We start from the raw sequence: 112055 nt of genomic DNA, 5'->3' as shown, positions 1-112055 counted from the left end.
TTGGGCCTGATCCTCTATACCGACTACATCCTGTTGTTCCAGCTGGCCGGTCTGATCCTGCTGGTCGCCATGATCGGCGCCATCGTCCTGACCCTGCGCCACCGCACCAATGTCAAACGCCAAAACGTGATTGCACAGATGCACCGCGACCCGGCCGAGGCGATGGAAGTGATCGACGTGAAACCGGGGCAGGGGCTATAGTCGTGAAAGCAGTTCTGGTCGCCATATCTCTCGTAGCTGGGACAAGTTCGGTAGCGATGGCGTGCACCTATGGTCCGCTTGTTTTTCTTACACCTCTCTTAAACGAGCGAGTTCACCACCTTAAGAACTGTTCGTTCACAGGTGGTGGCCGGGATGACCTAACTATTGGTCGTGCCGCGAAAGATCTAGGAAATGGTATCGTGTTCCAAGTTGTTGAAACAGATGGTTTCGAGCAAGCCGTCGCAACTGACTGCCGGACCAAGCAACAGTTATCGTTCTTTGGAGCCGATTTGGAGGATGAAACGGTCCATTTCAGTTGCTCAGAAGTGGTTCCGTCAAAATTGAACGCCCCATTCTCTTCTGGAAAATTCAAACTCGCCGCTGGTAAAAGCCTAGCCGATTTAAAGAGCTATGCGGTCAAGCAAGGTTACATGTGGACGGATTTCGATTGGAATTTTGGGTTGTCAGCAGTTCCGGGATATCCACCACGGAAAACCACTCTGGCCAAGAAAGACCGCCCAGACTTCTATTGTGGGTGCAAACTTCACTACCCAGACACGCCGGGGGCAGCAGGATGAAAACGAAAAATACGATGCTCCCGGAACCGGGAAACAAGAACGAGGGACGAAATGGTAGGACTTGAACATTATCTCGCGGTCGCGGCGGCATTGTTCGTCATCGGCATTTTCGGGCTCTTCCTGAACCGTAAGAACATCATCATTCTTCTGATGTCGATCGAACTGATGCTTCTTGCTGTGAACATCAACCTTGTCGCCTTTTCGTCCTATCTGGGTGATCTGGTAGGGCAGGTCTTCACGCTCTTTGTACTAACCGTGGCTGCCGCCGAGGCTGCCATTGGTCTGGCGATCCTTGTCAGCTTCTTCCGCAACCGCGGAACGATTGCTGTCGAAGACGTCAATGTGATGAAAGGCTAACGGCAGATGGTACAGTTCATCCTCTTTGCGCCTCTGATCGGCGCGCTGATTGCTGGCTTTGGGCACCGGATTATCGGTGATAAGGGCGCGCAGTTGTTGACGACCGTTTTGTTGTTCGCAGCCGCGTTCCTGTCCTGGATCGTCTTCTTCACGCTCGGGACCGAGACGCAGTTCATTCACATCCTGGATTGGGTTCAATCGGGCAGTTTGTCGGTTGACTGGTCGATCCGTTTGGATCGCCTGACCTCGATCATGCTGGTTGTTGTGACGACGGTATCGTCCCTCGTGCATATGTATTCCATGGGCTACATGGCGGATGATCCGCAGTTCAAAGGCGAAAGCTATCGTCCGCGTTTCTTCGCGTATCTCAGCTTCTTTACCTTCACCATGCTGATGCTGGTGACGGCGGATAACCTGCTGCAGATGTTCTTTGGCTGGGAAGGCGTGGGTGTCGCGTCTTACTTGCTGATCGGCTTTTACTATAAGAAACCGTCGGCCAATGCCGCCGCGATCAAAGCCTTCGTTGTGAACCGGGTTGGTGACTTCGGGTTTGCCTTGGGCATCTTCGGTCTTTTCTACATGACCGACAGCATCCGCTTTGACGATGTGTTCGCCGCCGCACCCGCGCTGGCAGAGACGCAGATCCACTTCCTGTGGACGGACTGGAACGCCGCCAATCTGTTGGCCTTCCTTCTGTTCGTCGGCGCGATGGGTAAATCAGCGCAGCTGTTCCTACACACTTGGTTGCCCGACGCGATGGAAGGTCCGACCCCTGTGTCGGCGCTGATCCACGCCGCGACCATGGTCACCGCCGGTGTCTTCCTTGTCTGCCGTATGTCGCCCTTGATGGAATACGCGCCTGCCGCAACCAACTTCATCGTTTTCCTTGGCGCGACCACGGCGTTTGTCGCCGCGACCATCGGTCTGGTTCAAAACGACATCAAACGCGTGATTGCGTATTCGACCATGTCTCAGCTGGGCTACATGTTTGTGGCGGCGGGCGTCGGCGTCTACTCGGTCGCGATGTTCCACCTGTTCACCCACGCGTTCTTCAAAGCGATGTTGTTCCTTGGGGCCGGGTCGGTCATTCACGGGATGCATCACGAACAAGACATGCGCAACTACGGTAACCTTCGCAAAAAGCTACCCATGACCTTCTGGGCGATGATGATCGGTACGCTGGCCATCACCGGTGTCGGTATTCCGCTGACGGCAATCGGCTTTGCTGGTTTCTTGTCGAAAGACGCGATTATCGAAAGCGCTTATGCAGGCACCAATGGGGGCTACGCCTTCTGGATGCTGGTCATTGCAGCGCTGTTCACCAGCTTTTACAGCTGGCGTTTGATGTTCATGACCTTCTACGGCAAGCAGCGCGGCGACAAGCACACGCACGAGCATGCGCATGAAAGCCCGATGGTTATGCTGGTGCCGCTTGGTGTGCTGGCGATGGGATCGATCTTTGCCGGGATGATCTGGTATGGGGCGTTCTTTGGAGATCACCACAAGGTGAACCACTTCTTCGGGATCGAGGCACATGCTGAGGCAGGCGATCACGCCAAATCAGATGATGGCCACGGTGAGGCCGCTGACGGGCATGGCGAGGCGACAGACAGTCACGCCGATACCGCGACCGACGGCCACGCTGATGCTGATAAGACTGACGAAGCGATGACTGATGGTGGGCATGGCAATGCGGCGATGGCGCATCACGGAGAGGCTCCGAAAGGCGCAATCTTCATGGCACCAGACAATCACGTGATTGACGACGCCCACCATGCTCCAAAATGGGTCAAGGTTTCGCCATTCATTGCAATGCTGATCGGTTTCGCGATGGCATTCTGGTTCTACATCGTGAACACCAGCCTGCCCAAAAAGCTGGCCGAGACCTTCCCGATTGTCTACCGGTTCCTGCTCAACAAATGGTACTTTGACGAGCTTTACGACATCCTGTTCGTCAAGCCGGCCTTCATCGTTGGACGGTTCTTGTGGAAAAGCGGTGACGGCAACGTCATTGACGGCTTCTTGAACGGTGTGGCCATGGGCATCGTGCCTTGGTTTACCAAAATGGCGGGCCGCGCACAGTCGGGATACGTCTTCTCTTACGCCTTCGCGATGGTCCTTGGCATCGTCGTCTTGGTCACAATCATGATCCTCTTCAGCGGTGGAGCGCACTAATGAACAACCTGCTTTCCATCATTACATTCCTGCCGCTGGTCGCGGCTGTGATCCTTGCGCTTTTCCTGCGCGGGGATGACGAAGCGGCCGCGCGCAACGCCAAGTGGCTTGCGCTGGCGGCAACTGTGGCGACGTTCCTATTCTCGCTTCTTCTGCTGACGGGTTTTGACCCTGCCGACACGGGCTTCCAGTTCGTGGAAGAGGGCAGCTGGATCATGGGCCTGAAATACAAGATGGGTGTCGACGGGATTTCGGTCCTGTTTGTGATGCTCACCACCTTCATGATGCCGCTGACCATTTGGGCCAGCTGGGGGGTGACCTCCCGCGTGAAGGAATACATGATCGCCTTCCTGCTGCTTGAAACGCTGATGCTTGGCGTGTTCATGGCGCTGGATTTGGTACTGTTCTATCTGTTCTTCGAAGCAGGGCTGATCCCAATGTTCCTGATCATTGGGATCTGGGGCGGGAAGGAACGCATCTACGCATCGTTCAAGTTCTTCCTTTATACCTTCCTTGGGTCCGTCCTGATGCTGGTCGCGATGATCTACATGTATGTAGACGCGGGCACGACAGATATCCCGACGTTGATGAAACATACGTTCGGATCCGAGAGCTTTAGCCTACTGGGTATTCAGATTGTCGGTGGGGCGCAGACACTGCTGTTCCTTGCCTTCTTCGCCAGCTTCGCGGTGAAAATGCCGATGTGGCCGGTTCATACCTGGTTGCCGGACGCACACGTTCAGGCACCGACAGCGGGTTCGGTCGTGCTGGCGGCGATCTTGCTGAAAATGGGCGGCTACGGCTTCCTTCGTTTCAGCTTGCCGATGTTCCCGATCGGGGCGGACACGATGGCGACGTTCGTCTTGTGGATGTCGGCGATTGCGATTGTCTACACGTCGCTGGTTGCACTGGTGCAGGAAGACATGAAGAAGCTCATCGCTTATTCATCGGTAGCCCACATGGGCTATGTAACCGCTGGTATCTTCTCGCTGAACCAACAAGGTGTGGATGGGGCGATCTTCCAGATGCTCAGCCACGGCTTCATCTCGGGCGCGCTGTTCTTGTGCGTGGGCGTCATCTATGACCGCATGCACACACGCGACATTTCCGCCTACGGGGGCCTTGTGAACCGCATGCCAGCCTATGCGCTGATCTTCATGTTCTTCACCATGGCAAATGTCGGCCTTCCGGGTACATCGGGCTTTGTAGGTGAATTCCTGACGCTGGTCGGTATGTTCAAGGCCAACACTTGGGTCGCAATGGTCGCCACCTCGGGTGTGATCCTGTCAGCCGCTTACGCGCTTTACCTGTACCGTCGTGTCGTCTTTGGCGACCTGATCAAGGAAAGCCTGAAAGCGATCACCGACATGGACGCGCGCGAGAAGATGATCTTCGCACCGCTCGTCTTCATGACATTGCTACTGGGTATCTACCCATCGCTGGTCACAGACATCATCGGCCCGTCGGTCGAAGCGCTCTTGACCAATTTCCACGCCGCCGTTCCTGCCGAAGCTGCAGAGATGGCCCAGGCCGCATCGCATTAAGGAGAGCGAAAGATGAGCTCTGTTGATATTCAAACGGCTCTGCCTGAGCTGATCCTGTCCGTCTATGCGATGGTCGCGCTGCTGGGTGCGGTCTATACAAGCAAAGATGGGCTGGCCAAGCTGCTGACATGGGTCACCGGTGGTGTGATGGTTGTTGTCGCGCTGATGGTCGCTGGCGGAGACGGCGCACATGCCGCTTTCAACGGCATGTTCCTGGACGACGCCTATTCACGCTTTGCCAAAGTCGCGATCTTGCTTGCAGCTGCTGCCATTCTGGTGGCCGGCGAGGCGACGATGTCGCGCCGCGGCCTTTTGCGGTTCGAATACCCGATCCTGGTTACCTTGGGCACTGTGGGCATGATGGTGATGGTGTCAGCCGGTGATCTGATGGTGCTTTACATGGGGCTCGAGCTTCAATCGCTCGCGCTTTATGTCGTGGCATCTCTGAACCGTGACAGCGTCAAGTCGACCGAGGCGGGTCTGAAATACTTCGTGCTGGGCGCGCTCAGCTCGGGACTGCTGCTTTACGGTGCATCGCTGACATACGGCTATTCTGGCACCACTTTGTTCTCGGGCATCCTTGAGGCTGCGAATGATGGTCACGTGGGCCTTGGTCTGTTGATCGGTCTGGTCTTCGTGACTGCCGGCTTGGCATTCAAGGTCTCGGCTGTACCGTTCCACATGTGGACACCGGACGTTTACGAAGGCGCGCCAACCCCAGTGACCGCTTTCTTTGCCACCGCGCCAAAACTGGCGGCGATGGGGCTGTTTGCCCGCGTCATGTTTGATGCTTTCGGGCAGGCCGTGGGCGACTGGCAGCAGATTATTGCGCTGCTGTCGGTTCTGTCGATGTTCCTTGGCGCGATTGCCGCCATCGGCCAAACCAACGTCAAGCGCCTGATGGCCTATTCGTCGATTGCCCATATGGGGTTTGCCTTGATGGGGCTGGCCGCAGGCAGCGCGTATGGTGTACAGGCGATGCTTCTTTATATGGCGGTTTACCTGACCATGAATATCGGCGCCTTTGCCTTCATCATGTCGATGGAGCGTGACGGTCGCCCGGTTGCCGACATCTCGGCTCTGAACCAGTTCGCGGTCGAGGACAAAACGCGCGGGCTGGCGATGCTGATCTTGCTGTTTTCGCTGGCAGGTGTGCCGCCAATGCTGGGCTTCTTTGCCAAGTATGGTGTGCTTATTGCCGCCGTTCAGTCTGGCCTGACATGGTTGGCGGTGGCTGGTGTGATCGCATCTGTGATTGGCGCGTTCTATTACCTGCGGATCGTCTATTTCATGTACTTTGGCGAAAAAGGCGACGGGGTCGAAATGAACATGTCGCCTGCTGCATGGGTCGCTTTGATGGGATCGGCTGCGATCATCCTTCTGGGTGTTGTGAACTTCTTCGGCATCGAAGGCGCAGCGGCAGCAGCGGCAGAAGCCCTTGTCAAATAACGTATGGCCCGACTGGCCGGATGGTGTTGAAAGACGCGTTCTGGCCACCGTGGACAGCACCAATGAAGAGGCCCGGCGCATTGCTCCGGGCCTTTTGGGACCAACATGGATCCTTGCCCATCAGCAAACCGCAGGACGCGGTCGCCGAGGCAGGGCATGGGCAGACCCGGAAGGGCATTTCTCGGCAACTCTGGTGATGCGCCCGGCAGAGCCGCCGGCCCAAGTGGCGCTGCGCAGTTTCGTGGCCTCACTCGCGCTTTATGATGCATTCGTTGCCGCCACTGGGCATCCATCGGGTTTAGCGCTGAAATGGCCAAACGACGTTCTGCTGAACGGTGGCAAGGTGGCTGGCATCCTTTTGGAAAGTGCGGGGCTTGGCGGGCAGGTGGGCCACATCGCCATCGGTATCGGCGTGAACCTGATCGAAGCCCCCACGGGTGCCAAGATCGAACCCGGCGCGGTCGCGCCTGTCAGCCTTGCGGGTGAAACCGGCGTTCAAGTCACCCGAGAAGAGTTTCTGAGCCTTTTGGCCCCTGCCTATGCACGCCACGAGGCGAGTTTTACCACCTACGGATTTGCGCCCATTCGCGAGGCATGGTTGTCTCGCGCCGCTCGATTGGGTGAAACGATAACGGCACGGACGACACGCACCGAGCATGTTGGCCGGTTCGAAACAGTGGACGCCGAGGGCAACCTTGTCCTATCAACGGCGAAGTCCCGCGAGGTGATCCCCGCGGCCGAGATATTCTTTTAAGGAGCCGACCTTATGCTTCTGGCCATTGATTGCGGCAATACCAATACCGTCTTCTCGATCTGGGATGGCGCTGAATTCGTTTGCACGATTAGAACATCGACGCATCATTCGCGCACGGCGGATGCTTACTTCACGTGGTATTCGACGCTGATCAACCACTATGGGATCAAGGCCGAGATTACAGATGTGGTCGTCAGCTCTACCGTGCCGCGCGTCGTGTGGAACCTGCGCGTATTTGCAGATCGGTTCTTTGGGTGTCGCCCGCTGGTCGTTGGTAAGCCCGACTGCCTGTTGCCCGTCGCGCCCCGCGTTGACGTAGGCGCTGTGGCGGGGCCAGACCGCCTGGCCAACGCTGTCGCGGCCTTCAACCGCCATGGTGGGGACAGCATGGTTGTGGATTTCGGGACGGCGACAAATATCGACGTCGTAGCCCATGACGGGGCCTATATCGGCGGCGTGATCGCGCCCGGTGTGAACCTGTCGCTAGAAGCGCTGCACCAAGGGGCTGCGGCCCTTCCACATGTCGACGTGACCCAACCCGACAAGGTGATCGGCACAAATACGGTGGGCTGCATCCAGTCCGGTATCTTTTGGGGATATGTCGGCTTGGTACAAGGGCTTGTACAACGGGTGAAAGACGAATACGGCCTTCCGATGAAGGTCATTGGAACCGGTGGGCTTGCGCCTTTGTTTGAGCAAGGCGACCAGCTATATGACGTGATCGACCACGACCTGACAATGCATGGTCTTGTGGACATCTATGACTACAACAAGGAACAGGGCAACTTATGAGTGCTGACCGACTGATTTACCTCCCGCTGGGGGGCGCCGGTGAGATCGGCATGAATGCCTATGTCTATGGTTACGGAAAACCGGGCAAAGAACGTCTGATCCTTGTCGATCTGGGCGTGACGTTTCCTGACATGGATACGACACCCGGTGTGAACCTGATCATGCCGGACATGAGCTGGCTTGAAGAGAACGCCGACCGGTTGGAAGCGATCTTTATCACCCATGCGCATGAAGACCACGTCGGTGCTATTGGACGGATGCACGGCAAGCTAAAAGCGCCGATCCATGCGCGTCCGTTCACGCGTTACCACGCCCAACGCAAGATGGAGGAAGCCGGCCAAGTGCCAGAGGCGGTCATCACAGCGGGTATCTATCCGCAAGTGATCGACGCTGGACCCTTCAAGGTCAGTTATTTGCCCGTCAGCCATTCGATCCCTGAAAGTGCTGGATTGATCATCGACACGCCCGCAGGACGGATTGTGCATACTGGCGACTTCAAGTTGGACGAAAACCCTGTGCTGGGTGACAAGTTTGATGAAGAGCTGTGGCGCGAGGTTGCCAAGCCGGGTGTGAAAGCTCTGGTTTGCGATTCCACAAATGTCTTTTCGACCCACCCGGGACGTTCAGAATCTGAGGTCGGTCCTGAGCTTGTGAAGCTGGTCAAGGACGCGCCACATATGGTGGTCGCGACGACCTTCGCGTCAAATGTCGCGCGGGTGAAGCAGCTGGCCGAAGCTGGAAAAGCGGCAGGCCGATCGGTTTGCCTTTTGGGCCGTGCAATGCAGCGCATGGTGAAAGCAGGGGAGGAGACAAAGGTCCTTGGCGATTTCCCGGCGACCGTGACAGCCGAAGATGCCCGCGATATTCCGCGGGATAATTTGATGCTGATTGTTACGGGCAGTCAGGGCGAACGCAGGGCGGCCAGCGCTCAGTTGAGTCGCGGCAAGTATCTTGGCCTGAAAATGGCCCAAGGCGATACATTCCTGTTCTCATCCAAGACCATTCCGGGCAACGAGCGCGGCGTGATCCGCATCATGAATGCCTATTCCGAGATGGGCGTGGACATCGTTGCCGAGAATGATCGCTATCACGTGTCTGGTCATGCCAACCGTCCGGACCTTCAGCGCGTTCACGAAATCATGAACCCTGAAATGGTGATCCCGATGCACGGCGAACACCGGCATTTGCGTGAGCATGCCACGCTTGCCGAAGAAGGTGGTCGCAAGTCAATGGTCGTCGTCAACGGGGCAGTCTGTGATTTGACGGGCGACACCCCGCGTGTGGTCGAACACGTCGAAGCGGACCGCATCTATCTTGATGGCGACATATTGATTGGTGCGCTGGATGGCGTCGTCCGTGACCGGATCCGGCTTGCGCTAAACGGTCATGTCATTGTGAATGTGATCGTCGAAGGCAACGAGCCACTGGGTGAGCCTTGGGTCGAGGTGATGGGATTACCGGAAACTGGCAGTTCCAGAGCGCCGCTGGTGGATGTCTTGGAAGAAGATCTGGGGCAATTCCTGATGCGTGCCGGGCGCAAGACGTTGCGTGATGATGACAAGCTTGGTGACGAGTTGAAACGGATCGCGCGTAAGTCCACAAATGATGAAACTGGACACAAACCCGAAGTCACCGTGGTGGTTAGCCGGTTGGAGTGAGTGCCGCATTTCATGCGACAGCCTCCGGCGGGGATATTGTAGACAAGAAAAAAGCCCGCAGGTTCTTTGCGGGCTTTGGTTTTTCGAACGGTGAGGATTCATCCAGTTCGACGTTCGTCAAAGCTTTTTGCAATGAAATCAGGGAGGTGATCTCCCATTCCTTTAGCTTGGTTGTCGTCACGACGTCCACCACGAGGGCGAGGCGGTTTTGCATCCTGTCGCGTCTCTTTCACTTCGGGTTTGGGAGTGTCGTTGCGTTCTTTCTGCTTGTCAGCGTCGGCTTTGCTGTCCTTTTTGCGGGACCGCTTTGGCGTAGGCGCTTTAGTCTCTTCGTCGTCTGACTTACGTGACCGCGACGGTTTGGCCGGGATCGGGTTTTCGACACGCGGGATCTCGTTCTCGATCAGCCGCTCGACAGCATCGAGGTTCTTTTCGTCACGTGGCTCGCAAATCATGATCGCTTTGCCGTCACGACCTGCGCGGCCAGTGCGACCGATGCGGTGCACATAGTCTTCGGCATGGCCCGGTACGTCATAGTTGAAAACGTGGCTGACATTGGGAACGTCCAACCCGCGTGCTGCAACGTCAGAGGCGCACAGGAAGCGCAATGTGCCTGCACGGAACCCGTCCAATACCTGTGTGCGCTTGGACTGGTCCAGATCGCCATGGATCGGTTCGGCGTCGTAACCGTATTTTTTCAAAGATTTGGCCGTGATATCCACGTCTGTCTTGCGGTTGCAAAAGATGATCGCGTTCGTGCACTTGTCGCCTTCGCGATCGATCAGGGCGCGTAGAAGTTTGCGTTTCTCTGACGATGCACGGTCGCGGCGCGAGGCTTTGAACATGCAAAGCTCTTGGGTGATGGTCTCGGATGTTGTGGCTTGGCGCGCAACCTCGATCCGCTCTGGGTTCGACAGAAACGTGTTGGTGATCCGCTCAATCTCGGGTGCCATGGTGGCCGAGAAGAACAGGGTTTGGCGTGTGAACGGCGTGAGCGAGAAGATACGTTCGATATCCGGGATGAAGCCCATATCGAGCATCCGGTCGGCTTCGTCCACCACCATGATCTGGACGCCGGTCAGCAGGAGCTTGCCGCGCTCGAAATGGTCAAGCAGGCGGCCGGGCGTCGCGATTAGGACGTCAACGCCGCGGTCGATCGCCTGGTCTTGTTCCTTGAAGCTGACACCGCCGATAAGCAGGGCTTTGGTCAGTTTGACGTGCTTGGCATAGGTGTCGAAGTTTTCTGCGACCTGGGCCGCCAGTTCGCGCGTTGGGCAAAGCACCAATGATCTTGGCATCCGGGCGCGGGCGCGGCCACGGGCCAAAGCGGTGATCATGGGCAGTGTAAAGCTGGCCGTCTTACCGGTGCCGGTTTGGGCAATGCCCAGTACATCGCGGCCTTCGAGGGCCGGTGGGATTGCGCCTGCTTGAATGGGGGTGGGGCTTTCATAGCCCGCTTCGTCGATTGCTTTCAGCACCTTGGGGCTGAGTTTCAAATCAGAAAATTTGGTCATGTATGTCCTGTTTCACGGACATCTCGCGCCCGTGCGGCTGAGGAAGAGAGGGCCCGGTTGGCCGTCGCGTATCCGCGTCTCTTCGGTTGGGCATGTGGGTAAAGAAAAATGGTCTCAGGGTCAATGACATGGGTAGGAACGTGAACAATATACGTGAATTTTCGCGATTGGGCTGATATCAGGAACACTGACCAACGGATGGATGAAGCTTTGGGCTGAAACCTTGACGCAGGACGGCGATGGTTGGTGCGGGGGTCAGGACCGTTAAGGTGCTGTTGGGTATGGATTTTTCAGTTATGTACCCCTTTGGGCTGTATGCCAGCGCGCGATCTTTCCAGATAAGGTGCGGCACCCCATCGATTAGTGTCATGGTGCCATCAGGCAGATAACAGGCGTGATCTTTGCTGCGAACCTGCTGTCGAGATCGTGTGACACGCGCCTTGTGAAGCGCGCGATCCATATCAGCATGTCCGCATTCGCGACCCACTGCGCGGGACCACGCAGATTTGTAGGCGCGATAGGCGTCGGGCCGACAATAGGCGCAGGGGCGATGGCCCGCCGCCAGACCGACAGCTTCGTCCAGAAAAAACAGCGGTGTCCAACTGCGAACTGGCATCGGTCCGTGGTACTTCCCACGCGGGTGGGTGAGTGTGCAGATGATCCAGTGCTGATGTGTCCACCGCGATGTGGCAAGCCTGCCATTGGAAAATGGCAAAATGCCCCGATTTCCGGTGAACATTCCACGCCCCGGATCGGCAACGATTTCACCGGTTGGGAGAACGCGATTTTGAAGCGGTGAAGGGCGGTGCACGTTTAGCGAATGTTGGTGCTAGCGGTCGATGACGCGTGCCCCGGTCATACGCGCCGCCTGCCAGGTTTCGCTATCTTCAACCCGCGAGAGCGTACCGCGCAGCGAAATGCGCTGACCTTCCTCAAAGCCAATGATCGGCTCGTCCAGAGTGACCTGAAGCGATGCGCCGTGATCGCCTGAACCGCACAGTGGACACAGCCCCATATCCGACGTCAAAAGCAGTTCGACCACCTGCTCGCCACCAAGAACGGGGATCGCATAGCCGGTGATCTCGATCTCTTCGGGTGTTTCTGCAAGGTCGCTGGGCCAAATCTTGTTGACCGAATAGCTGGTCTCGGTGACGGTCTCTTCGAACTCGATAGCAGAGAGAACCTGCCAGACATCCACTTCGGCTGCGGTGTTGGCAAATGCCGGGGCGATGTGTGCGCCAAGCGTGGCAGCGATTGCAAGCGAACTGGTTTTCATAGTCGAGCCTTTTCTGATCTTGCGCGTATGTTGCCATGTTGCGGCCAAAAGGAAAGAGTTTTGTTGGCGTTCGGCGGAAAATCCCGCCGTAAAGTCAGACCATCATTTCCTTGGTGGCAGATAGTGTAAGATCGGGGTAATCACGTTCAACACGATCGATATCCCATTGAAGCCGGGTCAGAAACACTGGATCCCCATCGTTGTCATGCGCGATGTGTTGTTTGTTGGCTTCGACAAGCTTCTCGACCTCAGCTTTGGGTCCCAAAACCCAACGGGCCGAAGTGAACTGAGATGCTTCAAACCGTACCGGAAGCCCGTACTCAAGCTCAATCCGGCTGGCGAGCACTTCGAATTGCAGTGCACCGACGACACCCACGATGAAACCCGACCCGATATTGGGTTTGAAAACCTTCGCAGCACCTTCTTCGGCGAACTGCATCAGCGCTTTCTCAAGATGTTTGGCCTTCATAGGATCGCCTGCACGCACACCTTGCAATAGCTCGGGTGCGAACGAGGGAATGCCCGTGGCGCGGATCATTTCGCCTTCGGTCAGCGTGTCGCCGATGCGCAGTTGCCCGTGGTTGGGGATGCCGATGATGTCGCCTGCCCAAGCCTCTTCCGCCAACTCGCGATCCGAGGCGAGGAACAACACAGGGTTCGAGACCGCCATCGGCTTTTTCGAGCGCACATGAGTCAGTTTCATGCCGCGTTTGAAATGGCCTGAGGCCAAGCGCATAAACGCCACGCGGTCACGGTGTTTCGGATCCATGTTGGCTTGCACCTTGAAAACAAAGCCCGCGACTTTCTTTTCCTCGGGTGCGATAGCGCGGGGGTCGGCTTGTTGCGGCTGTGGCTCGGGGCCGTAATTGGCGATGCCCTGCATCAGTTCCTGCACACCAAACGAGTTGATGGCCGAGCCGAACCAAATGGGCGTCATATGCCCTTCCAGCACAGATTTCGGATCGAGAGTGGGCAACAGTTCGCGCGCCATTTCGACCTCTTCCAAGAACTTCTCAAGCAGGTGTTCAGGCACATGCTCGGCGAGTTTCGGATCGTCGAGGCCTTTGATCTCGATGGTTTCCGCCACCACGTTGCGGTCGGCACGGTCCATCAGCTCCAAACGATCATTCAGAAGATCGTAACATCCCATAAAGTCGCGGCCCATGCCAATCGGCCAGCTGGCAGGCGATACGTCAATGGCGAGGTTTTCTTGAATTTCATCAATGATATCAAAAGTGTCCCGGCTTTCGCGGTCCATCTTGTTACAGAAAGTCAGGATTGGCAGGTCGCGCAGACGACAGACCTCGAACAGTTTTTGCGTCTGGCTTTCCACACCTTTTGCCCCGTCGATCACCATCACCGCAGCGTCCACGGCAGTCAGCGTGCGGTAGGTATCCTCGGAAAAGTCCGAGTGGCCGGGCGTGTCCACCAGATTGAAGCGGAACTTGCCGAAATCAAACGACATGGCAGAGGCCGAGACTGAGATGCCCCGGTCTTGTTCCATCTTCATGAAGTCCGACCGCGTGCGGCGTGCCTCACCCTTGGCACGCACCTGACCCGCCATCTGAATGGCACCACCATAAAGAAGGAACTTTTCGGTCAGGGTCGTCTTGCCGGCGTCCGGGTGGCTGATGATCGCAAAGGTACGACGGCGCGCAATCTCGGGCGGCAGTTCGGGGCGGTTGTGTGCAGTGTCCAACATGCGTTGGCATATAGCCGGGCAGCCTATGGGAGGCAATCTGCTTTCAGCGAATCCGCAGATTCAGAAGTGTCCAACCGTTGACCTCTTTCAGTATTTCGGCGCCCTCTCTCACACGGTCATCAATCGCGCCGCGTTCGTGGGACGGGCAGCCGATCAACAGATGCTCATGGTCGAGAAGATCGTTGGTTTCTTCATTCTCGCCGATGATTTGACATATATCATTGGGATTTGGATAGGGACGTAGCGCCACCAATCCAGAAGCCTCGGGGGCCACGTAACGGTTGGAATAAGCGTCAGGTTTGCCAGTTTCGCACGCAGTTAAAATACCTGCGGTGGCAATGATGCCCAAAAGTCGTATCGTCATATGTTAGTCCCGAGCTGTGTTGTATCATCTTAGGGTTGCAGCTTTTTCTACCTTAGCCAAGCGAATTAATTTCTAACCCTACATGTGGTGCCAGTTTTGAGGAAAGGATCAGGGCGAAACGATCGGTGGGGGTGTCGGTCCTCTGCTTTTCATGGTTATCTCATTTCCAGTTAATTTGGCATTGGTGGAGGTCGCCATGGATCTGGGAATTGCAGGTAAGCGAGCGCTGGTATGTGCGTCGTCAAAAGGGCTTGGGTTGGGATGCGCACAGGCGCTGGCGCGTGAGGGCGTGTCGCTGGTGATGAACGCTCGAAGCGAAGGGCCGCTATTGGCTGCAGCCGAAGCTATTCGCGCTGAGACTGGCGTTGAGGTGACCACAGTGGCCGCGGACATCACGTCCGAAGAAGGGCGCGCGCGGGTGCTTGAGGTCGCAGGTGATGTCGACATCCTTGTGACCAACGCCGGTGGGCCGCCCCCCGGCATGTGGACGGACTGGGATCGCGACGATTTCATCGGTGCGTTTGACGCCAATATGTTAACACCGATTGCGCTGATGCAGGCCCTATTGCCGGGGATGATGGAACGTGGTTGGGGCCGGGTGGTGAACATCACCAGCGTCTCGGTCAAATCGCCCATCGCTGTGCTGGGGTTGTCGAACACCGCGCGGGCAGGGCTGACCGGGTTTGTGGCAGGCACCGCACGGCAAGTGGCTGGAGAAGGTGTGGTCATCAACAATCTACTACCAGGTATTCACGATACCGACCGCGCGACCGCATTGGACAAGGGTGTTGTCGACGCACAAGGCATCACGATGGATGATGCGCGCGCCGCGCGCGAAGCAACCATCCCTGCGGGACGCTACGGGACAATCGAGGAGTTTGGTTCCACCTGTGCCTTTATGTGCTCGCAGCATACGGGCTTCATGGTCGGGCAGAATGTGCTTTTGGATGGCGGTGCAGTGAACACGACGATGTAGGCGCGATTGTATCTTGTCCTCGCCGGAGCAATCGGCAAATTGGTGCGGCGAACACCACTTCCCAAATACCAAGGAGACGCGCGATGCAGATGAACAAACTTGCAAATGGCAAGCTGGAGGTCAGCGCGCTGTGCCTTGGGTCGATGCTTTGGGGATCGACCAATACCGAGGCCGAAGGTCACGCCCAGATCGATATGGCGCTGGATCACGGTGTGAATTTTATCGACACGGCCGAGATGTACCCGGTGAACCCGATCAAGGCCGAGCGATGTGGCGCGTCTGAAGCGGTCATTGGAAGCTGGATCGCAAAGTCGGGGCGTCGGGCTGATGTGGTCGTGGCCACAAAGGTTTCGGGTGATAATCCGGGCTGGAAGCGCGGTGGCAAAGGCTATGATGGCGCGACCATTCACGAGGCCGTGGATGACAGTCTTGCCCTGCTCAAGACAGACTACATCGACATTTATCAAACTCACTGGCCGATCCGCGGCAGTTATGCGTTTCGGCAAAATTGGACCTTCGACCCTTCTGGTCAAAACCGTGATCAAACCGAAGCACATATGCGTGACGTGCTTGAGGCAATGATCCAAGTGGTGAAAGCGGGCAAAGTCCGCTATTTTGGCCTGTCCAACGAAAGCGTCTGGGGCACGGCGCAGTGGTTGCGCATCGCGCGCGAGATGGGTGCGCCCGAGGTGATCTCGATCCAGAATGAGTACAGCCTGATGAACCGCCTGGCCGATACTGATCTGGCCGAGCTTTGTATGAACGAGGATGTGCGCGTCCTGTCCTATTCGCCGTTGGGAACGGGGCTGTTGACCGGCAAATACCAAGATAATGCTGTGCCTGAAGGATCGCGTTTGTCCTTGTCACCCGGACTGGGTGGTCGTTGCACAACTCGCGCATTTGAAGCGGTTGATGCCTATCTAGCGGTCGCCAAGAAGCATGGATTGGATCCAGTTCATATGGCTTTGGCCTTTTCCGTCTCGCGGCCATTCATGGGGTCCACCATATTTGGAGCGTCTTCGATGGAGCAGCTTCAACGGGTGTTGGAAGGGAAAGATGTAACGCTGTCAGAAGATGTTCTGGCAGACATCAACCTTGCCCACCAAGCCCATCCGATGCCGTTTTGATCGTATGCGGACGTCATCTGGAAAGTTATCGCACATGAACCGACGTGATCTCCTTCGTCTGTCGGGCGCAGCGACACTTGTTTCGGGTGTGGCCGCCTGTGTCGGAGGGGGGGCAGGTGTCGAGTTTCACCGCAACAAGACAAGGTCGCTGAGTTCGACGACGCGGTTTGAGCCGGCGCGGTTTGCTGGCCGCTGGGTTATCCGGGGCGAATTTGTCTATCCCGGCGAAAAGCCGTCCTACGGGGCAGTGAACTTTACGGAAGCTGGCGGGAAGATCACGGCGCTGGACGTTTATGGCCCGTCAGGTTTGTTGGAACGCTATCCGGCCAAACAACCCACGCCTGGGCGTATTGTTGTTGGTGCTGCGCCATTTGACACTCAATATTGGGTGCTCTGGGTGGATGCAGATTATCGAACGGCAGCTATTGGAACGCCATCGGGCAGTTTTGGCTGGATCATTGATCGGTCGAAATCTGGTGGGGCGGACCGGATCAAGGCTGCGGGTGATGTACTGGGTTTCAATGGCTACAACCTGTCGCGTTTGAAAACCCGCTAAGCTGGCTGGAGTTCCTATGCGGATCGTGTCAAATGGTTCGCATGCAGGCTTGGATCCCCATCACCATCATCGCGGCGTTTTCGCAAAACCTGCGGTTCATGCTGCAAAAGCGGTTGAAAGACACGCGACTGTCGTCCACCGGGGCCACGTTTGCGCGTTTTGTCTATTCTGCGCCTTTCGTTGCGGCGATCCTTGCGGGCTATCTAACAGCAACCGGGCAAAGCCTGCCGCAGCCTGACGGCCGGTTCTTTCTGTTCGCCTTCACAGGTGGGATTGCGCAGATACTGGCAACCATATGCGTCGTCGCGTTGTTCGCAGAACGCAATTTTGCCGTCGGCATCACGTTCAAAAAAACCGAAGTGGTTCTGACCGCGCTGGTCGGCCTTGTCGTGCTGGGCGAGGGAGTTGGGACAGCGGGCGCACTTGCCATTGCGGTCGGCTTCGCCGGGCTCATCTTGCTCTCGGACCCGCCAGAGGGCGGAAGAACCGGATGGAAACGGTTCTTCAATAGGGCCGCGGCGCTGGGTCTTGGGGCTGGGTTCTTGTTCTCTGTCTCGGCTATCGGGTATCGCGGCGCGGCGCTGTCACTGCCTGCCCAGGACGTTGTAGCGCGCGCGGGCTTTACGTTGGCGGTGGTGACAGCCTTTCAGTCGACAATCATGTTCATCTGGATGTCCATCCGCGAAAAAGGCGAGATCACGCGCGTCTTCGCGGCATGGCGCGTCGGGCTTTGGGTGGGTGTAAGCTCGATGATCGGAAGCTTTTGCTGGTTCACCGCCTTCGCTTTGCAAAACGCAGCATTGGTCAAGGCGCTTGGGCAGGTGGAGTTGCTGTTCTCTTACGCCGCGACTTTGTTTGTGTTTCGTGAAAAGGTCACGGGGCGCGAATATGCGGGAACTGCCTTGATTTTGGCATCCGTACTGGTGCTGGTGTTGTTTTTGCGGTGACGCCTAGTAAGGCGCAGTTAATGGCCCAACCCCACCCAGCCGTTCAAACAAGCTCTCTTCGTCAGAGTTGTTGAAGAAAGGCACCCGACGCGGGGCGCCGAGGTCGGGTAAGTTGCCGACAATCTCGGCCAGAACCACCTCGGTGATGAAGGGCAGATCGAAGCGACGCACTTCGTCCAATGGGATCCACTGAAGATGGCTAAGCTCGTCAGATGCCCCCGAGAAATCGTCGATATCGGTACGAAGCTCACCTGCGTCCACTGCAAAAAACCGGGCATCAAAACGACGCGGGCGGCCCTTGGGTGTGATTGCGCGAAATACAAATGACATACCGCGCGCCGAGGGGATGTAGCCTGCCTTTGCAAACGCCTCCCATCCAGCGGGAACCGTGCCGGGCCAGGTCGCCGGCGTGCCAAGGATTTGGCCGGTTTCTTCCCACAGCTCGCGAATAGCGGCGACCAGAAGGGCGGGGGCTTTGGCTGGGTCCGCATGTTCGCCCAATCGCGTCAGGCAAGGTTCGGCGCCGCCATCGGCCAATGGAACATCCGCATCGGCGGCGTCAAGCGCGCCGCCGGGAAAGACGAATTTGTTGGGCATAAAAGCGGCCTTGGCACCGCGCTGGCCCATCAAAACCTGCGGGTGCGTGGCCTTGTCGCGGATCAATATCACCGTCGCCGCATCGCGAATTATCTTGGACTTGTCGATCGATTGATCCATGCGCCCGCCCTTACGTCTTGGCTTTCAACGCAAACCCGTGCGCGCGCTTGGCCCATTGAAATCCGATCATGAAGCCTTTGAAACGCGGCAGCAAATACAGCGACGCCGCAACAACTCCGACCGTAAAGATCGAAGCCAGGATCAGCGGATCTTGCACGAAATTCACATAGACGACGTGCAACAGGGGCGCCATGAAATGCCCAACCACCAGAATGGTCAAATAGGCGGGTCCGTCATCTGCACGTTGGTGAAACAGCTCTTCGCCGCAAACAGTGCAACTGTCATTCACCTTTAGATAACCCTGAAACAGCTTTCCCGTGCCGCAGTTTGGGCAGCGCTTGCGCCACCCTTTCTTGAGAGCAGGCTTCAACTCGCGTTCCTGTCCATCGTCAATCTGTTGTTTGGGCATGGCTTCATCCGCCGTGCTTATCACGTCACTCATTAGTCAATCCTCTGTCGCGCAATACCTATAATAGGGAATGTGGGTGGGAAAAGCATGTCACCAAATTCGCGTTGCGGCGCGATGTCGCGATTTTTTTCGATAAAGTGCGACGGAAACCCGATCTTGCTGCGTTTGACAGATATGAAGCCCGAGGAAACAGGCTCGGTGCAAACAGGCAAGACAAAGGAAAAGTTATGACTGTAACGAAGAAACAAACCGCGACTGCAATTGCTTTGGCCGTTGGAGCAGCACTGACACTGACCGGCACTGTGGCGATGGCCCATGGTGGCAAAGACGGTGGCATGGGTGGCCGCCATGGTGGCTTTATGAAGATGGAGTTCGCGGACATTGACATGGATGCCAGCGGCCTGATCACAGCTGAAGATCTGCAAGCCGCCGCCGAGGCCCGCTTTGCGGCTGCTGACGCGAATGGCGACGGCGAATTGTCCGCAGAAGAGATGCAGGCGCATCGCGAAGCAATGAAAGCCGAGCGTCAAGCTGAAGGCGGCGAAGGTAAGGGCAAGGGTCGCATGGACGGCAAACGCCTGGGCTGGATGATCGAGAAGATGATCTCGAAGCGCGATGCCAATGGGAACGGAACGCTGAGCATCGACGAGCTGACACCCGAGCAGGCGAAACTGGACCGTATGATTGATCGGTTCGACACCGATGACGACAATGCCATTTCGCAGGCCGAGTTCGATGCGGCCCAGAAAGAGGCCTTTATGAAAGGCCGCAAAGGTGGTCACGGCAAAGGTCACGGCGGCTAAGGCACAGGCAGGCAGGGCCTCCGGCTTGATCCGGGGGCCTTTACCCCCCTTGCACTGATGCTTTAGGCAGGACCTATGAACATGGCTTTGGACGCCTATGCAGATGCCACGGACGAGGCGTTGTTGGTTCTTTACGGGAACGGCGACCCAAGCGCGGCAGAGGTGCTGACCAGACGGTTGGCGCCTCGGGTCTTGGGCTATGCCACCCGCATATTGGGCGGCGACCGAGCCGAGGCAGAAGACGTCACGCAAGAGGCTATGTTGCGGCTTTGGAAGATCGCACCGAAATGGCGCAGCGGCGAGGCGCAGATATCAACCTGGGTATTCCGGGTGGTGTCCAACCTATGCACCGACCGGCTGCGCAAACGGCGCAGTGTCGATATTGATGCCATCGAAGAACCCGCTGACGACACACCCGCTGCGGTCGACACGATGATTGAAGCGGATCGGGTTGCGGCGCTGCAAAAGGCTTTGAACGCTCTGCCAGAGCGCCAAAAGATTGCGGTCACTCTGCGCCATATCGAAGGACAATCCAATCCAGAGATTGCGCAGATCATGGACATCAGTGTCGAAGCTGTCGAAAGTCTGACGTCACGGGGTAAAAAAGCACTCGCCCATGCGCTCGCAAACCAAAAAGAGGAGTTGGGATATGTCAAAAGCTGACAATAATGTTTCGCATGATCAAGAGCTTGATGCGCTTTTTGATGCGATGAAGGCCCAGCAACCGGAACCGTCAGAAGCGCTGGTTTCGGCAATATTGCGAGACGCAGAGGCCGAGCAGACCGGGGCCCAGCAGCACGGGCACGAAAAGCCGCCTTCAAAACCACATGTTGGGATTTGGACAAAGCTCGTGGCATCGATAGGGGGATGGCCGGCAGTTGCGGGTATGGCGACGGCAACCGTGGCTGGCATTTGGATCGGTTTCGCAGCCCCAACCGAACTTGAAACACTTTCAGGCGGGTTGATTTTGAGTGGTGATTATGTTGTCGCTCAGGAAACATACGCTTTGGACGACTTGAGCCCAGCCTATCTGGGATCTGGCGCCTTGATGGAGGATGAGGGATGAATGACGACCTCAATACGCCAATAGACAGCCCAAAGAAACGCGGGCCCAATTGGATGCGGATCGTGCTGATCATATCCTTGACGCTTAACCTGCTTGTGCTTGGGTTGGTCGCGGGGGCCAATTGGGGGAAGCATCGCGATCACGGCTTTAATCCGCGCGGCCCCAATCGCAGCGAGGTCCGAGATCTTGGGTTTGCGCCGATGGCGGGGGCTTTGAACCGATCAGATCGTCGTGAGATTGGTAAGGCTCTGCGAGATCGTAGCGGCTCGTTTTCGGAGAACCGGGCGCAACTGGCCCGTGAATTCAAAGAGATGTTGCTGGTCATCCGGGCCGAACCTTTCGACCCTGCGGCATTGTCGGCACTTATGGCGCAACAATCTGAACGTCGGTCTGAACGCGGCACGGTCGCACAGATGCTGCTGATCGAACGACTTGAACAGATGAGCCCTGATGACCGGCGGGCTTTTGCGGATCGGGTCGAGAAATCAGTGCGAAAGCATAGCCCCTGATCCCGTTGATATGGAAACGCTCAAACCCCTCGAAGGTGTGGGTGTTTCAAGCCAGCTAAGCCCCCGGTTTTGCCTCGAGAGCGGCTATGCAGCGTCAGAGACAACTGTTACCTGGTTCCGCCCGTCGGATTTTGCGCGGTAAAGTGCCTGATCAGCGGAATGCAGAAGTTCATGCGCCGTGGTGTCAGCCCCCGGCTGTGCGCCGAATATTGCAACTCCAATTGACATAGTGACTGCAACAGTTTGTCCGCTCGACGCAAGTGCGATTGGCCGGTCCCCGATGGCGCGTCTCAGGCGTTCGGCCATCGAGTGGGCTTGGTGGCGGGTCACACCGGGCAGAGCAATCAGAAATTCTTCACCGCCATACCGCGCCAAAAGATCCATGTCGCGCAGGTTTTGCCGAAGCCGCGTGGCGACCTCGGTCAGCACTTCGTCGCCTGCAAGGTGGCCATATAGATCATTGATGGCTTTGAAACGATCCAGATCGAGCACCATGATTGCATAGGGTTGGTTTGAACTGCGGGATTCGCGCTCCATCCTGTTCAGATAACTTTGTGCAAACCGGCGGTTATGTAGTCCTGTCAGTGGATCGCGCACGGCCAACGCCAGGTTGGTATCAAAGCTCTTCCGCAGGTCGTCGCCTTCAAATTTGCGGATCAGAAGTCGCGTTAGCCTTAATGCCAGTTCACGGGCATCGAAACCGGGGCGCAAGACAGCATTCGCCCCTAGATCAAGCGCAATCGAGCTGGGCGAGGGCGCTTCGCCGCAATCTTGAACAACAATTACCGCGTGGCGTGTGGTTTGGCGTGCCCGCAGTTCACTGATCAGACGCAAACCGTCCGATGTTGTCTTCAGGCTGGAGGCGATAACGAACGCATCGGGCACACCACCTTGGCTTCCCAAGTCCTCCAACACCTGTGATTGTGTCATGATGTCAATTCGATGTCGTATCTCGGTCGCGAGATGCATACGCCAGTAGATACCGGTTTCAGCGTCGGGGGCGATCAGGGCAACACGGGCTTTTCGTTGAAATAGGGCAGGGGCCTCGGCACATCCAAAATCTCGCGACAACTCGCGCCGCCGCAGCACCTCGTCCTCGGCAGAGCGGGCGCGGATCAGATTGCGCACCATCGCCATCAGTGTTGTATCGTCGAGCGGTCGGGAAAACACGTCATCCGCACCAGCAGTGAGGGCCTCCAAGCGTGTATCTTGGTCATCATTGTCTGTGATCATGATTACCGGGATGGCGGCGAGCGTATCATCGCCCTTCAAACGGCGGCAGGTCTCAAGGCTGTGTTGCGCGTGACCCCGCCCCAAAATGATCAAATCCGGCCGAAGATCGCGTGCCAATGTGTCGACATTAGTGGATTGATCTGCCTGCACCACCTCGTAATGCGCGACGGTCAGCTTGACCTTCAGAACGATGCGGTTGGTCGCAAGGTCATCCGAGATAAGGATTCTCTCACTCATGTGGTCAACTCGCCTTTGTCATTGTTCGCTTGTCATCATGCCTTGCGGATGGTCTGGTCATATTGCCGCCAGATTGGTTAAGAAAACCTTTCCATCTCTTAAGGAGTTTGAAAATGACCCCCGAGTTTGCAGAGACAACAGGCTTGAAAGTTCTAGGTTGGCTGGTGTCGGACGAGGAGCTGCTGCCTGTGTTCATGGGTTCGACCGGTGTCGATCAAGACGATTTGCGACAAAACGCCAGCAATGCGGAATTTCTGGGTTCGGTTCTTGATTTTCTCATGATGGACGACCGGTGGGTTATGCGTGCCTGCGATGCACTGGGACTGCCTTACGAGGATTTCGCCACGGTGCGACAGGCTCTACCCGGCGGTGCAAATTATCACTGGACTTGATGGCCAAAAACGGCACATTTCCACGGAAACACGATGGTTAGCGAGGCAGCCTGATGGCGATTGATGCACTACTCTTCGACAAGGACGGGACACTTTTCCTTTTCGAGGCGACCTGGGAAAGCTGGGCTCACGCCGTATTACTGCGACTTGCGGATGGTGATCAGGATCGCGCGCGCGTCATAGGTAATGATATCGGCTTCGATATGGACACACGACATTTTCAGCGCGACAGCGTGGTCATCGCAGGTACGCCTTCCGAAATCGTGGAGGCGTTGCAAAGTCACGTGTCGATGCCCGCAGATGCATTAGAAACACTTCTTAACGACGAAGCTGCCAAGGCGCCGCAAGTGGAAGCAACCCCGCTCGTTCCGTATCTTCAGGAATTGCGCCGCCAAGGGCTGAAGACAGGTGTTGCTACAAATGACGCAGAGCGGCCGGCGCGCGCGCATCTCAGCTCGGCAGGGGTGACAGACCTATTTGATTTCATATCGGGGTATGATAGCGGCTACGGGTCGAAGCCAGAGCCGGGACCCTGTCTGGCCTTTGCCTCGGCCATCGGGATCGCGCCGGCGCGTGTCGCGATGGTGGGTGATAGCCTGCATGATCTTCAAGCGGGTCGCGCGGCAGGTATGCAGACGATCGCCGTCCTGACTGGGCTTGCCACCCGCGATGACTTAGCGCCCTATGCTGACGTCGTATTAGATGACATTGCGCATATTCCGGCGTGGTTAGACGCGGCAAAACATTAAATTAAAACCGAGGCCTAACGTCTGGACCGCGTTACCAGTTTGTTTACGTTCGGTTGTTAGGGTCGCATCGGAAACGAGTTTGCGATGACGATACATGGTTTGATATTTTGGTGTTTTGAAGGGTTCCTCATATTTACCTATGGGGCTCCTAAGTGGCGTGAAATTATGCGCGACCTTGATTTGGGTTTTGATAGTTTTGAGCCCTTGTTTCGTTACGATTCTGAACTGGCGGATCGATTGATTTCTCTGGCGGCAAACCGGTTGGACAAACCCACTGATACCTTGCTGGAAGATTTTGGGACATATCTGGTTGCGGACAAACGGGTCGAGCGTGTGCGCCGTTTGTTGCGGTTTGGTGGCGTGAACTACACAGATTTCCTTCATTCGTTAGAAGATTTGCGCGGACGGGCCCAACTCGCTATCCCCGATCTAGACTTGCCGGTGATCGAATTAGAGGAGAAATCGTCTGAGGAATACAGCGTGACGTGTCGCGGTGTACCAAATGGGTGCGGGCATGTCCTCCTTGGCGTTTTGCGTGCCCTTGCGGATGACTATGGCGCGCTGGTGTTTCTAGAGCATCAGGGTAGCGTTGATAATGAAGAAGTGATCTCGATCCGATTGCTTGAAATGCAACACGGAGAAGGGCGGGCTTTCCATCTAACTACCGAGTGTGCATCATGAATTTGGATGTCTCAATCCCGATCGCCCCAGGTACGCTTGACCAAATGATGCCGATGCACTTGCTGCTGGATGATGGGGCTCGGGTCAGCCACGCTGGGCCTACGATTACCAAAGTATTCGGCGCTGATTTGAAGGGTCGAAGTGCGTTTTCCCTTTTTGAACTCAGGCGCCCACGCGTTGTGCGGTCTATGGACGACGTCAGGGCAATGGCCGGGTCGAAGGTGCATCTTCGCCTGAAAGACGCGGCCGGCACGACAATGGTGGGCGCAGTGGCCGTTCTTCCCGGTGGATCTCATGTGTTGATGAACCTGTCCTTTGGATATTCAGTCGTCGAGGCGGTCGCGCGCTATCGGCTGGCCGGCTCTGATTTTGCGCCGACTGATTTGACAGTCGAGATGCTCTATCTGATGGAAGCCAAGTCAGCCGCTATGACCGCTACATCTCAGATGGCGCACCGTCTTCACGGTGAAAAAGCTGAAGCGCAGGTAGAGGCTATGACCGACGGTCTGACTGGTTTGAAAAACCGGCGCGCGTTTGATGCAACTTTCGAGCGCAGCGTCGCACGGTCAGCTCAGTTCTCTTTGATGCACATTGATCTCGATTTCTTCAAGGCGGTGAATGACACCCTTGGGCATGCTGCCGGAGACGCAGTGCTGTGCGAAGTTGCCAGCGTACTCTCGGCCGAGACGCGAGAATCCGACATGGTCGCCCGAGTTGGAGGAGATGAGTTTGTCATTCTGTTTGGTCGCCTGACGGACGAACATATTCTAGGTAATATCGCGGCGCGTATCATCCGCCGTTTGGAGCAACCCATTCCTTTTGAGGGAAAAGATTGCAGCATCTCTGCCAGTATCGGAATTGTGAGGAGTACGGACTACGACAAGGCAACATCCGACCAGATGACGGCAGATGCGGATCGCGCGCTATACGCTTCGAAAGATCGCGGCAGAGCTTGTTATACGATGTTTGAACGCTCAGCAGACCCGACCGAAAGAGCAGGATAAACGCAATGCGGGTGTAGAACTCAAGGCTGTGTTATATTGGAGGGGCGATGATCTGGCGTTGACGGCGGTAATTGTCCTTACACGCTGCTTCGAAGAATGTTCCTTCATGCCTGGGGCATGTATCGTGTCGGCATCGAAGTTCGCAAAGTTGTGATCGCCGCAGCCGCGCGAACCTGTTGGCTCCAATGACCGCTATGGTCTAGATGTCTCGAAATCCGTGATCGGTTCACCATAGTAGCTGGCACCACGTCTGACCAACATGCCAAATCGTCTGCATTTTTGATGCAAAACAATGAAAATATAAGTGAGAATGGCAGCCCGTACGAGAATCGAACTCGTCTTTCCAGGTTGAAAACCTGGCGTCCTAACCGATAGACGAACGGGCCACGCTGTTGGTGAGGGGGTTTCTAAGAGAAAGGGTCAGAGCGCGCAAGAGGGATTTTCAGCTTTTTTAAAAAAACTATAAGCCTTAAGAAAATCAGGCTTTTGCGGCATCTTCCAGACGTAGTTGTGGGCTGCTTCGCCCCTGCCATTGGTTGATTTCGAGTCGGCCCGCGAGATGGAATCTTTGTCCGCCATGTTGCTCTAACGCTGGACCAAGTGGGCCATCAAAAGCGCCAAACGCAATGGCGTCTATACGTGTTCCCATTCCGTCGCCGAAGCTGATTTTCAGATGATTTTGCCCCACACGTTTTACAAAGAGGATTTGCACATCAGGGAACGCAAATCTGGGGGCTGGAGCGGATGCACCAAAGGGACCAGCCTGCTCGAGCGTTTCGATCAGCTCAACACTCGCCGCTGTGGGCATCATCAATGCATCGATTTTCACATCGGCCGTACCGAGCGATCCTGCACCTTGTTTGGACAACAACTCGCTCAACCGCTCCATTGCGGGTTCAAGTTGCGCGGGGGTCAGGCTCAGGCCGGCGGCCATTTTGTGTCCCCCACCCTTGGCAATCTGTCCCTCTGTGGCCAGTCTTTGGATGGCCGCTCCAAGGTCAATTCCGGATACCGAGCGGCCGGATCCCTTGCCGTCTTCACCATCGAATCCGATCACGACCGACGGACGATTGGTGGCCTCTTTCAGGCGGCTGGCAACGATCCCGACCACACCCGGATGCCAGCCATCAGCAGCTGCCCAGACGAGTGGTGCATCGAGCCCTCGCGCCTCTGCCTGTTCCATCGCGGCGTCCTGCACACGGGCCTCAATCTCGCGCCGCTCAGCATTCAGTTCATTCAATTTTTCGGCGATAGACTGCGCTTCGTTCGGGTCCGTTGTCGAAAGCAGTCGCGCCCCAAGGTCGGCTTTGCCAATGCGCCCGCCGGCATTTACGCGGGGCCCCATCAGATAGCCAAGATGATAGGCTCGCGGCGGTTCGTTCAGCCCCGCAACATCTGCCAGGGCGACCATGCCAGGGCGTGCGCGTCGCGCCATTATCTTCAGGCCCTGACGTACCAGCGCACGGTTGGCGTTGGTCAGCGGTGCGACGTCGGCGACGGTTCCTAGCGCTACGAGGTCCAGCATGGAAATCAAATCAGGGCCGGGGCGACTTGCCTCGCGCAATTGGCGTCCTAATTCGACCAACAGTAAGAACACCACACCGGCTGCGCACAGATAACCGGGCACATCAGCCTCGTCTTGCCGGTTGGGATTCACCACTGCATTCGCGTCGGGCAGGGTCTCGCCGCCCAAGTGGTGATCCAAAACCACCACGTCGGCCCCTTTTGCGCGTGCGGCGGCGATGGGATCATAGCTTAGCGTGCCGCAGTCGACGCAGATGATCAGACTGTGATCTGCAGCAAGCTTCTCCATCGCGGGCGTGTTGGGGCCGTAACCTTCGTCGATCCGGTCGGGGATATAAAGCGTGACCTTCCTTCTGAAGAACCGAAACCAATCAATCAGCAGAGCCGCCGAGGTCGCGCCATCGACGTCATAGTCAGCGAAAATCGCGACCTGTTCGTTCTGATCCAAAGCCTGCAGGACACGTGCCGATGCATGCTCCATGTCTTTCAGTTTGCGCGGGTCGGGCAGCAGGTCACGTAGGGTTGGTTCCAGAAAACCCGGAGCTTCCTCGGCAGGAACGCCGCGCTGTGCAAGGATCATGCAAAGAGCAGGTGGCAGGCCCGTATGCTGTGCAAGCGCTTCGGCCTGTCGGTTGGTTTCTGTAGATGGGCCGACCCAGCGGCGTCCGGTGATCGAACTGTCCACACCAAGAAAACTGGTCAAGCCAACACCTCGTCCGTGGTGCAGACCGTCGCAAACTCGCTGTTCAATTGATCAAGCGCGGTTGTGTGGATTGTTTCCGCCGTAGGGGATGCTCCGTTGCGCCAAGTTGCGTCCGCGTTGCCGGTGAAAGCTGCGCAGGCATCGTGGGGAAGGGTGACGTCGAAGCCAAGATTGGCGGCCATGCGCGTGGTGGTCGACACGCAATGGGGCGTGGTCAGACCGCAAATCACGACTGAACCAATATCAGCCTTGCGCAGCCGCGCCTCCAGATCGGTTCCAATGAAGGCAGAGTTGACGTGCTTGGTTAAAATCGGTTCATCAGGCCGAGGCGCGACCTCCGGCTTAAAGTCAGCACGGCCACCCTCGGGGTTGAGGGGACTGCCCACCGATGTTGATATGTGCTGAACGTGAAAAACGGGCCAGTTATTGGCCCGCCAGAAGGTCAAAAGCCGGGCGGCGTTTGCTTCGGCATCTGGGTTGTTGCGTGCGCCCCAAAAGGGGTCGTCAAACCCCTGTTGGATGTCGATAAGGATCAGCGCTCGCGCTTCAGTCATCAGCCGGCCGACACGGGGTTGCGATAGATCATGCGGCGCACAGATCCGGTTTTCGAGCGCATCAGCAAGGTTTCGGTTGTTAGGAACCCCGGCTCGCGTTTGATGCCAGAAACGATGGAGCCGTCGGTGACGCCGGTGGCTGCAAAGATCACGTCCGCTGTTACCATTTCATCGCGGGTATAGATGCGATCCAAATCGGTGATGCCTGCTTTGGCAGCGCGGCCTCGTTCGTCATCATTGCGGAAGGTCAACTGACCCCACATTTGGCCGCCCATGCATTTCAAAGCGGATGCGGCCAACACGCCTTCGGGTGCGCCGCCGCGACCCATATACATGTCGATGCCGGTGATTTCGGCTTCGGCACAGTGGATCACACCAGCCACGTCACCGTCAGTGATCAGGCGGATGGCGGCACCGGTTGAGCGGATGCCTTCGATCATTTCTTCGTGACGGGGGCGTTCCAGCACACAGACCGTGATGTCGGATGTATCACAGCCACGTGCCGCCGCCAGCGCCTTAACACGTTCGGCCGGAGACATATTAAGGCTTACGACGTCGGTAGGATAGCCGGGCCCAATGGCCAGTTTCTCCATATAGACATCAGGCGCGTGCAAAAGCGTACCGCGCGGGGCCATTGCAATGACGGTCAGCGCATTTGGCATGTCTTTGGCGGTCAGTGTGGTGCCTTCTAGCGGGTCAAGCGCGATGTCAACGGCAGGGCCATCGCCCGAGCCGACCTCTTCACCGATATAGAGCATCGGGGCTTCGTCACGTTCGCCTTCGCCAATCACAACCGTGCCTTGGATGTCCAGAAGGTTCAGCTGGTCGCGCATGGCGTTCACAGCGGCTTGGTCGGCTGCTTTCTCGTCTCCGCGTCCTATAAGGGTGGCAGATGCCATCGCAGCGGCTTCGGATACGCGGGCCAGACCCAGCGAAAGCAAACGGTCCTGAAAAACGACTTTATCGGCCATGTGAGGCAATCCTTACTATCAATGTTGTGCATCGGTTTAGTGCCCGTACATCGCAGGGGCAAGGCATTTGACGGTGGCTGTTAGCGCTTAGCGGTGATTTGCGGTGCTGTCCGAGACCGGGCTTCTGATCAACCCTTGGAATAAAAGCGCGATCATCAAACCATTCAGCGTATGCCACAGGAAATGCGTGCCGATGGGCAGGACCCCACACATATGCATGTCCAACGTGCGCAGCGTCAGAGAAATGGCAAAGACAACTGTGGCCGCAGCAACCCAAGGGGCAAATGGATGGTTCTTCCGTCGGGCCAGGAACGAGAACACGATCAGCGCCAGAATGGCAGGCAAGTATTGCTCCGAGCCATTCAGCAACGAATTTCCAGCTTCCGCGTGCGCGTGGGTCTGCGCGACCTCGGGCGTGGGGGCTGTGGTTTGGCTGCCGCTGCCGTCACCTCCGAATGCAAAGAGGATGGCAATTATACCGGCGACAACTGCCACGCCGATCCCAATGCGCCCCGGGCGCACGCCGCCAATCCGGTGAATGGCGACGAGGATGAATATGGCAACGAAGGTCCAGATCGGAACGACGTCTGCAAGCCCAGACCACGCATTTGCGAAGGTGTGAAACAGGAAGCTGCCCACACCGATCATTGCAGCGAGGATGACCAGAACGTAAGTCGCCAGATCGGTGCGCCCACGCTTTCGCGCCTCGATCCAGCCCCAAAGGGCTGCAAGAATGAAGGACAGGTTTGAGATCGCGTTCAGCGGTTCATTCCAGAACCCGGGCGCGGTGCGTTCGCAATAGATATCGACGGCAGCAAACCAATCCATGCGCGGTCCCTCAGACTTCTTCGATACGGATCGCGACCGGGTCCTCGTCGACGACGCCGGTTTTTGCAAGGCCTGCAAGCGCTGTGTCCAGTGCATCACGGGTGCACTTGTGGGTCACGATCAGGACGGGCGCGAGCTTTTGTTCATGGCTGACCTGACGCATCCGATCGATCGAGATGCCAGCATCCCCCAGCACCGAAGCGACCTTCGCCAACGCGCCGGGTTTGTCCAAAAGCACCATGCGCAGATAGTAAGGCGCAGGCTTTGTGGCACGCACGCCGGTGACCGGGCGCAGAGTTTTGGCAGATTGCCCAAATGTCGGAATGTTCAGACCACGGGCGATATCCATCACATCGCCCATGACCGCGCTGGCGGTGGGGCCTTCGCCTGCACCGGGACCACGTAGAACAACCTGTTCCACGGCGTCACCTTCGACGACAACCATGTTCGTGCCGCCCTCCAGCTGGCCCAGAGGTGATCCAGCAGGCACAAGGCAGGGGCTCATGCGTTGTTCAAGACCACGACCAGTCATTTGCGCAACGCCCAAAAGTTTAATGCGGTAACCCATTTCGGCGGCGTGTTCGATGTCTTCAAGCAGGATGCGTTGGATGCCTTCCAGCTCGACCGCTTCAAAATTCACCTGAGTGCCAAACGCGATTGACGACAGAATTGCCAGTTTGTGGCCCGCGTCGATACCGCCCACGTCAAGGTTCGGGTCGGCTTCCAGATAACCAAGCTCCGCGCATTCCTCGAAAAGTGCATTATAGCCGCGACCGGTGGCCTGCATCTGCGTCAGGATATAGTTGCACGTGCCGTTCATGACGCCCATCACACGGGTGATCTCGTTGCCAGCCAGACCTTCGGTCAGCGATTTGATGATCGGTATTCCACCCGCGACGGCGGCCTCATAACGCAAGCGGATGCCCGCAGCCTCGGCGGCCAAGGCGAGGTCCTGACCATGATGGGCCAAAAGCGCTTTGTTGGCGGTGACGATGTCCTTGCCTGCCGCGATTGCAGCTTCACAAGCGTCTTTTGCAGGGCCTTCATGGCCGCCCATAAGTTCGACAAACACGTCGATATCGTCGCGTTTTGCAAGCGCGACCGGATCGTCCTCCCATGCATAATCCGACAAATCGACACCGCGATCTTTGTCCTTTGATCGGGCCGAAACGGCTGTGACCACAACGGGGCGTCCCGCGCGATCCTCAAGAAGGGCGGCCTGACGGCGAATGATCTTGACGACGCCGATGCCGACGGTGCCAAGACCTGCAATCCCAAGGCGCAGGGGGCTGTTGTCACTCATGTTGCACTCCGTCGGCTGTGATGAATATCAGGCGAGGTGTATCCAATGACCCAAGCCGGTGCAATCCGCAGAGAACGCTTTCGGTAAAAAATGGTGCTGGGGAAAGGATCAGCTCTGATCAAGCGCGTCCTGCAGATCTGCTTCGGCGGCAGTATCAACCACCGGCGTGGCTCGCATCGCCGCGGCGCGCGCACGAAGTTGAGCCGCCCGCGCGGCTAGGGCAGCGATGTCTTCCGGCGCGCCAGCGACCGGGGGCGTGGCCATGATTTCGTTCATCGAGATGATCTCGGGGTGGGGCGCGTTTGCCGCTGCGCCTGCGTCGAAATCTGGAACTTGGGCGCATGCGGCCACGGCAAAGGGCAAGACAGCAGAAATGATCATCGTGCGCGGGTGCATTGGTGGTCTCTCCGGTTCTGCCTGTGGATGTATCCGTGGCTGCAGCAAACATATCGGTCGTGGCGGGGCGTCGCAAGCGGGCATCGCGGCTTGATTGGGTCGGTATCAAAGGGATTGATCTGAACGAGTGTTCAGTTATCAATGCGCTATGGCGCGGAAAACCGGATCCCATAGCGAAATCACTGGTCCTCGTGTGCGCGAGGCGGCGTTGACGCTATTCGCTCGACACGGGTTTGCGGCGGTCTCGATGCGGCAGATCGCGGCTGAGGTCGGCGTGCAGGCCGGCGCGCTCTATCTTTATACGAAAGACAAACAAAGCCTGCTTTATGACCTGATGCGCGCGCATATGGACGAGCTATTGGCGGCGTGGGAGGTCGAGGCCAAAGGCACCGGTCCGCTTGAGGCGCTTGAGGCGTTTTCGCGCTTTCATATTCGGTTCCATCTGGAACGCCCCGATGCGGTGTTTATTGCCTACATGGAGCTTCGAAACCTGACCGAGGATAACTTTGCGTCCATCGAAGCCTTGCGTCGCGACTATGAAGGCAAGCTGGAAGAGATTTTGCGCGCCGGGCAGGACTATGGTGTCATTCATGCGCCCGATATTCGTTTGTCCACCATGGCGATCATCGCAATGCTGACCGGCGTGAATACCTGGTATCGAGAGGGCGGACGCCTGTCGCGTGACGCCGTGGCGGATCGATACTGGGACATGGTGCGCGGCGCAGTTGGGGCATAATCGGCTTCGCCACCCACTGGACTCTCGCCCGCATCGCCCCGATATATAGACCATGTCGCTGCCACCCGGATTTCTAGATGAACTTCGCACCCGTCTGAGCCTGAGTCAGGTCGTCGGACGTAAAGTCATATGGGACCCGCGGAAATCCAATCAGGCCAAGGGCGATCTGTGGGCGCCATGCCCGTTTCATCAGGAAAAAACCGCGTCGTTTCATGTGGATGATCGCAAGGGCTATTACTATTGCTTCGGGTGCCACGAAAAAGGCGATGCGATTTCGTTTGTGCGCGAGACTGAAAATGTGGGCTTCATGGAGGCGGTCGAGATATTGGCCGGAGAGGCGGGTATGCAAATGCCCGCACGCGATCCAAAAGCAAAGGAAAAGGCGGACCGACGCACCCAGCTGGCCGAGGTAATGGAAATGGCGGTCAGCCATTTTCGCTTGATGTTGAAGACCGCTGCGGGTGCTGAGGCGCGCGATTACCTGACCCGGCGTGGATTGAGCGATGCAGCCCTGGAGCGTTGGGAGATCGGCTTTGCGCCGGATGCCTGGCAAGGTCTGTGGGATCATCTGAAGGGCAAGAATGTCGACGATGATCTGATCCTTGGGGCGGGTTTGGCCAAGCCCAGCCAGAAGGGGGGCAAGCCTTATGACACGTTCCGAAACCGCATCCTCTTTCCGATCCGTGATGCGCGTGGTCGTGCGATTGCATTTGGTGGTCGCGCGATGGACCCGGATGACAATGCGAAATACCTGAATTCGCCCGAGACGGAGTTGTTCGACAAGGGGCGCAGCCTTTACAATCACGGCCCGGCCCGCGAGGCAGCCGGCAAAGGCAACCCCCTGATCGTGGCCGAGGGGTACATGGACGTGATCGCTTTGTCCGAAGCAGGATTTGGCGCGACCGTCGCGCCCCTTGGCACCGCGATTACGGAAGACCAATTGCGTCTGTTGTGGCGGATCGCTCCTGAACCCATTATCGCGCTGGATGGCGACACGGCTGGTCTGCGTGCGGCGATGCGGGTGATCGACAATGCGTTGCCGTTGTTAGAGGCCGGGCAGAGCCTGCGGTTTTCCATCATGCCCGAAGGCAAAGACCCCGACGATCTTTTGAAAGAGCGTGGGCCTGAGGCGATGCAGGCCCTGATCGACGGCGCGATCCCCATGGTCGACCTGCTGTGGCGGCGCGAAACGGAAGGCAAAGTGTTCGACAGCCCAGAGCGTAAGGCTGCACTGGACAAAGACTTGCGCATTGCGATTGCGCGCATTCAAGACCCCTCGATCCGGTCGCACTATGGACAAGCTATCAAGGACAAACGTTGGGATTTGTTTCGGGCGCGTCCAAAGGGACAGGGGGCGGGCAAGCGCCCGTGGCAACCAGGGAAGGGGCGCGGTTGGGCACAGACTCCGCCAGTTCAGCCTTCAACCAAAAGTTCGTTACTGGCCACCGCAGATGACCAAACCCAAGAGGTACTGCGCGAAGCGGTGATCCTTGCGATCCTGATCCGACGCCCTGACATGTTGGAGCTTGTCGAAAGCCGGATGGAGCGGTTGGATATGATTGGCCCCGATCACGGCGGACTACAAACTGTGCTGCTGCGACATGCCCATGAAGGCGCGGACGTGCTTGAAAGCACCATAACTGATCGAATTGGGGGCCGTGCCCTTGAAAAACTCTATGCCCTCAACCATGTGCAGATTACCCCCGCGATCCGACAACCCGATGATGACGAAACCGTCGAGGCCTGTCTGAACGAGGAGCTGATGAAGCTGGAGGCGATGCGCGGGTTAAGACGCGAGGTGGCGGATGCCGCCCAAGATATGGATACCCTTCCTGACGAAGGTGTCACATGGCGTCTTAGCCAAGCCGCTGAGGCGCGCAACAACGCGATACGCAGCCAGACCGAGGACAAAGCGACATACGAAGTTGCGGACAATGGCTCGCTTCTAAACCGTGAAGAACGCGACGCATTGGACGCGCTTTTAGAGCAAATCGACCCTGCAAAAGGTAAGGGGAAATAGCAACACTGCCGGATGCTCTGGCCTTTTGGTAAAGACCCGGCAAAGAATACGCGATACATGGGTTGGCGAATCACTGATTCGAGTGAATGATTCGGCCAACCGAATCACTGACGTGGTGGGACATCACCAAAGGGGGACGCCCCGATGCCCCATATCCGCCAAGCCAAGCGCAAGGAGGGCCCATGGCCGCCAAGGATACCGCCAACGACCGCAAGGACGATCAGGACAACGAGCCGATGACTGACACCAGTCAGACGGCGGTTAAAAAGATGATCGCCGAGGCGCGGGAAAAAGGCTACATCACCTACGATCAACTTAATCAGGTTCTGCCACCTGATCAGGTCAGTTCCGAACAGATCGAAGACGTGATGTCGATGCTGTCAGAGATGGGCATCAACATCATCGAAGATGAAGAGGCGGAAGAGGACGAGAAAGGCTCGACTGAGCTTGTGACCCAGCAGGGCGCGCGCGAAGTCACTGTCGCCACCGCGGAGACCGAGAAACTAGATCGCACGGATGATCCGGTCCGCATGTACTTGCGTGAAATGGGGTCGGTGGAGCTTCTGAGCCGCGAAGGCGAAATTGCAATCGCCAAGCGGATCGAAGCTGGTCGTAACACGATGATTTCGGGCCTGTGTGAAAGCCCGTTGACCTTCCAGGCGATTACAATCTGGCGCGACGAACTTCTGAGCGAAGATATTTTGCTGCGCGACGTCATCGATCTAGATGCCACCTTTGGCAACGCGATGGACGAAGATGGGGACGATGAAGAAAGCGTTGCCGCACCTGCGGTAAATGGCGCAGCCGCCCCGACTGAAAAGAAGGCATCCGAGCAAGAGCTGGACGCCGACGGCAACCCGATTGCCAATGACGACGACGATGACGACGAAGATGAAGCGGCCAACATGTCTCTGGCCGCGATGGAAGCAGCTCTGAAGCCGCGTGTTCTGGAGACACTGGAACTTATCGCGCGCGACTATGAGCAACTGTCGGAAATGCAGGATCTACGGATGTCTGCAACCCTGAACGAAGATGACAGCTTCTCGAAAAAGGAAGAGGGCGCGTATCAGAAGCTGCGGTCCGAAATTGTCCTGTTGGTGAACGAACTTCACTTGCATAACAACCGGATCGAAGCGCTGGTCGATCAGCTTTACGGCATTAACCGTCGGATCATGTCCATCGACAGCGCAATGGTGAAGCTTGCAGATCAGGCCCGTATCAACCGCCGGGAGTTCATCGACGCCTATCGTGGTCGCGAGTTGGATCCGACCTGGCTTGAGGACATGTCAGCGAATACCGGTCGTGCGTGGCAGGGGTTCATTGAAAAGTCGACCGACAAGGTTGAACAACTGCGCGCCGACATGGCGCAAGTTGGTCAGTATGTTGGCGTCGACATTCCAGAATTCCGCCGGATCGTTCAACAGGTTCAAAAGGGTGAAAAAGAGGCCCGTCAGGCCAAGAAGGAAATGGTTGAAGCCAACCTTCGCCTCGTGATCTCGATCGCTAAGAAATACACCAACCGCGGCCTGCAATTCCTTGATCTTATTCAGGAAGGTAACATCGGCCTGATGAAGGCGGTTGATAAGTTTGAATATCGTCGCGGCTACAAATTCTCGACCTATGCGACATGGTGGATCCGTCAGGCCATCACGCGCTCGATTGCCGATCAGGCGCGCACGATCCGTATTCCGGTTCATATGATCGAGACGATCAACAAGCTGGTTCGGACCGGTCGCCAGATGCTGCACGAGATCGGCCGCGAGCCGACCCCGGAAGAACTGGCCGAGAAGCTGCAAATGCCGCTTGAGAAAGTGCGCAAGGTGATGAAAATCGCCAAAGAGCCGATTTCTTTGGAAACGCCGATTGGTGACGAGGAAGACAGCCAGCTGGGTGACTTCATCGAGGATAAGAATGCTGTGCTGCCCTTGGACAGTGCCATTCAGGAAAACCTCAAGGAAACCACGACACGGGTTCTGGCGTCCCTTACACCGCGTGAAGAACGTGTGCTGCGGATGCGCTTTGGCATTGGGATGAACACCGACCATACGTTGGAAGAGGTGGGGCAGCAGTTCAGCGTGACCCGCGAACGGATCCGTCAGATCGAGGCAAAGGCGCTGCGCAAGCTGAAGCACCCAAGCCGATCACGTAAGCTGCGGTCGTTCTTGGACCAGTAATGTGACCCGGTGTTCCGGGTCCTATCGACATCGACAGATAAGGCGCACTCCAGAATTTGGCGTGCGCCTTTTTTCTGCCACATTTGTGCCCATTTCGCGTCTGCCCGTTAGTTTCTGCGAATCCCCCAAAAATTCTTGGTTCGAGCGCTTTTGAGAAGCCAACCCACTATCTATGAGGGAAAGGGAGCGCGACCTGTCTCCGTCCGAAAGAAAGATCGGTTGGAAACAATTTGTTCACCAAGAAACAACAGCCAAAAATGCGCTTTTTGCTTTGAATTGGGCGGAAATGTGGCAAAAATATGAACAGGGTGTTTAGACGATTACTTTTTTGAATAAAGCAATTTTTATATGTGGGGGATTTCATGCGGAACACGGTGGACGCAAATACATTTACGACCGGCTTAAAGCGGCCGATGACAAACTTCCGAGAAGAACTTTCAAAGCGTGGTGGTCAGCCCGATGCAAGATCGGGGCGGCTTCGTGCATTGCTTAAGTTAGAGACACGCCGTGAAGAGGGCCGCTTATCACGCCGCCCTGCGCTGATCGTTCTCTAACTTCGCCAGTTTTCCGGCACTCAGAGGCGTCCCACTCACGCGAACAAAGGCGGTGAGGATGCCGGCCTTGTCGACTTTTTCATCCAGACTGCCTCGGGTGCCGGAAAAACGAAATGCGATGGCCTTGCATAGGTGACATTGATCACGTCATATCGGTGCCATGGCCCATACTATTTTAGTACAGACAAACGGTCCGCGCCTGTACGAGCTCACATCAGAAATCACTCGATGGATTGATCTACAACCAATTGATGACGGCGTGCTAACATTGTTTGTCCGCCACACGTCCTGTTCGCTTCTGATCCAAGAAAATGCAGACCCAGAAGTTCAGACCGACTTGCAGAACTTTTTCCATCGGCTGGTTCCGCCTACGACGGATCCATCGATGGACTATTTGACCCACACTTATGAAGGGCCGGATGATATGCCAGCCCATATAAAAGCGGCGATGATGCCGGTCAGCCTGTCAATACCCGTGCACGGTGGGCGTATGGCGCTTGGCACGTGGCAGGGGGTTTATCTGTTTGAACACAGAAATGCGCCGCACACCCGACAGGTGGCAGCGCATCTCGGCCCTTAGGCCAGTGGCCCGCGAGTGGTGTTTGGGTTAGCCTTCCAGAACGAAAGTCACCATCAGGTTCACCTGATAATGGGCAACTTTGCCGTTTTCGACTTTGACTGATTGTTCTTTCACCCAAGCGCTGACGACGTTGCGCAGGGTTTCAGATGCGCGTTCAACGCCTTTTTCGACGGCATCGTCGAAGCTTTTTGTAGAGGTTGCAGAAATCTCGGTTACGCGTGCAACAGACATTGGTATCTCCTTCATGAATGAATTTGCGCACAATGATCTGGTTGACGCGCGCGTAACAGGGGAACCGAGAACGACTTTTCCCCGTAGGCGAGAAACGCGGCGCATTTTGCGCTTCGTATTACCCCCTACACAAGACCTAGCGGCTGTCCTATAGTGCCTGTGGATAACTGGGCGTCAGACCCAATACCCGAGCTGTGAACAGAGAAAAGGAAGGCCGATGCGCTGCCCGTTTTGCGGAAATATCGACACACAGGTTAAAGATAGTCGGCCGGCCGAGGATCACGTCGCCATTCGCCGACGCCGGTTTTGTCCGGCTTGCGGAGGACGTTTTACAACATATGAACGGGTGCAGCTGCGCGACCTTGTTGTCGTAAAGTCCAACGGACGACGCGAGGATTTCGACCGCGAGAAGCTGGAACGCTCGATCCGTATTTCGATGCAAAAACGCCCGGTCGAACCGGATCGCATTGATCAGATGATCTCGGGTATTGTGCGCCGGTTGGAAAGCATGGGCGAAACGGACATTCCGTCGAAAACAATTGGCGAGATTGTGATGGAAAGTCTGGCCCGGATCGACACGGTCGCCTATGTGCGTTTTGCCAGTGTTTACAAGAACTTCCAGGCGGCGGACGATTTTGATAAGTTTGTCAGCGAGTTGCGCCCGGACATCCCACCGGAAGACGAGTGACCCAATCTGAAACGCGGTATATGCGATTGGCCCTGTCGCTTGGGCGGCGGGGTCTTGGGCGTTGTGCGCCGAACCCTGCGGTGGGCTGCGTTATCGTCTCGGAAGGCCGAATTGTCGGGCGGGGTTGGACCCAACCCGGTGGGCGGCCTCATGCAGAGGCCGTTGCACTGGCGCAGGCGCGAGAGGCAGCAAACGGCGCCACAGTCTATGTCACGTTGGAGCCTTGTGCCCATCACGGGCAAACCCCACCCTGCGCCGGTTCACTGATCGAAGCCGGTGTCGCGCGGGTTGTGGTCGCAACTGGTGATCCTGATCCTCGGGTGGACGGCGGCGGCGTTGCGATGCTGCGTGCAGCGGGCATTGAGGTTGAAGTCGGCCTTTGTGCCGCTGAGGCGAAAGCAGACCTTGCGGGCTTTTTGAAACGCGTCACCGAAGGACGCCCTTTGGTCACGCTGAAACTGGCAAGCTCGTTTGATGGTCGGATTGCGACGGCGTCGGGTGAAAGTCAGTGGATAACCGGAACTGACGCGCGTCGCCACGTCCACGCGATGCGGGCCAGTCACGATGCGGTCATGATCGGCGCGGGAACGGCGCGCGCGGATGATCCCTCGCTGACGGTCCGCGGGCTAGGCGTAGCACATCAACCCATCCGGGTTGTGTTGTCACGTCATCTGGACCTGCCGCTTGATTGTCAGCTGGCGCGGACCGCGAAAGAAATTCCGGTCTGGATCTGCCACGGACGCCGCGCCGCGCCGGAGTTGGTGTCGGCTTGGGCTGGGATCGGTGCTCAGATGATCGAGGTCGACGAGGCTGAAGGTGCGCTTGATCCAAAGTCGGTGCTTAACGCGCTGGGTGCGCGCGGACTAACCCGAGTTTATTGCGAAGGCGGCGGCGGATTGGCGGCGTCGCTGCTGATGGCCGATCTGGTGGACGAGTTGGTTGGGTATACCGCGGGTCTGGCATTGGGGGCCGAGGGGCGACCCTCGCTTGCGGCGATGGGGATCGGGCGGCTGGCCGAGGCGCCCCGGTTCGATCTGATCGAGGCGCGCGCCGTCGGATCAGACATCCTTCACCGTTGGCGTCAGCGCCAAAGGTAAGCGTAGCTTGCGAACAGACCTTGTAGTTTTGCCAACATGCGTGTGCGATAGTTTGCTTCTGATTGAACGCCGTCGGCTAAACGTTCGACAATCACCTCGACCGGGCACGCCGTGCCGGTGATCGGGTCGTGATAACGCGGATAGTCGATCAGCACGGCATGCGTCAACGCGATGATATCCGGGCGGGCCGTGCGCCGCTCTGGAACCCAGCCCAGATCAGCAGTCAGCCCCCAACCGGCATAGAATGGCGCGCCTAGACAGGTGACATGGCGACCGCGCAAAAGCGCTTCGAACCCGAGGGTCGATGTCATGGTCCAAACTTCATCCACCGCGTTGATCAAACCAATTGGATCAGCGTCATGCGCAATTAAGTCGGCAAGGGGGCCAGCGTCCTGTTCCGGTATTGCGCCAGTACGCAGCCCTGCCTCTACATCAGGGTGGGGCTTATAGATGATGACGGCCTCGGGGTTTTCCAGCCGCGCCCGCTGTAAAAGCGCTAAGTTGGTGCAGACAGACCCGGTGCCAAGCCGGATCGAGGCGTCATCTTCCACCTGTCCGGGCACCAAAATGCGCTTGCCTTTCGGCAAGTCCTTGATGCCGGGCGGCAAGGTACGATCAAGGTTGTATTTGGCAAGCCCAGCTTCGGTAATTCGCAGGATCAACCGCTCTGCGCGGGCTCGCGTATGGTCGGGCAGGGTGGTCGAGGCCCCGATGTAGCGCTCCAAACGGCTTTCACGGTTTGGATCGTAATAGATGCCCAAATCATCGCGCACCAGCGACATGGGCGGTACAAGCTCGGCTCCAAGGCCGCGTGAGCGTAGGAAACCGTCTTCGATCCGAAGAAGTGCTGGCGCGCTTTGATGGGCGTCTTGCTCTTTGCCCGCCCAGACCATCAAGGGCCGTTCGACCTTTTGCGCGCCTTGGGTCGCGCGCATGGCGTCGTCGTCAAAGATCATGGCGGGACCGTCGTGATAGAAATCAGCAAGCGGGCGGCGTTTCCACAGCCGCATACCACTGGCCACATAGCCCAGACGATCTTCCCGCCACGCACGCGAACGCGCTTCTAACGTATCCAGAACCTGTTCAATCTCGCACAAACGATCACGATATGGGTCGTACCACGTGGGATAAAGGATCATCGCCCCGGCAAAAAGTTGTGCCCGCGTCAGCGTGCGACGACGGCGATCAACGGGGCGTTCGTCATGGGTCAGGCCCCAACCTGAATAGAATGGCTGGCCAAAAACATGTGGTTTGTGGCCTGCAAGTATAGCTTCGAACCCAAGGCCCGAACTGACGGTGTAGACGGCCATCGCCCCTTCAAGAAGCCCCCACGGATCAAGCGGGCCACTGATCAAGCGGACCTGATCGCTCTCATCCTCGGCCCCGAAATGACCTTGCCGGTGACCCAGATCACTTTCTGGGTGCGTTTTGATCAGGATGCGCGCATCGGGGTGGTTGAGCCGCGCTGCCACCAACATCTCGCGAAATGTGTTTTCGGATGCGCCAGCATGCTTGATCGAGGCATCGCCCCGCGTCTGGTCAATTACCAATACATAGGGCGCATCGGGCAAGGGCAGAGCGGGGTCAAACGTGTTGTATTTGCTCAGGCGGCACGAGCGCATCCGCTCCATCGCGTCGCGTGCGCGGTTCAAAACTGTGTTGTCGTCCAGTGGGTCTGTGGCCAGAATATGCTCCAGCCGCGAAGGTGTGCTGCTGTCAAAATGGACGCCCATATCGTCGATCAGCAAACCCAGCGGGGCCTCGCCCGAGCGTCCGGGCAGGATGGAGCGCAGGAATGCGTCTTCGACCCGGATGACGGGGGCTTCTCGGCGCGACGCAACAGCTTCGCCACGGCCAGAGGTCGGACTTTTTCCCCAAACGCCCACATGCGCGCCTTCGGTGGGCAATCCAAGCCGGACATCCCATCCGGCGAGGGAAAGAATGCGGCGAATACGGGATTGCGTCAGGAACCCACCATTATAAACATAAAGCCGCCGGGCGGTGTCACCGTCGGCGGCTTTGATGCAGTGGGTGTCTGGGGCCATGTTGGCCAGTCTATCAGTTGCCCGACCCGCCAAGCGAGTCGTTCAGTGAAGAGATCGATCCGGCCGTCGCCAGCGATCCGGTCAGCGCGGACAGAACCTTGGTCCATTGTACATATGGGGCTTCGGTCACATAGACCGTATCGCCGTCACGGATGACAAAGTCGCGGGCGCTGAACATACCATTGGTCTCGGTCAGGTTCAGCACATAGACCATGCGCTGGGTGCCTCGAATGTCTTTGCGACCAAGGACAGCATTTGCGATTTCAGCACTTTCATCGCGCAGGATGAAGATTCCGGTAGGGTCAGCTGCCGCATTTGACAAACCGCCCACTTGCGCAATGGCCTCAAGCGCCGACAGTGTCTGGGTTTCAAACCTGACGCGGCTTTGGGAGCCGGTTGCACCAAGGGCGGTGAAGGAACGGCTGTCTTCCTCGACTAAAATGCGGTCACCGCCACGCAGGGCGATGTCCATCTCGGGGTATTTGAACAGGTCTTGGAACCAGACTTGCCCGGTTTGATTGCCACGGTTCACCTTGACGATTGCAATCTCGGGAGAGATGGCAACGCCGCCTGCCTTGGCCAGCATCGCGTTCAATGTGCGGGTTGGGCGTTCAATCGGATAGACACCTTGACCACCAACCGCGCCGGTAAGGGTCACAGTCGATCCATCGCCTGCCAGTCGGCTGACCACAACTTGCGGATCGGGTGTCTGTTCGGCCAGTTTGTTGGTGATCACACGGCGGATTGCTTCAGGCGAGTTGCCGGCAGCTTTGATGCGGCCCGCATAGGGAATGAAGATATAGCCTGAACCGTCGACCTGAACCCGTTCCAAGACCGCCGGGGCGCCGGCCGTCGTCAGGATGCCATTGTCAACGTTTTCCCAGATCGAAATGCCAAGCGTATCGCCAGCGCGGATGGTATCGGAACCAACGACGGCCGCGTTTTTGAATGCGTTGCTGAAGCCCAGTTTGGGCACGACCGAAGTTGCACGGGTCACGCGCTGATTCACATTAACGACATATGCGTTTCCGTTTTTCTGGGTCGAACCGGCGATGATTTCGCTTTTGTTTGGGCCAGAGCGGGGCAATCCACATGCGCCCAGTGCAAATACCAGCGTACAAAGGGCGGTGGCCCGGATCACTTTCTTGCTGACGTTGCTCACTGCGCGCACTCCTTCACCGGCCATTCGGCCAGGTATTGTTGTTTCCGCGACCCTAGGTTGCGTCGCCGAGCAAATCCAGTCTTTGAATGCGTTGAAGCTACTTTACGAGCCGTAACTGTTGCCGAGGTGCCGCTGTTCCGTCCTTAAGCGCCTGATAAGGATCGTCCTTTGCCAGCATCATATCCACGATCTGGCGCAACAGCTGGCGACGGCCTTTGGCAGAATAGTATCCGCCGGTGACCTGGCTGCTTTCCAGCAAATAATGGCGGTAGTCGCGATAGGCGCGACTGTCCGGGCGGGTGGGTTGATCAAAGAATGCCTCGATGGGCTGGGCAGACGCGAATTCCGGTTTGTCGTAAACGGCGTCGCCGAACACTTTTAGCGGCAGTCCGCGCCACAGTGCCTGTTGGGCCGCAGTTGAGTTGACTGTCACCGCCGAACGCGCGTGGTCTAGAAGGCGGGCCAGTTTACCACCACGTACATAATGCACCCGATCCGCGACACCACATTCTGCTGCGATTCTTTGGATCTCCCGACGCTGAGGAACGCGCCCATCTTCAAGCGGATGTGCCTTGAAGACAAGGTGGTGGTGCTTAGGCGCGCTTGCAGAGAAGGCCCTAATGACAACATCAAGAAACTCGGTCATCGTTTTGAAAGGGCTATGGTTTTGGAAACTGCTATCATGTTCCAGCTGAAGTAACGCCAGGTGGTACGGAAAGCCGCCGCGACTGATCCGTCGGGTCGCTGCGATCCGGTGGGCGGCGATATACGGCATAAGCAGCAAGCGCCACAGATACAGCCTGAATTCCTGCGCCACGCCCAACGCGCGATGCGGCTTGAAATTCCTGTATGTCCGATTGGCGAACATGACGAACCAATGATAGAGCGCACCGTAGAATACGTGCTGGCGCATGTCGCCCCAGTGGGCGGGGGCTTCGGGAATATCAAGCTCGGCTTGGGCCAGCACCTTTTGCATGTCCACAACGTCGAGTGACATCAGAGCAGAGTTGCCGTTGGAGCCATCGCGCTCGTAAGTTACCCAGTAGGGCCGCAAATAGCCTTCTTCAAAGACATGAACGCCAAGATTTCTCGATTTTGCGATGTCCACTGCATTGGCATGTATCGGGCGCGTATCGCCATAAAGAACGATGTCGGTGATTGCGTGCTGATCCAGCAATGCCTCGAATGCAGTTGGCCAGTTGGCCTGATCATCGGTGTACGAGATGTAACTGGCCCTATCGCGCCAGAAAAACTCATCGCCCTTGTTAAAACCCACGCGCCAGACCTTGGCCCCGGCTGCACGCAGCATACGACCCAACTGCCCGAAAAAGGGGCCGTGCGGGCCCTGAAGCATCAGGAAGCGTCTGTCAGGGTCGGTGCTCACACATTTCTCCGCAACTCAAACTCGTCTGTTCGGGGCCAATCATGGTTCGAATTCACGACATAGCCGTTGGTTCCTTTCTGACGCCTCTCTTCCATTATGAGAAGGGGAACCTTTCGATTTTGTTACCCCCTGCTTTGGGCAAAAGTATGACGCGCGAAGGCCTTGTGAAATCACAGGGGGCACTTGGCAAGAAGGCGGGCGCGGGTTAGGTGAATGACATATCTGCCAGCGCAAGGAGGCATCATGTTCACAGGGATCATCACCGATGTCGGGCGCGTCGCCGCGCTTGAGCAAGCAGGCGACATGCGTGCGCGGATCGAAACAGCCTATGACACCGGAGGCATCGATATTGGCGCGTCCATTGCCTCGGACGGTGTTTGCCTGACGGTCGTGGCGTTGGGGGACAACTGGTATGACGTTGATATCTCGGCGGAAACCGTATCGAAAACCAATATTGGCGGCTGGACGGTCGGCCATCGGATCAACCTTGAGCGTGCATTGAAGGTCGGAGACGAGCTTGGCGGTCACATCGTGTCGGGTCATGTGGATGGCGTGGCACAGATTGTCGACATGCAGGTCGAGGGCGATAGCACCCGCGTCAGGTTTCAAGCGCCTTCGGAGTTGGCTAGATTTATCGCTCCCAAAGGGTCAGTGGCTTTGAACGGCACGTCGCTGACCGTGAACGAGGTCGAGGGCGATGAGTTCGGTGTGAACCTGATTTCGCACACCAAAGAGGTGACAAATTGGGGGCAGGCGCAGATTGGCGGCAAGGTGAACCTTGAGATTGACACGCTGGCGCGCTACGTCGCCCGGCTTGCCGATTACGGGTAGGGCGCGGGTTCTCTTTGACATATTCTGATCGGGGAATATGATGGCGGTGTTTTACCGAACAATCCTGCCTGACGGAGCCCGACATGTCCCTGATCCGCCCATCCCGCCGCCCGTCCCGCCGCGACGTGTTGCGGCTGGCCTCGATCGCGCCAGCTTTTGCCATGCCAACAACCGCGCGCGCGATGTTGGGTGCGCCGACAGCTTCAAATCCCGCGCATTTCGGATTTACCGTCGGTGACGCGCGATTGACAGTTGTTTCCGATGGGTATTTCTTGCTCCCTATCAGTGGTTTGGCTGTGAATGCCCCTGACGAAGAGAAGCTTGCGTTTCTCAAGGATCACTTCCTGGACCCAGCGCAAGGCTATTCCAACACCAACCTCTTATACATTGAGATCGGGACCGCGCGCGTGTTGATCGACGTGGGCTCCGGGTCCCGTTGGCTGGATACAACTGGGCGTTTGATTGACAATCTCGAGGCCGCAGGGATCGACCCGGCAGGCATCACAGATGTGATCATCACTCATGCCCACCCAGACCATATCTGGGGCATTCGGGATGATTTCGACGAGCCAATTTTTCCCGATGCGCAGTATTACATAGGTGCCGAAGAACGCGCCTATTGGCTGCAAGACGGGCTTGTCGACCGCGTCGATCCGGTGCGCCAACAATTTGTCGTCGGGGCCGTGAACGCGATCAACGCGGATGGGCTTGAGTGGACGCTGCTGAACGATGGGGACGAGGTTGTCCCGGGCGTGCGCATGCTTGCCAGTCCCGGCCATACGCCCGGTCATATGTCGGTCATGATTGACAGCGAGGGGCAGCAATTGATCGCGACCGGCGATGCGCTGACCAACGCCTTCACCAATTTCGCCCATCCCGATTGGTACAACGACACCGATGTTGATCCGGAGATGACGGTTGCAAGCCGGAAGAAACTCCTCGACATGGTAGTCTCTGATCGGATTGCGATGCTAGGCTATCACTTCCCGTTCCCCGGTGTGGGCCATGTGCGCCGAGACGGGGATGCGTATCAGTTTGTCCCGGCGCTTTGGCGGTTCTAGTGTGCAACTTGAAATTGTTAATATCTCTGCTTAACTCTCAATTAAATAGAGTGGAGGGATTTGATGAGTGTGAATGGTTTACCTCAGGATAATAGCACCCGATCAGTTGCGCTGTTGATTGACGGAGAGAATATTACCAGTGCATTGGCTGGGAAGATCATTGTTGAATCAGGAAGATTTGGTGAATTGCAGGTGCGGCGAGTTTATGGAAACGCCGGTCGTATAAAGGGGTGGAATGACGCTCCGGGTCTACATTTTGTCTACACAGGCACTGGTAAGAATGCTGCAGATATCGCGCTGTCTCTTGCCGCAGCCGAACTGAGCTTTGGTAGTTACATCGACCAATTTGTGCTCGTCAGCTCAGATGGCGATTTTTCTCATCTTGCGACATTTTTAAGAGAACGAGGCCACACGGTGGTCGGCATGGGTGAAGCAAAAGCCCCAACGAACTATCGTAAATCCTGTTCTCAATGGGTCATGTTGACACCAAATCCAAAGGATCTAGAGCATCGGATACTGACCGAGATGCAAAAGCAAGCGATGGGTTTATTGATTGGACGGGTGAGTCCCCTAGTGCGTGAAGCTCTCGGCATTACTCTATCTGATCTTGAAGAGAAGAGCTGGAGGAAGTTTTTCGAGAACCGAGCAGACGTCTATCACATAACGGGCGAAGCTCAGCAGACCCGTATTACGGCGCGATAGCAATCACAGCTGCCGCCTTTTGGCTGGCAACCCCGTGCGCCTTGCGCTACTCACTCACCGAGCTTGAGGGGAATGCGCCATGACGGACAGCGTTACATATGAAACACCGGGACCGGTTGAGGCGAGCTTGACCGACGCCATCGCCTCCGCCGAGGACATCATTGCCGAGGCGCGGGCCGGGCGGATGTACATTTTGGTTGATCATGAAGATCGCGAGAATGAAGGTGATTTCGTCATTCCTGCGGATGCTTGCGATGCGGCGGCGATCAACTTCATGGCCACATATGGCCGCGGTCTGGTTTGTCTGCCGATGGAAAGCGCGCGGATTGATGAGCTTGGGTTGCCGATGATGGCGATGCACAACTCGTCCCGCCATGAAACGGCGTTCACCGTATCCATCGAGGCGCGCGAGGGTGTGTCGACAGGTATCTCGGCTGCAGATCGTGCGCTGACAGTAGCAACGGCGATTAACCCCGATCACGGCCCTGCTGAAATTGCGACCCCGGGTCACGTGTTCCCGCTGCGCGCGCGCAATGGTGGCGTGTTGGTTCGGGCAGGGCACACCGAGGCCGCCGTGGATATCTCGCGCCTTGCCGGACGCACACCCGCAGGTGTGATCTGCGAGATCATGAACGAAGATGGCACGATGGCGCGTCTGCCCGAGTTGGTTGAGATCGCCAAGACGCACGGGATCAAGATCGGCACGATCTCGGACCTGATCGCCTATCGCCGTCGTCACGACAATCTGGTGCGCGAAACGGGGCGTGAGACCATCACGTCTCAGTTTGGTGGTGAGTGGGAGATGCGGATTTTCACCGACATGACCCATGACATCGAACACGTGGTGCTGATCAAAGGTGACATCACCACGGACGCGCCGGTTTTGGTGCGTACCCATGCCTTGCAAGAGGCGCAGGATGTGCTGGGTCTTGGCCCGAAACCAGCTGATGAACTGCCGCGTGCGATGCAAATCATTGCCGATGAGGGCAGGGGCGTTGTTTGCCTGTTTCGTGAGCCGCGCAAGACACTGCACGCTGATGAAGAGGAAGGGCCGCGCACCGTGCGCCAGATCGGGCTTGGGTCGCAAATCTTGTCGACATTGGGTCTGAACGAGATGGTTCTTTTGACCGACAGCCCGGAAACCCGCTATGTCGGTCTGGACGCCTATGGGCTGACCATCACCGGCACACGTCCCATTCAAAAGGATTGAACCATGGCCGCCGCCGAACAACACTATGTCCTTGATCGCCCGAGCTTTGACACGCCGGTAAAAATCCTGATCGTTGTCGCGCCCTATTACAAGGATATCGCCGACAACCTGGTGGCCGGAGCCAAGGCTGAAATCGAGGCCGCTGGCGGCACATGGGACATCGTGGAAGTACCGGGGGCTCTTGAAGTGCCCACTGCAATCTCGATGGCGGACAAGCTGTCAAACTTCGATGGTTACGTGGCGCTGGGCTGTGTGATCCGGGGCGAGACGACGCATTATGACACTGTCTGCAACGATAGTTCGCGTGCAATCCAATTGATGGGATTGAACGGTCTGGCCATCGGCAACGGCATCCTGACCGTCGAGAACCGCAAACAAGCCGAAGTCCGCGCAGACACCAAAGATCAAAATAAAGGGGGCGGAGCCGCCGCTGCGGCCTTGCATCTGGTCGCGCTTTCGCGCAAATGGGCCGGCGCGGGCAAAGGTGTCGGGTTCAAGGCACTTTCACAAGAAATCAAGCTCGCTGGTGATACGAAGGATACCCCAACGGCATGACGCTTTCCGGCAACCAAAAACGCCAAATGAAATCGGCCGCCCGGCTTTTTGCTGTGCAGGCTCTGTTTCAGATGGAGGCCTCGAACCAGACGGTTGACCAGATCATGGTCGAGTTCGAAGATTTCCGTTTCGGCGAGGAGTTCGACGATTATGCAATGGCAGAAGGCGACAGCCGCCTGTTTCGCAAGCTGGTCGACGATGCCGTGAACCATCAGGCGCAGATCGACCAGATGACCGACCGGGCCTTGGTGGCCAAGTGGCCAATCGGCCGGATTGACCCGACCTTGCGCGCCCTGTTCCGGGCCGCTGGTGCCGAGCTGACCCATGGCGACGCGCCGCCCAAAGTGGTGATCACCGAGTTCGTTGACATCGCAAAGGCCTTCTTTCCCGAAAGCGACGAAGGCAAGTTTGCCAACGCAGTGCTGGATCACATGGCCCGCGAGGCGAAGCCTGAAGCATTTTGATATGCGCGCGCTCCCCTGCGACCCTGTGACTGCTTTCCTTTCAGCGCCGGCGCGCTAGATTGAGGTAACGCCACGAAAGGGAGTGCAATGCCAAAGCTTGTCCGTCTTTACATCAAACAGGTTCTGATCGGCTTTGGTCTGTCCGCGGTGTTTGTATGCGCGCTTCTATACACGAATGTTGGCAATCTTTGGCACCTGATCTCGACGTCTGACATTGGCTGGATTGCCGTTCTGATGCTGTTCATGTTCAACGGCATCGTTTTCGCGGGTGTCCAGTTCGCCATCGTGATCATGCGGATGGAGCATGACGAGACACCCAAGGGCGGCAAGCGTCAACCTGTTGTCACGGGCGAATTGGCACGGGTCAAAGTACCTGCCCGCCAATAGGCGTCGCGACAACTGGGATCATTCCCGAGGTCTGATCAAAAATACGCTTGGAAATACGAAATCGATGTCACCAAAAATCTCGGGGTCCGTTGGGGTGCGTACGATATACCCTGACCATTGACCTCCGTTCAGGCCGACGGCGATCACTGGTGATCGGTCTCCAAAGGCGTGGGTTTTCAGAAACGCGTGCAATTCGTCGTAATTGTGATTGTGCCCGATCACAAAACCCGCACTCCCATCATTAAAGTTAACCATAGCAACGCGCTGAGTAAGCCGGGTCCAAAAATCCTCGGGCCAACTGGTGCCAAGCTCAGCGCGCAGGTCGGCGGCTGTTTTGTCCCCGTCAACCAGGGTCGGCCCGGATTGCAGGCAGGTCTGATTTACCTCAAAGGCTCCTAAATCGCGCGTGATCTGAACCCGGTCATCATCGGTGCAAATTATTGACGAATCCTGCCATCCGTTGTGGAGGTCGCTGATCAATTCCCCGCTCGTTTTCAAGCCACCCAAAGGTGTGAGCGGGTTGATATGCCGGATGAACCCGCCACTGACAACCGCCAACGCGTCCGAACTGGTCGCGTAGTTTAGCAGGTTGTCAAAGAACACCCGCGCACCACCTTCTTTCGATGTTTCGCGTTTGGCGGCGGAAGTGACAGAGGTGCGAAAATGTTCTGGATCGATCAAGATCAGGTCGACGCGCCTTAGGCATTCACCACCGTCCGTTCCACAATACATCAGCTTTTCGACACTCAGGGAAGGTTGTGCGAACACGTTGGACCCGGAGAAGGCCCAAACGACCGTGGCTGATAATGAGAGAAGGGTTTTGCGTAGCATCAGCTTGGCTTTCTTATGCGAGGATCACCAGCCACCTGAACCATCATACGAATGACAATAACATCGCTGATATTGGCGCAGGCCCAAGGCGTGCGTTCGGTCGGAAGGCCGCGAAGTAGGTCACGGACCCCGTTTTCGGCGCCGCTTGTGGGCGCGTTTCCAGCGGGCAACGCTTTGATACGGATCCAGTATTCATGCATGAAGCCGCTACTGCGCATTGTCGCGGGAACATCGCGCATCACTTGCGTCAGATCAAAAGCAAAGTCCGCATTCTGCGCACGGCGCCGATCCTCTGGCGTGCTGAGCCTTTGTTCCACAGTCTTTGAATTTACGTTTGAGGTCACGACATAGGTTTGATTGCTATCGGGGAAAACGATGGACAAATAGGCAGATGCGGCGTGTTGATCGGTGTCGGACTGAAAGGGCAGGCTTAAGACAATTTCCCCACAGCCCTCCAACGTCACCTCGGACGAACTGGCATAGGTGCCCGCCAGAAAATCGATGTCTTGAAAATAGTTGTCGATTACCTGCGAAGCGCGGTCATCAATCGTTTGATGGATGCCAAACGCATTGGCAAAAGCTTTGCGGGCAAACGCATCGAAGCTGGACAAGTCAATGGCAAATAGACCCAGCACCGCCGTGATCCCAGCCATAAACCACACTAGCGGCGCGCGCGCCTTTTTGACCAACCCGTCGACCTTCTTGTCGACCAACTCGGACATTTCGTCCTTGGTCGCAAAGGATTTCAGCTTCTCGTCGAGCAGCTCGACAAGAAGGGCATTGTCTGGACTTTGTTCGTCATGGGATCGGGTCATATATACGCCCGCATATGAGTGTTTAGAGGGTAGAAGGGTAATCAATTGCACTAAATACGGGGTATTGTAGCGGAAATTGCAACTATGAGCAAATCACCGCGCCGTGGATCGCGCGAGGGTGGAGGGCTACGGTGCTTGGAATTTGGGTGCGCGACCGTCGCTGAAACTGCGTAGAGGCGCAGAACATACGAGAAGTGCTGCCTAAAGGGCCTCATCAAGTAGTTCGTTCAATGCACGCGTATGAACTCCGCCCAAATCTGGACTGGATAATCCGTTTAGACTGATGAGAGCTTTCCAAAGTGCCCAGCATCTACCACGACTCCATGTACCATCATCAACTTTGGCTGAATCTTTGAAAATCCGACGGGTATCTGCATCGAAATACGTCCAGGCGATTGCAAGGTCACATGATGGATCGCCTACGCCACATATCCCAAAATCGATCAGTGCGCTTATTTTGTCTTCATTTATCAGAATATTCCCGACAGCAAGATCACCATGGAACCAAACGGGAGGATTTGACCATGCGGCCTTCAATCCGTCATTCCATATTTCCAGACAGCGTCTGCGGCTCAATGCATCATCCATTCTGCTCAGACACATCATGACTTCATCGTGATAGACTTTTAGGTGGCAGCCTCTGAAGAATGAATGTCGCCCTGCGAGGAACGCGGTGTCAGCTGGTAATGATCTGAGTTCCACGAGGATGTCCCCGAGTGCGCGCGCCAAAGATGCTTGGTTCACGATTTGCGTTTCTTCGAGCGTGCCTCCGGGGAGCCAGCGACGAATGGACCATGGAAGTGGAAAATCGTCACTAGGTTGTCCTAAGGCACAGACTTCGGGCACTTGAATCGAGAAGTGCCTTCCAATTGATGTAAGAACCGTTGCCTCTTTCTGTACAGCATCGGCATATGAAGCGGTGCTGGGCAAGCGGACACTCAACCGCTCACCCAACCTGAAGGTTCGATTGTCATGACCTTGTTTCACAACCGGCTGGATGGGCAATTCGCTGAAGTTAGGGAATTGCTGCGAAATCAGGCGCCGAACCAATCTAGTGTTAATCACTGGGTCCATGGTGCTTAGTCCCTCGTCAGGAGTGAATCACAGCTATGGCGCGCTTGCAGCAAAGATTTTTCGTGCCAGACGGACCAGTTTTTACTTCGCACTAAGTCGCAACAGCCGCGCGCCGGTCTTGTCCTCCAGAACCCATATTGCTCCATCAGGCCCCTGTTCAACCTCGCGCACGCGTTTGTTCCATTCGAACCGCTCGGCTTCGCGGGCTTTGTCGCCATCAAGTTCGACGCGGATCAAAGCTCGGCTGACAAGCCCGCCGATAAACGCGTCGCCTTGCCAGTCTGGAAACATGTCGCCCGTGTAAATCACGAGCCCTGAAGGCGCGATGCTGGGAACCCAAGAAGCGGAGGGTGGGGCGAAGTCGGGCCGGGTGTCGTGGTCAGGGATCGCCTTGCCGCTGTACTGATCGCCTTCAGACACCACCGGCCATCCGTAGTTCTTGCCGACGTGGATCAGGTTCAGCTCGTCCCCGTGTTTCGGATCCATCTCGTGTGACCAAAGCTGACCTTGTTCGTCAAAAGCGATACCAAGAAGGTTGCGGTGCCCCAATGTCCAAAAGCTTTTCGCCAGCTCGCCCTGATCCTGATAGGGATTGTCTGGCGGAACTGTTCCATCCAGGTTCAGGCGGATGATTTTGCCAAGCGCCATGTCCCAACGCTGGGCCGGCGTCTGTTCCTGCCGGTCGCCAGACGTGATCAGAAGCTTGCCCGCGTGTTTGGTCCCGTCGGGACCAAAGGCGACGCGGTGCGAAAAATGACCAGAGCCGGGGCGGTGTGGATACTGGCTCCACACGCGTTCGATGTCTGATATCTGCGGGGTGTCACCAAGGGTCAATCGCCCGCGCACCACGACCGCTCCACGCGTGTTCCCACCGTCATGGCTTTCAACATAACTTAGGTAAACCAACTGGTTGTTGGCAAAAACGGGGTGTAGCACTACATCCCCTAAACCGCCTTGTCCGCCGACCTCTGGCCGGGGCACTCCCGACACTCTTTGTTTCGTACCATCGGTTGAGACCAGCCACAGCTTGCCCGGCTTTGTTGTCACAAGCAGTTGGGTATCGCTAACGAAATCCATTGCCCAGGGTTGATCGAAAGTGGCAACCGCCGTGGCGTTCAGATCGCCACCCGTATTGCCTTGGATCGTGAAGCTTTCGGCGTGTAACGGAGCGATTTGAAATGCGAGCGTGGTCAGGGCGAGCGCGATTTGTCTGAGCATGGAAAGCCTATTGGTTGCAGGAACGTTACCCGGCAAGCTTAGCCGATTGATGCGTCAGGGCCGAACAAAAGAGCGTGAGGCGTTGCGGAGAGGCTGCGCCCTCACCTGATCGGCGCAAGCGTCCCCAAAAGGGGTGGGTTGGCGGAACCGCACGCATCCGTCGGGGTGTGAATTCCCGAGGACCTGTATGTACAGGTGGGCGCCGGGTAAACGAACCAGAGTCCGGACAGAGCCAGCTCCCTTGGAATTGCTTAAGGCCACTGGAATTGTACCCGCATGTGACGAGAAGGGCAGAAGCCGCCTTAGCCTAGATAGGCCGCGCGCGCGCCAGTTACAAGGGGTGGGATTTGCCGCAATCAGGCGCAGCATTGACAATTTGTTCATGAATTGTTCATGGTAGCGGCATGGAGATGCAAGACAAAAACATGATGCCCGGCCAACTGCTTGCACGTGGAGTATGCCGCCACATGCTGGCCCATGGTTTCGTGACCGTTGAGGAGCTCGTGCCGACCCGTGGATTGCGCGTGGACGTCATGGCGCTTGGCCCAAGGGGCGAGATCTGGGTGATTGAGTGTAAATCATCGCGCGTTGATTTCACGTCAGACCGGAAATGGCAGGGCTATCTTGAATGGTGCGACCGGTATTTCTGGGCGGTGGATGCGGATTTTCCGACGGAGCTTTTGCCAGATGGCACCGGGCTTATCGTGGCCGACAGCTATGACGCCGAGATCATTCGTATGGCGCCCGAGGACAAGCTCGCTCCGGCGCGCCGAAAGGTGATGGTGCAGAAATTCGCAACCCACGCCGCAAGGCGTTTGCAATCGTTTCGTGATCCGGGGGTGGAGGCGTTTACAGACGGACAAACTTCGTAGGGAGCAGACCAATGATGATCAAATACTACTATCCTGACGGGGATTGGTGCTATCGGGCGTTACACACGGCCCATGCGGTCTTTCATGACCCGGACGGAAAATTGATTGCACGGGCGCAAAAGTCCGATGGAACAGGGCTTTACGAGTTTGAGATTACTGGATTTGAGCTTGTCGGATCGGGCGAAATATATCGCTAGAAACTAGCCTTTTTTACCGGATTTCTCGACCATTGCGCGGGCTTGTGCGGCTGCGGCTCTAAGCTCCTCGGCGATCTCTTCCGCTTCTTCCGGCTCGAAGTCCATGGGCAGTTCGACCCCGCCGCCTTCGACGTATAGACGCACCATCCCGATCGAGGTTGGTCCGATTTGAAGGTTCGCGTCGATGTCGCGCTCGTCGTTGATGCCCATCTCTGGCCTCCTGAATCTGTCCCGTACGGGTTAAAGCATTTTGTCTTATTGTTGGGTAGCACAATAAAACAAACCGCTCAGAACCTATTGATGCTGTAGGCGTTTTGAAATCAAGTTATTATCTAACTTAATCTCAAAACGCAGTAGTGATTTTTCCTGCGATTTTCAAGCAGCCACCTATTGCAATGCCCGGCGGGCGGGGGTAAATGCGTCCTGCGTGCCGACATAGCTCAGTAGGTTAGAGCGCTTGATTGTGGATCAAGAGGTCCCCCGTTCGAGCCGGGGTGTCGGTACCATCTCTCCAAACCATCAGGTATTCGATGTTCACCCGATTAACGAACGCTGATCCGTTTCAACAATTCGCCACCATCCTTGTCAAAGACCAAGATTTCATCACCTGAGACGATTGCGATCCAGTCTTGACCAAACGTGACGGCGTCGGCCGTAACACCATCAGGCAAGTTGATTTGGTCGGGCAGGGCGGTCGGCACCGATTGTTCCGGCGTCGTTTGCGAGAAACGCATGACAACCACGCCGACCAGCACTACAAGGCCCACAATCGTTGTCAGCGTCAGCGCTGTCACCAACCGTTTCAAATAGCGCACCGTGCCGTGGCCGACTGATGCCTCTAGCGCTGCGTCCAAGTCCTGTTCCGGAGTGTCGTTCATGTCGTCCTCGCACCGCCTCGTAGAGGTTATCATCGCGGAAAACCCGCCCAAGCGCTTTGATAAGGCGATTGCGCGCGATGTGCCAGAGGCAGCGAACTTATCGCGGTCGCGTCTGGCGCGGTTGATTGCGGATGGCGCGGTGATGCGAGAGGGGGTCGTCGTCGATGACCCGCGCGCTAAAGTGGCGCAAGGCGATGTGTTCGAAATCCGCGTGCCCGAGGCCGAGGAAAGCCACATTGGTCCCGAGGATATCCCGCTGGATGTGGTTTACGAAGATGAACACCTTATCGTGGTGAACAAACCGGCGGGCATGGTGGTCCACCCCGCGCCGGGTACGCCGACGGGCACGCTGGTGAATGCGCTTTTGCATCATTTCGGAGGAGACTTGTCCGGTGTTGGCGGTGAGAAGCGCCCGGGCATCGTTCATCGGATCGACAAGGACACTTCAGGGTTGTTGGTCGTCGCCAAATCTGATGCGGCCCATCACGGGCTGGCCAAACAGTTCGAGGCGCACAGCGCGCAGCGTCACTATCGCGCCGTGACACATGGGGCGCCCGACAAGGCCGACCCTCGTCTGGGGGGGATCAAAGGGACAAGTTTTGAGAAGGGCAATATCCTGAAGATCACCTCGCAACTGGCACGTCATAAAACTGACCGCCAGAAACAGGCGGTGCTTTTCTCAGGTGGCAGACATGCCGTCACGCGAGCGCGAATGGTCGAGGTGTTTGGCACCCCCGCTCAGGCCGCATTGATCGAATGCTGGCTGGAAACGGGCCGAACACACCAAATTCGCGTACACATGGCCCATGCGGGGCATGGTCTGATTGGCGATCCGACTTATGGCGGGCGGCGTAAGTTGAACGTGAAAGCCATCGGAGAACCAGCAGTCGAGGCCGCACGCGCATTCCCCCGCCAAGCGCTTCATGCCGCGACGTTAGGGTTTGATCACCCCGTGACCGGCGAAAAGCTGAGTTTTGAGGCCCCGTTGCCAGACGATATGGTGGAATTGATCGAGACCCTGCGTGCAGGCGGAACAGCATAACCAACCCCATTGGCCAAAAACGACCCAATCCACCAAGCAGCATTCTGCAACTTTCTGCACGAGCCTGTGAGATTTCATGACATCCCCTTCACATTCGAAGGGCTGACGTTCATATCTTCTTAAGAAAATTCGACCACAGATCACTTGAATTTGTCGGGCGGGGTATTATCTCAATGTTAAGCCCCGCAACATTGACGGGACAAGTGGGAGAGAGGCTGCCAATATGAGCAATTATAAAAACTTACCGGCCCCGACGCCAGAAGGCGGTTTGAACCGATATCTTCAGGAAATTCGGAAATTTCCGATGCTGGAGCCCGAACAAGAATACATGCTGGCCAAGCGTTGGGTGGATCATCAGGACCGCGATGCGGCCCACCAAATGGTGAATTCGCACCTGCGTTTGGCGGCCAAAATCGCTATGGGCTATCGCGGCTATGGTTTGCCGCAGGCTGAAGTGATTTCTGAGGCAAATGTCGGCCTCATGCAGGCTGTGAAGCGGTTTGACCCTGAAAAGGGCTTCCGTCTTGCGACCTACGCCATGTGGTGGATCCGTGCCTCGATCCAGGAATACATCCTGCGGTCGTGGTCTTTGGTGAAGCTTGGTACGACCTCTGCGCAAAAGAAGCTGTTTTTCAACCTGCGCAAGGCAAAGGCCCGTATCGGTGCGTTGGAAGATGGCGATTTGCGCCCGGAAAACGTGGCCCGTATCGCCAATGACCTGAATGTCACCGAGGACGAAGTGATCTCGATGAACCGTCGTATGTCGGGTGGGGACGCATCGTTGAATGCGACCGTTTCGGCCGATGGCGAAGGGACTATGCAGTGGCAGGACTGGCTTGAGGATGAAAGCGCGGATCAGGCGGGCGACTATGCCGAGCATGACGAGCTTTCGGTGCGTCGTGAACTGTTGGCGCAGGCTATGGATGTGCTGAACGACCGCGAAAAAGACATCCTGACCCAGCGCCGGTTGCAAGACAAACCGGTCACGCTTGAAGACCTGTCCGGCGTCTATGATGTCAGCCGCGAACGCATTCGCCAAATCGAGGTGCGCGCGTTTGAGAAGCTGCAAAAACGGATGCAACAATTGGCGTCTGAAAAAGGGTTGCTTGAGCACGCTTAACCAACCCTACATGTTCGTTTACCCAAAGACCGACCCGCGTTAAGCTGGGTCGGTCTAGTCATTTTGGGGAACACCGATGAGCACCGTTTTGAACTGGGGTATCTTGGGCGCCTCAAATTTTGCACGTAAGTTGATGGGCCCAGCCATTCATGCCGCTGGTAATGCGCGCCTTGTTGGGTTAGGAACCTCCAGTGCTGATAAAGCGAAAGACTTCAAATCCTTCTGCCCCGGTTTGAATGTTTATGATAGCTACGATGCGCTGCTGGAAAGCGGGGACATTGATGCGGTCTACATTCCACTACCCAATCATCTGCATGTCGAATGGGCGACGAAAGCGGCACGGGCGGGAAAACATGTGCTTGTTGAAAAGCCGGCGACACTTCGCGAAGATGAATTTGACCAGCTGATCGCCTTACGAGACCAGACCGGGCTTTTGATTGCCGAAGCCTATATGATCGTCCATCACCCGCAATGGATCCGCGCCCGTGAGCTGGTTCAGTCAGGCACGATCGGCAAGGTAGACCACGTCGACACCGCGTTTAGCTATGACAATCGCGAAGACGTAAACAACGTGCGCAACAAGCCCGATATGGGCGGTGGCGGTATTCGCGACATCGGCGTCTACACCTATTCCTCGGTCCGCTTTGTGACGGGGGCTGAGCCTGTGGACCTGTCTGCGCGGATTAAGGTGGAAAATGGCGTGGATACATGGGCGCAAGTGGTCGGTGAGATGGAGGGGCCGAACGGCCGTTTCACCTATTCGGCCATGACCTCGATGCGCTTAAGCCCGCGCCAAGAAGTTGTGTTCCAAGGCGAAACCGGCCAGATCCGGCTGACCGCCCCGTTCAATCCCGGTGTCTTCGGTCAAGCCGAGCTAGAGCTGCGCCGGCATGATGGGACCCGGACCGTTGAAATTTGGCCGGGCGCAAACCACTATATTGCTCAGGTCGAAAATTTTGGGCGGACGGTTCATGACGGGGTGGGCTATCCTTGCCCGCTGGAGTTTTCGCGTGGCACGCAGGCCATGATTGATCAGGTATTCGACGTGGCCGTGGATATCAGCTGACGGAGGTTCACATGGCAGGTGGATGGGCGCGCGACGGCGCAGTTCAGGAGCAGATCGACGCGTCGGTCGAAGATGAGCTTTCCCGCATGCGCGGGCGGGTGCAGTCAGTGGGCGAAAGTCTAACGCACTGCGCAGAATGCGAGGAGGAGATACCCGAGGCCCGCCGGGAGGCGCTTGCCGGCGTTAAACTCTGTATTGACTGCATGCAGGAACGTGACGCGGCGTACAGAACGCGACCTGGAATAAATCGACGCGGGTCGAAAGATAGCCAATTGAAGTAATTTGAACCGGGCAAGGCTGTACATCCGGCCGCAGAGGGCATTCGGAAAAGTAACATCGAAAACGCGCGAATTCGGGACTGATTTGCTGAAAACGCACTGCAATGCTATCATAGGGCGTATTTTCAGGAGGAGATACTGATATGAAATTGTTTAATTACAAATACTTACTTGCAATTCGGATCATCGCACTGGCAGCTGTTTTGACGTTGGGTGCCTTGGCGACGGAAGCGCAGGCAGCCTCGGTTACCTATGATGTTGCGATGGGGGGACAAAGCACCACGTTCACCGCGCCGGATGGCGGTGGGGCCGTGGCTGATTTTTCGGTTACTCTTGCTGGCGTCACCTTCGACACGCCTGACGTTGCGATGCCACCGCTCTATGACCCAGTCAACAATGACATTGCGGCCGCGGGCAGTTTGTTTGGCTACTTCAGCAATTCGGTTGCTGCACCGGGGTGTCCGGCTGGACAATGTGTTTTGGAGTTTGAAACGGCGTTTGGAGACGGAACACCACCCGTCTTCGCGGCCTTCAATGCGGTTGCTTTTGACGGTATCATCGCGAGCGGTAGCTACATAATTACGGTCGCGCCTGTGCCTTTGCCCGCAGGGCTGGTTCTGCTTCTGTCTGCATTGTTGGCCGTAGGTGCGTTGCGGCGGTGGCAGCCCGGAGGCCACACGCGGGTCGTACCTGCATAATACGCGCTCATATAACGATCTGGTGACGGGGACCTTGCGGTCACCCGCGCCGGTGGCGCTACCTCACACCTAACGACCTTTTGTGTGCTGATAACAAAAATTGTCTATTCTGCGCATGTCGCGCGACGAGTTTGGCTTGACGCCTGCCTTGCGGGATGTGGTGCCGTGTACGCTGGGCTGATCGGTTTACAAGCTCCGGAAACAACAGTTTCATCTCTGCGACACTCGCCGCTGGCAAGGATGTAAGTGCCTCTTGCCCCAGCAAAAGGCTTTCCGTTGGCGCCCCTTCAGCGAAGATCACCTCGTGCTGCGAAAAAACGAGGTGGAAATAAGTGACACTGGTGATCGTGTTATCCACATAGATGCCCGGAAATGCGGTCAGTTTGATGGCGGCAATCAGAACCTCTGGCGTGTTGAACATGCGTCTAGCAATGGGGGAGGCAACCAACATGCGATGTTGCCGGGATACCAACAAATCACGCTTGGGCAGGCCCGGTCCCAGCGCACCAGCCGTGATCCGTACCGGAACAAGTTTTGGATTACGACGCAAGGCGCGTGCATCAAAACAACGTCTGATGACGTGCAACAGGGGGCGACTGGTGCCCTTGTGGGTTTCGATTAACTGACCAGGTGTCAGTTCTTCCACTGGTATGAGGCCGTCGGATGTTGTGACCAGACTTCCTGCCGTTAGGCAGGGGACACTTCCCGGGGTGGGGTCTGTATTGACCGAGTAGCTGCCACCGTCATCCTCGGAAACCAGCGAGTCACCTGCGCCCGCCTGTCCGATTTCGGTCGAGGTCTGCCCGGCGGCTGGACCTGCCGTGGCAGTGATCGCAGCTGCGTTGTCGGTGAACGAGCTAAACTGATAGACTGTGCTACCTTCGGACAGCGAGATGCCGTTCGTCTTGCCCAAGCCATTGAATGTAGCTGAACTGGTGGTGTCGATCACATAGATATCTTTTCCAGCCACGGTGGTTGGGGTAATACCCGCAAGCGTGTTGGTGGTTCTGATCGACCCGCCCGCATTGTAGATGGTGATCACAAGACCCGATACATCCGTCCCAGCGTCCACCGTCACTTCGATGAAGTCGAGGGTCGGACCACCAAGGTATTTCAGCTCTGAAAAGTACGGATCAGCCATGTGTACTATTTAAGCGGTACAATGTGTTGAATGTAGGGGGAAATATTGGTCGAGGTTAACTTAGAATCCTAGTGGATTGTAATCGTTCGTCTTCACGAACACGTGGGTGACGTTTTAGACCGACGACCTGAGTTCAGAATTAGTTCTTCCGTCGACAGTGGGTTGTTACATCGTCCGAGACCATCTCCATAACCGTGCTTGACCTGAACACTATGTTCACGTGATCTCCGTCGTACTTCATTAGGCTTCGGCGGATATCTCTGGCGAATTCGCCATGGGTGATGTCGTGACCCCCTGTCGTGAGTTTTTTCACCCTGACGCGGATGGGTCTGTCATCCAGTAACCCGTCTTTGAGCGCGTACTTTGATCGGTAGGTGACAAAGGCCGTGGTAGATAGGTCTTGATCCGAAAACACCAGTTTCATATTCGCTTTGAAGACGCCGTTCTTCTGGAAGGTCACATCCGCTGCCATTCGTACGGTTAGATCACCACCGTCGTCGTCTACGCCGTTGCAATACCAATTTCCAACTATGCTCTGGGAATTGCCGGCACAGGGGAAAGCGATGACCAACGCGAGCGCAAATCCCTTAAACATCAGTCTTCCATCGCCTCCAGCTCATCGATGAACCCTTCGATCATCGACAGGCCCTTGTCCCAGAATTTCGGGTCCGAGGCGTCCAGACCGAACGGGGCCAATAGCTCTTTGTGGTGTTTCGAGCCACCGGCTTTCAGCATCTCGAAATACTTCTCTTGGAAGTTGGCGTCGCCTTCTTCGTACACAGCGTAAAGCGCGTTCACCAGGCCGTCGCCGAATGCGTAGGCATAGACGTAGAAGGGCGAGTGAACGAAGTGGGGGATGTAGGACCAGAAGGTTTCGTACCCGTCCATGAATTCAAACGCTGGTCCAAGGCTTTCGCCCTGAACGCTCATCCAGATGGCGTTGATATCGTCGGGGGTCAGTTCACCTTCGGCACGTGCGGCGTGCAGCTTGCATTCAAAGTCGTAGAACGCGATCTGGCGTACGACCGTGTTGATCATGTCCTCGACTTTACCGGCCAGCATGACCTTTTTCTCGGCCTTGGTTTTGGCCTCGCTCAGCAGTTTGCGGAAGGTGAGCATTTCACCGAAGACGGATGCGGTTTCCGCCAGTGTAAGCGGGGTGGAGGACAGCATCTCGCCTTGTTCCGCCGCCAGCACTTGGTGAACGCCATGTCCCAGCTCGTGCGCCAAAGTCATCACGTCGCGCGGCTTGCCCAGATAGTTCAGCATCACGTATGGGTGCACGTTGGTGACTGTTGGATGGGCGAAAGCACCCGGCGCCTTGCCCGGTTTCACACCTGCATCAATCCAACCCTTGGAAAAGAAAGGCGCCGCAATCTCGGCCATGCGGGGGTCGAAATCAGCGTAAGCGTCCATGACGATCTTTTCTGCATCCGGCCAATCGACCAGCTTGTCATCTTCCATGGGAAGCGGCGCGTTGCGGTCCCAGACCTGCATCACGTCCAGCCCAAGCCACTTGCGTTTCAGTTCATAGTAACGATGCGACAGACGCGGATAAGCCTCGACCACAGCGTTGCGCAGCGCCTCGACCACTTCAGGTTCAACATGGTTGGACAGATGGCGCCCGGTCTGCGGGGTCGGCATCTTGCGCCATGTATCCTCGATATCCTTTTCCTTGGCCAAGGTGTTGTGGACACGAGAGAATATCTTGATGTTCTCGCCTAGAACACGAGCAATTTCTTCGGACGCGGCCTGCCGTGTTTCACGATCCTGCTCGGTCAAAAGGTTCGCTGTGGCTTCCAGCCCGCGCTCCTCTCCGTGCACGGTAAACATCAGGCCTGCAACCGTTTCATCAAATAAGGTGTTCCATGCACCAGCCCCGACCGACGACTTGTCATGCAAGAATTGCTCCAACTCATCAGACAGTTGATAGGGGCGCATAGCGCGTAGGCGATCAAAGATAGGTTTGTAGCGGGCGAGCACTTCATTGTCGGCAAACCAGCCATCCAGAACCGCGTCGTCAATCCGGTTCACTTCAAGCGAGAAGAAGACAAGCGGAGCGGTAAACACAGTGATCTGTTCCTGACAGTTTTGGAAAAACTGTGCGCGGTCGGCATCCGTTGTCTGTTGATAATAGCGAAGGCCCGCGAATGACATGATGCGCCCGCCGATCAGGTCAATCTTCTCGTAGGCGTCCACACAACCCAGCATAGCCACTGCATCCAAACCGGCCAGTTTCCCTTGATACGTTGCGGCAAAATCAGCGCAGGCCTTCTCCAGCCACTCCAAGTCACGGGCAAGCTCTGGCGCATCATCCGAGGCATAAAGGTCGCTCAGATCCCACTCGGGCAAGCCCTCAAGCGGCATATCACCGGTCTGGGCATTGGCATCAAAAACGGGGCGGGCGGGGAAGGGAAGGGTGGTGAACATCGGACCTCCGGTTGTTGTCTGGATCAAGACATAAGACGGGGTCACGCCAGTTGCAATCGGACAAGAGATATGGCGACGAGGTGAGAAGGCCGGAAGCGGTCAAAGGGTCGTCACGCGATCCTCTAGTATTTTGCCCCACGTGTAGATTTCATACGTGCGATAGGCGGGCATATAAAAAGGATCGTCCTTGATCAATCTCTCGACCTGTGCACGAGTTTCGGTCTCGATCACCCAAAGCGCACCGCAAAACGCCCCGTCGGGCCCCGGCTTCAATCCGCCGCCAATCAAAATCTCAGGATGTGCTGTTACATAGGCGACATGAGCGTCGCGGCGAGCCTGATCGGAGCGGATGTTCAACATTTCCGGCTGATCTTCAAATATCGCGACCCAACGTGTCATCGTATGCTCCTTGCGTTTGAATATTAATCTAGAGCGCCTATTTGTTGGGGATAGGGCCACTTGATCCATAAATTAGCGCCACCAAGGGCGTGCCAGACCACCCGCCACGATCTGGCGCGAATTGGCCGATTTTCCCCGCCATGGGGTTTTGACCCGGACCGGCGCGCCGTTTATAGGGTAGGTGTTATATTTTGAGGACACGCGCGTGATCAGATTCATCTTGGGCATCTTTGGTGCTGTATTCACCGGAATTACGTTGGCCATCTTGATGGCTGCACTGGTGATCGGCGGCGTTTTCTGGATGTATTCCAGAGACTTGCCCAGTCACGAGCAGTTGGCCAACTACACGCCAGCCACGATCAGCCGGGTTTATTCTGGCGAAGGTCAATTGATGGATGAATTCGCCCGCGAGCGTCGCCTTTACGCGCCCGCGGATGAGATTCCCGATCTGGTGAAACACGCGTTCATCTCAGCCGAGGACAAGAACTTTTACAATCACGCAGGGTTTGACCCGCGCGGTATCGCGGCCGCAGCCGTCGAGGCTGCGCGTGGCGGCAAGTTGCGTGGGGCGTCGACCATCCCGCAGCAGGTGGTGAAAAACTTTCTGCTCAGCTCTGAGCGGTCTGCTGAACGTAAGATCAAAGAGTTGATCCTGTCGGTACGACTGGAAAGCAGCCTGTCTAAGGACGAGATTCTGGCGCTTTATCTTAACGAAATTTTCTTGGGCCAGAACTCTTATGGAGTTGCCGCCGCCGCGCAGACTTATTTCAACAAAACGCTGGATGAGCTAACTCCGCACGAGGCTGCGACCTTGGCTGCGATGCCGCAAGCCCCCAGTAAGTACCACCCTGTGCGGGCGAAAGAGCGCGTGGTTGAACGGCGCAATTATGTGCTGCGCGAGATGTTTCAAAACGGGTATATTGATCAGGCGACCTACGAGACCGAGGTCGAACAGCCGCTTTTGACCGTTCAGAATGGTGATTTCCCGGCCTTCCGAGAGGCCCTTCCACCGCGCGATTATTTCTCCGACGAAATCCGTCGTCAGCTGAGCCGCGATTTTGGGGAAGAAGAGTTCTTCACGGGCGGTTTGACGGTGCGCGCCACGGTTGACCCTCATTTGCAAGAGGTTGCTGCGAAAAGCTTGCGCGCAGGACTTGAGAATTATGATCGCAGCCAAGGGGTCTGGCGGCCCACTGGTGTGACGTTGCCCGCCGACGTTTTAGGGTCCGAAGACGCTTGGCGTGCGGCCCTGGCCGACACCAAATTCCCACGCGATATCGAGGGCTGGTATCCCGCCGTTGTGCTTGAGATCAAGGACGGCAATGCGCGTATCGGCATTGAAGGTGTCGATGACGCGGACGGCGGCAACTGGGTTCCGGCCAAGGATGTGCAATGGGCCCGCCGCCGAAACGAAGATGGCAGTCTGGGCAAGCGCGCCAAAGGGGCGGGCGATCTTTTGAAGGTCGGCGAGGTTGTCAATGTACGCCGCATGACCAAGGACGCGGATGGCAGCTTCATTCGCTGGACCTTGCGACAGGTGCCAGAGGTGCAGGGTGCATTCATGGCAATGGACGTGAACACCGGGCGTGTGATCGCCATGCAGGGCGGGTTCTCGTATCAGGACAGCGTGTTTAACCGCGCCACGCAGGCCACGCGCCAGCCGGGATCGAGCTTTAAGCCATTTGTCTATGCAGCGGCATTGGATAGTGGGTTTTCGCCCGCGACCATCGTGATTGACGCCCCGATCGAAGTCGAAAGTGGCGGAAAAATCTGGCGCCCCAAAAACTACTCGAACCGGTTTTATGGCCCAACGCCTCTGCGCACCGGGATCGAGCAATCTCGTAACCTGATGACCGTGCGCTTGGCGCAAGAAATTGGGATGGACACAGTTGCCGGTTATGCCGAGAAATTTGGCGTCTACGATCGGATGAACCAGTTCCTTGCCAACTCGCTTGGGTCCGAGGAGACGACGCTGTTTCGCATGGTGGCGGCATACGCAATGTTTGCCAATGGGGGCGAGCGTGTTGAGCCAACGTTGGTTGACCGTGTGCAGGACCGTTGGGGCAAGACCATCTATCGCCATGATGAGCGGCAATGCGCAGATTGTAGCGATCCTACGCTTGCGGATGGATCATCACCCGACATCGTGTCCGATCGCGAGCGTGTGATGGATGCCATCACCGCCTATCAGCTGACTTCGATGATGCGGGGCGTGGTGGATCGCGGCACGGCAGCACGTACCGTGAACCTGCCGGTGCCCACTGCGGGTAAAACCGGGACGACCAATGACGAACGCGACGCATGGTTCGTTGGGTTCACCTCGAACATCGTGGCCGGCTGCTATGTTGGGTATGACCGCCCGCGCTCGATGCCCGGTGCATCTGGTGGCGGCATGTGTGGCCCCGTTTTCCAAAGCTTCATGGAAGAAGCGGTGAAGGAATACGGCGGTGGTAAGTTTAAGGTGCCGGATGGTGGGCACTTTATTAAAATCGACCGTTTCACTGGGTCGCGCCTGCCGCCAGACGCCTCTGGCGACCATGTGGTGGCAGAATACTTCCGTGATGGCGAAGAGCCATTGTTCGGCGTGATGTTTGATGGCGGATTTGCCATGGGCGCGAACCTTCCGATGTTTGACCGCGGCGATGCCGACCAAGGTTCGGCGCGGGTCGAGACGTCGGATGGGAAAACGGTTGTGGTTCCGGGCAAGGCTGACTTTGGCTCTCTGTCCTCCGGCGGGTTGTATTGATCACACTAAACGCGCCAGCGCTCCAGGACTGACCTGGGACGAGGGGACGTTAACCAATCACATGCGCAAATTCGCATTTTGACCATTGTCATTTCCTTGCTGAACCTCGTATGGTCAACGGAAGGTGGATCGCGCGCTCGCGCCCGACCTCCGACAAGAGTTTCGCTGTTTCGTCGACCGTATGCAGGCACAAGGCCGCTAAACGGGACAAAACAGACCGAGAATGCCCCGGAACGCGCCCAATTGGGTTGGCTGCCGAGGCAAGAAATTGAAGACCGAAGGCATATGAACCCAAAAGGTCATGGCTTTGGGTCCGAAAATCCGCCCTTTTTCTGGCAACAGATGGGGCAATTGAATGGGCCGCGCACAGGTCATCCGGACTCACCGGGGCTTGCAAGTGCGACCGGAGAAGAAACGCGATGATGCGTGTGAGGATCGAGCAAATACAGACGGTGGGGCGCAAGCCCCTTGCCGCGTTGCCGCTTCCCCTGCATCGCCTCGCCCTGACAAGTCACCCCAACGATCCTGCGCTTCCTCCGGGAAGGGCGCCTCAATCGGGTGCAGAAAGACACTATGGCAAAGAAGATGCTTATCGATGCCACACACGCCGAAGAAACGCGCGTTGTTGTGGTCGACGGAAACAAAGTCGAAGAATTTGATTTTGAATCTGAAAACAAACGCCAGCTGGCTGGCAACATATATCTGGCAAAAGTAACGCGGGTTGAACCCTCGCTTCAGGCTGCCTTTGTTGACTATGGCGGCAATCGCCACGGCTTTTTGGCGTTCTCGGAAATCCACCCTGATTACTATCAGATTCCGGTTGCGGATCGCGAGGCGCTTTTGGAAGAAGAGCGTGCCTTTGCAGAAGCTGCGGCAGCCGAGGACGAGAAACCTCGTTCGCGACGTCGACGTTCGCGTGGACGCTCGCGTTCCAAGGCGGAAGAGACGAAATCAGATGATGCGGTCGCCACCAAAGAGGTCGAGACCACCGGTTCGTCAATGGATGTCATTGACCTTGATGACGCAGACACCGATCCGTTAGAGGGTCAGTCGCCCATGGAATTGGTCGATGACACACCGGTTGAAGAGCCGGCGGATGAAGTCAAAGCCGACGAAGATGTGGCCGAGACTGCCATTTCGGATGACGCTGACAAAGACGCAGCTGCAAAAGCGGATGCTGACGATAGCGACGACGACAATGATGATGACGACGACGACGATGAAGACGGTCCTCTGGCTGCGTCCGAAAAGGACGACCAGATCGAAAACGTCGCCGATGACGATGTGGTTGAAGAAATCCGTCCACGTCGCAAACCACGCGCCAAGCGCTACAAAATTCAGGAAGTGATCAAGGTTCGTCAGATCCTTCTGGTGCAGGTCGTGAAAGAGGAACGTGGCAACAAGGGTGCAGCCCTGACCACGTATCTGTCGCTCGCTGGTCGTTACTGCGTGCTTATGCCCAACACCGCGCGCGGTGGCGGGATCAGCCGTAAGATCACCAACGCCGCGGACCGCAAGAAACTCAAGGAAATCGCAGCCGAGATCGATGTGCCGCAAGGTGCAGGTCTGATCGTGCGTACGGCAGGCGCCAAACGCACCAAGACCGAGATCAAGCGTGACTATGAGTATCTCCAGCGTCTGTGGGAGCAAATCCGCTCGCTGACGTTGGAATCGACTGCCCCCGCGCAGATTTATGAAGAGGGCAACCTGATCAAACGCTCGATCCGCGACCTTTATTCGCGCGAGATCGACGAGGTGTTCGTCGAAGGCGAGGCAGGGTATCGCACCGCCAAAGATTTCATGAAGATGATCATGCCGTCCCACGCGAAGAACGTGAAACTGTATCAAGACCAGATGCCGCTTTTTGCGCGCTACCAGGTGGAAAGCTATCTGTCGGGCATGTTCAGCCCCACGGTGCAGTTGCGTTCTGGTGGTTACATCGTGATCGGTGTGACCGAGGCGCTTGTGGCCATCGACGTGAACTCTGGCCGGGCCACCAAAGAAGGGTCGATTGAAGACACAGCGCTGAAGACCAACCTTGAGGCCGCTGAAGAAGTCGCGCGCCAATTGCGTCTGCGTGACCTTGCGGGTCTGATCGTGATCGACTTCATCGACATGGAAGAGCGCCGCAATAACAACGCGGTCGAAAAGCGTCTGAAAGACAAGCTGAAAACCGACCGCGCGCGCATTCAGGTGGGCCGAATCTCGGGCTTTGGCCTGGCGGAAATGTCCCGTCAGCGTCTGCGCCCCGGCATGATCGAGGCGACAACCCAGCCTTGCAACCACTGCCACGGCACCGGTCTGATCCGTTCGGACGACAACCTTGCCTTATCAATCCTGCGCCAGTTGGAAGAGGAAGGCGTGCGTCGCCGCTCTCGTGAGGTTCTGGTGAAGGCGCCTGTGGGCATCGTCAACTTCTTGATGAACAACAAACGCGAGCACATCGCACAGATAGAAGCACGTTACGGTATGGCAGTGCGGATCGAAGCCGATCCGTTCCTGATCTCGCCTGACTACTCGATCGAGAAGTTCAAGACAGCGACCCGCAACGTGCCGGCAGCAACTGCTCCGGTCGTATCGGTGGATGCGTCTTTGATGGAAGATCTGGACGAGGTTGAAGAGGCCGAAGTGGTGTCGGAAGAGACCACCGAGGAAGAGGCCAAGCCCAAGAAACGCCGCCGTCGCCGTCGCCGTCGTCGCTCGAACAATGGTGACGAGGGACGTCAGGACAATCAGAACGGTGAAGAGGAAGCCGAGACGCAAGACGCTGGCGAAGCCACCGAGGTTAAGGACGCTGAGGCGGAGAAGCCTGCTGACGATACAGACGAGAAGCCAAAGCGTAAACGAGCCCCTCGCAAGCGGACCAAGAAAACGGACCCTGAGGTTGCGGATGCTGCGCCTGTCGAAGCTGAGGCTACTGTTGAAGCTGACGCGTCAACTGAACAGGCAGAGGAAAAACCGAAGCCCAAACGCGCGCCACGTAAGCGTGCGACCAAAGCAAAGGCTGAGGACGCTGTGACTGACGCAACGGCTGAGGCAGAAGCGGAAGAGAAGCCAGCCAAGAAGCCTGCTCGTAAGTCGCGTGCTAAGAAGGTGAAGGAAGAGGTCCCCTCCACGGACGAAGCCGCGCCAGAAGCTGCCGCGACCGAGGAAGAAAAGCCCAAGAAAGCGCCGCGCAAACGCGCAACGACCAGCCGTAAGAAAAAGACGGATGAGGTCGCTGTTGATAGCGCTCCGACCGAGCCTGCCGCCGAGAAAGCGCCAGAGCCTGCGATGGCCAGTGCTGAACCGGCTCCGGCAGCCGCTGCGCCAGAGCCTGAGGCAAAGTCGGACGAGCCGCCAAAGCCGAAACGCAAAGGCTGGTGGTCATTGGGCCGCTAAGATCAAACACAGAAAGGCCGGGTTGTCCCCGGCCTTTTTCTTTGCGACTTTGCCAGTTGTTTAGGTCAGCCCTTACGAATGAAGTAATGCGTCACGGTGTCGAATTCTTCATGGCTCACAAGCGTGTGTCCTTGCTCAGCACAGAAATGCGGAACGTCGATCACGGCTGCCGGGTCCGTAGCCTGCAATCGCAATACCTGACCCTTTTCAAGCGATTTCAAGCGCTTACGGGCCTTTAGAACGGGCAGGGGGCATAACAGCCCCATCGCATCAAGGTTATCATCGTAATCCATGGCTTTGAGTACGCATTGAGGAAAGCCCTGTCCATACCATCACCTGCACCGATTTGTCGCGCAGTTGTGACAAACCGATGGGTGACGCCGTCCATCAAGCGGGTTATGTGAGGGTTATGTTTGGATTTGAACTTATCGACGCGAGCCTTCTGCCCGCCCTGATCATCGCCTTTGTCGCGGGGATACTGAGCTTTCTCAGTCCCTGCGTGCTGCCCATTGTGCCGCCCTATCTGGCTTACATGTCGGGTGTCAGCATGAACGAGATGAGCGAAGGTAAGGGGGCGACAAACAAAGCAACACTTGCCGCGTTGTTTTTTGTGATGGGCTTGTCCACCGTCTTCCTCTTCCTTGGATTTGCGGCTTCTGCTTTCGGGGCGTTTTTCCTGCAAAATCAAACACTTTTTGCCAGTATTGCGGGCGTCGTGGTGATGATTTTCGGGGCACATTTCTTGGGTGTCATCTCAATTCCTTTTCTCAATCAGGAAGCGCGGATTGATGCGGGTGATCAAGGCGGTAGCGCTTTTGGGGCTTACCTTTTGGGACTGGCCTTTGCGTTTGGCTGGACACCGTGCATCGGTCCTCAACTGGGGGCGATCCTGTCGCTGGCCGCGTCCGAGGGTTCGGTCGCGCGTGGCACCACTTTGCTGGCCATATATGCCGCTGGGTTGGGGATACCGTTCCTGTTGGTCGCAGCCTTCTTCCCCCGTATGAAGGGTCTAATGGCGTTTATGAAACGCCACATGGAACGCATCGAACGTATTATGGGTCTGCTTCTTTGGACCATTGGCCTTTTGATGCTGACCGGTGGCTTTTCGCGCTTCTCTTACTGGCTGCTTGAAATGTTCCCAGCCATGGCCGCGCTTGGGTGATCTGAACCCGAACAGATAAGGGCTTAATTTCGCCGGATTATCCGTCTAGTCTTTCGTGGACGAAATTAGCCCGAGCCTCCTGAAAAGCCAATGGAACCGCGCAACACCTCTTCTCAGCCCCCTTCGCAAGAGGTGCGCCGTCGGCGCGTGTTTTACATTCCCGGATACGATCCAATTCACCCCCGCCGGTATCGAGAGCTTTATCGCAAGGAAGGTGCCAAACAGGCGGCGATATCGGGGTATGAAATTGGACTGATCGGGCGGCAGGGGCCGGGCACATACGGTTGGCAGGTGACGAGCCACATGGATGGACACAGCACCGAGGCAGAGTTCGACGTGCTGGTGTGGTCGGACATCGTGCGCGACAGTATGGATTTGAACATCGCCGAAACCTACCTTTTGATGGCGCGCACGGCATGGACCTATATCGGATCAGGGGCGCTTGGCCGTTTGATGCAGCTGAGGAAAGGGCCTGTGATTGCCGCGCTGTATCCTGTCGGTATGCTGATATTGCAGCTGGTTCTAGCGCTGCTTCTTGGGCATATCCTGGGTCACGTCGCGGCGCATTTTGCAGCGCGCATGCCCGCGTTTGACGACGATGCTGCAGCCCTGTTTGCCAAGCTGGCGTACTGGGCGGCGTTTCTTGTCACGGTCAGTACGCTCATGCGCTGGTTTCGCAAGATCGACAACAAGCTTTACATCTACTACCTGATGCACGATTACGCTTATTCTGCGCGTTCCAAGGGCGCAAATCCGCCCGAGTTGGAGGTACGCCTTGCGCTGTTTGCCGATCAGATCGCCGAGGCATTGCGATCCGATGTGGATGAGGTGCTGGTCGTCGGCCATAGTTCCGGCGCACATTTGGGTGTGTCCATCATCACGGACCTGATCCGGGCGAAGCGCGTGCCAGAAGGTGGTCCGTCTCTGGGGTTCTTGTCGCTGGGGCAGGTGGTGCCGATGGTCAGTTTTTTACCCAATGCAGACCGGTTGCGCCGGGACCTGCATGATCTCAGCCAGCAGAAGGAAGTCCCGTGGATTGATGTCACGGCCCCCGGCGATGGCTGCGCTTTTGCCTTATGCGATCCGGTCTCGGTCACAGGCGTTGCGCCCGACAAAGGCAAGCTTTGGCCTTTGGTCTTCTCGGCGGCCTTTACCAAAACGCTAAGCCCAGAGCGCTGGAAAGAGCTGCGCTGGCGGTTCTTTCGCCTGCATTTCCAGTATCTTTGCGCGTTTGATCGCCCCGGAGACTATGACTATTTCCGCATCACCGCAGGGCCGATAACATTGGGCAGGCGCTACAACGGTCGCAGCCCGTCGAAAAGCCGGATTGAAACGCCGGTGTCGAAATACATCCGGATGGCGCCGTGACTGAACGCACACCCCCAAAACCCCCTGCCCGAGAGGGGCGGGTGTCGTTGTGGCGTTACGCCCGGCTCTTTCGTCGCGACATCCTGTCGGCCCAACCCGCACGCCTTTATCGTGCGTGGATGGCAGAGTTCAGAACCCCTTTTTTTCGCAGCTATCTGTGCAACGATCCGAAACTCGTCGAATTGGTGCTGAACCAAAGGCCGGATGATTTCCCTAAGTCGAACCGTATTCGCGAGGGGTTGGCCCCGCTTTTGGGCAACTCGGTCTTTGTGACCAATGGGGCACAGTGGAAGCGCCAACGTCGCATTATCGATCCGGCCTTCGAAGGCGGACGCCTGAAAGACGCGTTTCCCGCGATGTGGGATGCGGCCATCGGTGCTGTGGATCGGATGAACGTGCATGCCAACGGGTCTTCCACGGAAATCGAGGTGCAGGCCAGTCATGTAGCGGCAGACGTTATCTTCCGAACGCTCTTCTCGATCCCGATTGAGCATGAACTTGCAAGCCGAGTCTTCGCCAAGTTTCGCGAACATCAACGGTCGCAACCCGTCTTAAATCTTGGGGCGTTGTTGCCGTTGCCACGTTGGATGCCGCGTCTCCACAGACGAAAAACAAAAGAGACGGCGAAAGAAATTCGGGCGCTCATACGATCGTTGACCGAAAACCGAATGGCCGAGATCCGGGCAGGGACAGCCCCTGACGATCTGGCGACAAAGATTATGACGACCCCGGACCCGGAAACGGGGCAGCTGTTTGATACCGACGAGATGGTCGATCAGGTGGCGATATTCTTTCTGGCGGGGCACGAAACAAGTGCATCGGCCTTGGCTTGGGCCCTTTATCTGTTGGCGTTGTATCCCGAATGGCAAGACCGGGTCGCGAAAGAGGCGGTGGCCGAGATTGATCCGGACAAGGTTTATTTCTCTGTCATGTCCAAATTGCGGGCCTCTCGTGATGTGTTTCGCGAAACATTGCGCCTGTATCCACCTGTCCCGATGATGGTGCGTGAAAACACGTGCCCTGAACATTTCCGCGACCGCGACATCGCTCCGGGCAGCCAAATCGTCCTTAGCCCATGGCATTTGCATCGGCATGAGCGACTGTGGGACCAACCGGATGACTTTGATCCCGATCGGTTTCAAACGGACAACGGGAAACGCTGCTTGCGTCAGGCCTACATGCCGTTTTCAACTGGACAGCGGGTCTGCCCCGGCGCCGGATTTGCGATGATCGAGGGGCCGTTGATCCTGTCCATGCTGGTACGCAACTTTCGGTTTGAGCTGGTAAAGGGCCGGCCAGCGGAACCCGTCGCGCACCTGACTGTGCGCGGTAAGGATGGAATTTGGCTATCCGTGAACCCGCGTCGCTGAAAGCTTTGCACTGATTGCGGTGACAAACGCCTGTTTATTCCCCCTGAGCGTGAACTTGTACCCGGCAGATGCCACCATATCTAAATGGCATGCAAATCCTGGGGAGGATGCCATGATACGGTTTATTGAAAGTGCCCGGTGGACAGATTTGGGTCGCCGCCAACGGTTCTCAAAGGTTTACACACTGGCCGTTCCGGCGTGGCGTCGCCCTGTTGTCGAGGTTGAAGCCACGATCACCGATGAAGGGATCTCTCGTGATGAGATTGAGGCCTTGTTTTCAGATGTTTTGGCACGTCACAACGGGGCATGCCGATTGTCGTCGCAGGACAGGCGCCAGTTGCGTCAAGATACGCGGCTGCGCGCTGCGCTGACGGTCTAATCCAAACGCGCCGACTGGGATCTATAGTGGTCCAGCACAAAGACACGAATGGCTGATGCAAGTCCGCGGTCCACGCCGCGGGCTTTGTCTATTTCAGCGGCAAGAGCATTCAAAGGCTGGCCGCGCGCTTTTGCGATCTGGCGAAAGGCCTGCCAGAACTCGGGTTCCAATGACACGGATGTTCTATGCCCATGCAGGGTGACAGAGTGTTTTTCGGGCCGCATCGTCACGACGGATCGTCCGGTCTATCAGTTGTCATTTCATGCCTGTCGTGATCACGGGCCAACTTCTCGGCCCGCGAATTTTCGAGTTTTCGCTCAGCCAACGTGCGCCCAAATTTCACCGTATTTTCATCAGCTTGGGCGCGCTTTTTCAAGCGGGCCTGCGCCTTTCGGTGTTTGGAGAGGCTGACCAGATCGCCCATCAGGCTTTGGGGCCAATCATGTCTTCGGGACGTACGACCTTGTCAAATGTCGCTTCGTCCACAAAGCCAAGTGCGACGGCTTCTTCTTTCAGGGTGGTGCCGTTCTTGTGTGCCGTCTTGGCCACTTTGGTCGCGTTGTCATATCCGATTGTGGGGGCAAGTGCTGTGACCAGCATTAGGCTTTCCTTCATCAGCTTCTCGATGCGCGGCTCGTTTGCTTGGATGCCATTCAACATCCGTTCAGTGAAGCTGTCGGCCGCATCACCAAGAAGCTGGATGGATTGCAGAAGGTTGTAGCTCATCATCGGGTTATAAACGTTAAGCTCGAAATGCCCCTGAGATCCGGCAAAGGTCATCGCCGCATTGTTGCCCATCACGTGAGCTGCAACTTGGGTCAGCGCTTCGGCTTGGGTCGGATTGACTTTTCCCGGCATGATCGAGCTGCCCGGCTCGTTTTCTGGCAGGATCAGTTCGCCCAGACCCGACCGAGGGCCCGAACCCAAGAAGCGGATATCATTGGCAATTTTGTAGCAAGAGCCAGCCACCGTGGCCAAGGCACCCGACATGAATACCATCGCATCATGGGCGGCCAATGCCTCGAACTTATTGGGGGCCGTCACAAAGGGCAGGCCGGTGATGCGCGCCATGTTGGCGGCGACTTCCTCGCCCCAGCCGGGGCGCGTGTTCAGGCCAGTGCCAACCGCCGTGCCGCCTTGTGCCAATTCATAGATGCCGGGCAGGGCGGCGTTCACACGCGCGATACCCTGACGGATCATGTGAGCATAGCCCGAGAACTCCTGGCCCAATGTGAGCGGTGTGGCGTCCTGTGTGTGGGTGCGCCCGATCTTGATGATGTCTTTGAATTCTTCGGCCTTGGCATCAAGGCCGGCCAGAAGTTTTTCCAGCCCGGGCAACAATACGTCACGCACCGACATCGCGGTGGCGATATGCATCGCGGTCGGGAATGTATCGTTCGAGGATTGCCCCATATTGCAGTGATCATTCGGGTGAACGGGGTCTTTTGATCCGATCACACCGCCCATGATCTCTATCGCGCGGTTCGCGATCACCTCGTTGGCGTTCATGTTGGACTGCGTGCCCGAGCCGGTTTGCCAGACCACCAGCGGGAAGTTGTCGTCAAACTTACCCTCAACCACTTCCGAAGCGGCCTGAACAATTGCCTCTCCGCGTTTTTCATCCAGAACGCCCGCCTTTGCGTTGGCTTCGGCACAGGCCTGCTTGATCACACCCAACGCGCGCACAATGGCGACGGGCTGTTTTTCCCAACCGATCGGGAAGTTCATCAGCGAGCGCTGAGTTTGCGCGCCCCAATACTTGTCGGCTGGAACCTCAAGGGGACCAAAGCTGTCGGATTCGGTGCGGGTCTGGGTCATGTTTCAGCGCCTTTGTCAAAAATACCGCGTTCTTCATAGCGAACTGGGCGCAAAGTTCAATGCTGTATACCGTGGGATACCGCTAACGATCAGGCGATTTGTTCAATGCGAGCATTCTGACATATTGGCGTCTTCTCCACCAAGGGCGATAACCGTGTCCGCATTGCGTGGAAATCATCCCCCACGAAGAACAGTGCCGTGTGCGTCCGCATGACATGGTCGCCCTGAAACCGTCCTGCGCCGTCAAGCGCAGCAAGCACATCGTCCAGAAAGGCGTCAGTGTCGAACGCTTCGTAAACCTCTGCAGGCAGGCTGACTCCATCAAGGTAGAGGCCAAGAACTTCGCTGTTGCCAAACTCGTGCAGGACTGTTCCGTCATCAAGGTGCAACCACGATCCTTTCGGAGCCTGACGACTGTTGAGCACCTTAATTGCCAGATCCAGCGCGGTTTCGGTCAGTTCGTTCAGCATGAGTTCTAGGTCGATATGGATGATTTCACCTTCAGGACTCATGAGACTGCCACCGCCTGACACCTCACCCAACCCAGCCTTCTTCAGCGCGTCGTTCAGCGGATCGCCGAACACATGCTCGCGATCGTTAGGAGTAAGGCGGCAGTTGAGGTGGGCGGTGATAAATGTCGGGTGAGGCTTGGGCTTGCGGAAGAGGCGAGAAAGCAATGGTTTACCTTTCAAAGACGACAAGATTTCTCTTGTCGACATCGTGCAGCTGAACGCGTGTCATTTGCGAAAACTATCGAGACTGACAACTTCTGCATCTTGCTGCTCTTGTTCTTTTGCGTCTTCGAACTCACGTTCCGGATCTTCGACCGGAGCAGCCTCCTCTGCGATTTCTTCTTCGCCGGCCACATGCAAGTCTGGGTGATGCTCTTCTTGCAGTTCAAAACGCAGCCCGAACTCGACCGACGGGTCGACGAAGGTATTGATGGCATCAAAGGGGACATAAAGCGTTTCAGGTGCATCGCCGAAATTCAGTGTGACCGCGAAGCCTTGCTCTGACACGTTCAAATCCTCGAACCAGTGCTGCAGGACAATTGTCATATCCTCAGGGAACCGGTCTTGCATCCAATCCGCAATGTCGACATCTTCGTGTTTGGTGTCGAAATTAATGAAAAAATGATGCTCACCGGGTAGGCCGGTTTCTGACACGTCGGTCAATACCGTACGGATCAGGTCACGCATGGCGTCATGCATCAGGTTGCCATAGTCAATCGTGTCGGACATCAGCGATCTTTCTTATCTGCGTGGATCCAGAATAAGGGATTCGGTGGTGAAGGGAAGGCGCAAGATCGTCACGGCAGCAACAAAGAACCAAGCGCTGCGGTTACGGCCATGATGATTAGTGTTACTGGCAGTTGCAGGCGGAGTTTCAACAGCAATAGGGCTGCGATCAATGTCAGTGTAACCGCGGAAATATTGAGGCTGCTCAGCTCTGGAAGGGTCGGGGATATCAGCGTCGCCGGACGATAGGTTTCGTCAAAGATAACGTGGATTGCGAACCACAGAGAAAGGTTCGCGATCACCCCCACCACCGCGGCTGTGATCGCGCCGAGCGCAGTGTTCAACCGAGGACGGGTCGTCAGCCATTCAACATGTGGGGCAGCTATGAAAATCCAAAGAAAGCAGGGGACAAAGGTGGCCCAAAGTGTCATCGCGGCGGCGAGGATCGCAAGCCCGATCCCGCCAATACCGAACCCCGCCATGAAACCAACAAATTCTGTTACCAGGATAAGTGGCCCCGGGGTGGCTTCGGCCAACCCCAACCCATCCACCATTTGCGCGGCCGAGAGCCATCCGTGAGTGCTGACCGCCTCTTGCGCCATATAGGCCAAAACGGCGTAGGCCCCGCCGAAACTTACCACTGCTAGCGTCGAAAAAAAGAGGCCGATCTGGGTCAGAACCACTGCTCCACAAAGGTAAGCGATCGCAATTGGAGCCCACCATAACATCAACCAGAAACCACCTCTTGCGACTGTCTTTGCGACGGTTTGCGTTGGTGGCGGTTGGTTGACTGATTTGCTGTGTTTTTCGGGAACTGTTAGGTTGCCCAGCCGTGATGACGCCAAAAAGCCGAAACCTGCCGCAACCAAGATCACGATCGGGAAGGGCGCGTCAAACACGTAAAGTGCAACAAATGATGCCCCGGCGATCAGCCAATGATCCAAACGTTTGAGTGTTTTAACTGCCAGACGCCATAGCGCTTGCACGACGACGATGACGACCGTCGCTTTGATGCCTAAAATAACGCCTCGGTAACTGGGAGTGTATTCCAGTTGGCATATGCTAAGGCGAGAGCAAGCATGACAATCGCGCCTAGTATGACAAATAGAAGGCCCGCGATAAGTCCACCAAGGACACCGCGTAGCCGCCAGCCTGCGTAGGTACAAAGTTGCATGGCCTCTGGCCCCGGCAGCAACATGCAAAATGATAAAGCATTCAGGAACTGTTGTTCGCTGAGCCATGCCCGATCTTCGATCAGTTCTTTGTGCATCACGGCGATTTGTGCCGCAGGTCCACCGAAAGACATAAGGCCTATGCGTGCAAAAGCGCGAGTCAGATCTGTCAAGCATGGCGTCATGACCGGATAGGGCCCTGTTCAACCCGCTTGGCAAGTCGTATCTTAAGCTACGCGGCGATCCCTTCGCCCGACAAGCAAAGCGCAAGGCTGTCCGGCGGCAAGTAGCCAAGCTTTTCGAAGAATGTCAGGAAGTCGATTTGGTTATATGCCTCGACAATGCGGTCGTCTTTGAAGCGCGCCATGATCTGTCCCGTCGCATCCACAGGAGCGCGATTGGCAAGAGTGACCGTATCGGCCGTGTAAGTCACCCAAACCCAGTCGCCCATTTCTACGGCGCGATCAAATCGGATTTCGATGACTTCGACTTGGGCCAAGACAGCTTCGGCCAACACACGGAAATCTTCAGGTCCAACGCCGAAATCCATCATCCCCTTAGCTTCAATATCTGGGGTGAAGAGCGTGTCAATTGCATCCAGATCCTGTTGGATCCAGACCTTGTCGTACCATTCTTGTAGAAGCTTCAATGAGGACACGAGATGCTCCCTTCCATAATGCTGTCATCAGTTTTGCAACAGTGACATTAGCGCGCGAACCTTAAGGATAAGTAAGCGGCACACAGGATTCTAAGTTCTGTTGGGGAAGGAAGTGCAGGCTTCTGTTGCCAGGTGCCTGCGAACCCCGCCAAACGCTGCTAGGCGTAAGGACTTAGTTTCGGCGACCCGAACTGCTTACGCAGCCAGAGCCATTGCCGGAGCTTTGTTGTCATTTGCAACTAGCTTAAGTGAACCGATAACGGTGGTATCTCACCGAAACAAAGCTAACCCCTTTAGACGTCCGTCGATCCTATTTCGTCCCCAGAATCCCAAATGAAAGGATGTTTGGTGGAGACGCCGGGTACCGCCCCCGGGTCCGATCCGCTTATTACGAGCGCGTTTATGTCCATAGTCCCCGAAAGGACAGATCATATGTAAGGGCTTGAAGAGCGGATGAAAAGGGGTTGTGTACGGATTGTCTGGGTAGCATCTTGGTGCGCAATGTTATGAATACGAGGCTGTCATGCCATTTTCGAATTCCGTGGTGGTTGCTGCCCTGTGCCAATTGAAGAAGAATTGGCGTCAGGCAGTGATACTGGCCGCTTTACCATTTTTGGTCACGCTTCTGGATGACGTATTGTTCTGGAGTTACACGTGGGCGTGGGGAGAAGAACAATCTTCGCTTGGTGAACCTTTTATCATGGGCATCATCGGAGTTGTGGCGATCTTGTTCGTTTTGACACTGATGGCGATTGGATGGCATCGGCTTGTGATCCAACAAGAAACTCCGAGCCTGTCAGGTCTTACAAGGCCGTTTGGACGGGTGTTTACCTATCTATTCGACTGGCTTATCTTGGGGTTTCTTATTTCTATTGCCAGTTTCGTGGTTTTGATGCCGTTCCTGCTCTGGAGCGTCGAGAGTGCGATGCCTTACGACACCACAATTCTGTTGGGCGAAACGCTCGCTATGATTGTCGTGCCCTATGTCATTGCCGGAACTCTGGTGCTTCGATTGGGGCTTGGGTTGGTTGCAACGGCAACTGGCAGGCCGAAGATCACCTTTGTCAATTCGTGGCGGATGACCCGCGCGCATTCCAGGGATACGCTCATTGCGGGGCTCTGGCTGGGTGTTCTGGGCCTTCTGGTGTTCCTCCCCACCGAAATCATGCAGTCCAACCGTGGCGCCGCGATCGCCTATGACGCAAACATGACTGTTTTTGACGGGTTTTCGAGCGTTCTTTATGCCGCTGGCACTGTCGTTCTGGCTTTAATGGAGATCGCGATGCTGACCGAGCTGTATGGGCGGGTGTTTAATGATCAACAAGGCACACCCGATCAGCTCTGATCTGGGCGTTGAGTGGCGCGTGAACGCCCTAGCTCGACCGTATATTCCGCAAGCTCGGATAATGTAGCTTCCGCGCCGGCACCATCCGCCCCCTCAATCGCATCCGCCAACCGTGTATGCAGCCCGACGATCCGTTCACGATCCCTCTGTGTGTAGGTGATCATGTTCATCAGCGGCTGCATGGCCTCAACTGCGCCGGCCAATTGGTACGACAGCACCGGATTACCGGCTCCATCTACCAGAGCACGATGAAAGGCCACGTCTGATGCGCAGAAGGCCTCGTCCGTGAGGCCCGGCTGACCCTGCCGGTGGATCTCGGCGCGCATTGTGGCCAGTTGATCGGCGGTGCGACGTTGGGCGGACAGGGGCGCGCAGGAGCGTTCCAGCGCATAGCGGGCCTCACAAGCGGTTTCAAAATCGACCTCGTTCATCGACAAAAGCAGAGTGGACGTGGTGATTTGCTGGCCGTAAGCCTCTTCAAAGCTCATCCGATTTACGAACGCACCGCCGGTGGCGCCACGTTGGGTGCGGATCAGGTTTTGCGCCGCCAGACGTTTTAACGCTTCGCGCACGGTAGACCGGCCCACGCTGAACTTGTCGCAAAGCTCGGCCTCGGATGGCAGGCGTTGGTCGACGATCAGGCTGCCTGCGATGATCGCATCGCGAATGGCTTCGGCGATCTGCACGGAGAGGTCTTTGTTTTCGTCCAGATCGGTTTTCACGTCGCGTCACTTTCCAAATTCGTCGCAATTGTCTGACAATTCAATTGCTCGATCGTCAATTGTCAGACATTATCATTCCGACTCGCAAATTGGAGGCAACATGACCCTCTCGTCAAGGATTCGCACAATGAGCGCGCCGCATTGGCTGGCGCTCTTTGGCTTGATCCTTGTGGGGTGGGTGCTGCTTTATGCGATGGCGCTGCCTTCAGATGCGCTGGAGCTGTCGCGCATCTACGGGGCCGATTTCTGGCGCTCGCTCTGTGTGGTTGAACCGGACAAGGCGGGTTTCTTGGGGCTGTTTGCCATGTGGGCGGTGATGTCTGCAGCGATGATGGCCCCGACAGCGCTGCCAACCTTCGCCACCTATGACGACATGATCGCATCAGGTGCAGGGACGCGGCGCGGGTTTGGAGAGCTTGTGGCGGGCTATCTGGTGATCTGGCTGGGGTTTGCAACCGTTGCCGCGGCCGGGCAGCTTGTGCTGTTTCGTGCGGGGCTGTTATCGCCGTTGGGCCAAAGCGTCTCGCCTTGGCTCACAGGCGGCCTGCTGATCGGGGCGGGGGCATATCAGTTCACGTCGCTTAAAGACGCCTGCCTGAGCAAATGCCGCCAGCCCATGACGTTCTTCATGCAATACTGGCGCGAGACACGGTGGAACGCCGTATCGCTGGGTCTGCGCTTGGGCGCGATCTGCCTTGGCTGTTGTTGGGCGCTAATGCTTCTGGGCTTTGTCGGCGGGGTGATGAACCTCGCCTTCATGGGGCTCGCCACACTCATCATGATTTTCGAAAAACTGCCGGATCTCGGCCGCTATCTGACCCGCCCCTTGGGCTGGGCACTGATCGCGGGCGGGGTGCTGGCACTTGTCCAGGGAGGATAACATGGACGGAACGCAAGTCGGTCAAGTCGAATGGACCATCAAAGGGGAGCTGATCCTGAACTGTAATTGCACGGTCTTTTGTCCTTGCGTGGTCAGCTTGGGGAAACACCCGCCCACAGAAGGGCATTGCCAGACATGGGGCGGGGTACGCATCGACAGCGGGCAATACGGAGATGTTAATCTGTCGGGGTTGAACCTAGGCCTGATGATTGAAATTCCGGGCAATATGGGCCGTGGCAACTGGAAGGTGGCTCTGTTTGTGGATGACCGCGCCAGCGATGACGCCTACGAGGCGCTGGTTACCATCTTCTCGGGTGCTGCCAAGGGCACCACAGGTCTGTTCCAAATGCTGGTCGGTGAGTTCTTGGGCGCTGAGCGTCAGCCCGTCACATACGAGACCGAGGGCAAGACACGTCACATCACGGTGGGGCGTAAGATCGAAGGCGTTGTGCATCCGGTAGGGGGGGCAGATAGCGACGAGGATGTCGTCATCACCAATACGCAATACTGGATGGGGCCGGACATCACCGTGGCGACAGCGACCAAGGGCAAGCTGCGCTCGCACGGGCGGGTTTGGGATTTCGACGGTCGGTCCGCTGAGATTTGCCAGATCGATTGGAAAGGCCCCGGTCGCTAAGGCGGCTGGGTTTTATTGGGAGCACGACCCTGATGGCTCTGATTTCACCATCCCGCCGTTTGCGGCGTACCCCATTCTCTGAAGGCGTCGAGGCCGCCGGGGTGAAGGGATACACGGTGTATAACCACATGCTGCTGCCGACCGTTTTTCGGTCGGTGGAAGAAGACTATCGCCACCTAAAAGAGGCTGTACAGGTCTGGGACGTGGCCTGTGAAAGGCAAGTCGAGGTGCGCGGCCCCGATGCCGCCCGCCTGATCCAAATGCTTACCCCACGAGACCTAAGCGGGATGCAGGACGGGCAGTGCTTCTATGTCCCCATGGTGGATGAAACCGGGGGCATGTTGAACGATCCAGTGGCGGTGAAGCTGGACGATGATCGTTTTTGGATATCAATCGCTGACAGTGATCTTCTTTTTTGGGTGAAGGGGCTGGCCTATGGGTTCCGGCTTGACGTGCTGGTCGATGAACCTGACGTCTCGCCGTTGGCCATTCAGGGGCCGCGCTCGGACGATCTGGCTGCCGCAGTCTTCGGCGACGCGGTGCGCGACATACGCTTCTTTCGCTACAAGCAGTTGGAGTTTCAGGGACGTAAACTGGTCGTGGCGCGCTCAGGCTATTCAAAGCAGGGCGGGTTTGAGATTTACGTGGAAGGCTCCGAAATCGGTATGCCGCTGTGGAATGCCCTTATGGAGGCCGGGAAAGGCATGGATGTGCATGCCGGTTGCCCAAATGGGATCGAGCGGATCGAAGGTGGGCTTCTGAGCTATGGCAACGATATGACCCGCGAAAATACGCCTCACGAATCCGGGCTGGGGCGCTTTTGTTCAACCGAAAGCGCGCTGGGCTGCGTAGGGCGTGACGCATTGCTGCGAGTGGCCAAGGAAGGCCCCGTTCAGCAGATACGCGCCATTGAGATTTCGGGGACAGTGCCGCCCTGTGATCGCGTTTGGCCGCTTATGGATGGGGAGCGGCAGGTGGGGCAGGTGACTTCGGCCGCCAACTCCCCCGATTTTAACACCGGTGTCGCCATCGGCATGGTGCGCATGACCCATTGGGACACGGGCACCGAGCTTGATGTGATGACACCTGACGGGCCGCGTGCTGTGACCGTCTATGACACTTTCTGGATATGAGGACATGACGATGTTTAAAGCGCTGGTAATGGAACAAAACGACGAGGGATTGGCCTCTGCCTCGATCAAAGAGATCAGTGAAGACGCGTTGCCCGACGGCAATGTGACTGTCGCCGTCGAATACTCGACCGTGAACTACAAGGACGGGCTGTGTTTGTCGGCCAAGGGTGGGGGGCTTGTGCGCAACTACCCTCACGTGCCGGGCATCGACTATGCGGGTACGGTGGAAGCCTCGGACGATGACCGCTACAAGCCCGGCGACAAGGTGGTGTTGACCGGATGGCGCGTGGGCGAAGCGACTTGGGGTGGATATGCTCAGAAAGCGCGGGTTTCAGCGGACAAGCTGGTGCCACTGCCGAATGGCCTGACAACCCGTCAAGCGATGGCTGTTGGCACTGCGGGCTTCACCGCGATGCTGGCCGTCATGGCCTTGGAGGATCACGGATTGAAACCAGACCAAGGCCCTGTGCTGGTCACTGGCGCTGCGGGCGGTGTAGGCTCGGTCGCCACAGCGATCCTTGCAAACCTTGGCTATGAGGTTGCCGCTGTCACAGGGCGCCTGGATCAGGCGGATTACCTGAAGGGGCTGGGCGCGAACACGATCGTTGCAAGGGAAGAACTGAACGAGACCGTCAAACGTCCGCTCGAGGCCGAAACATGGGCAGGCTGCGTTGACGCTGTGGGTGGCGACATGCTGGCGCGCGTGTTGGGTCAGATGAAATATGGGGCGTCTGTGTCGGCGGTGGGATTGGCGGGTGGCGCTGGGCTGGCTGCGACTGTCATTCCGTTTCTTCTACGCGGCGTGAACCTATTGGGGATCGACAGTGTGATGAAGCCTTATGAGGGTCGATTGCGTGCGTGGGAACGTGTCGCGACGGATCTGCCAATGGATAAGCTAGAGGCGATGGTGCGGCCTGCTGGGTTGGACGATCTTCCGGGGCTCGGCGCCGACATTTTGAAGGGGCAGGTTAAAGGCCGTGTTGTTGTTGATGTGAATGTCTAAAGATTAGGGGCTCTGCCCCAGATGCAAATCGAGGATTTGCATCACCCCCGGAATATTTTGGACAAGAAAAAGAGCGCGCGCTTTGGGTTGTCCGAAGCGCGTTTCGCGTTTAGACAATCGGTGTCTGCAAGAATGTAGGCTGCCTTTTCGTGTCCTCGGGCGTGTTTTTAAGGCTGGCTGGAAGACCTGCCGGATCATGGGTGTGCCCGATCCGTCTTGCACACCCCCAAGCATGAAAGGAGCCAAAAGTGGCGCAACTGGACATCAATTGGGTGCGGGCGCAATTTCCCGCGTTTTCCGAGCCGAGCCTTCAAGGACAGGCGTTTTTCGAGAATGCGGGTGGGTCGTATACCTGTAAGCCGGTGATTGACCGGCTGACGCGGTATTATACGCAGCGCAAGGTGCAGCCTTACAGCAGTTACGAGGCTTCTCGGTTGGCGGGCGAAGAGATGGACGAAGCGCGCACGCGTTTGGCGACGATGATGGGGGTTGCTTCGGATGAGCTGTCGTTTGGGCCGTCGACCACGCAGAACACTTATGTCTTGGCGCAAGCCTTTCGTCAGTATTTGAAAGCAGGTGACGCGATCATTGTCACCAATCAGGATCACGAGGCCAACTCCGGACCTTGGCGTCGCTTGGCCGATGACGGAATTGAGGTTCGCGAGTGGCAGATGGAGCCCGAGACAGGGCATTTGGACACCAAAGACCTTGAGGCATTGCTCGGCGATGGCAAGGTTAAGTTGGTGTGTTTTCCGCATTGTTCCAACGTTGTGGGCGAAATTAATGATGTGGCGGCGATTTGCGCCATTGCGCGATCTGCGGGCGCTTACACTTGCGTTGATGGGGTCAGCTACGCGCCGCATGGCTTTGTGAATGTCGATGCGCTGGGCGCGGACATCTACTTGTTTTCCGCCTACAAGACCTATGGTCCGCATCAAGGGATCATGGTGATCCGCCGTGCGCTGGGCGAAGTGTTGCCAAACCAGGGGCACTATTTCAATGCAGGCAGTCTTTACAAACGGTTTACACCCGCAGGCCCAGACCACGCACAGATTGCTGCGTCTGCTGGGATGGCGGATTACATCGACGCATTGGCGGCCCATCACGGTGGGGAAGGTGGCGGTGAGACGTCTGCCGCGCTGGCCCATGACCTGATGCGCGGGCACGAAGTGGCCTTGTTACAGCCACTGATGGATTATCTTGCGTCGAAAAATTCAGTGCGTGTGCTGGGACCGACACAAGCGGAAATCCGCGCGCCGACTGTTGCGATTTCTGCACGCGCGAACGGTGAAGAACTTGCAGATCGCCTTGCCCCGATGGGCATTATGGCCGGGGGTGGTGATTTCTATGCCGTGCGGGCGCTTGAGGCTTTGGGGATAGATCCTGAGCACGGCGTCTTAAGGGTGAGCTTCACGCACTATACCTCGTCGGCTGAAGTCGAAAGGTTGATATCTTGTCTGGATCAAGTTCTGCATCCATAAGTAAAACAAATGCTTATGGCTCGATCTTTACTCAGAAGCTGAGTGTTGCAGCTATCCCTCGCGTTGAGAGTTGTCTCGCCGTCTTAGCCGATCCACTAGCGACGAGACTTACATTGCAGTCAAGCCGTCGGCGGGCGTCGACCCGAATAGCACCCGCCGATGGTTGGCAAATTTTCCTGTTGCGCCTGCAGCGTAGGTTTCTGCACACGCATAGCGACCATCTTGTCAGGTCGACGTTCGCCGTCTTAGCCTTTGAGGTAGAAAGAAAGACTTTTGGGGGCGACATGATCCTGACCAGCACGACGGGGCAAACCGATTTGCCACGTTATTTTACCCGCGTTTTTGAGATGGCCGGACTGATGAATAAGGGCCGGATCGATTTTGTTATGCCGGATGGTCGCAGGTTTCGGGCCGACGGGGCCAAGCCCGGCTATATCGCTGAACTTCATATCCATGACCCAGATGTTTTCGCGCGTCTGATCCGCGAGGGCGATTTGGGCTTTACCGATGCCTATATTGAGGGCGGATGGTCAACGCCGGATCTGCAAGCGTTTCTTGATCTCATGCAGGACGACAATGACGTCATTTACGACGGTTTTCCCGGTCAGATCTTTTTGCGCGCCTATGAACGTTTGCGTCATTTAATGAACTCGAACACCAAAACGCGCGCCAAAAAGAATATCAGCTACCATTATGATTTAGGGAATGATTTCTACGGGTTATGGCTTGATGATACCATGACTTACTCATCGGCGTTGTTCAAAACTGGACAGGAAAGCCTTGAGAAGGCGCAAGAGCAAAAATACGCCTCGATGATTAAGCAGATGGGTGTGGGGCCCGGCGATCATGTGTTGGAGATTGGTTGCGGCTGGGGCGGGTTTGCAGAGCACGCAGCGCGCCAGGGTATTCGCGTGACCGGCCTGACCATCAGTCAAGAACAGCATGACTATGCGGTCGAGCGTATTCGCAAAGCGGGATTGTCCGATCTGGTCGAGATCAAAATGCAAGACTATCGCGACGAGATGGGTCGCTATGATGGTATTGCCTCGATCGAGATGTTCGAAGCCGTCGGCGAGAAGTATTGGCCTGTCTATTTTGAGACGGTTCGCAAGTGTCTGCGGCCGGGCGCTCAGGCTGTTTTGCAGGTCATCACGATTGCCGAGCGGCGGTTTGAGGTCTATCGGAAAGGCGTTGATTTCATACAGAAATACATTTTCCCGGGCGGTATGTTGCCTTCAAAGAGCGTTTTGAAAGGCGAGATTGATCGGGCAGGACTGGCCTTTCGTGATCAAATCACATTCGGGGAAAGCTATTCTGTGACGCTTCGCCGTTGGCACGATGTTTTTAACGCCAAGTGGGCTCAGGTTGCCCAGCTTGGTTTTGATGACCGTTTCAAGCGTATGTGGAACGTGTATCTGACGTCATGTGCCGCGGCATTCCATTCGGGCAATTGCGATGTCGTACAGGTGACTTTGCAAAACCCTGAATAGGCGCGCGTGGCGCTTGGACCACACATCATAACACTGTGTTTACGATGCCATAAAATGGCCATACGCCCTGCGCAAAAGGGCGTTAAACAATGTGAGATGATGCGTTGCGCAAGGATGCGCACGACGGGCAGGAGGGCGACATGCCTACAGCGGCAAAGCTGGTTTCAGCATTTATTCTTGCCATAACAGGTTGGTTTTGTGCCGATCTGATCAAACCTTTGATGGAAGAAGGGCGGGATTTGTCAAAGTTCTCGCCAATTTGCGCGGCGGTTGGTCTGTTCGTCGGGTGGAAATTCCTTGGCCCGCGCGCGGACCGAAACTTGGGGAGCGTGGGTGCCAATGCCTTCACCGCAACGCTTGTGCAAGTCGGCCTGACGGCGTTTGTGTTCGCCTTTTCGCAAATGATTAAGCAAAGCTTGCGCAAAGCCTATGATGGACCGGTTGAGGCGCTTCAGGATATTTTCATTATCAGCGTGGAATACTATCAAGACTATTTCACGCTCGAAGTGATTGCAGCAGCGCTCTTGGGTGGTGGTTTGGCGTCATGGTGCGCGTTCAGGGCCGCGCGCGCTTGGGGCTAAGTATATGACAACAATGTTTTATTATGGCACATTGTGCTATTTGCCGCTGCTTGAGCTTGTCTTGCAGGGTGAAGAATACCATACACGGCCTGCGGTTTTACATGACCATCAGATCAGTTGGGTTCAGGATCAGCCGTTTCCGATCATTGAAGCCTCTGTCGGGCAATCCTCACGTGGAATTCTAGTTGAAGGGTTGGGGCCGCAAGCCGTCGAGAAGTTGAATTTCTACGAAGGCGGGTTTGACTATGCGTTGAAGGATCTGTCGGTTCAACCCGATGCAGGCGGGGACGTGGTTTCTGCAAGGGTCTATTTCCCGACACCCGGTGTGTGGACGACCGGCGCGCCGTGGTCGCTTGACGATTGGGCGGATCAGTGGGCGGACATCACCCTGGAAGCCGCGGCTGAGGTCATGTCCTACTTCGGAAGGCTGAGCGCCAAAGAGGTGGCAGCGCGCTTTCCCATGATCCGCACACGCGCGGCAAGTCGTGTCAGGGCACGCCGCAGCAAAGCCCCGACGACCCTGCGGACGAATTTTGGGGCGGGGGATATCGCTGTCAGTTCCAGTACGCGCCCCTATTCGCGCTTTTTCACCATGGAAGAACAGGATTTGTCGTTTCGCCGCTACTCTGGTGAGATGAGTGAGACCGTCAACCGTGCCGCTCTGGTGGGCGGTGATGCGGTGATCGTCCTGCCATACGACCCGGTGCGCGACACGGTGTTGCTGGTCGAACAATTCCGTATGGGTCCGCATATGCGTGGCGATCCTTATCCGTGGTTGCTTGAAGCCATCGCTGGTCGTATCGACGCAGGCGAGACCCCGGAAGACAGTGCACGGCGCGAAGCGCAGGAAGAGGCCGGGCTGACGCTGGATCGGCTCATTCCTCTGCCGCATCACTATCCTAGCCCGGGCTCCAGCACCGAGTATTATTACACCTATGTGGCGTTGTGTGATTTGCCCGAGAACTTGGCCGGCATCGGCGGCGTCGAAGACGAGGCCGAAGACATCCGCAGTCATGTCATTCCCTTTGTAAAACTCATGGAATTGGTCGCAAACGGCGAGGCAGCCTGCGGTCCCTTGATCCTGTGTGCGCTGTGGTTGTCGCAAAACCGTGACGCAGTTCGGGCCGTCACCTGATCGCGCCCCCTTGAACCCCTGATTGCCAACCCCTACTGATTGTAGGGAAACCGCGACAATGGGGCATGAAATGGATATCAAACAAGACCTTGAGGCGACTGTTGGCAACACGCCTCTGATCCGGCTGAAAAAAGCGTCCGAAGCGACGGGCTGTGAAATCCTTGGCAAGGCCGAATTCATGAACCCCGGACAGTCTGTTAAGGACCGCGCGGCGCTCTATATCATCAAGGATGCCGTCGCCCGTGGCGAGTTGAAGCCCGGCGGCACGATTGTCGAAGGCACCGCTGGTAACACCGGGATTGGTCTTGCGCTGGTTGGGGCCTCGATGGGCTTTAAAACAGTGATCGTGATCCCCGAGACTCAGTCTGAGGAAAAGAAAGACATGTTGCGTCTGGCAGGCGCAGAGTTGGTTCAAGTGCCGGCAGCCCCTTATCGCAACCCCAACAATTTTGTGCACTACTCGCGCCGTCTGGCTGAGAAGCTGGCAAAGACCGAGCCCAATGGGGTGATCTGGGCCAACCAGTTTGACAATGTGGCCAACCGGCAGGCGCATATTGAAACCACCGGCCCAGAGATATGGGAGCAGACTGACGGCAAAGTTGACGGCTTCGTTTGTGCTGTAGGGTCCGGCGGGACGCTTGCAGGTGTTGCCATGGCGCTTCAGCCCAAAGGGGTAAAAATTGGCATTGCCGACCCGATGGGCGCGGGATTGTTCAGCTTCTACACCACCGGAGAGATCGCGATGGAGGGAGGCTCGATTGCTGAAGGCATCGGCCAGGTCCGTATTACCAAGAACCTTGAGGGGTTTACGCCCGACATGGCATGGCAAGTTCCGGATGACGAGGCGCTGCCAATTGTTTTTGACCTGTTGCAAGACGAAGGGCTGTGCCTTGGTGGGTCCTCGGGGATCAACATTGCAGGGGCAATTCGCATGGCCAACGAAATGGGGCCGGGGCACACAATCGTGACGGTGCTTTGCGACTACGGCACGCGCTACCAGTCAAAAATGTTCAATCCGGACTTCTTGCGCGAGAAAGAGCTTCCTGTCCCCGATTGGCTGGATCGCGGGCCGGCAATGTTGCCTGCGGTGTTTGAGGAGGTCTGATGCAAAGACCTATGCTTGTCGTCGTCCTGATCTGGTTGATGCTTGCTGTCGGCCTGCAACCGGTTTTGGCGCAAGATAGCGGGCAGGCTGGCGCGGTGGATGCCGCTAGCGCTGCAACATCTGATACGGCCGCTCCGGCCACTGCGACCATCACGCGCACGACAACGCTGGGCGGGCCGGACTACAACTCTTGGGACCGGCTCGCAAACCGGGTGGAACAAGCGTTAGAGGTCGGTCGCGTCTCTGACACGGTCTTACGCGAGTTGCGGGGTGACGTTGCAGATTGGCGCGAGGTGTTCGATCAGGCAAAAGACGAGAACTCGGTACGCATCAACACGTTAAAAACCCAAATTGCGACCCTTGGCCCAAAGCCCGAAAACGATGGCGTCGAACCCGCTGTCCTGACCGAGCGGCGTGACCAACTAACGGTCGAGTTGAACGCCGCGCGCGTTCCTGTGAAAACGGCAGAAGAGGCCTTTTCGCGTGCCGATTTACTGATTGACGAGATCGACAAGTTGCTGCGCGTCCGGCAAGCAGATCAGCTTCTTCAACTGGGGCCGACGCCCCTTAATCCGGTGCTTTGGCCCGACGCGCTCGCAGATCTTGGCACCTCGTTGCGCCTGGCGTGGCGGGAGGTGTCCCAAAACTGGGGCAGTGATGCCCAGCGAACGACCTTTCTCCGTGATTTGCCGCTGACACTCGTGCTTTTGGTTGTCGGTTTGGTTCTGTTGGCGCGCGGACGTATCTGGGTGATGCGGATCGGCGAGGCAGTAAGAACAGGGCGCAAAGGCCCCTCGCGCGGGGTGATCGGCTTTGTGGTGTCCTTGGGACAAGTGATCGCGCCGCTGTTCGGAATGATTGCGTTGGTCGAGGCATTGAACTTGGTTGGTATCCTTGGTCTGCGCGGGCAAGCCATTGTCGATGTTTTGCCGGGAGTCGCGTTTTTCGTCTTTGGTAGCCTTTGGATTGGCAATCGGATGTTTGGTACCGAGAATGCCAACTGGCCGGTTATCGATATGCCCTCGAATGTTGCCCGCGCCGAGGCAAAATTCAACGTGGCTATGTTGGGTCTGATTTTGTCGGCCAGGTTGGTGCTTAACGCACTGTCAGATCACGAAGGATTTTCCGACGCAACGCTTGCCGTATTGCACTTTCCGCTGTTCGTCGCCATTGGTCTGCTGCTGATCCGCATGGCGCGGCTTTTGCGGCTTCACCGCAAGTTGCTGGCGCGTGACGATGCGGTTGCTGGTGTACGTGCCCGTGTGTTGGGCTTTATCGCGACGATTTGTTCAATCGTCGGTTACGCAGGCCCAACGGCAGCGGCCATTGGATATCAAGAGCTTGCCTCGGGTATGCTCATTCCCTTGATTTTGACGCTTGGTTTGCTGGCCTTGTTAGAGGTGTTCCATCGCTTCATTATCAGCATCTACGGCGCCCTACTTCAAAAGGACGAAGAGGCAGCGGAACAGTCACTTTGGCCCGTTTTGGTGTCGTTTGCCCTGACCGTGCTGATGTTGCCACTGCTTGCGTTGATATGGGGCGCGCAGATCACCGATCTGACAGAGCTTTGGTCCAGTGCGATGAACGGTTTCCAACTTGGCAGCGCGCGTATCACGCCCAGAATTTTTGTGATCTTCGCGATTGTCTTTCTGCTTGGTTATTGGGCAACCCGGCTGTTGCAATCGATGCTGCGCGGCTCGATCCTTCCTAAAACCAGTCTCGATAAAGGTGTGCAAAACGCGATCTCGGTCGGGGTCGGCTATGTTGGGATATTCCTAGCGGCGGTCGTGGCCATAACGTCGGCGGGGATCGACCTCAGCTCGATTGCGATTATCGCCGGGGCGTTGTCTGTGGGGATTGGTTTTGGCTTGCAGAACGTCGTGTCGAATTTCGTCTCTGGCATTATTCTGTTGATCGAACGCCCGATTTCCGAGGGCGATTGGATCGAGGTCGGCGGTCAGATGGGCTATGTGCGCAACATCTCGGTCCGCTCTACCCAGATCGAAACCTTCGACCGCACTGACGTGATCTTGCCCAACAGCGACCTCGTGTCGGGCGTCGTGACGAACTTCACCCGTGGCAACTCTATCGGGCGCGTCATTGTGCCTGTTGGCGTGGGCTATGGCACTGACACAAAGCGGGTAGAGGCGATCTTGCAAGAAATTGCCGAAGCGCATCCAATGGTGACCGTTGACCCAGCGCCATCTGTTGTTTTCCAAGGGTTCGGAGCCTCAAGCTTTGATTTCGAAATCCGCGCGATCCTAAGCGATGTGAATTATATGCTGACGGTGAAAAGCGATATGAACCACGAGATCGCGCGCCGCTTTGTCGAAGAGGGGATCGAAATCCCGTTTGCGCAGCGCGATATCTGGTTGCGCAACCCCGAGGCATTGACCGGGGCGACCCCGGCTGCGTCATCCGCAGTTGCTCCATCGGCCAAAAGCAGTGGGGCGGCCCCCAACAAGGACGCCCTGACTGTTGAGGATCTGCAATCCGGTGACGGGGGCTATTCAGAGGGGGAAGGCGATGAGTGAGCCACTGTTTCGACACGATGCCTATTTGCGCGAGGCGACAGCAACCGTAACGGCGCATGCCGACCGCGGTGTGGTGCTGGATCGTTCGCTCTTTTACCCCAACGGCGGTGGGCAGCCCGGTGATCGCGGGCATCTGACATGGTCTGGCGGCGAGGTCGAGGTCGTTAACACTCTGAAGGGAGAGGGCGACGATATCGCGCTGGTGCCCGCCGACGGGTCCGATTTACCACCGGTCGGTGCCGAGGTAGCGCAAGTGCTGGACTGGGAACAACGTCTTCGCCATATGCGGATGCACACAGCGCTTCATCTGCTGTCGGTCGTGATCCCGCTGCCCGTTACCGGTGGCCAGATTGGTGCCCAGAAGTCGCGGCTGGATTTCGCGATGGAAGATCCGCCCGAGGATAAGCAAGCACTGGAAGATGCTCTGAATGCGTTGATCGCCCGTGATCTGGAGATCACCGAACGCTGGATCACAGATGCAGAGCTTGAAGCCAACCCCGAACTGGTGAAAACTATGTCCGTTCAACCGCCGAAAGGGGCTGGCCATGTTCGTTTGGTCAGGATCGAGGCAGGGAACGAACAGATTGACCTGCAACCCTGCGGCGGCACCCATGTCGCGCGGACTTCAGAAATTGGACCGGTGCGCTTCGGCAAGGTCGAAAAGAAGAGCCGACTGAACCGACGGTTCAACCTCCATTTGGAAGACTAAGGGGCGACCATGGCGAAGCGACCGGACGTTCCTGCCGACTGGATCGAAGCCAACAAAGCCACGTGGGACGAACGTGTCGGCCTTCACCTTGACGCGGACGCCTATGACCTTCGCCCGCTCCGCGAGGGTCGCGCGCATTTGCACCCCATAGAGCAGTCGGATATTGGCGATGTCGCCGGGCTGCGCATCGCACATCTGCAATGTCATTTCGGACGCGACAGCCTGACCTTGGCACAGCAGGGCGCGCAGGTGGTCGGGCTGGATTTCTCGCCAGCTGCCATCAAAGTGGCGCGTGAATTGGCGGCCGAGTTGGGGCTGGCGGATCGGGCCACATTTGTGGAGGCTGATGTCTATTCTGCGCCTGAGGCTCTGAGTGCGTTTGATCGTTTTGATATGGTTTTCATCTCATGGGGTGCGTTGGGATGGCTGCCCGACCTGGAACGTTGGGGCAGGGTGATCGCGAGCCTGCTCAGGCCCGGCGGACGGCTTTATCTGGCCGAGGCGCATCCAGCTGCCATGGTCTTTGACGATGCAGACGCAAAACTGCCCGATGGACGCCCTGGATACTATTCGCCCTATCTTGATCGCAAAACGTGGAAAGACGACGCGCCGAAGGACTACACTGGAGATCTCCCGGCGCTGGAGGCAAGCCACGAATACTGGTTCGATCATACGCTTTCGGACATTTTGAACGCGATTATCAGCGCCGGTCTGACACTGGATTGGTTTCATGAACACGACGCCGTTCCTTGGCCCATGTTCTCGTACCTAACGGCCACGTCGGACGGGATGTATGGCTGGCCAAACGAACGCTGGTTGCCCTTGGCCTATTCGCTTTCAGCGACACGAAACGGCACCTAAACCAAAGCCTCACTATTTTTTACAATCACGCTTGAACCCGCTTAGGTTTTTGCTGTAGCTACGGCCTCGGAGCGGTGGCCGAGTGGTCGAAGGCGCACGCCTGGAAAGTGTGTAGGCGGGGAACCGTCTCGAGGGTTCGAATCCCTTCCGCTCCGCCAGACACATATCGACAAAAATATGTATTGTTGTGCCGGTCTGCGCATACGGGTTATGCGCATGTAGGTTTATTCCAGCCCGAGCTGTTTTTTCCGATCCTTCGCCCATTTCAGGATCGTCAGGTCAAACGTTAGCGCCATAAGCGACACGCATAGCCCTAGGACGAAGTTTTTCCCTAAGTCGGTCCCCGCGAGGGTTCTCTGAAGTTCCTGTCCAAGGTCCTGTGTACCAATAAATGCGGCGATGATGACCATGAAGAAGGCAAACATAATGGCTTGGTTGAAGCCAACGGCCATTACGGGAAGGGCAAGCGGAAGTTGAACGTTCCAGAGCTTTTGCATGCGCGTCGCTCCGGACATATCTGCGGCCTCGGTCATCTCGTCGGGTACCGTGCGCAGCCCTTCGATGGTGTAGCGCGTCAACGGGACCATGGCGAAGATCAGGATAGAGAAGATAACAGCGACATCAGTGATCCCGAAAAGCATGATGGCTGGGATCAAATACACAAAGCTGGGGAAGGTTTGGGCGGTATCGCAGGCCAAGAGAACGCGGCGCGACCACTTTTCCGAACGAGCGGCAATGATTCCAATCGGAAGCCCCAATATCATTGCAAGCGTTACCGCTGAAATCACCGAGTAGAGGGTGATGATGGAGCGGTCCCACCAACCCGACAGAGCCACCAGCGAAAAGAAGATCGTCGCGTAGATCGCCTGTCTGCGCCCGCCCAGGCAAAGCCCGAAGGCCGCGACCAACAAAATGACCGAGGCGGTTGGCAGCGACAGAAGGAAATTACGGAAGGGGATCAGCACCTCGACATTCAAAAACGCCCTAAGGAAACCAGTGATGGCTTTGACCCATTCGATCGCCAGAAAGCCTTTGATCAGCGTGTCAATTTCTTTGCCCATGGACAGGCTTTGGCGGCGACCGATCTCGGCTGCTAGTTCGAACACTTGCGCAAACAGGCAAAAGAAGACGAAGGCCCCGATCCCGACGAGGAGCGTCAGGTGCTTTTTCCACCAAGGCGTTCCACGCTCGAAATGTTCGGGTTGTTTGGTCACCCAAGCCTTGGACATACGATCCAGCATGACCGCGATCAGAACAATGGTGATGCCGATTTCAAAGCTTCGTCCAAGCTTGAAACTGCCCATCATCGCCAGAAGTTTGGCGCCCAAACCGGGCATTCCGATGAACGCTGTCAGAACGACCATAGCCAGACACAACATGATGACTTGGTTAACGCCCACCAATATCTCGGTCCGCGCGGATGGCAAATAGACATGTCGAAGCAGTTGGAAACGCGTGCACCCGGACATATGTCCGGCCTCGACCACTTCAGACGAGACCTTCTGCAAGCCCAAGGTGGTCATCAAGATCATAGGCGGAATTGCGTAGATTGTGGTTGCGACCGCGCCAGCCGTTGGCCCCACTTTGAAAAAGATCACAGCGGGCAGCAGATAAGTAAAAAAGGGTAGGGTCTGAAGGACCGAAAGGATCGGTTTGATGGCAGTGTCCACCCACGCGAACTTCCAGGCTGCGATGCCAAGCGACAGACCGATCACGAAGGCGGATGGCGCGGCCACGACCAAAACAGACATTGTCTGCATCGCGATATCCCATTGCCCCACCAAGGCGGTCCAGATGAACGTACCGGCGCCAAGCAAGGCCATTCGCCAGCCGCCGAGGTAATAGCCAATGACACCAGCAATGGCGGCGATCGCTGTCCAAGGGATCGGGCCAATATTGGGCCAACGCCGCTTACCGAAAAGTAAGTTGGCCGTTACATCCAGAAACCATTGTAGAATTTCAGTTAGCCACCGGGTCAGCGACAACAGGTGTAAATCGTCTTTTACGAAGTTGAAAATCGCGTCAAGCCAGATGGCGAATGGCGGGATCATCGTGTCGGGAAGGCGATGCAGAACTGCTGGCAGAAGCCCGACATATTGCAGCACTGTCAGGACAATGGCCAACCCCACCAATGATAGGCACACCTTAGATCTGGTGAGCCCCTTCGGTGGTGTATTGATCGTGTCGGACGTTGCGGTGGCCATCAGTCGGCCCCCACAAGAATGGTCAGCGCCTCTTCGCGATCCAGAACCCCAATCGGCGCGCCGTCGCGAAGAACAGGGATAGTTTCACGGGTGTCTTGTATCAGCAATTTTGCGAGATCGTGGATGGATGCATTGGCGTCAACAGGCTCGCCGTCACCAGACCCGGGTTTAGCCAACACACCTGCATGTACGACGCGTGCTTTATCAATGTCTTCGGTAAATTTTCGAACATACTCTGTGGCCGGGTTCAATACGATCCGGTCGGGAGTATCGCATTGCTCGACCGCGCCGTCCTTCATGATGGCGATACGGTCGGCAAGACGCAGGGCTTCATCGAAGTCATGGGTGATGAAAACGATGGTCTTGCCCAGCATCTCTTGCAAGCGCAGGAACTCGTCCTGCATTTCGCGCCGGATAAGCGGATCAAGCGCCGAGAACGGTTCGTCGAGGAACCAGATGTCGGGTTCAATCGCCAGACTGCGGGCAATACCGACGCGTTGTTGCTGTCCACCAGACAGCTCGCGTGGGAAGTATTCTTCGCGGCCTTCAAGTCCGACGAGTTTGACAACCTCAAGCGCGCGTTCGCGCCGTGTGTGTTTGTCTTGCCCGCGCATTTCCAGCGGGAAAGCGACGTTTTCTAGAACTGTTCGGTGCGGCAGCAGACCAAAGGACTGGAACACCATGCCCATCTTGTTGCGACGAAGGTCAATCAACTCTTTTTCAGACAGGGACATAATGTCCTGCCCGTCGACTTTGATCGTTCCGCCAGTTATGTCATGAAGCCGGGAAAAGCACCGAACCAACGTCGATTTCCCCGACCCTGAAAGGCCCATGATGACAAGCATCTCGCCTTTGTTCACCTCGATCGAGACATCTTTCACACCCGCAATATAGCCGTCCTGTCGGATCGCATCATAGCTATGTCCGTCGGGCATTCTTGACAGGTAATCTTGAGGGTTGCTGCCAAATAGCTTCCAGACATTGGTGGCTGAAATTACGGGGCGGTCGGTCGTCATGTGCTGCTCTTCCAAGTAAAATATGCCCCGCCCGGCAAAGTTGCCGGACAGGGCGGTTTCTCATTTCTTTCAGAGATTAGCTTCCGGCACCAATCCAAGGTTTCCAAACATCGGGATTTGCTTCCAGCCACACTTCTGCGGCTTCTTCGGGCTCCATCTCGTCGACATCAACCAACTTCGCCATCTCAGCGATCTGGGGGTTAGTGAATGAGATTTGAGTCAGCGTTTTGTATGCGCCCGGCCATTTCTCTTCCATGCCTTCCCAAGCGGCTTTTTTCAGATAGCCTTTTGCTGGGTTGCCGCAGTCATAGAGCGCATCCGGGTTTGGACCCACGGCCGGATCCTTGTCACATCCCTCTACCCATTCTGGGAATTCGACGAACTCTCCGGGCCAGACAGCTTCTGCAAAGTTTGGTGTCCAGTTAAAGACAACGACAGGGCGTTTGTCGGCTTCCGCCGCGCCAATTTCGGCCCAGAGCGCAGCAGCAGAGCCAGCGTTCACAACGACAAAGTCCATACCAAGCGCTGCAACACGTTCCTGGCCGTGCTTCAGCCAGTCCACCGGACCGTCCAGGTAACGGCCCTTCTCGCCGGTTTCTGCGGTTGCAAATGCCGCGGCACAATCGTTCAACGCTTCCCAAGATGGCAATCCGGGGCAGCTGTCTTTTGTCCACATTGGATACCACCAGTCTTCGCGCGTAACTGCATCATGGTCGCCCGCGTCAACGATGCCACCTTTTTCAAGGGCCGCGCGATAGGACGCACCGAATGCGCCTTCCCAAACTTCCATTTCCAGGGTGACGTCACCCAGGCGTACCGATTCATAGACGGCCTGGCTGTCGGTTGTGACATATTCAACGTTGTTGCCCATCTCTTCAAAGATTTGGCCCACAACGTTGGACATCACGATCTGCGACGACCAGTTGTGAATTGGAATGACGATTGGATCGCTGCTGTCTTCGGCGAATACTGCAATAGGCAGGGTCGCCAAGACACCTGCGCACAGTGCTGTAGTGGTTCTTTTCATATTGTTTCTCCCAGTTGGCATGACGTGCATGTATGCAAAACCCTCGCCGTGGATCGGTGAGTTGTTTGCAGGGCAGACATGGCTTCGATTCTGTTCGCGACGCTCGAAAGCCCCGCCGACAGTGTTGCATAATTTTCCTCACAATCAAGTTTTATTCTTAATAAGGATGGGTGTGGCCGGGAAATCTGAAGATTCTACGGTTTCTTGTGTCGACGAGCATTAGATGGCTTAAAGACCGATGAAACGATGATCATAGCCAGTTTGGTAAATAATGTTTACTGTTGGGAAAGTGTGGTGATGCAAAGTGACAGTGGAACCGGCCGCACTTGTAAGGTGTGGCAAGTCGCTTGTATCGCACTGACCCGGCGACATAAGGTAGGGCAGAATGAAAACAGATGTAACTGACGAGACCTTGGTGCCCCAACTTACCCAAGACCCCCACCGCGTACGATCCGACGACCGAGAAAAAGTGCTTGAAGTGGCCATCGGACGCGAAGTGCGAAGCTTTCGGAAGAAAAAAGAAATCACCGTCGCCGAATTGGCGGGCATCACAGGCTTGTCGATCGGGATGTTGTCCAAGATCGAAAATGGGAACACGTCGCCGTCACTGACGACGCTTCAAACGCTTGCCAATGCGCTGTCTGTCCCGTTGACCAGTTTTTTCCGGCGGTTCGAAGAACAACGGCAAGCCGTTCACACGAAATCGGGCGAGGGTGTTGAGTTAGAGCGTGCCGGCACCCGGGCTAACCATCAGTACAATTTGTTAGGTCACATCGGGGCGAATGCCTCGGGTGTTATCGTCGAGCCCTACCTGATCTCACTAACGGCTAAATCAGATGTCTTTCCCACCTTCCAACACGGGGGAATTGAGACCATCTATATGCTTGAAGGTGAAGTGGATTACCGGCACGGCGACGAAGTCTATTCGCTTGAGCCTGGTGACACGCTGTTTTTCGATGCTGACGCACCGCATGGGCCTGAGAAATTGGTCAAGCTGCCCGCGCGGTATCTGTCGGTGATCTCTTATCCGCAGACAAATTGATCTGGGTGGATGTTATTCGCAGAAGTGGAGTTCGCCCAAACCGGTCAAACCGGCTGGGCGAACGCTGTTTCCTGAAAGAACGACTATTTCTTTAGCGGTGGCTCCGTGTCCAAATCCGCCCAGACGCCCATGGATGTGGGCTGTCCGTCGTCAAACTGTGACAGGTAATCCAACATCATCGGCCGATTGTCGATGAAGCCTTTGTAAGTCGCCAGTTCGACGGGAAGATCCCGGATGACACGATGCAGGCGACGGCCCCACTTGGGCACCGTCATTAGGTCCTGAAAACTGCAAAGATAACACCGGATAGGAAAGAGCAGCGCATTGGAGCGCGGCAAACGCCAGAAGGTCTGCAGTTCGACCCGGAGGTGTTGTTTTGACCCGATATTCTCTGGGGTTAGAGTGGTCTTCTGGATACCCCATTTGTGATAATTCTCTGGGCTGGTATCCAGCAGCGGGTTGACCGTCATTGTCCAGTTCAACCGACGAGCCGGTGCGCCTTGCTGGATGTTTAGCAGGAACTTAAGCGCGCGGACGAAGATGCCTTTCTCATGCGCCAAAGGCACCGGGGCATGCCACTCAAAGAAATTCATGCCGATGTCAAAATCCAAAGACCAGTCCGCCTGCGTCGTTACCATGCCAGCGTCCATCCACAGGTTTTCTTCTCGTTGGTCAAGAACCGCAAAATCTCCCTGCGTTTGGCGGGTGATATATTCCATGGGGCCATAGGGCAGGGTGGTTTCATCGAGGAACGTGAAGGTGTCGTCGATCCCCATCGGCTTGTTGATCCAACGCCAACGATCCCCATCCTGATGCAGTTCGAACAGGTCGGGATACTCGCGGGCTTTGGACGTCATGATTAATTCGAGTATGTCCCACCCCGCCAAAGTCATGTGGGGAAGGGACTGACAGCGCAGTGGATCATCGTCCAAGACCATCGCGCGGTCGCGCATTTCTGCTACATAATGCTCGTCGACATCGAAGCTTTTTTCGTAAACTGACCCTTCTGGACCACCGCGGTGCTGCTCCATGTTGACGGCATACATGTAGTCATCTTTGTCGAACGGAAATGGGAAGCGTTTGATCGCCCATTCAGAGTTGCGAAACGAATAATCGTCACGGAAGGTTTCGTCGTTAAACTGTATTGTCATCTCGATCTCCTGTGTTCCCTTACCGCGCGGTTGCCTGTACAGGCCGCATCAGCGGGCACGTAAACTATCTGTCCAAAACCAGTGATTTGCCGACGAAGCGACTGACGCAGGGCATGATCTTCTTGCCCGATGAATGTTCGTCCTCGTCCAGCCAGTGATCGCGGTGGATGAATTCTCCATCTGCCTCAACCACATCTGTTTCGCATTGCCCACACGCACCGCCTCGGCACAGGAAGGGTGCTTGGACACCCTCCCGTTCCATTGCTTCAAGCAGGCTTTCGTTTTCGCCGACCATGATCGTCTTGTCGGACTTGCACAGCCTCACCTCAAACGGCTTTCCGGGTTGGGGTGCTAAAAACTCCTCGGAATGGACGTTGTTGTCGGGCCAACCTGCGGCCGACGCAGTTGCGTGTACCCAGTCGATCATACCTTTAGGTCCACATACATACGTGTGTGTGCCCAAGGGTTGACCGGCCAGAAGGTGCTCCAAATCAATCGCTTGGTTTTGATCGTCGTAGTATATGTGAACCTGATTGGGGTATTTGTAGCTCAGAATATCGACATAGGCCCCAAGCTCCTGGGACCGGGCCGAGTAGTGCAGCTCCCAATTGCCATTTGTTCGTTCCAGCTGCCCGATCATGGACATGAAAGGCGTGATTCCGATGCCGCCTGCCAAAAACACGTGCTTGCGCGCGCGCAGATCAAGGCTGAACAGGTTCACCGGATAGGTGATGACCATCTCATCCCCTTCACGCAGGTTTCGATGCATGAAGAGTGACCCGCCGCGGCCTTGATCGTCACGGCGTATGGATATCGCATAGGTCGAAAGTTCGTTCGGGTCAGACATCAGGGAATATGGGTTCAGCCGAATGCGATCCCCATCCTGCATTTCGACCACCGTGTGCGCCCCACCCGAAAAGGGGGGGAAATCTGATCCATCGCAGCGCGTAAACTCAAAGCGCGTAACAAGCTCGTTCACCGGGACGACTGCACTTACGACGACATCGATCTTTTCGGCGCCAGGCTTGGCTTTCTGTGGGGCTGCGCTCATTCGTAGATCCCCTTAGGTTCGGGCACATTGCCGGGGTCTTCGGCATCAATGCAGACACCTTGATAGGCCGCCAATCGGCGCGAGTAGTGGTCACGCACAAACAGGTTCAGCCCGCAATGGGAGCAAACGAACGGGTCTGTCTCCACATCCTCCGTGATGCCTTTGCAATGAACGCATTGCATACGCCGGGCCACCGATCCACGGTGCTCTGTTTGAATGGCTTCATGTGGAATACCCGCTTCTGTCGCCTCTCGCATCGCTTGGCCCATCAATCCTTCGGTACCAGCCAGATAAAGCTGCATCCCCATATGGGCGTCCTGCAATACGCGACGAATGCGTTGTACGCTCGCCTGATAGGTCGGGCCTTCATAGAACTGCGCAGGCGCCAGCGCCTGAAGCTTTTGGCCGTGATCTGTCCCTTTGGCGATGAAAATGATGTGCGTCTTGGCCATTAAGTCGGGCGTGGCGACATCAAGAATGGCCTCGGCGCCTTCGGCATCAGCGATCATAAGGTGATGATGACCCGGTCTGGCCTGCAACGTGCCCCAAACGGGGCGGCTTTTTATAGAAGGGGGGAATTCGAATTTAGACATTAGGTCCTCGTGCAATGAAAAGCGGCGCGAGGCAGACCCCGCGCCGAACCGATGATCAGCCCTTGGCTGCGCGGATTTTCTTTTCCTTGTCATAGAACGGCATCTCTTCTGCCGTACATGCGATCTCGGCCCCGTCGCTATTGCGTACCGTTAGCTTGGTGCCGGGTTTGGCAGCGGCCACGGGCATCCGGGCAATCCCCACATTGTGGCCGTTCAGCTCTGAATGCATGCCAAATGTGACATGTCCGACTTGTTTGCCATCTTGCAGCAGTTCGGCGCCCTCGTCTGCGGGGGTCGTGCCTTCCAGTCGGACGCCATAAATCTTGAAGCGCTCCTTGCCTTCCAGCGCATAGTGATTTTCGGCGCCGACAAAGCCGGTTTTTCCGGGGGATACTGTGAACTCTAGTCCCAATTCCCAAAGCGTATCACCGCATGCTGATCCGTCTTCAAATGGATAGCTTTCCGAATTGTCGCCCGGATAGAACAGCAAGTAGCTTTCGGTCCGCAACAGATCGAGGGTCGAGAATTGGACAGGCACGATACCCATATCCGCACCGTCCGACAGGATGTTATCCCAAAGGTGCACTGCGTGACGCGCTTCGCAGAAAATCTCGTATCCGCGCTCGCCCGTGTAACCGGTGCGAGAGATCATAACGGGGCAGCCAAACAGTTTGGTCTGCATGATCCCGAAATAGGCAAGGTCGCGAATGCCGTCGATATGTTTGGCCAGGAAATCTACGGCGACGGGGCCTTGCAATGACATATCGTGAAGATCGTCGTCAAAGATCACGGCAACGTTTTTACCAGCCGCGGCGGCCGTCATCTGCTCCATCCCGGTGCCGGTGCCATGCACGACCATCCAGTGGTTCACCGAAATCCGGTAGATAACGCAGTCGTCTATGAACTTGCCTTCTGGGTTCAACATGCACGCATAGACCGAACGTCCCGGCATGATCTTATCCACATTACGGGTTGTCACGCGGTCGATTACGGCGGCGGCGTGCGGACCGGTCAGGTGAACTTTTTTCAGGCCCGATACATCCATCAAACCTGCTTTGGTGCGGATGGCCTCGTAGTCGGCCTTTGCGCGTTCGGGCGTATGGTCATAAAACCATGCAGTCCCCATGCCGTTCCAGTCTTCCAGTTCGCCGCCGATCTCAGCATGTCGTTGAGCAAGGGCGGAGGTTCTCCAGATAATGGCCATCAGATGTTCCCTGTTTTTTGAGTCTTTGTTGCGCGTATTGAGCCTTAGGTGATGTGAAAAATCAAGAATGTAGTGCAACTTTTATTCCTGACAGGCAATTTCGATTGGAAAATAACACGCATATAGGGAAATCATGGCCGCGATCGCGGCTTTGGGGTGTTTTTGCTGATGCAGAAACTTGCATGACAGTTGACAAACCCGCCCTCCATGAAATTAATTACCAGTAAAAATATATTCCTAAAGGGCAAACAATTGCCCGGGAACCAACGAGAGGGAGAGATGCTGTGGAAGGCAATCTTAACGCGTTAACTACCGTTTTTACTGAGTTTTATTACTGGGTGACTGTTGTTTTCATGTTCTTAATCCACGTCGGATTTTGTATGTACGAGGTTGGTGCAAGTCGCCGACGGAATCACATGCACACGCTGATGAAAAACGTCATGATCATCCCTTTGGTGACCGTGACGTTCTTCTTTTTCGGTTGGTGGATTTATTGGGCGTTCCCGCATTTTCCGTTCTTCGGAGGTTTGAATACCGAGGCCGGTGCGGCAAACCTGCCGTGGTCCGAAACCATGGCGACGAACCTGCAAGACCGTATTACCGGCGTGTTCTGGGCAGCGTTCTTGCTGTTCTCGTGGACGGCTGCGTCAATCGTGTCCGGTTCCGTGATCGAGCGCATCAGGTCATCCGCCCTTTGGGTGCACGCAGTGCTGATCGGTTCGGTCTTTTGGATCATCGATGCGGCATGGGGCTGGCACTATGACGGTTGGATGGTCAAGTATCTTGGCTATCACGACGCCTATGCGTCAGGTGTGATCCACGCGATCGCCGGCGGCTATGCGCTTGGTGTGATCATGGTTTTGGGCCCCCGGATCGGCAAGTTCGCCAGCGACGGCACACCGCGCGATATTCCGCCCCATAACCCTTGGCTTCTGACGATTGGGATATTCCTGATCTATACCGGTTTCTGGGGATTTTATGCGGCGTGTAACGTGCCGATGATTTCGCCCGAAGTGATCGGAGGAGAGATCGTTGGAACCACATGGACTGCGACCAATATCTATCTGGCTCCGACAAGCTTGTCGGCCATCACATTTAACTTCCTGATGTCGTTGTCGGGCGGATTGATGGCGGCCTATGTCGTGTCGAAAGGGGATGCGTTCTGGACATTCTCTGGTGGCCTTGCAGGTGTGATTACCGCGTCTGCCGGTAACGATCTTTACCACCCAATTCAGGCAATGTTGATCGCGGCAGTTGGTGTCGTGGTGGCTTATAAGATGCATTACTGGGTCGAGCGTAAGTTCAAGCTGGATGATGCAGTTGGGGCAGTTGCCGTTCACGGATATGCAGGCTTCGTTGGTCTGGTGATTGCCGGGTTTGTCCTTTGGGGCGCTCCGTCCTCACCCTTCGAAGGCTTTGCAACGATCAACCCACTTGGCCAGCTGATTGGCGCGGTGATCATGTTCTTTGTACTGGGTTTCTTGCCTGGCTTTACGGTCGCCAAGATGCAGGCTGCGGCAGGTGTGCTGCGCATCCCGGAAGAAGTCGAGTTGCAAGGTCTCGATTACGCCGAGCATCATGCTTACGAAGATGCAAAGGCCGAAATCATCGAAGCGGACAAAGCTGTCCTTGAAGCTAAAACAACCTGAGTTAGGAGTAGAAAATGTCTACAATCGGATATGAAAGCTGGGCAGTTGACCTGGCCGAAGTTGGCCCCATCTACCCGTTCCAGGGTTGGGAAGTCGCAATGACTATCGTCGGGGTGATCTTCTGGCTGGTCTGGCACCGCATCCAATTTGTGCGTGAAAACGAGCATATTGAAAAGGCGCGTAAGATGGGTGATCCCGAAAAGATAAAAAATGCGCTAGAGCGATACTAGGCAACTTTGTGAGGCGGTGGATCGCACTGCCTCGCTTCTTACCCATAGGAAAATTATATTCCTACTAGTTGACGTCGCCCGCCAGTCTGATAGCCTGCGACTCAATACGGAATTTTGCGGAAAGGATTGCACTATGTGTGGGATCGTCGGACTTTTTCTGAAAGACAAATCACTGGAACCAAAACTGGGTGATATGTTGACGGACATGCTGATCACCATGACCGATCGTGGCCCCGATAGCGCGGGAATCGCGATCTACAGCGGTGACACACAGGGTCGTGCAAAGCTGACGGTGCAGTCAGACAATGCAGACGAAGATTTTTCGAATTTGGCTGATGATCTTGGCAAGCAGCTTGCTGGTTCAGTTACGATGGCCGTCAAGGACACACATGCGGTCCTAGAGGTTCAAGAGGATCAACTAGAGTTGGCCCGAAAGGTGCTTTCCGAAATTCGTCCGACCGTGCGCATGATGAGCCGGGGTGATAGCCTTGAAATCTATAAGGAAGTAGGCCTGCCCAAGGATGTTGCAGACCGTTTCGACCTGCGTGGTATGAGCGGATCTCACGGAATCGGTCACACGCGAATGGCAACTGAGTCTGCGGTGACCACAATGGGCGCACATCCCTTCAACACCGGCCTTGATCAGTGCCTCGTTCACAATGGGTCGCTGTCTAACCACAACTCGCTGCGCCGTAAGTTGCGCCGTGAAGGGGTGCACATCGAAACCGAGAACGACACCGAAGTTGGCGCGGCCTATCTGACATGGCGCATGATGAACGGTGCGACATTGGGCGAGGCGCTGGAAAGCAGTCTTGATGATCTGGACGGGTTCTTCACCTTTGTCGTCGGGACCAAAGACGGGTTCGGCGTGGTGCGTGACCCGATTGCCTGTAAGCCTGCTGTGATGGCGGAAACAGACCAATACGTGGCTTTTGGATCTGAATATCGCGCATTGGTGAACCTACCGGGCATAGAAGACGCCCGCGTCTGGGAGCCTGAACCTGCCACGGTCTATTTCTGGTCTCACAACGCCGCACCAACAGCACACGAGAAAGCCGCCTGATGCAAACATTTGATCTGGAAGCACAGGGTCTGCGCGAACTTAACGCGACCCTGCATGCTCAATCCGAGGATACCAACCAAACACGTTGGGACATTGTTAATCCGAAAGGTAGCCATGCGATTGCCGTCGGTTTGGACGCACCGATTGAGGTGAATGTCAAAGGCTCCACCGGCTATTACTGTGCAGGTATGAACAAACAAGCGACAGTCAATGTCCATGGTTCGGCCGGACCGGGTGTGGCCGAGAATATGATGTCCGGCACTGTCGTGATTGAAGGCGATGCCAGCCAGTATGCCGGTGCGACCGGTCGCGGAGGGCTGTTGGTCATCAAAGGGAATGCCGCGTCGCGGTGCGGTATCTCAATGAAGGGCATCGACATCGTTGTTCACGGAAACATCGGCCATATGAGTGCGTTTATGGCGCAATCTGGCAATCTGGTGGTCTGTGGGGACGCAGGCGACGCCTTGGGCGATTCACTTTACGAAGCACGCCTGTTTGTGCGCGGCGAGGTCAAAAGCCTTGGTGCAGATTGCGAGAAAAAGGAGATGCGCCCTGAGCATATCGAAGTCCTGAAAGACCTTCTGGAAAAAGCTGGCTGTGATGCCAAGCCCGAAGAATTCACACGTTATGGCTCAGCCCGCAATCTTTACAACTTCGATGTCGATAATTCGGCCGCATACTGAGGAGAATGGTATGAAAGACGATAAAAGCCCCTTCTTCTCCCAGACGGCGCCCATCCAATCAGCGACATTCAGCAATCCGATCAACGCCGAAATCCGTCGTGCGGCCGATACAGGGATCTATGACATCCGGGGTGGGGGCGCAAAACGCCGCGTCCCGCATTTCGATGATCTGTTGTTTCTGGGCGCTTCGATCTCTCGTTATCCTTTGGAAGGGTATCGCGAGAAGTGCGAGACCAAGGTGACGCTGGGAACGCGCTTTGCGAAGAAGCCGATCGAACTGGATATCCCGGTCACAATCGCTGGTATGAGCTTTGGCTCGCTGTCGGGCGGGGCTAAGGAAGCCTTGGGGCGCGGAGCCTCGGCGGCTGGCACATCAACGACCACCGGCGACGGTGGGATGACGGAAGAAGAACGCGGTCATTCAAGCAAGCTTGTCTATCAGTACCTTCCGTCGCGCTACGGTATGAACCCAGATGACCTTAGACGGGCGGACGCCATCGAAGTTGTGGTCGGGCAGGGTGCCAAGCCCGGAGGCGGCGGTATGCTGTTGGGCCAAAAGATCAGCGACCGGGTTGCTGAAATGCGGACATTGCCCAAAGGTATCGACCAACGGTCAGCTTGTCGTCACCCCGACTGGACGGGCCCCGACGATCTGGAGATTAAAATCCTCGAACTGCGCGAAATCACGAATTGGGAGAAACCCATCTACGTGAAGATCGGCGGCACACGTCCCTATTTTGACACCACGCTCGCCATTAAAGCCGGTGCTGACGTAGTGGTTCTTGACGGTATGCAGGGCGGTACAGCCGCCACGCAGGATGTGTTCATTGAACATGTCGGGCTGCCGACATTGGCGTGCATTCGGCCCGCCGTTCAAGCGCTTCAGGATCAAGGACTGCATCGTGAGGTTCAGCTGGTTGTCTCCGGTGGCATTCGTACGGGTGCCGACGTGGCGAAAGCCTTGGCGCTTGGTGCGGATGCGGTTGCCATCGGAACCGCTGCGCTGATCGCATTGGGTGACAACGACCCGAAATGGGAAGACGAATACCAAAAGCTTGGAACAACCCATGGTGCCTATGATGATTGGCACGAAGGGCAAGACCCAGCCGGCATCACGACGCAAACGCCCGAGCTGATGGCGCGATTTGACCCCATTGAAGGGGGGCGCCGGTTGCGCAACTACTTGAAGGTTTTGACGCTAGAAGCACAAACCATTGCGCGGGCCTGTGGCCACAACCACATGCACAATCTTGAACCGGAAGATCTGGTGGCTCTGACGATGGAGGCCGCCGCGATGGCCAAGGTTCCGCTGGCCGGTACTGATTGGTACCCCGGCAAACCGGGTACTTCTTACTAACGACTAAAACGAAGGGCGCGACCAAAGCGGTACGCGCCCTCATCATTTGACGAACAGGGAAAGACACATGACGACTGATCTTGCCAAATTTGCCAAAGACAACGGTGTAAAATACTTCATGATCTCGTTTACGGACCTATTCGGGGGCCAGCGCGCCAAGCTGGTTCCGACGCAGGCCATTGCAGACATGCAGGAAGACGGAGCAGGGTTCGCGGGTTTCGCCACTTGGCTAGACCTGACACCCGCGCATCCCGATATGCTTGCGGTACCTGATCCAGAGGCTGTGATTATCCTTCCATGGAACAAGGAGATTGCTTGGGTGCCCGGCAATTGTGTGATGGAAGACGAAGATGTCGCTCAAGCGCCGCGCAACGTGCTGCGTCGCTTGATTGCGGAGGCCGCCGATGAAGGGATGCACGTTAAAACGGGTATTGAGGCTGAGTTCTTCCTACTCACACCATCAGGTCAGGAAATCAGCGATCCCAGCGATACCGCCGCCAAGCCATGTTACGATCAACAAGCCTTCATGCGCCGTCTGGATGTCATTCGCGAGATCAGCGACTATATGTTGGAACTTGGTTGGCTGCCCTACCAAAACGACCACGAGGACGCCAATGGGCAGTGGGAGATGAACTGGGAATTCGATGATGCGTTGGCCACCGCTGACAAGCACAGTTTCTTCAAGTTCATGGTGAAAACGGTCGCCGAAAAGCACGGCTACCGCGCGACGTTTATGCCCAAACCAATCGAGGGTCTGACTGGCAACGGATGTCACGCGCATATCTCAGTCTGGGATGCGCCGGGCGCGGCGGCGAAAACCAATGTCTTTGCCGGTGAAGGTGATGGCCAAACTGGAGAGGTCGGCCTTTCTGAACGCGGTAAGCACTTCCTTGGCGGGATCATGAAACACGCCAGCGCGCTGGCTGCGATCACCAACCCGACGGTCAACAGCTACAAACGCATCAATGCGCCACGCACGATGTCGGGGGCCACATGGGCACCGAATACCGTGACATGGACGGGCAACAACCGTACCCATATGGTGCGTGTTCCGGGTCCGGGCCGGTTCGAACTGCGCCTGCCAGACGGGGCGGTGAATCCGTACCTTTTACAAGCGATCATCATCGCAGCGGGTCTGTCCGGCATCCGTTCCAAGGCCGACCCCGGCAAGCGTCATGACATTGATATGTATGCTGATGGCCATAAGGTTAAGGGGGCGCCAAAACTGCCGCTAAACATGCTGGATGCATTGCGTGAGTATGATAAGGACAAGGCGCTGAAAGCAGCGATGGGTGAAGAGTTCAGCGCGGCCTATCTGAAGATGAAGATGGAGGAGTGGAACTCCTTCGTATCTCACTTCAGCCGGTGGGAGCGGGACAATACGCTCGATATCTAACAAATTGTCCCTTTGTTTGGCTCAGGGGATCGCAACGCATACGTGAAACGACGACAACGAGCCTCTTTCAGAGGCCGTTTTCGTTTGTAGACTGCGGTGGTGTTAGCCTGTCCAACCCAGCCCGGCCGAAATCGAGTTGATCGACTGAAGCAGAGGCACCGAAACCGCGCCCTCTTTTCGTTCCTGACGCGCGTTGCGGAGCAATCTTACTTGAAGCTTGTTGATCCGATCCAGATCGGTGCGGCGTTGTTCAAACCGTCTGCGCAGGTTAGGAAAGCGGTCAGCGATACTGGGGTCGCCCGTCAAGAACCGTACTGCATTGCAAGTCTGGTCGTATTCCCGCCGAACAGCGCCATATACCTGATCACGAGCGACGGCATCGGTCACAAGGCCGGCATAGACTTCGGCGATGGTCATGTCGGCTTGAAACAGGGATTTCTCGACCTCGTCTACAACTAACCGAAACAGTTTGGAGGTCTGGAACATCCGGTGGAGCGTGTCGATTCCTTGCGAGCCACGAAACCTACGGAAAGTGTCGATGGCCGTTCCGAAACCATACCAATTGGTGATCAGGTGCCGGTTTTGCGACCAGGCGAAGACCCATGGGATGGCCCGCAGGTCTGACAAACCCGCCGCTCCGAAGCGTTTGGCAGGGCGGGAGCCGATCCTAAGCAAAGCCAGTTCCTCGACCGGGCTTGCCTGCGTGAAATAGTCGATGAACCCATCCTGATGCAGCAGGGATGTATAAGTCGTTTGCGATACGTTGGATAACGCATCAAACGCGTCCTCGAATTCTGGTTCTATCGGCTCTTTCTGTGGCTTCAAAGAATGTGTCAGGGCGCTGGCCGCCAGAAGCTCAAGGTTGTTTGCCGCCGTCCCACGGTTGGCGTATTTTGCTGAAACTACCTCGCCTTGTTCGGTGATCCTCATCCTACCAGCGACGGTCCCCCCAGGCTGTGCAGCAATCGCCCGACCAGCGGGGGCACCGCCGCGACTAACGGAGCCACCCCGACCATGAAAGAACGAGGGCTTGAACCCTAGATTCGCCAGGCTGCGGGTGATTTTACGTTGTGCACGGTCCAGTTCCCACGTTGCGGTTAGGAAGCCTCCGTCCTTGTTGCTGTCGGAATATCCAAGCATAATTTCGATGGCGCTGCCGCCGGTCTTCAGACTTCGGCGGGCAAGTGGAACGTCAATTAGCTCTTTTAGTATCGCGGGCGCGGCTTGCAGGTCCGCGATGGTCTCGAATAACGGAACCACCTTAATCGCCAAGGTTTCTGTTCCGAATCCCGTATATCTGGCCAGAAGATAGACGCCTAAAAGATCATCCGCAGATCGGGTCATCGATAAGATAAACGGGCCAATGGCATCTGGGTCAGGACCGCTTGAGACGTCGCGCATCAGTTCCAACAAGCTTAAAAGCTCGCTGGTTTCATCAGAAAGCCGATCCCGCTTCATAAAAGGCAGACCATGAGACGAGATTTGCGTGCGC

Annotated in this window: 113 protein-coding genes, 3 tRNA genes, 1 other RNA gene and 1 pseudogene (2 of these 118 running past the window's edge); 70 read left to right on the top strand and 48 right to left on the bottom strand. The window is 56.4% G+C overall.

Annotation, left to right across the window (positions count from 1 at the left end; all coding sequences use genetic code 11):
• The 9 genes in view from V6N04_RS05420 to V6N04_RS05380 are tightly spaced (at most 51 nt apart) and all read left to right on the top strand, a layout consistent with a single transcriptional unit that may run on beyond the window.
• A protein-coding gene (locus V6N04_RS05420; protein WP_371169108.1) for an NADH-quinone oxidoreductase subunit J crosses the window boundary here: on the top strand, positions 1-201 show its 3' portion. It extends 414 nt beyond the left edge of the window; the window shows 201 of its 615 coding nt (coding positions 415-615); its start codon lies beyond the left edge, outside the window; its stop codon occupies positions 199-201.
• 2 nt (positions 202-203) lie between these two features.
• Complete coding sequence (locus V6N04_RS05415) at positions 204-779, top strand: hypothetical protein (RefSeq protein ID WP_371169107.1); 576 nt, start codon at positions 204-206, stop codon at positions 777-779.
• A gap of 51 nt (positions 780-830) precedes the next feature.
• Positions 831-1136, top strand: coding sequence for an NADH-quinone oxidoreductase subunit NuoK (nuoK, locus tag V6N04_RS05410; protein ID WP_371169106.1), 306 nt, complete (start codon positions 831-833; stop codon positions 1134-1136).
• A gap of 6 nt (positions 1137-1142) precedes the next feature.
• Positions 1143-3311, top strand: coding sequence for an NADH-quinone oxidoreductase subunit L (gene nuoL / locus V6N04_RS05405; RefSeq protein ID WP_371169105.1), 2169 nt, complete (start codon positions 1143-1145; stop codon positions 3309-3311).
• Positions 3311-4855 carry an NADH-quinone oxidoreductase subunit M gene (locus V6N04_RS05400; RefSeq protein ID WP_371169104.1) on the top strand — a complete coding sequence of 515 codons (1545 nt, stop codon included), beginning with the start codon at positions 3311-3313 and terminating at the stop codon, positions 4853-4855. Before nuoL ends, V6N04_RS05400 begins: the two co-directional genes overlap by 1 nt.
• A 12-nt stretch (positions 4856-4867) precedes the next feature.
• Positions 4868-6304 (top strand): NADH-quinone oxidoreductase subunit NuoN, encoded by a 1437-nt coding sequence (gene nuoN, locus V6N04_RS05395; protein WP_371169103.1) that lies wholly within the window; start codon positions 4868-4870, stop codon positions 6302-6304.
• On the top strand, positions 6294-7058 hold the full coding sequence (locus V6N04_RS05390; RefSeq protein WP_371169102.1) for a biotin--[acetyl-CoA-carboxylase] ligase: 765 nt from the start codon (positions 6294-6296) through the stop codon (positions 7056-7058). The genes nuoN and V6N04_RS05390 overlap by 11 nt, the downstream gene beginning before the upstream one ends.
• Before the next feature lie 12 nt (positions 7059-7070).
• Entirely contained in the window at positions 7071-7850 is a 780-nt protein-coding gene (locus V6N04_RS05385) for a type III pantothenate kinase (protein ID WP_371169101.1), read from the top strand.
• Positions 7847-9508, top strand: coding sequence for a ribonuclease J (locus V6N04_RS05380; protein WP_371169100.1), 1662 nt, complete (start codon positions 7847-7849; stop codon positions 9506-9508). The genes V6N04_RS05385 and V6N04_RS05380 overlap by 4 nt, the downstream gene beginning before the upstream one ends.
• Before the next feature lie 98 nt (positions 9509-9606).
• Here V6N04_RS05380 and V6N04_RS05375 read toward each other — a convergent pair whose 3' ends face one another.
• The 5 genes from V6N04_RS05375 to V6N04_RS05355 all read right to left on the bottom strand — a co-directional run bounded on the left by V6N04_RS05375 (position 9607) and on the right by V6N04_RS05355 (position 14364).
• Entirely contained in the window at positions 9607-11022 is a 1416-nt protein-coding gene (locus V6N04_RS05375; protein WP_371169099.1) for a DEAD/DEAH box helicase, read from the bottom strand.
• 178 nt (positions 11023-11200) lie between these two features.
• Complete coding sequence (locus tag V6N04_RS05370) at positions 11201-11761, bottom strand: hypothetical protein (protein ID WP_371169098.1); 561 nt, start codon at positions 11759-11761, stop codon at positions 11201-11203.
• A gap of 90 nt (positions 11762-11851) precedes the next feature.
• A complete protein-coding gene (locus V6N04_RS05365; RefSeq protein WP_371169097.1) occupies positions 11852-12298 on the bottom strand; it encodes a hypothetical protein in 447 nt (148 codons plus the stop codon).
• Between the two features lie 94 nt (positions 12299-12392).
• A complete protein-coding gene (locus V6N04_RS05360) occupies positions 12393-14000 on the bottom strand; it encodes a peptide chain release factor 3 (RefSeq protein WP_371169096.1) in 1608 nt (535 codons plus the stop codon).
• A gap of 43 nt (positions 14001-14043) precedes the next feature.
• Positions 14044-14364: a hypothetical protein gene (locus tag V6N04_RS05355; protein ID WP_371169095.1), complete on the bottom strand. Its 321-nt coding sequence runs from the start codon at positions 14362-14364 to the stop codon at positions 14044-14046.
• Positions 14365-14560: 196 nt separating this feature from the next.
• On the opposite strand from V6N04_RS05355, the gene V6N04_RS05350 reads away from it, so the two are divergent.
• The 4 genes from V6N04_RS05350 (at position 14561) to V6N04_RS05335 (ending at position 17970) form a co-directional block, all read left to right on the top strand.
• On the top strand, positions 14561-15340 hold the full coding sequence (locus V6N04_RS05350) for an SDR family oxidoreductase (RefSeq protein ID WP_371169094.1): 780 nt from the start codon (positions 14561-14563) through the stop codon (positions 15338-15340).
• A gap of 83 nt (positions 15341-15423) precedes the next feature.
• A complete protein-coding gene (locus V6N04_RS05345) occupies positions 15424-16467 on the top strand; it encodes an aldo/keto reductase (protein ID WP_371169093.1) in 1044 nt (347 codons plus the stop codon).
• Positions 16468-16501: 34 nt separating this feature from the next.
• A complete protein-coding gene (locus tag V6N04_RS05340) occupies positions 16502-17023 on the top strand; it encodes a lipocalin family protein (RefSeq protein ID WP_371169092.1) in 522 nt (173 codons plus the stop codon).
• 41 nt (positions 17024-17064) lie between these two features.
• The gene (locus V6N04_RS05335; protein WP_371169091.1) at positions 17065-17970 is read left to right on the top strand and encodes a DMT family transporter; all 906 of its coding nucleotides are present in this window, start codon (positions 17065-17067) and stop codon (positions 17968-17970) included.
• 3 nt (positions 17971-17973) lie between these two features.
• Here V6N04_RS05335 and V6N04_RS05330 read toward each other — a convergent pair whose 3' ends face one another.
• A complete protein-coding gene (locus tag V6N04_RS05330; RefSeq protein WP_371169090.1) occupies positions 17974-18687 on the bottom strand; it encodes an NUDIX hydrolase in 714 nt (237 codons plus the stop codon).
• A 10-nt stretch (positions 18688-18697) separates the two neighbouring features.
• Positions 18698-19129, bottom strand: coding sequence for a DUF983 domain-containing protein (locus V6N04_RS05325; RefSeq protein WP_371169089.1), 432 nt, complete (start codon positions 19127-19129; stop codon positions 18698-18700).
• Positions 19130-19323: 194 nt separating this feature from the next.
• Here V6N04_RS05325 and V6N04_RS05320 point away from each other — a divergent pair, with 194 nt between their 5' ends.
• The 4 genes from V6N04_RS05320 to V6N04_RS05305 all read left to right on the top strand — a co-directional run bounded on the left by V6N04_RS05320 (position 19324) and on the right by V6N04_RS05305 (position 21474).
• Positions 19324-19899 (top strand): EF-hand domain-containing protein, encoded by a 576-nt coding sequence (locus tag V6N04_RS05320; RefSeq protein ID WP_371169088.1) that lies wholly within the window; start codon positions 19324-19326, stop codon positions 19897-19899.
• A gap of 75 nt (positions 19900-19974) precedes the next feature.
• Positions 19975-20562 (top strand): RNA polymerase sigma factor, encoded by a 588-nt coding sequence (locus V6N04_RS05315; RefSeq protein ID WP_371169087.1) that lies wholly within the window; start codon positions 19975-19977, stop codon positions 20560-20562.
• On the top strand, positions 20549-20965 hold the full coding sequence (locus V6N04_RS05310; RefSeq protein WP_371169086.1) for a hypothetical protein: 417 nt from the start codon (positions 20549-20551) through the stop codon (positions 20963-20965). Before V6N04_RS05315 ends, V6N04_RS05310 begins: the two co-directional genes overlap by 14 nt.
• A complete protein-coding gene (locus V6N04_RS05305; RefSeq protein WP_371169085.1) occupies positions 20962-21474 on the top strand; it encodes a periplasmic heavy metal sensor in 513 nt (170 codons plus the stop codon). The genes V6N04_RS05310 and V6N04_RS05305 overlap by 4 nt, the downstream gene beginning before the upstream one ends.
• Before the next feature lie 84 nt (positions 21475-21558).
• On the opposite strand, the gene V6N04_RS05300 is transcribed toward V6N04_RS05305, so the two are convergent.
• Positions 21559-22944, bottom strand: coding sequence for a diguanylate cyclase (locus V6N04_RS05300; protein WP_371169084.1), 1386 nt, complete (start codon positions 22942-22944; stop codon positions 21559-21561).
• A 113-nt stretch (positions 22945-23057) separates the two neighbouring features.
• On the opposite strand from V6N04_RS05300, the gene V6N04_RS05295 reads away from it, so the two are divergent.
• From V6N04_RS05295 to V6N04_RS05280, 4 genes are all read left to right on the top strand, one after another.
• On the top strand, positions 23058-23336 hold the full coding sequence (locus V6N04_RS05295; RefSeq protein WP_371169083.1) for a DUF3572 domain-containing protein: 279 nt from the start codon (positions 23058-23060) through the stop codon (positions 23334-23336).
• Positions 23337-23389: 53 nt separating this feature from the next.
• The gene (locus V6N04_RS05290) at positions 23390-24085 is read left to right on the top strand and encodes an HAD family hydrolase (protein ID WP_371169082.1); all 696 of its coding nucleotides are present in this window, start codon (positions 23390-23392) and stop codon (positions 24083-24085) included.
• Positions 24086-24169: 84 nt separating this feature from the next.
• The gene (locus tag V6N04_RS05285; RefSeq protein ID WP_371169081.1) at positions 24170-24766 is read left to right on the top strand and encodes a heme NO-binding domain-containing protein; all 597 of its coding nucleotides are present in this window, start codon (positions 24170-24172) and stop codon (positions 24764-24766) included.
• Positions 24763-25770, top strand: coding sequence for a diguanylate cyclase domain-containing protein (locus V6N04_RS05280; RefSeq protein ID WP_371169080.1), 1008 nt, complete (start codon positions 24763-24765; stop codon positions 25768-25770). Before V6N04_RS05285 ends, V6N04_RS05280 begins: the two co-directional genes overlap by 4 nt.
• Before the next feature lie 311 nt (positions 25771-26081).
• Here V6N04_RS05280 and V6N04_RS05275 read toward each other — a convergent pair.
• The 7 genes from V6N04_RS05275 to V6N04_RS05245 form a co-directional block, all read right to left on the bottom strand.
• Positions 26082-26156 (bottom strand) — tRNA-Glu (locus V6N04_RS05275).
• Positions 26157-26248: 92 nt separating this feature from the next.
• On the bottom strand, positions 26249-27997 hold the full coding sequence (recJ, locus tag V6N04_RS05270; RefSeq protein WP_371169079.1) for a single-stranded-DNA-specific exonuclease RecJ: 1749 nt from the start codon (positions 27995-27997) through the stop codon (positions 26249-26251).
• On the bottom strand, positions 27994-28551 hold the full coding sequence (locus V6N04_RS05265; protein WP_371169078.1) for a cysteine hydrolase family protein: 558 nt from the start codon (positions 28549-28551) through the stop codon (positions 27994-27996). Before V6N04_RS05265 ends, recJ begins: the two co-directional genes overlap by 4 nt.
• The gene (glpX, locus tag V6N04_RS05260; RefSeq protein WP_371169077.1) at positions 28551-29522 is read right to left on the bottom strand and encodes a class II fructose-bisphosphatase; all 972 of its coding nucleotides are present in this window, start codon (positions 29520-29522) and stop codon (positions 28551-28553) included. The genes V6N04_RS05265 and glpX overlap by 1 nt, the downstream gene beginning before the upstream one ends.
• A gap of 87 nt (positions 29523-29609) precedes the next feature.
• Positions 29610-30350: a ceramidase domain-containing protein gene (locus tag V6N04_RS05255; protein ID WP_371169076.1), complete on the bottom strand. Its 741-nt coding sequence runs from the start codon at positions 30348-30350 to the stop codon at positions 29610-29612.
• A gap of 10 nt (positions 30351-30360) precedes the next feature.
• Positions 30361-31653: a homoserine dehydrogenase gene (locus V6N04_RS05250; RefSeq protein ID WP_371169075.1), complete on the bottom strand. Its 1293-nt coding sequence runs from the start codon at positions 31651-31653 to the stop codon at positions 30361-30363.
• 108 nt (positions 31654-31761) lie between these two features.
• Entirely contained in the window at positions 31762-32049 is a 288-nt protein-coding gene (locus tag V6N04_RS05245) for a hypothetical protein (RefSeq protein WP_371169074.1), read from the bottom strand.
• A gap of 148 nt (positions 32050-32197) precedes the next feature.
• Here V6N04_RS05245 and V6N04_RS05240 point away from each other — a divergent pair, with 148 nt between their 5' ends.
• The 5 genes from V6N04_RS05240 (at position 32198) to V6N04_RS05220 (ending at position 38113) form a co-directional block, all read left to right on the top strand.
• Positions 32198-32785 carry a TetR/AcrR family transcriptional regulator gene (locus V6N04_RS05240; protein WP_371169073.1) on the top strand — a complete coding sequence of 196 codons (588 nt, stop codon included), beginning with the start codon at positions 32198-32200 and terminating at the stop codon, positions 32783-32785.
• Positions 32786-32837: 52 nt separating this feature from the next.
• The gene (gene dnaG / locus V6N04_RS05235; RefSeq protein WP_371169072.1) at positions 32838-34805 is read left to right on the top strand and encodes a DNA primase; all 1968 of its coding nucleotides are present in this window, start codon (positions 32838-32840) and stop codon (positions 34803-34805) included.
• Between the two features lie 182 nt (positions 34806-34987).
• The gene (rpoD, locus tag V6N04_RS05230; RefSeq protein ID WP_371169071.1) at positions 34988-36979 is read left to right on the top strand and encodes an RNA polymerase sigma factor RpoD; all 1992 of its coding nucleotides are present in this window, start codon (positions 34988-34990) and stop codon (positions 36977-36979) included.
• Between the two features lie 362 nt (positions 36980-37341).
• Positions 37342-37533: a hypothetical protein gene (locus tag V6N04_RS05225; RefSeq protein WP_371169070.1), complete on the top strand. Its 192-nt coding sequence runs from the start codon at positions 37342-37344 to the stop codon at positions 37531-37533.
• 160 nt (positions 37534-37693) lie between these two features.
• On the top strand, positions 37694-38113 hold the full coding sequence (locus V6N04_RS05220) for a secondary thiamine-phosphate synthase enzyme YjbQ (RefSeq protein WP_371169069.1): 420 nt from the start codon (positions 37694-37696) through the stop codon (positions 38111-38113).
• Between the two features lie 27 nt (positions 38114-38140).
• Here the strand turns inward: V6N04_RS05220 and V6N04_RS05215 are convergent, their stop codons facing one another.
• Entirely contained in the window at positions 38141-38344 is a 204-nt protein-coding gene (locus V6N04_RS05215) for a dodecin family protein (RefSeq protein ID WP_371169068.1), read from the bottom strand.
• A 217-nt stretch (positions 38345-38561) separates the two neighbouring features.
• On the opposite strand from V6N04_RS05215, the gene nrdR reads away from it, so the two are divergent.
• Positions 38562-39032, top strand: a complete 471-nt coding sequence (nrdR, locus tag V6N04_RS05210; protein ID WP_371169067.1) for a transcriptional regulator NrdR — start codon at positions 38562-38564, stop codon at positions 39030-39032.
• A gap of 20 nt (positions 39033-39052) precedes the next feature.
• Positions 39053-40129 carry a bifunctional diaminohydroxyphosphoribosylaminopyrimidine deaminase/5-amino-6-(5-phosphoribosylamino)uracil reductase RibD gene (gene ribD / locus V6N04_RS05205; protein ID WP_371169173.1) on the top strand — a complete coding sequence of 359 codons (1077 nt, stop codon included), beginning with the start codon at positions 39053-39055 and terminating at the stop codon, positions 40127-40129.
• On the opposite strand, the gene V6N04_RS05200 is transcribed toward ribD, so the two are convergent.
• From V6N04_RS05200 to V6N04_RS05190, 3 genes are all read right to left on the bottom strand, one after another.
• Positions 40114-42174, bottom strand: a complete 2061-nt coding sequence (locus V6N04_RS05200) for a capsular polysaccharide biosynthesis protein (protein ID WP_371169066.1) — start codon at positions 42172-42174, stop codon at positions 40114-40116. The two genes, ribD and V6N04_RS05200, sit on opposite strands and share 16 nt — an antisense overlap.
• 13 nt (positions 42175-42187) lie before the next feature.
• Positions 42188-43336, bottom strand: a complete 1149-nt coding sequence (locus V6N04_RS05195) for a polysaccharide biosynthesis/export family protein (protein WP_371169065.1) — start codon at positions 43334-43336, stop codon at positions 42188-42190.
• Between the two features lie 97 nt (positions 43337-43433).
• Positions 43434-44690 carry a capsule biosynthesis protein gene (locus V6N04_RS05190; RefSeq protein WP_371169172.1) on the bottom strand — a complete coding sequence of 419 codons (1257 nt, stop codon included), beginning with the start codon at positions 44688-44690 and terminating at the stop codon, positions 43434-43436.
• A 273-nt stretch (positions 44691-44963) separates the two neighbouring features.
• Here V6N04_RS05190 and V6N04_RS05185 point away from each other — a divergent pair, with 273 nt between their 5' ends.
• The 7 genes from V6N04_RS05185 to V6N04_RS05155 all read left to right on the top strand — a co-directional run bounded on the left by V6N04_RS05185 (position 44964) and on the right by V6N04_RS05155 (position 49930).
• On the top strand, positions 44964-45551 hold the full coding sequence (locus V6N04_RS05185) for a riboflavin synthase (RefSeq protein WP_371169064.1): 588 nt from the start codon (positions 44964-44966) through the stop codon (positions 45549-45551).
• Positions 45552-45634: 83 nt separating this feature from the next.
• Positions 45635-46612, top strand: coding sequence for an MBL fold metallo-hydrolase (locus tag V6N04_RS05180; protein ID WP_371169063.1), 978 nt, complete (start codon positions 45635-45637; stop codon positions 46610-46612).
• A 63-nt stretch (positions 46613-46675) separates the two neighbouring features.
• Complete coding sequence (locus V6N04_RS05175) at positions 46676-47314, top strand: NYN domain-containing protein (protein WP_371169062.1); 639 nt, start codon at positions 46676-46678, stop codon at positions 47312-47314.
• 79 nt (positions 47315-47393) lie between these two features.
• Entirely contained in the window at positions 47394-48524 is a 1131-nt protein-coding gene (ribB, locus tag V6N04_RS05170; protein WP_371169061.1) for a 3,4-dihydroxy-2-butanone-4-phosphate synthase, read from the top strand.
• Positions 48525-48527: 3 nt separating this feature from the next.
• The gene (locus tag V6N04_RS05165) at positions 48528-49079 is read left to right on the top strand and encodes a 6,7-dimethyl-8-ribityllumazine synthase (protein WP_371169060.1); all 552 of its coding nucleotides are present in this window, start codon (positions 48528-48530) and stop codon (positions 49077-49079) included.
• Positions 49076-49543: a transcription antitermination factor NusB gene (nusB, locus tag V6N04_RS05160; RefSeq protein WP_371169059.1), complete on the top strand. Its 468-nt coding sequence runs from the start codon at positions 49076-49078 to the stop codon at positions 49541-49543. Before V6N04_RS05165 ends, nusB begins: the two co-directional genes overlap by 4 nt.
• Before the next feature lie 87 nt (positions 49544-49630).
• Positions 49631-49930, top strand: coding sequence for a hypothetical protein (locus V6N04_RS05155; protein WP_371169058.1), 300 nt, complete (start codon positions 49631-49633; stop codon positions 49928-49930).
• Between the two features lie 18 nt (positions 49931-49948).
• On the opposite strand, the gene V6N04_RS05150 is transcribed toward V6N04_RS05155, so the two are convergent.
• The 4 genes from V6N04_RS05150 to V6N04_RS05135 all read right to left on the bottom strand — a co-directional run bounded on the left by V6N04_RS05150 (position 49949) and on the right by V6N04_RS05135 (position 53868).
• Positions 49949-50761, bottom strand: coding sequence for a hypothetical protein (locus V6N04_RS05150; protein WP_371169057.1), 813 nt, complete (start codon positions 50759-50761; stop codon positions 49949-49951).
• Positions 50761-51576, bottom strand: a complete 816-nt coding sequence (locus V6N04_RS05145; RefSeq protein ID WP_371169056.1) for a hypothetical protein — start codon at positions 51574-51576, stop codon at positions 50761-50763. The genes V6N04_RS05150 and V6N04_RS05145 overlap by 1 nt, the downstream gene beginning before the upstream one ends.
• Positions 51577-51777: 201 nt before the next feature.
• Positions 51778-52650, bottom strand: coding sequence for an aminoglycoside phosphotransferase family protein (locus tag V6N04_RS05140; RefSeq protein ID WP_371169055.1), 873 nt, complete (start codon positions 52648-52650; stop codon positions 51778-51780).
• 81 nt (positions 52651-52731) lie between these two features.
• Positions 52732-53868, bottom strand: coding sequence for a PQQ-dependent sugar dehydrogenase (locus tag V6N04_RS05135; RefSeq protein WP_371169054.1), 1137 nt, complete (start codon positions 53866-53868; stop codon positions 52732-52734).
• 404 nt (positions 53869-54272) lie between these two features.
• On the opposite strand from V6N04_RS05135, the gene V6N04_RS05130 reads away from it, so the two are divergent.
• Complete coding sequence (locus tag V6N04_RS05130) at positions 54273-54740, top strand: MmcB family DNA repair protein (RefSeq protein WP_371169053.1); 468 nt, start codon at positions 54273-54275, stop codon at positions 54738-54740.
• 11 nt (positions 54741-54751) lie between these two features.
• Positions 54752-54937, top strand: coding sequence for a hypothetical protein (locus tag V6N04_RS05125; RefSeq protein WP_371169052.1), 186 nt, complete (start codon positions 54752-54754; stop codon positions 54935-54937).
• Between the two features lie 3 nt (positions 54938-54940).
• Here V6N04_RS05125 and V6N04_RS05120 read toward each other — a convergent pair whose 3' ends face one another.
• Positions 54941-55147: a DUF6324 family protein gene (locus V6N04_RS05120; RefSeq protein ID WP_371169051.1), complete on the bottom strand. Its 207-nt coding sequence runs from the start codon at positions 55145-55147 to the stop codon at positions 54941-54943.
• Between the two features lie 219 nt (positions 55148-55366).
• On the opposite strand from V6N04_RS05120, the gene V6N04_RS05115 reads away from it, so the two are divergent.
• Positions 55367-55443, top strand: a tRNA-His gene (locus tag V6N04_RS05115).
• Positions 55444-55479: 36 nt separating this feature from the next.
• On the opposite strand, the gene V6N04_RS05110 is transcribed toward V6N04_RS05115, so the two are convergent.
• Positions 55480-55815 (bottom strand): DUF6476 family protein, encoded by a 336-nt coding sequence (locus tag V6N04_RS05110; RefSeq protein WP_371169050.1) that lies wholly within the window; start codon positions 55813-55815, stop codon positions 55480-55482.
• Between V6N04_RS05110 and V6N04_RS05105 the strand changes: the two genes are divergently transcribed.
• From V6N04_RS05105 to V6N04_RS05085, 5 genes are all read left to right on the top strand, one after another.
• Positions 55814-56857, top strand: a complete 1044-nt coding sequence (locus tag V6N04_RS05105; RefSeq protein ID WP_371169049.1) for an RluA family pseudouridine synthase — start codon at positions 55814-55816, stop codon at positions 56855-56857. The two genes, V6N04_RS05110 and V6N04_RS05105, sit on opposite strands and share 2 nt — an antisense overlap.
• Positions 56858-57080: 223 nt before the next feature.
• Positions 57081-57977 (top strand): RNA polymerase sigma factor RpoH, encoded by an 897-nt coding sequence (gene rpoH, locus V6N04_RS05100; RefSeq protein WP_371169048.1) that lies wholly within the window; start codon positions 57081-57083, stop codon positions 57975-57977.
• Positions 57978-58053: 76 nt separating this feature from the next.
• Complete coding sequence (locus V6N04_RS05095; protein WP_371169047.1) at positions 58054-59043, top strand: Gfo/Idh/MocA family protein; 990 nt, start codon at positions 58054-58056, stop codon at positions 59041-59043.
• Positions 59044-59054: 11 nt separating this feature from the next.
• Entirely contained in the window at positions 59055-59324 is a 270-nt protein-coding gene (locus V6N04_RS05090; protein WP_371169046.1) for a DksA/TraR family C4-type zinc finger protein, read from the top strand.
• A gap of 140 nt (positions 59325-59464) precedes the next feature.
• On the top strand, positions 59465-60019 hold the full coding sequence (locus V6N04_RS05085; RefSeq protein ID WP_371169045.1) for a hypothetical protein: 555 nt from the start codon (positions 59465-59467) through the stop codon (positions 60017-60019).
• A gap of 58 nt (positions 60020-60077) precedes the next feature.
• Here the strand turns inward: V6N04_RS05085 and V6N04_RS05080 are convergent, their stop codons facing one another.
• The 4 genes from V6N04_RS05080 to V6N04_RS05065 all read right to left on the bottom strand — a co-directional run bounded on the left by V6N04_RS05080 (position 60078) and on the right by V6N04_RS05065 (position 63989).
• Complete coding sequence (locus tag V6N04_RS05080; protein WP_371169044.1) at positions 60078-61160, bottom strand: Hint domain-containing protein; 1083 nt, start codon at positions 61158-61160, stop codon at positions 60078-60080.
• A gap of 139 nt (positions 61161-61299) precedes the next feature.
• Positions 61300-61755, bottom strand: coding sequence for a hypothetical protein (locus tag V6N04_RS05075; protein WP_371169043.1), 456 nt, complete (start codon positions 61753-61755; stop codon positions 61300-61302).
• Entirely contained in the window at positions 61755-63590 is a 1836-nt protein-coding gene (locus V6N04_RS05070; RefSeq protein ID WP_371169042.1) for a M3 family oligoendopeptidase, read from the bottom strand. The genes V6N04_RS05075 and V6N04_RS05070 overlap by 1 nt, the downstream gene beginning before the upstream one ends.
• A 99-nt stretch (positions 63591-63689) precedes the next feature.
• Positions 63690-63989, bottom strand: coding sequence for a YciI family protein (locus V6N04_RS05065; protein ID WP_371169041.1), 300 nt, complete (start codon positions 63987-63989; stop codon positions 63690-63692).
• Between the two features lie 205 nt (positions 63990-64194).
• On the opposite strand from V6N04_RS05065, the gene V6N04_RS05060 reads away from it, so the two are divergent.
• Both V6N04_RS05060 and V6N04_RS05055 read left to right on the top strand, forming a co-directional pair.
• Entirely contained in the window at positions 64195-66735 is a 2541-nt protein-coding gene (locus V6N04_RS05060) for a penicillin-binding protein 1A (protein ID WP_371169040.1), read from the top strand.
• 573 nt (positions 66736-67308) lie between these two features.
• Positions 67309-70116: an Rne/Rng family ribonuclease gene (locus tag V6N04_RS05055; protein ID WP_371169039.1), complete on the top strand. Its 2808-nt coding sequence runs from the start codon at positions 67309-67311 to the stop codon at positions 70114-70116.
• Positions 70117-70181: 65 nt separating this feature from the next.
• Here V6N04_RS05055 and V6N04_RS05050 read toward each other — a convergent pair whose 3' ends face one another.
• Complete coding sequence (locus V6N04_RS05050; protein ID WP_371169038.1) at positions 70182-70409, bottom strand: sulfurtransferase TusA family protein; 228 nt, start codon at positions 70407-70409, stop codon at positions 70182-70184.
• 116 nt (positions 70410-70525) lie between these two features.
• Here V6N04_RS05050 and V6N04_RS05045 point away from each other — a divergent pair, with 116 nt between their 5' ends.
• From V6N04_RS05045 to V6N04_RS05030, 4 genes are all read left to right on the top strand, one after another.
• On the top strand, positions 70526-71278 hold the full coding sequence (locus V6N04_RS05045; protein WP_371169171.1) for a cytochrome c biogenesis CcdA family protein: 753 nt from the start codon (positions 70526-70528) through the stop codon (positions 71276-71278).
• 90 nt (positions 71279-71368) lie between these two features.
• Positions 71369-72646 carry a hypothetical protein gene (locus V6N04_RS05040; RefSeq protein ID WP_371169037.1) on the top strand — a complete coding sequence of 426 codons (1278 nt, stop codon included), beginning with the start codon at positions 71369-71371 and terminating at the stop codon, positions 72644-72646.
• Positions 72643-74016 carry a cytochrome P450 gene (locus V6N04_RS05035; RefSeq protein WP_371169036.1) on the top strand — a complete coding sequence of 458 codons (1374 nt, stop codon included), beginning with the start codon at positions 72643-72645 and terminating at the stop codon, positions 74014-74016. Before V6N04_RS05040 ends, V6N04_RS05035 begins: the two co-directional genes overlap by 4 nt.
• 112 nt (positions 74017-74128) lie before the next feature.
• The gene (locus tag V6N04_RS05030; protein ID WP_371169035.1) at positions 74129-74395 is read left to right on the top strand and encodes a hypothetical protein; all 267 of its coding nucleotides are present in this window, start codon (positions 74129-74131) and stop codon (positions 74393-74395) included.
• Here the strand turns inward: V6N04_RS05030 and V6N04_RS05025 are convergent.
• From V6N04_RS05025 to ssrA, 9 genes and pseudogenes are all read right to left on the bottom strand, one after another.
• Positions 74392-74619, bottom strand: a complete 228-nt coding sequence (locus V6N04_RS05025) for a ribbon-helix-helix domain-containing protein (protein WP_371169170.1) — start codon at positions 74617-74619, stop codon at positions 74392-74394. The genes V6N04_RS05030 and V6N04_RS05025 overlap by 4 nt on opposite strands.
• A 2-nt stretch (positions 74620-74621) precedes the next feature.
• Positions 74622-74819, bottom strand: coding sequence for a DUF4169 family protein (locus V6N04_RS05020; protein WP_371169034.1), 198 nt, complete (start codon positions 74817-74819; stop codon positions 74622-74624).
• Positions 74819-76213 carry a class II fumarate hydratase gene (gene fumC, locus V6N04_RS05015; protein WP_371169033.1) on the bottom strand — a complete coding sequence of 465 codons (1395 nt, stop codon included), beginning with the start codon at positions 76211-76213 and terminating at the stop codon, positions 74819-74821. Before fumC ends, V6N04_RS05020 begins: the two co-directional genes overlap by 1 nt.
• An 89-nt stretch (positions 76214-76302) precedes the next feature.
• Positions 76303-76890: a hypothetical protein gene (locus V6N04_RS05010; RefSeq protein WP_371169032.1), complete on the bottom strand. Its 588-nt coding sequence runs from the start codon at positions 76888-76890 to the stop codon at positions 76303-76305.
• Between the two features lie 60 nt (positions 76891-76950).
• Positions 76951-77454, bottom strand: coding sequence for an SspB family protein (locus tag V6N04_RS05005; RefSeq protein WP_371169031.1), 504 nt, complete (start codon positions 77452-77454; stop codon positions 76951-76953).
• A gap of 68 nt (positions 77455-77522) precedes the next feature.
• Positions 77523-78179, bottom strand: a complete 657-nt coding sequence (locus V6N04_RS05000; RefSeq protein WP_371169169.1) for a chromate transporter — start codon at positions 78177-78179, stop codon at positions 77523-77525.
• Between the two features lie 180 nt (positions 78180-78359).
• Positions 78360-78757, bottom strand: a pseudogene (locus tag V6N04_RS04995) (chromate transporter); the annotation flags it as partial.
• A 98-nt stretch (positions 78758-78855) separates the two neighbouring features.
• Entirely contained in the window at positions 78856-79281 is a 426-nt protein-coding gene (locus V6N04_RS04990; protein ID WP_371169030.1) for an ester cyclase, read from the bottom strand.
• A 111-nt stretch (positions 79282-79392) separates the two neighbouring features.
• Positions 79393-79745: a transfer-messenger RNA gene (gene ssrA, locus V6N04_RS04985) on the bottom strand.
• Positions 79746-79804: 59 nt separating this feature from the next.
• On the opposite strand from ssrA, the gene V6N04_RS04980 reads away from it, so the two are divergent.
• On the top strand, positions 79805-80626 hold the full coding sequence (locus V6N04_RS04980) for a hypothetical protein (protein WP_371169029.1): 822 nt from the start codon (positions 79805-79807) through the stop codon (positions 80624-80626).
• Here the strand turns inward: V6N04_RS04980 and V6N04_RS04975 are convergent.
• On the bottom strand, positions 80617-81348 hold the full coding sequence (locus V6N04_RS04975; protein ID WP_371169028.1) for a FadR/GntR family transcriptional regulator: 732 nt from the start codon (positions 81346-81348) through the stop codon (positions 80617-80619). The genes V6N04_RS04980 and V6N04_RS04975 overlap by 10 nt on opposite strands.
• A 127-nt stretch (positions 81349-81475) precedes the next feature.
• On the opposite strand from V6N04_RS04975, the gene V6N04_RS04970 reads away from it, so the two are divergent.
• The 13 genes from V6N04_RS04970 to V6N04_RS04910 all read left to right on the top strand — a co-directional run bounded on the left by V6N04_RS04970 (position 81476) and on the right by V6N04_RS04910 (position 95055).
• Positions 81476-82228, top strand: a complete 753-nt coding sequence (locus tag V6N04_RS04970; RefSeq protein ID WP_371169027.1) for a DUF2182 domain-containing protein — start codon at positions 81476-81478, stop codon at positions 82226-82228.
• 1 nt (position 82229) lies between these two features.
• Entirely contained in the window at positions 82230-82865 is a 636-nt protein-coding gene (locus V6N04_RS04965) for a DUF1326 domain-containing protein (RefSeq protein ID WP_371169026.1), read from the top strand.
• A 32-nt stretch (positions 82866-82897) separates the two neighbouring features.
• Complete coding sequence (locus tag V6N04_RS04960) at positions 82898-83998, top strand: dimethylsulfoniopropionate demethylase (protein WP_371169025.1); 1101 nt, start codon at positions 82898-82900, stop codon at positions 83996-83998.
• Between the two features lie 10 nt (positions 83999-84008).
• On the top strand, positions 84009-85001 hold the full coding sequence (gene acuI, locus V6N04_RS04955) for an acryloyl-CoA reductase (protein ID WP_371169168.1): 993 nt from the start codon (positions 84009-84011) through the stop codon (positions 84999-85001).
• Between the two features lie 248 nt (positions 85002-85249).
• The gene (locus V6N04_RS04950; protein ID WP_371169024.1) at positions 85250-86482 is read left to right on the top strand and encodes an aminotransferase class V-fold PLP-dependent enzyme; all 1233 of its coding nucleotides are present in this window, start codon (positions 85250-85252) and stop codon (positions 86480-86482) included.
• A 284-nt stretch (positions 86483-86766) separates the two neighbouring features.
• Positions 86767-87972 (top strand): class I SAM-dependent methyltransferase, encoded by a 1206-nt coding sequence (locus V6N04_RS04945; protein ID WP_371169023.1) that lies wholly within the window; start codon positions 86767-86769, stop codon positions 87970-87972.
• A gap of 140 nt (positions 87973-88112) precedes the next feature.
• The gene (locus tag V6N04_RS04940; RefSeq protein ID WP_371169022.1) at positions 88113-88553 is read left to right on the top strand and encodes a TrgA family protein; all 441 of its coding nucleotides are present in this window, start codon (positions 88113-88115) and stop codon (positions 88551-88553) included.
• A gap of 4 nt (positions 88554-88557) precedes the next feature.
• On the top strand, positions 88558-89688 hold the full coding sequence (locus tag V6N04_RS04935) for an NUDIX domain-containing protein (RefSeq protein WP_371169021.1): 1131 nt from the start codon (positions 88558-88560) through the stop codon (positions 89686-89688).
• 70 nt (positions 89689-89758) lie between these two features.
• A complete protein-coding gene (locus V6N04_RS04930; RefSeq protein ID WP_371169020.1) occupies positions 89759-90793 on the top strand; it encodes a cysteine synthase A in 1035 nt (344 codons plus the stop codon).
• On the top strand, positions 90793-93327 hold the full coding sequence (locus V6N04_RS04925; RefSeq protein ID WP_371169019.1) for a DUF3772 domain-containing protein: 2535 nt from the start codon (positions 90793-90795) through the stop codon (positions 93325-93327). The genes V6N04_RS04930 and V6N04_RS04925 overlap by 1 nt, the downstream gene beginning before the upstream one ends.
• Positions 93320-94036 carry an alanyl-tRNA editing protein gene (locus V6N04_RS04920; RefSeq protein ID WP_371169018.1) on the top strand — a complete coding sequence of 239 codons (717 nt, stop codon included), beginning with the start codon at positions 93320-93322 and terminating at the stop codon, positions 94034-94036. Before V6N04_RS04925 ends, V6N04_RS04920 begins: the two co-directional genes overlap by 8 nt.
• A gap of 9 nt (positions 94037-94045) precedes the next feature.
• Positions 94046-94897, top strand: coding sequence for a class I SAM-dependent methyltransferase (locus V6N04_RS04915; protein ID WP_371169017.1), 852 nt, complete (start codon positions 94046-94048; stop codon positions 94895-94897).
• A gap of 68 nt (positions 94898-94965) precedes the next feature.
• A tRNA-Ser gene (locus V6N04_RS04910) sits at positions 94966-95055 on the top strand.
• Positions 95056-95121: 66 nt separating this feature from the next.
• On the opposite strand, the gene V6N04_RS04905 is transcribed toward V6N04_RS04910, so the two are convergent.
• The 3 genes from V6N04_RS04905 to V6N04_RS04895 all read right to left on the bottom strand — a co-directional run bounded on the left by V6N04_RS04905 (position 95122) and on the right by V6N04_RS04895 (position 99144).
• A complete protein-coding gene (locus V6N04_RS04905) occupies positions 95122-97101 on the bottom strand; it encodes an ABC transporter permease (protein ID WP_371169016.1) in 1980 nt (659 codons plus the stop codon).
• A complete protein-coding gene (locus V6N04_RS04900) occupies positions 97101-98117 on the bottom strand; it encodes a quaternary amine ABC transporter ATP-binding protein (RefSeq protein WP_371169015.1) in 1017 nt (338 codons plus the stop codon). Before V6N04_RS04900 ends, V6N04_RS04905 begins: the two co-directional genes overlap by 1 nt.
• Positions 98118-98193: 76 nt before the next feature.
• Positions 98194-99144: an ABC transporter substrate-binding protein gene (locus tag V6N04_RS04895; RefSeq protein ID WP_371169014.1), complete on the bottom strand. Its 951-nt coding sequence runs from the start codon at positions 99142-99144 to the stop codon at positions 98194-98196.
• A 385-nt stretch (positions 99145-99529) separates the two neighbouring features.
• Here V6N04_RS04895 and V6N04_RS04890 point away from each other — a divergent pair, with 385 nt between their 5' ends.
• Entirely contained in the window at positions 99530-100186 is a 657-nt protein-coding gene (locus V6N04_RS04890) for a helix-turn-helix domain-containing protein (RefSeq protein ID WP_371169013.1), read from the top strand.
• An 83-nt stretch (positions 100187-100269) separates the two neighbouring features.
• On the opposite strand, the gene V6N04_RS04885 is transcribed toward V6N04_RS04890, so the two are convergent.
• The 4 genes from V6N04_RS04885 to V6N04_RS04870 all read right to left on the bottom strand — a co-directional run bounded on the left by V6N04_RS04885 (position 100270) and on the right by V6N04_RS04870 (position 104185).
• Positions 100270-101337 (bottom strand): heme-dependent oxidative N-demethylase family protein, encoded by a 1068-nt coding sequence (locus tag V6N04_RS04885; RefSeq protein ID WP_371169012.1) that lies wholly within the window; start codon positions 101335-101337, stop codon positions 100270-100272.
• 64 nt (positions 101338-101401) lie between these two features.
• Positions 101402-102388, bottom strand: a complete 987-nt coding sequence (locus V6N04_RS04880; RefSeq protein WP_371169011.1) for a PDR/VanB family oxidoreductase — start codon at positions 102386-102388, stop codon at positions 101402-101404.
• Positions 102385-102981: a dimethylamine monooxygenase subunit DmmA family protein gene (locus tag V6N04_RS04875; protein WP_371169010.1), complete on the bottom strand. Its 597-nt coding sequence runs from the start codon at positions 102979-102981 to the stop codon at positions 102385-102387. Before V6N04_RS04875 ends, V6N04_RS04880 begins: the two co-directional genes overlap by 4 nt.
• 55 nt (positions 102982-103036) lie before the next feature.
• Positions 103037-104185: an aminomethyl transferase family protein gene (locus V6N04_RS04870; protein ID WP_371169009.1), complete on the bottom strand. Its 1149-nt coding sequence runs from the start codon at positions 104183-104185 to the stop codon at positions 103037-103039.
• Between the two features lie 284 nt (positions 104186-104469).
• Between V6N04_RS04870 and V6N04_RS04865 the strand changes: the two genes are divergently transcribed.
• The 6 genes from V6N04_RS04865 to glnT all read left to right on the top strand — a co-directional run bounded on the left by V6N04_RS04865 (position 104470) and on the right by glnT (position 110563).
• Positions 104470-105834, top strand: a complete 1365-nt coding sequence (locus V6N04_RS04865) for an ammonium transporter (protein WP_371169008.1) — start codon at positions 104470-104472, stop codon at positions 105832-105834.
• Between the two features lie 14 nt (positions 105835-105848).
• Positions 105849-106064 (top strand): hypothetical protein, encoded by a 216-nt coding sequence (locus V6N04_RS04860; protein ID WP_371169007.1) that lies wholly within the window; start codon positions 105849-105851, stop codon positions 106062-106064.
• A gap of 133 nt (positions 106065-106197) precedes the next feature.
• Positions 106198-107127: a class II glutamine amidotransferase gene (locus tag V6N04_RS04855; protein ID WP_371169006.1), complete on the top strand. Its 930-nt coding sequence runs from the start codon at positions 106198-106200 to the stop codon at positions 107125-107127.
• Complete coding sequence (locus V6N04_RS04850) at positions 107127-107810, top strand: GltB/FmdC/FwdC-like GXGXG domain-containing protein (RefSeq protein WP_371169005.1); 684 nt, start codon at positions 107127-107129, stop codon at positions 107808-107810. The genes V6N04_RS04855 and V6N04_RS04850 overlap by 1 nt, the downstream gene beginning before the upstream one ends.
• Positions 107811-107820: 10 nt before the next feature.
• Positions 107821-109167 carry an FMN-binding glutamate synthase family protein gene (locus V6N04_RS04845; protein ID WP_371169004.1) on the top strand — a complete coding sequence of 449 codons (1347 nt, stop codon included), beginning with the start codon at positions 107821-107823 and terminating at the stop codon, positions 109165-109167.
• Positions 109168-109234: 67 nt separating this feature from the next.
• Positions 109235-110563 (top strand): type III glutamate--ammonia ligase, encoded by a 1329-nt coding sequence (gene glnT / locus V6N04_RS04840; RefSeq protein ID WP_371169003.1) that lies wholly within the window; start codon positions 109235-109237, stop codon positions 110561-110563.
• Between the two features lie 102 nt (positions 110564-110665).
• Here the strand turns inward: glnT and V6N04_RS04835 are convergent, their stop codons facing one another.
• On the bottom strand, positions 110666-112055 hold the 3' portion of the coding sequence (locus V6N04_RS04835; RefSeq protein ID WP_371169002.1) for a phosphoenolpyruvate carboxylase. The gene runs 1241 nt beyond the window's last position; only the last 1390 of its 2631 coding nucleotides appear in the window; its start codon lies off the right edge, out of view — the gene reads right to left on this strand; it ends in the stop codon at positions 110666-110668.

The sequence above is a fragment of the Aliiroseovarius conchicola genome (assembly GCF_041403445.1).
Classification (GTDB): Bacteria; Pseudomonadota; Alphaproteobacteria; order Rhodobacterales; family Rhodobacteraceae; genus Aliiroseovarius; species Aliiroseovarius conchicola.
The sequence above is the reverse complement of the archived record's forward strand: the minus strand, read 5'-3'. Positions and strand labels throughout refer to the sequence as shown.

What these genes read in the sequence shown, in the direction of transcription:
- V6N04_RS05110 (WP_371169050.1), bottom strand. Translation starts at nt 55,815, where the DNA reads ATGAACGACACTCCGGAACAGGACTTGGACGCAGCGCTAGAGGCATCA.
- V6N04_RS05370 (WP_371169098.1), bottom strand. Translation starts at nt 11,761, where the DNA reads ATGTTCACCGGAAATCGGGGCATTTTGCCATTTTCCAATGGCAGGCTT.
- glpX (WP_371169077.1), bottom strand. Translation starts at nt 29,522, where the DNA reads ATGGCCGATAAAGTCGTTTTTCAGGACCGTTTGCTTTCGCTGGGTCTG.
- V6N04_RS05125 (WP_371169052.1), top strand. Translation starts at nt 54,752, where the DNA reads ATGATGATCAAATACTACTATCCTGACGGGGATTGGTGCTATCGGGCG.
- rpoH (WP_371169048.1), top strand. Translation starts at nt 57,081, where the DNA reads ATGAGCAATTATAAAAACTTACCGGCCCCGACGCCAGAAGGCGGTTTG.
- V6N04_RS04860 (WP_371169007.1), top strand. Translation starts at nt 105,849, where the DNA reads ATGTCTACAATCGGATATGAAAGCTGGGCAGTTGACCTGGCCGAAGTT.
- V6N04_RS04960 (WP_371169025.1), top strand. Translation starts at nt 82,898, where the DNA reads ATGGCTCTGATTTCACCATCCCGCCGTTTGCGGCGTACCCCATTCTCT.
- V6N04_RS04925 (WP_371169019.1), top strand. Translation starts at nt 90,793, where the DNA reads ATGCAAAGACCTATGCTTGTCGTCGTCCTGATCTGGTTGATGCTTGCT.
- V6N04_RS05045 (WP_371169171.1), top strand. Translation starts at nt 70,526, where the DNA reads ATGTTTGGATTTGAACTTATCGACGCGAGCCTTCTGCCCGCCCTGATC.
- V6N04_RS05250 (WP_371169075.1), bottom strand. Translation starts at nt 31,653, where the DNA reads ATGAGTGACAACAGCCCCCTGCGCCTTGGGATTGCAGGTCTTGGCACC.
- V6N04_RS05330 (WP_371169090.1), bottom strand. Translation starts at nt 18,687, where the DNA reads ATGGATCAATCGATCGACAAGTCCAAGATAATTCGCGATGCGGCGACG.
- V6N04_RS05030 (WP_371169035.1), top strand. Translation starts at nt 74,129, where the DNA reads ATGATACGGTTTATTGAAAGTGCCCGGTGGACAGATTTGGGTCGCCGC.
- V6N04_RS05285 (WP_371169081.1), top strand. Translation starts at nt 24,170, where the DNA reads ATGACGATACATGGTTTGATATTTTGGTGTTTTGAAGGGTTCCTCATA.
- V6N04_RS04895 (WP_371169014.1), bottom strand. Translation starts at nt 99,144, where the DNA reads ATGAAAAGAACCACTACAGCACTGTGCGCAGGTGTCTTGGCGACCCTG.
- V6N04_RS05070 (WP_371169042.1), bottom strand. Translation starts at nt 63,590, where the DNA reads ATGTTCACCACCCTTCCCTTCCCCGCCCGCCCCGTTTTTGATGCCAAT.
- V6N04_RS05090 (WP_371169046.1), top strand. Translation starts at nt 59,055, where the DNA reads ATGGCAGGTGGATGGGCGCGCGACGGCGCAGTTCAGGAGCAGATCGAC.
- V6N04_RS05360 (WP_371169096.1), bottom strand. Translation starts at nt 14,000, where the DNA reads ATGTTGGACACTGCACACAACCGCCCCGAACTGCCGCCCGAGATTGCG.
- V6N04_RS04935 (WP_371169021.1), top strand. Translation starts at nt 88,558, where the DNA reads ATGACAACAATGTTTTATTATGGCACATTGTGCTATTTGCCGCTGCTT.
- V6N04_RS05150 (WP_371169057.1), bottom strand. Translation starts at nt 50,761, where the DNA reads ATGCTACGCAAAACCCTTCTCTCATTATCAGCCACGGTCGTTTGGGCC.
- V6N04_RS04980 (WP_371169029.1), top strand. Translation starts at nt 79,805, where the DNA reads ATGCCATTTTCGAATTCCGTGGTGGTTGCTGCCCTGTGCCAATTGAAG.
- V6N04_RS05080 (WP_371169044.1), bottom strand. Translation starts at nt 61,160, where the DNA reads ATGGCTGATCCGTACTTTTCAGAGCTGAAATACCTTGGTGGTCCGACC.
- V6N04_RS05400 (WP_371169104.1), top strand. Translation starts at nt 3,311, where the DNA reads ATGAACAACCTGCTTTCCATCATTACATTCCTGCCGCTGGTCGCGGCT.
- V6N04_RS05040 (WP_371169037.1), top strand. Translation starts at nt 71,369, where the DNA reads ATGGAACCGCGCAACACCTCTTCTCAGCCCCCTTCGCAAGAGGTGCGC.
- V6N04_RS05375 (WP_371169099.1), bottom strand. Translation starts at nt 11,022, where the DNA reads ATGACCAAATTTTCTGATTTGAAACTCAGCCCCAAGGTGCTGAAAGCA.
- V6N04_RS05075 (WP_371169043.1), bottom strand. Translation starts at nt 61,755, where the DNA reads ATGTTTAAGGGATTTGCGCTCGCGTTGGTCATCGCTTTCCCCTGTGCC.
- V6N04_RS05255 (WP_371169076.1), bottom strand. Translation starts at nt 30,350, where the DNA reads ATGGATTGGTTTGCTGCCGTCGATATCTATTGCGAACGCACCGCGCCC.
- V6N04_RS05000 (WP_371169169.1), bottom strand. Translation starts at nt 78,179, where the DNA reads ATGTTATGGTGGGCTCCAATTGCGATCGCTTACCTTTGTGGAGCAGTG.
- V6N04_RS04845 (WP_371169004.1), top strand. Translation starts at nt 107,821, where the DNA reads ATGAAAGACGATAAAAGCCCCTTCTTCTCCCAGACGGCGCCCATCCAA.
- nusB (WP_371169059.1), top strand. Translation starts at nt 49,076, where the DNA reads ATGACGCTTTCCGGCAACCAAAAACGCCAAATGAAATCGGCCGCCCGG.
- V6N04_RS05135 (WP_371169054.1), bottom strand. Translation starts at nt 53,868, where the DNA reads ATGCTCAGACAAATCGCGCTCGCCCTGACCACGCTCGCATTTCAAATC.
- V6N04_RS05225 (WP_371169070.1), top strand. Translation starts at nt 37,342, where the DNA reads ATGCGGAACACGGTGGACGCAAATACATTTACGACCGGCTTAAAGCGG.
- V6N04_RS05220 (WP_371169069.1), top strand. Translation starts at nt 37,694, where the DNA reads ATGGCCCATACTATTTTAGTACAGACAAACGGTCCGCGCCTGTACGAG.
- nuoN (WP_371169103.1), top strand. Translation starts at nt 4,868, where the DNA reads ATGAGCTCTGTTGATATTCAAACGGCTCTGCCTGAGCTGATCCTGTCC.
- glnT (WP_371169003.1), top strand. Translation starts at nt 109,235, where the DNA reads ATGACGACTGATCTTGCCAAATTTGCCAAAGACAACGGTGTAAAATAC.
- dnaG (WP_371169072.1), top strand. Translation starts at nt 32,838, where the DNA reads ATGTCGCTGCCACCCGGATTTCTAGATGAACTTCGCACCCGTCTGAGC.
- V6N04_RS05145 (WP_371169056.1), bottom strand. Translation starts at nt 51,576, where the DNA reads ATGACCCGATCCCATGACGAACAAAGTCCAGACAATGCCCTTCTTGTC.
- V6N04_RS05290 (WP_371169082.1), top strand. Translation starts at nt 23,390, where the DNA reads ATGGCGATTGATGCACTACTCTTCGACAAGGACGGGACACTTTTCCTT.
- V6N04_RS05190 (WP_371169172.1), bottom strand. Translation starts at nt 44,690, where the DNA reads ATGCTTCAGGGCCCGCACGGCCCCTTTTTCGGGCAGTTGGGTCGTATG.
- V6N04_RS05180 (WP_371169063.1), top strand. Translation starts at nt 45,635, where the DNA reads ATGTCCCTGATCCGCCCATCCCGCCGCCCGTCCCGCCGCGACGTGTTG.
- V6N04_RS05315 (WP_371169087.1), top strand. Translation starts at nt 19,975, where the DNA reads ATGAACATGGCTTTGGACGCCTATGCAGATGCCACGGACGAGGCGTTG.
- V6N04_RS05155 (WP_371169058.1), top strand. Translation starts at nt 49,631, where the DNA reads ATGCCAAAGCTTGTCCGTCTTTACATCAAACAGGTTCTGATCGGCTTT.
- V6N04_RS04945 (WP_371169023.1), top strand. Translation starts at nt 86,767, where the DNA reads ATGATCCTGACCAGCACGACGGGGCAAACCGATTTGCCACGTTATTTT.
- V6N04_RS05305 (WP_371169085.1), top strand. Translation starts at nt 20,962, where the DNA reads ATGAATGACGACCTCAATACGCCAATAGACAGCCCAAAGAAACGCGGG.
- V6N04_RS04885 (WP_371169012.1), bottom strand. Translation starts at nt 101,337, where the DNA reads ATGACAATACAGTTTAACGACGAAACCTTCCGTGACGATTATTCGTTT.
- V6N04_RS05385 (WP_371169101.1), top strand. Translation starts at nt 7,071, where the DNA reads ATGCTTCTGGCCATTGATTGCGGCAATACCAATACCGTCTTCTCGATC.
- V6N04_RS04920 (WP_371169018.1), top strand. Translation starts at nt 93,320, where the DNA reads ATGAGTGAGCCACTGTTTCGACACGATGCCTATTTGCGCGAGGCGACA.
- nuoK (WP_371169106.1), top strand. Translation starts at nt 831, where the DNA reads ATGGTAGGACTTGAACATTATCTCGCGGTCGCGGCGGCATTGTTCGTC.
- V6N04_RS05335 (WP_371169091.1), top strand. Translation starts at nt 17,065, where the DNA reads ATGCAGGCTTGGATCCCCATCACCATCATCGCGGCGTTTTCGCAAAAC.
- V6N04_RS05130 (WP_371169053.1), top strand. Translation starts at nt 54,273, where the DNA reads ATGGAGATGCAAGACAAAAACATGATGCCCGGCCAACTGCTTGCACGT.
- V6N04_RS04875 (WP_371169010.1), bottom strand. Translation starts at nt 102,981, where the DNA reads ATGTCTAAATTCGAATTCCCCCCTTCTATAAAAAGCCGCCCCGTTTGG.
- V6N04_RS05120 (WP_371169051.1), bottom strand. Translation starts at nt 55,147, where the DNA reads ATGGGCATCAACGACGAGCGCGACATCGACGCGAACCTTCAAATCGGA.
- V6N04_RS05300 (WP_371169084.1), bottom strand. Translation starts at nt 22,944, where the DNA reads ATGAGTGAGAGAATCCTTATCTCGGATGACCTTGCGACCAACCGCATC.
- fumC (WP_371169033.1), bottom strand. Translation starts at nt 76,213, where the DNA reads ATGACCCAGACCCGCACCGAATCCGACAGCTTTGGTCCCCTTGAGGTT.
- V6N04_RS05200 (WP_371169066.1), bottom strand. Translation starts at nt 42,174, where the DNA reads ATGGCCCCAGACACCCACTGCATCAAAGCCGCCGACGGTGACACCGCC.
- rpoD (WP_371169071.1), top strand. Translation starts at nt 34,988, where the DNA reads ATGGCCGCCAAGGATACCGCCAACGACCGCAAGGACGATCAGGACAAC.
- V6N04_RS05055 (WP_371169039.1), top strand. Translation starts at nt 67,309, where the DNA reads ATGGCAAAGAAGATGCTTATCGATGCCACACACGCCGAAGAAACGCGC.
- V6N04_RS05310 (WP_371169086.1), top strand. Translation starts at nt 20,549, where the DNA reads ATGTCAAAAGCTGACAATAATGTTTCGCATGATCAAGAGCTTGATGCG.
- V6N04_RS04970 (WP_371169027.1), top strand. Translation starts at nt 81,476, where the DNA reads ATGAGCGCGCCGCATTGGCTGGCGCTCTTTGGCTTGATCCTTGTGGGG.
- V6N04_RS05355 (WP_371169095.1), bottom strand. Translation starts at nt 14,364, where the DNA reads ATGACGATACGACTTTTGGGCATCATTGCCACCGCAGGTATTTTAACT.
- V6N04_RS05050 (WP_371169038.1), bottom strand. Translation starts at nt 70,409, where the DNA reads ATGGATTACGATGATAACCTTGATGCGATGGGGCTGTTATGCCCCCTG.
- V6N04_RS04880 (WP_371169011.1), bottom strand. Translation starts at nt 102,388, where the DNA reads ATGAGCGCAGCCCCACAGAAAGCCAAGCCTGGCGCCGAAAAGATCGAT.
- nrdR (WP_371169067.1), top strand. Translation starts at nt 38,562, where the DNA reads ATGCGCTGCCCGTTTTGCGGAAATATCGACACACAGGTTAAAGATAGT.
- V6N04_RS04905 (WP_371169016.1), bottom strand. Translation starts at nt 97,101, where the DNA reads ATGGCCACCGCAACGTCCGACACGATCAATACACCACCGAAGGGGCTC.
- V6N04_RS05280 (WP_371169080.1), top strand. Translation starts at nt 24,763, where the DNA reads ATGAATTTGGATGTCTCAATCCCGATCGCCCCAGGTACGCTTGACCAA.
- V6N04_RS05320 (WP_371169088.1), top strand. Translation starts at nt 19,324, where the DNA reads ATGACTGTAACGAAGAAACAAACCGCGACTGCAATTGCTTTGGCCGTT.
- ribB (WP_371169061.1), top strand. Translation starts at nt 47,394, where the DNA reads ATGACGGACAGCGTTACATATGAAACACCGGGACCGGTTGAGGCGAGC.
- V6N04_RS04850 (WP_371169005.1), top strand. Translation starts at nt 107,127, where the DNA reads ATGCAAACATTTGATCTGGAAGCACAGGGTCTGCGCGAACTTAACGCG.
- acuI (WP_371169168.1), top strand. Translation starts at nt 84,009, where the DNA reads ATGTTTAAAGCGCTGGTAATGGAACAAAACGACGAGGGATTGGCCTCT.
- V6N04_RS04930 (WP_371169020.1), top strand. Translation starts at nt 89,759, where the DNA reads ATGGATATCAAACAAGACCTTGAGGCGACTGTTGGCAACACGCCTCTG.
- V6N04_RS05175 (WP_371169062.1), top strand. Translation starts at nt 46,676, where the DNA reads ATGAGTGTGAATGGTTTACCTCAGGATAATAGCACCCGATCAGTTGCG.
- V6N04_RS05365 (WP_371169097.1), bottom strand. Translation starts at nt 12,298, where the DNA reads ATGAAAACCAGTTCGCTTGCAATCGCTGCCACGCTTGGCGCACACATC.
- V6N04_RS05340 (WP_371169092.1), top strand. Translation starts at nt 16,502, where the DNA reads ATGAACCGACGTGATCTCCTTCGTCTGTCGGGCGCAGCGACACTTGTT.
- V6N04_RS05025 (WP_371169170.1), bottom strand. Translation starts at nt 74,619, where the DNA reads ATGCGGCCCGAAAAACACTCTGTCACCCTGCATGGGCATAGAACATCC.
- V6N04_RS05380 (WP_371169100.1), top strand. Translation starts at nt 7,847, where the DNA reads ATGAGTGCTGACCGACTGATTTACCTCCCGCTGGGGGGCGCCGGTGAG.
- V6N04_RS05295 (WP_371169083.1), top strand. Translation starts at nt 23,058, where the DNA reads ATGACCCCCGAGTTTGCAGAGACAACAGGCTTGAAAGTTCTAGGTTGG.
- V6N04_RS04965 (WP_371169026.1), top strand. Translation starts at nt 82,230, where the DNA reads ATGGACGGAACGCAAGTCGGTCAAGTCGAATGGACCATCAAAGGGGAG.
- V6N04_RS05165 (WP_371169060.1), top strand. Translation starts at nt 48,528, where the DNA reads ATGGCCGCCGCCGAACAACACTATGTCCTTGATCGCCCGAGCTTTGAC.
- V6N04_RS05140 (WP_371169055.1), bottom strand. Translation starts at nt 52,650, where the DNA reads ATGGACCCAGTGATTAACACTAGATTGGTTCGGCGCCTGATTTCGCAG.
- V6N04_RS05245 (WP_371169074.1), bottom strand. Translation starts at nt 32,049, where the DNA reads ATGCACCCGCGCACGATGATCATTTCTGCTGTCTTGCCCTTTGCCGTG.
- V6N04_RS05215 (WP_371169068.1), bottom strand. Translation starts at nt 38,344, where the DNA reads ATGTCTGTTGCACGCGTAACCGAGATTTCTGCAACCTCTACAAAAAGC.
- V6N04_RS05185 (WP_371169064.1), top strand. Translation starts at nt 44,964, where the DNA reads ATGTTCACAGGGATCATCACCGATGTCGGGCGCGTCGCCGCGCTTGAG.
- V6N04_RS05325 (WP_371169089.1), bottom strand. Translation starts at nt 19,129, where the DNA reads ATGAGTGACGTGATAAGCACGGCGGATGAAGCCATGCCCAAACAACAG.
- V6N04_RS05065 (WP_371169041.1), bottom strand. Translation starts at nt 63,989, where the DNA reads ATGACACGTTGGGTCGCGATATTTGAAGATCAGCCGGAAATGTTGAAC.
- V6N04_RS05105 (WP_371169049.1), top strand. Translation starts at nt 55,814, where the DNA reads ATGTCGTCCTCGCACCGCCTCGTAGAGGTTATCATCGCGGAAAACCCG.
- V6N04_RS05350 (WP_371169094.1), top strand. Translation starts at nt 14,561, where the DNA reads ATGGATCTGGGAATTGCAGGTAAGCGAGCGCTGGTATGTGCGTCGTCA.
- nuoL (WP_371169105.1), top strand. Translation starts at nt 1,143, where the DNA reads ATGGTACAGTTCATCCTCTTTGCGCCTCTGATCGGCGCGCTGATTGCT.
- V6N04_RS05085 (WP_371169045.1), top strand. Translation starts at nt 59,465, where the DNA reads ATGAAATTGTTTAATTACAAATACTTACTTGCAATTCGGATCATCGCA.
- V6N04_RS04900 (WP_371169015.1), bottom strand. Translation starts at nt 98,117, where the DNA reads ATGACGACCGACCGCCCCGTAATTTCAGCCACCAATGTCTGGAAGCTA.
- ribD (WP_371169173.1), top strand. Translation starts at nt 39,053, where the DNA reads ATGCGATTGGCCCTGTCGCTTGGGCGGCGGGGTCTTGGGCGTTGTGCG.
- V6N04_RS05095 (WP_371169047.1), top strand. Translation starts at nt 58,054, where the DNA reads ATGAGCACCGTTTTGAACTGGGGTATCTTGGGCGCCTCAAATTTTGCA.
- V6N04_RS04870 (WP_371169009.1), bottom strand. Translation starts at nt 104,185, where the DNA reads ATGGCCATTATCTGGAGAACCTCCGCCCTTGCTCAACGACATGCTGAG.
- V6N04_RS04890 (WP_371169013.1), top strand. Translation starts at nt 99,530, where the DNA reads ATGAAAACAGATGTAACTGACGAGACCTTGGTGCCCCAACTTACCCAA.
- V6N04_RS05265 (WP_371169078.1), bottom strand. Translation starts at nt 28,551, where the DNA reads ATGACTGAAGCGCGAGCGCTGATCCTTATCGACATCCAACAGGGGTTT.
- V6N04_RS04855 (WP_371169006.1), top strand. Translation starts at nt 106,198, where the DNA reads ATGTGTGGGATCGTCGGACTTTTTCTGAAAGACAAATCACTGGAACCA.
- V6N04_RS04915 (WP_371169017.1), top strand. Translation starts at nt 94,046, where the DNA reads ATGGCGAAGCGACCGGACGTTCCTGCCGACTGGATCGAAGCCAACAAA.
- V6N04_RS04940 (WP_371169022.1), top strand. Translation starts at nt 88,113, where the DNA reads ATGCCTACAGCGGCAAAGCTGGTTTCAGCATTTATTCTTGCCATAACA.
- V6N04_RS05020 (WP_371169034.1), bottom strand. Translation starts at nt 74,819, where the DNA reads ATGGGCGATCTGGTCAGCCTCTCCAAACACCGAAAGGCGCAGGCCCGC.
- V6N04_RS05005 (WP_371169031.1), bottom strand. Translation starts at nt 77,454, where the DNA reads ATGTCCGACACGATTGACTATGGCAACCTGATGCATGACGCCATGCGT.
- V6N04_RS05345 (WP_371169093.1), top strand. Translation starts at nt 15,424, where the DNA reads ATGCAGATGAACAAACTTGCAAATGGCAAGCTGGAGGTCAGCGCGCTG.
- V6N04_RS05240 (WP_371169073.1), top strand. Translation starts at nt 32,198, where the DNA reads ATGGCGCGGAAAACCGGATCCCATAGCGAAATCACTGGTCCTCGTGTG.